The organism is Burkholderia sp. 9120 (assembly GCF_000745015.1).
In the GTDB taxonomy this organism is placed as follows: Bacteria; Pseudomonadota; Gammaproteobacteria; order Burkholderiales; family Burkholderiaceae; genus Paraburkholderia.
In genome coordinates, this window is sequence record NZ_JQNA01000002.1 from 1,951,213 (window position 1) to 2,066,555 (window position 115,343).

Below are 115,343 nucleotides of genomic sequence, written 5' to 3' on the forward strand. Positions count from 1 at the left end.
ACGAGCTGGGCCGCGTAGACGTGCAGGCTGATGGGCCGGTTCGCAAATGCCGCCGGCACGCTATACCGGTTGCGGTCGAAACTCACCAGACACGTGGGCGAGACGAGTTTGGTGTGCTCGACAAAGCCGTCGAATGCCTGGCCGACCGGCATCAGATGGGGTCGCTCGACCGACCACGCGTCCCAGATCGTTGTGTCCTGCTCAGGGTGCTGCGTCTGCTGCCAGAGCAGGACACACTGGTCGGCCAGCCAGTCGTTTAATGCAGAGAGCGAACCGAACGCCGGCACGCGTTGCCACAGCCGGTGACGGCTGTCCTGAACGTTCTTCTCGATCTGCCCCTTCTCCCAGCCTGAGGCCGGATTGCAGAATTCGGCGTCAAACAGATAGTGACTGACCATGGCGCTGAAGCGCGCGTTGACGTCCCGCAGCTTGCCACGACGAACCTTGTCGACAGCGGTCTTCATGTTGTCATATATGCCACGGCGCGGAATGCCGCCCCACGCCACGAACGCGTGGTAGTGAGCGTCGAACAGCATCTCGTGGGTTTGCAGCAGATAGGCCCTCAGGAAGAACGCCCGGCTGTGACTGAGCTTGAACTGCGCAACCTGCAACTTGGTGCGCTCGCCGTTGATCACGGCCCAGTCCTCGCTCCAGTCGAACTGGAATGCTTCTCCGGGTGCAAAGGTCAGCGGCACAAAGGTGCCACGTGCTGCGCTCCTTGCCTGCTCCTGCTGCTCCTGTCGCCAGCGGCGCGCAAAGGCGGCGACCCGGTCGTAGGACCCTGTGAATCCCAACACGGTGAGGTCAGCGTAAATCTGCTTGAGGGTTCTGCGCTGTTTGCGCGGCCGGTTTGCTTCCGTCTTTAACCAGCCGGCGAGCTTGGCCGCAAATCCGTCGAGCTTGCTCGGGCTCTGCCGTTCCGGATAGGTGGGCACTACGGTGCCGGCACGTATATAGCGCCTGACGGTGTTTCTTGAAACGCCAAGCCGTTTGGCGATCTCGCGTAGCGAGACATGATCGCGATAATGCCAGCGTCGGATGATGCTCAATATTGCCATGTCGATCACTCCGTTCTCCCGCTAGCTGCACAGCGGGCCAGTGTGTTCCACGTGGGTCAATATTCGATGCAAATCACCGTGTCAGGTGGGTCAGAATTCAGTGCAAATCAACATACCGTCGTCTTCGCGTCGCACCACGGCCGGGAATCCGGAAAAATCCCGGACTCTTGGCTCGAAAAATTGGATCCTCAGATCATTATCATCGGTGAGGCTCCGTCGCGTCATCTGCACTATTACACTGGCTACAAGACGATCACCCAGAACAGCGCTGGCGACGTAACGATGGAGTGCGTGGACGACAAAGTCCATTTTTATGTCTCGGATCCTGTCTACACCGTCGATCATTTGGCCGACGAAGGGAGGGGTGACATCTTCGGCAACTACATCGGAAGCATCACTGTTGAAACCGAGTACACGTTGCAAGTGAAAGCCGCATAGGGGCGATGGCGATGAACTGGAACCAAATCTTCGCAAAGATGCTTGACCAGTACGAACTGCGCGCGCGTCTCTTCCCTGGTTTGCTGTTACTTCTTCCGGCGATAACATACGTCGCGCTGCTATATGGCGCGAAGAGTCCGATCGCCGTAGGGCTTAGCAGTGTACTTGCGACGTGCGGCGGCCCCTACTTTCTGGCCAGCTTCGTTCGTACCCGGGGGGTGCGTGCGCAAGAGAGTTTATATCGACGATGGGGCGGACAGCCGTCGACGCTGCTGCTGAGGCATCGCGATATGCATTTGCCTCAGCAAACCAAGCTTCGCTACCACGATCTTATCGCTGTTCGGCTGGGAATCGTAATGCCTAGTCTGGTGGACGAAAAGCAGAATCCAGCGCAGGCAGACGAAGCGTATGCGGCTGCCGCAGATAAGTTGCGGCCGCTTACCAATGACCGCAAGCGCTTTCCATTTGTCTTTACGGAATTGGTCGCTTACGGATTTAACCGGAACGCCTACGGCTCGCGTTGGGTCGGGTTCTGTGTCGCCGTGGCGACGATGATCGCAACCATGCTGCATGGCGGCGTTCTACATTTGTATGCGCCTTTTCTGACGGATTCGAGCCTGGACCTTGCGCATATTCTGGTGCTCCTTGTATCGCTTGGCCTTTCGGCACTATGGTGTCTTCACTTCACTGCTGGCACTACGTGGTTTGCAGGTGTGTGCTACGCAAAACGGCTATGGGAGACGTTGGAAGAGTTGCCGACGAGGCCTGTTCGTACTCGCCCAAAGCGCAGGAGTCGCGAAGAGTCCACAGCAACCCCAGTCGACCTGAAGTCACCATACACCTGAAACTGTCTTTTTAGCTTCGCTTATGGTGCGCGGGGTTTCGAGGTACTGAATTGCCCCTTGAAGGACGATGCTCAGCGTACTGTCTTTTACGTGGTGGCCGAATTCCTCAAAGCCCTCCAAACCGACTGCAATGCGGAGGTTAGTCGAACGCCCAAACCACAGATAATTCTGCTCCCTGCGGCCGCCGGTTCGGTCGGGCGACAGCCCTGAACCGACTAAATCGGGAGGCAGGCCGGGAGGCAGACACGGTCGCGAACAACTGCTTTCGACTGCGAGCCACTGCAGCCTAGTTGCGCCAAGCCCTTGATTTTTAGTAGAATACGTATGCAGCGTTATGCCTTGATTCGCACTTTTAATCCGTTGGTCACAGGTTCGAATCCCGTACGGCCTACCAAAGATTTAAAGGGCTCAGCGCAAGCTGAGCCCTTTTTCTTTGCTCCGCAAAAGCGCACTTGCTCCGCAAAGCTGCGGGGGCCACGCTCCACTTGGACATCTGCCGTTACAGCTCGTCGATGAATTTCCCGAGATCCGTCCCGCGAAGAGCCTCCCAGTCCAACTCTTGCGCAATACGCCAATTGTCAGCTTTCGCCCACGCGTTCGATTTCGTCTTGAGCCTTTCATAAGGGCCGATCGCGCCAAATGACGGCCCTAAAGCGGCCTTAACAGCTACGTCATCAAAATAATTCTCGGTGGCCCTGCGTTCTGTCAGCAACACACGATAGCCCAAGCCAAGGCAAGTCGTTTCAAAGCCCGATCTTGCTGATGCTGCAGGCGCCCCCTCAGCGTCCCTTTCACTATCAACAATGGCCGAAATGTCACTTGCAACGCGCTTCAATTCCGCGAGCTCGTGCTCTACACCATCTCGAGCGAGCGAGTTTCCGCCTAACGGCAGAACCACAACCGTGTGCTCTTTCCCCGCCTTTCGCAGAAGCTGCTGCATCACCTTCACGTCAGTCGTTCCCTCCACAAGCAGTAGTTTTTCCGCACCCACTTCTCGGTAAGCAGAAAAGCTCAATTCGCCAAGCAACTCGACCAAGCTAACGGTCCTGTCATAAAGCTCAATTTTCGAGCTATCTCCCGCCCGAGATACTGTGTAGAGCCGTTCCGCCGCCGACCTCGCCAAACCGATTGAGTGAGTCGCGAAGACTACTCCATGCGATGCATACGAAGCCAAATTCGTCAAAAACTCAAGCTGCAAGCGAGGGTGCAAGTTGAGCTCGGGCTCATCAATAAACACGATTGTCGGCTTTCTGATAAGCGCGTTGCCAAACACAACAACCAGCTGCGCCAAGCCCGACCCCACCTCATTCAATTTGAATGGTCGGTTATCAATGTTCACCTGCAGAGTCTTATTCGCAACCGATGCAGTGATACTCAACCGCTCAAAACCCATGACTTTTCTTATGTTTTCAGTCACAGCATTAATCGAACGATTATGCGATTTATCAGATCCATTTTGCCAGTCATTCCACGCGTTGATAAACGTCTCTCCGACCGCCAAATCAAAATGATTACCAGCCCCGACAGTGATCGCGTTTCGAAATGGTCCGATATAGAGTGAACTCGAAAAAACTGCCAGCATCTCCTTGATTGCCGACATACTGTAGAAAAAATTTGTATTGGGGAGTTGAACGGTGGCACGGTCATCACCGCTCGTCACAAGGTTTTGACTAGTTCGCTGAAGGGGCGAGTCGCCTACGTAGTAGGCTAGCGACCATGCATAGGGATTGCGATTCTGCCCTTGCGCGCAGGCCAGTAGCACCTTTTTGATCGGCCTGCGGTTTCCCGGCAGCACATCTTCAATTTCTAGTATTTCAATTTCAATCGATAACGGACGGGCGTTACCATCAAAAAATACTTCAGACTGGTCTAGCACATGAACAAACTGCGCTGCAAACGCCTCATCAGCGCCGACAGAGTTATAGTTAGCGGCAGCCTGAAAAACATTCCTTAGCTCCTGAAACATTTTCAATAAAGCAGATTTCCCGGAGTTATTAACACCCAACAACCCTGTCATACCTCTCGAGATTACAAAACGTGCCGGATTAGAGTCGGAGAAACACCGATAATTCTTAACAACAAATTGGTACTTGTACATAGGACCCCGCCAGCAAGTATTTTCATTGTGCATTGCCTCACTCGACATCTTCGAGGCGTGTCAGCGCATTCTATCCCGAGCTATTCTTGGATGAATACATCACTTCGTAGGATCAACCTTGTCGCCCTTGCGCTCGCGCACATAGTGCTCCGTCATCTTCAACGATTTATGCCCTAACTGAAGCTGGGCAGCTCGAATATCACCGGACGACTCGGCCTTATCCGTGCCGGCTTTCGCACGCAGGTCGCGAAACTGAAACAAATCCTTCTGCACCCGTGCCGCAAGCCGCGCTCGATCAAAACGAAACCGAAGCGCATCACGCATCAGACGCTCTCCCAGTTCGTTCACCACAAGCGCGTCGCATCTTGCGCTGCAAGCCGCCTTGCGCGCCCGGATTCGGTCGATTACAACCGCCAGTTCGCCAGATACTGTAATGCGCAGCTTCTTGCCCCGCTTGCCCTGCTCGACCCAAAGCTCCCCACCTCGAATATCGCTCTCCGCGAACTTCAAAGTATCCGCTGGCCTTTGCCCAGTCAAGTACGCCAAGTCCATCGCATCTTTCGTCGGCTGATCCGCCGCTTCCCACATCTGGCGAAACAAATCGTCTTCAACATACACCGTTCGCCCCGACTCCCTGTTACGACGAACGCCCACACAAGGATTGACAGCGTCCGTAATGCCGTGCTCGCGCGCAAAGTTGAAGATATGCGAAAACAAGGCGACTTCGCGGTTAGCTCGAACATGACCTGGCTGAACGGGCACTGACCGCTTCCTCTCGACGTACCATTGCCGCGCCAACTCACTACGCCATGACAAGTACTGCCTTATGTGGACCGGTTTAATTTCAGCAAGCTGCGCAGGCGGATCATCGAAAAATTTATAGAGGTTCGACAGTTCCAATAAATTGTCCCGTTGTGTCCGCCGCGACTTGACCGGCAACAAGGTAGGTCGTGACCGACTGCTGATAGGAGTCCAAAGGACCACCGTTATGCGGACTCGTACCTAAGGTGCCGGCCAGAGTTGTCGATGCAAGCAGAAAGATCCGGTTACCCGAAGCCTGCACGTCATACAGACCGTTTTCAGTCAAGAACTCGATGACCGGGTTATCAGCGAAATCCTGAGGGATGATGTGATGATCCTGGAACGCAGCGGCCATGAAGGTCCCCGACAATTATCAAAACTTGGTGGTGTTTCCGAAATCCATGCCCTTTACTGCAGCATTTCTGAAAGCAAATTTAAATTTCTGATCACAGACGACAGACGGCGAGGAAAATTTCAAGCGGAAAATATGATACGAAACGTCGAGATCGTCGCGGAATTTAAGCGATGTTCCACCGAGAAAACTGTAATATTTTTGACCGTTCTCGAAATGCTTGATCTTCATTTTTGAGGCTGTCTCATTCACAGCGTCAAGCACTCGCACTACATCACATAACCAGTACAGAGGCGGTTCACTGCCGTCCGCCAATTCCACTTGGCTTTTAAGAAATTCAAACGCCTCCGGATCGAGGCTCTCGAACACAATCTTCGGCATAATTGAGCGAGGCAACGAGCCCCTTTGCTCACACACACTGAGTTGTCGAAACTGAACGACGGCATGCACGTCGGCCTTGTCCAAATACAAAATGGCTCATCAGTACATCGAAGTTTCGCATTGCACTGGCGGCAGATCTACCCCGCAGTGCGGGGTAAGCCATACCGATCGCCTCGGCCAGTCCTTTCAGACCGTCGACCGCCGCGATCAGGATGTCCTGGCAGCCACGGGGCCTGAGTTCATTGAACACCTTGAGCCAAAACTTCGCGGCCTCTGCATGTTCAATCCACAGGCCGAGCACGTTGCGCGAGCGGTCAGCCTGAATACCCAACACCAGCTCAAACTCAGCGTGATAAATCGAAGTTTGATCGTGTTCCTCGAACCACTCCTGCGGAGGTCATCATGTTTGCCGATGCACGCCTGAATCGTCTCACCCGGCGAGACCGGCTGTTACACTGACTACCGAACCAGTTCGTTGAGTCGTATCAACGCCACGAACAGAAATAACCCAGCGGCCGTGAAGCGATTGCCGCTTTTGGCGATCAAGAAAACACACGCCGATCGGTGGTCTGCTCGATATCCAGGTGTGGGCTGCCCGTGCCCAAAGGGCACTCTTATCGATCGGGCCTGCGCTATTATTTATCAATGCACATCCCTTCCCAGGAGCGTTACGTGGCAAGCGAATCCAGCACGGCATCGATGGTGTATGTCGTCGACGACGACGATTCCATGCGCTCGGCACTCAGTGCGTTGTTACGCTCGGTCGACCTGAATGTCGAAACCTTCGCGACAGCGCAAGAATTCGTGAATTGCACGAAGGCCAATGTCCCAAGCTGTCTTATCCTCGACGTCCGACTGCGCCATGAAAGCGGTCTCGCGCTACAGGAAGATATTGCCCGCGGCGGCCTTGGCATTCCAGTGTTGTTCATTACAGGGCACGGTGACATCGAAATGTCAGTGCGTGCGATGAAAGCTGGCGCACTTGATTTCTTGACGAAACCGTTTCGCGACCAGACGATGCTTGACGCCATCGCGAACGCGCTTGCCCGCGACGCCGAACGGCTAGCGGGAGATCAGACCAAAGCCTTGGTGCGTGGCTGTTACGCAACACTGACGCCGCGGGAAAAGGAAGTGATGGCGCACGTCGTCGCGGGTCTGATGAATAAGCAGATCGCTGCGGAACTGAATCTGAGCGAAATCACCGTTAAGATTCATCGCGGGCAGTTGATGAGGAAAATGGCTTCACGCTCCGTCGCGGATCTTGTACGCAAGGCCGAAGCCCTTGGCATAGAGCCCAACTACGGCTAACAGTCAACCGACACCGTCATGCGAACTTGGTTGATGTGGGCAAAATGAAGTGCAGTTCTGCGCCGCCCTCCTCGGGCGATTCTGCCCAGATTCGCCCGCCGTGACTCTCGATGATCGAACGGCAAATCGATAGACCCATACCCATACCGTCGCTTTTTGTCGTGAAGAAAGGGCTGAACAGTCGTGTCGAATCTGCTTCGGCGATGCCAGAGCCCGAATCTTTGACAATGGTCAAAACGTGGTCGTCATTGTGTCGATGTGTCGATATACGCATTTGCCGGACATTGCTCTCGTGCGCCGAGATTGCCTGCGCACCATTCATCAACAGGTTGATTAACACTTGTTGAATCTGCACACGATCGGCGCATATCGGCGGGGCCGTGCTATTGAGTTGGGACGTCAAGCCCACGCGATGATGCTGCAACTCGCGCCGCACCAGTTCGATCGATTCCTCAATTAATAAGTTGAGATCGACATTCTCTTGATTGGGGCCGCGTTTTTGCGCCATCGAGCGGATCTGGCGTACGATGTCGCTAGCGCGCCGGGCGTCTCGAATCATCTGATCAATCGATTGTACGACTTCTTCCATGTCTGGCTGCGTCCGGTTGAGCCAGCGCAACGCCGCATCCCCATGCGTAACGATCGCAGCAATTGGTTGTGTGACTTCATGCGCTATTGAAGACGCCATTTCGCCTAGCGTCGTCACGCGCGATATGTGTGCGAGTTCAGACATCGACTGCTCCAACGCTTCATTCGCGCGCCTTACTTCGGTGACATCGATCAGCGCGCCGATATACTCATGCGCGGCCTGATCTTCCGTATGCACTGCATGTGCCACGAGATGCACATACTTGACGCCACCATCGGGCATGCTTAATCGATACTCGACATCGATCTCCGCTTTGCCTGCATGTAATTGCTCGCTCACGCGGTGCACGATCGCGCGATCTTCCCGCAACGTGCGCGCCTCGATCAACTTGATGGAAGGGGCGGCGTCCAGCGGATAATCGAAAATCCTGTAAGCCTCTTCTGACCACGTCATGTCGCCGCTAGCCACACGCATCGCGATACTGCCGGTCTTACTCAGACGCTGCGCCTCCGCGAGCATGACTTCGCTGCGCTGCAGTTCCGCTTGCATGTGTTTCTTCGCGGTAATGTCATTGTTCGTCGCCAGCACCGCCCTTGGCATACCGGACGAATCGCGCCACAGGCGAAGACGGCTTGCCACGATTACCTGGGAACCGTCTTCGCGCGTGCGTTCAAGTTCGCCGTCCCACTGATCCGTATCGAGCAATTGCTGATTGATCTGGTCGAGCGGAACCGGCGATTTCGTCCGCGTCAATGCATGAATGCTGCGACCGACTGCTTCCTCGGGCGTCCATCCATACAGCGCGTGCGCGCCTTGATTCCAAAAGCTGATGACACCGTTCATGCCGTAGACAACGATCGCATCGTGTGTCATGTCGATAAGCTGCACATGCTCCAGCAGGCGCGCGGCGCTGGTCTGATTGCGTATGGCAAGAATCGAAGCAATGGCGATCGCTAGCAGACTGACCACGCAACGCGCGATGGCGGGCGTAGTGTAACTCGCATCGTGCGAAAAGAAGAAAGCGCCGAGCGTGAGGAGAACGGAAACCCACGTAGTCGCGATTGTCAAAAATCTATTTCCGGTCATCGCGACCAGCATGACGACTATCACGTAGAGCACCGCAATGGCAATATCCAGCGGCGTGAACGCATCGATTCCGAAAACGATTAGCGCGATCGTGGCTGCCAGCGTCGACAACACGCGAGGATCGGGAAGTCTCAGGCCGATGGCACGGTCGCGAACGGTCATGTTTTGGGACGCTTCGGAAGCAGGAAAAGACGGCACAGGTTGGGGCATCTTCGTCTCGCAAAATGGCAACGCGCCATTTTGATATAGATCGAAAAAATGCGGTGCGTTTAAATACAATACTTTTGTATTCGAAGCCTCAATGAATGAGATCTCCGCGCTTGTTCTTCAGTTTTGCCAGGCATTGCGCGACGACGGAACCATCGACCGGTTTGTTGAGAAAACAAATTGCACCGTGTGCCATGGCCGCCCGGTACGCCAGATCGGAACGAAAAGCCGAGATGAAGATGAAGGGTGGCGCATAGCCTTGATCGATAAGCTTACGCAGCAAATCGAGACCTGTCATGCCAGGCATCTGGACATCGGAAATCACACATGCCGTCTGCCCGACATCGTCCGACGCGAGAAAGGCTTCCGCCGAATGGAACAGATGCGCGTCCCAGCCCAGAGAACGCACAAGGCTGGACGTCGCAATGCGCACGGATTCATCATCGTCAATTATGGAAACGATCAGAGGATTTGACAAAATGAGTCTTCCTTGGACGGGGTAACGGGTAATGAGCGCCCTTTCATGAGGTTCATTGTAGGTAACGACGAGCCTACTTGTGAATCATCCATTGGTATTGGATTACGAGGCCGTTTGAGGTCTGGACGCGACCATTTCACCCTTTTTTCTTGATCTGGAACAGGAAACAGATTGTCAGGAACCCCTCGGGGAGAAGTCAGCGCTGAAGTCAGCTGCGAACCCAGGCTTTTGCACCTGCTATGGAGCGAAACTCATCCAGTGCCCGAACCCGGATCGAAGGAAAGGCCGCGTGAACCATCTCGGCCAGTGCGTTGCCGGGCCCGAGTTCAAGCATCGTGTCGACGCCCTGCTCGATCAGCGCGATCAGAACCGCGTTCCAATCGATGGTGCTGGCCAACTGCAACGCGAGGCCCTTGAGCGCCCGCCTGGGATCAAAGACGGCCTCCGCGTTGGCCGCACCCAGCAACCTGCGCGCGCTCGTGACACGCTGCGGTTGAAGCGCGGCGAGCGCCTGTTCGAAAGGCTCGACCGCGCCGCTCAACCGCAGGGTATGCGACGCGACATGCACCGGCAGCAGCCCGCTATGCGATGCCCCGGCCCGCCGCGCATCGTCACAGAAACGCATGACCTGCTCACGCGCCCCGCCGACGATAAACAGCTGCGCCGGATTGACGATCGCGATCGCGCAACCGGCTTGCGCCGTCATCGCCTGAACGATGTCATGGTCGAGTCCACGCACGAATCCCAGCGCATCGTCGGCACCGCTCTCCCGATCCATCAGCTCAGCGCGGCGCGCAGTCACACGCAGCGTATCCGCGACCGACCATACGCCGGCAATTCCCCACGCGGCCATTTCACCGACGCTGTAGCCCGCGACCAGCAGACTCGAAGGCAGCGCTGAATTCAGGCAGCGTTGCGCGACGAGTGCGCGCGTGACGTTGAGTAGTTGACTGGCACGATTGCGCTGAAGCATCCCGTCGTCGGCTTCGGAAATAAAGTGACGCGGATCACGGCCGAGCACGTCGGCCGCGGCGGCGAACACCGGCTCGGCCTCCGGCAAGCCGGCGAACAGATCGAACATGCCGCGGCTCTGCCTGCCCTGCCCCGAACATAAAAGTGCAAGCATGGCTTACCCCGCATGCCGAACGAACAGCGTCATGGCCAGCAGATCGGCGCATCCGCCGGGACTGAGCCTGCGCGCGACGAACGCGTGATGCATCGCAATCGCGGCAGCACGCCAATCCGGCGCGCCGACGCCGCCGCGCGCGAGAAACCCGGACGCCTGTGCACGCGCAAAAGACAGCGCGTCGGCGCCACCTCGATACAGGAGGTTCGTATCGTCGACCTGGGCGATCAGCGACATTAGCGCGTGAACGCGTGCGGCTTCGATGTCGCGTGGCCGCAGCGATTCACCTTGCAGCACGGCCGGCAATGCGCACGCATAGATAGACGGGAAACCGCTCGCCGCCTCTTTGCGCGCGCCCCCCACGTTGAAAAAACGGCTAACGCGCGCGCCGTGACTATCCACTGTGACCGGACCTTCGACAATGCCGTCGCCCCATTCCCGTGCGATCACGGCGCCGAGCGTGCCGCCCGGCTTGAACGCCGCGCGAAAACCGGCGGCGGCGCACAGCAGCCCCATGCCGAAGATCGCGCCGCGATGCGTGTTGACGCCCTCCGTGGCGGCCATCATCGCCCGTTCGGCCGCGAGACCGATGGCGCGCAATTCAGGCATGCGCGCGCCGTCCATCCCGGCCTGCCCGAGCTCGACGAAATACGGCTTCAGCGCGGCGGCGCTGCGGCACATCAACGCCGCATCCATGTCGTCATGGGCGCCATTGTCGATCTGACTGACCAGCCCGGGTTTCGGATAGGTCATCACTTCCAGTTGCAAACAGGCACTCGCGAGGTGACCGATGGCTGCGGCGACGGCATCGTCATCCTCGCGAACCGACGTGGTGACAGGTAACGTGCTCATCGATACACCTCATCGCGTTCGACCAGCCGGACCCCGTCGGTATGCTTGGCGAGTAGCATGCCGGCGTCGGAGCGCCACTCCATCCATTGCACGGCGCGCCCCGACGGACTCACCAGCTCGCCGTCGATACGCATGGGCGCGGATTTCGCCACACGTTCGATGCGACGGGTCAGCGCCGTCGCACGCGACGCGTCACCGACGCCCCACAATAGATCGAGGTCCGAGGTGGCGGTGACATAAGGGAGCCCGGTCAGGTATTGCCAGGCGAGGCTGCCAAAACATCGCACTTTGCTGTCGATTTCCAGGAGCGCGCCGATCGCGCCCAGCCACGCTGCCGGTGCCGTGCACGCGGCCGCCTTGAGCAGCGGTGCTGGCGCGTCGTCGACCAGCGCGTCGAGCGGCACGCGCAGCGAGACGCGGCCCTTGCCCCATGCGGGCGGCAACGGCAGGCCGAGCGGCGCCATCGTCGCTTCGTCGCTGCACACGGCGCGGCGGCTAATGACCGGCCGCCCCGCGTCGGCCCAGCCGGCCACGAGCGGCTCATCGAGCAGCGCGGGTTCTTTGGCGATGACTTCGCTCCATCGGGCCGGGTCCACCCAGACGAGGCGATGACGTTCGATCGGCAGCTTGAAATCAAGCATGACGGCGTACCTCGTCGCGCACCCGCTCGGCAATGCGCGCGGCCTTTCCACGTCCGCCTCGCGCGAGTCCGAGGCTCGCTCGTGGGTCGTCGTTCCGCGGCGTCGCCGTGCTGTCCAGTAACGCGACGAGTTGCCCCGCCAGCGGCTGCGTCGCGTCCCAGACCTGAGCGATGCCGCCCGTCTTCACGAGGTTGTCCAGGCCGGGCGCAAAGACCGGTGTCGTGCCGGCCTTTTCCTTGAGGACATCGAGAGGAAGTTTGGTGACGCGCGCCATGGACGGCAGGTCCATGACCTCGGGATGCGCGCCGGGCAACGCGACCAGCGTGCCGCACGCGAGCGCGGTGGCGATAAAGGCGCCCGCGGCGCTGCCGCCGTACAGCAGACCAATGGTGCGATGACCTGCCGACTCGGCCAGCAGCAGACACTTCGCCAGATGCGCCAGATATTCGCTGAGGCCCAACAGTTCGTCGCGGCGGCTCATCCGTTGGCTGCTGGAATCGATCAGCACCAGGATCGGCGCCGTATCGGCTGTGTCGGCCGCGTCCACGATGTCGAGCACCTGAGCGGCGAGTTCGATCGCTTCGTCGACGCCGAGCGGTGCACGGTTCGTGAAGCCCAGGACATGAAGCAACGGACCACCCTGGACGCGCGCGGTGCCGGCGAGCCGGTTGCCATTGAACTTGATTTCGCCCGGATCGACGAACAGTGAAGTAAGGATGTTATCGAGCGTCATCAGCATTCTCCCTGTGGGCATTCGCCTCGTCGAGAAAGGTGTCGGTTGTTAAACCCGGCACCGCTTGTGCATCGGCAAGACCCATGGCCTGCCAGATATCGCATGCGTCGTGACAATCGCCGAAGCGCTTCAGGCGCCGTGCCAGGCGAACATGTTCAGCGCGCAGCACGGACTGATCGAGGCATGCGGGCCGCGCAAGTGCCGCCGCCACGGCACGACGAAACGCGTGCGCGTCGTCGTCCGCGTAGGCATCGGCGCCGCCGATCAGGTAGCGGTGCTTGCCGCCCATCGTGCGCCAGACAAACGCGCGATCGCGCGAGTCGAATTCTTCGACGCCCTTGTTGGTTTCGATCACTTCGGGACCGGACACGCTGATGCGCCCCTGCTCCGAGATGATCAGCGTCGAACAGCAGCCGGCGATCAAACCGCCTCCGCCATAACAGCCGGCACGGCCGCCGATCAACCCGATCACCCGAACGCCGCCTTCGCGAGCCACGACCAGCGCGCGCATGATCTCGGCGATCGCCAGTTCCCCCGCGTTCGCCTCCTGCAGCCGCACACCGCCCGTGTCGAACGCGATCACGACGTCACGCTTCATGGCGTGCGCGACGCGCAGCAGGCCGGTCAGCTTCGCGCCGTGCACTTCGCCGAACGCGCCGCCCATGAAGCGCCCTTCCTGGGCCGCGACCAGCACGGGCCGGCCTTCAATCGACGCCGAACCGATCACGATACCGTCGTCGAACTGGGACGGTAAACCGAAGATGCCGAGATGCTGACTGCTCTCGCGCTCGGCGGGTCCGACAGATTCGTTGAGCGTGCCGGGATCGACCAGCGCCTGAAGGCGCTGCCGCGCGCCGGACTCGAACCATCCGGTGGATCGCGGCGTATAAGCGGTGTAAGCGGTGTCGGCGGTGTCCGCGACGGCGGCCGGCTCTTCCATCAGACGCACGCCTTGCGCCAGCCGCAGCGAGACCGTATCGGGCCGGGCGCCACCGTCGTTGATCGAGATGCGCAGGCCGCCGGCCGCGCGACGCGCCACGAAGTCGTCGATCACGGCTTGCCATAGGGGCCGGAAACCGTGCGCGGCGGTGCTGACGTTAATCGTGCAACGATCCGCCGGGCCTTCACGTTCCAGCAGGACTTCGAGATTGCCCGACGCCACCACGCCGACCAGCGCCGTGGCGCGTTTACCTCGTGCGGCGCGCGGTGTCGCCAGTTCGAAATTAAGCGATTCCATGGTGTCCCTCTTACCAGTTGCGGAAACGGCTGGGCGGTTGATACAGACCACCGGAAGCGCGCATCAGATCCTTGATCGAGCGCGCCGCCAGCAGGCTGCGGTCGGCATCCAGCGGATCGATGTCCAAGTCTTCAGGGCGTTGAATCACGCCGCGCTCGCGCAGCTGATTGACCATCTTCCGGTCGCGCTGACGGCCCACCTCGGTAAATCCCGCCACGCCGCGAATGGCCTGCTCGCGCTCGTCTTTAGTACGGCACAGCAGCAGATTGGCGATGCCTTCCTCGGTCACGATATGGGTCGTGTCGTCGCCATAAACCATCACGGGTGCGAGATCGAGATCCAGCTTCTCAGCCAGTTCGAGCGCGGCAAGACGTTCGACGAACAGCGGCGCATTCGCCTCGCCGAAGGTTTCTCCGATCTGCACCACCAGCTTGCGCCCGCGGCGCAGCGGACCGGCTACATCGGGCTGTGCTTCCATGCCCGCGCGCAACCACGGCGCGCTCGGATGGCGACGGCCCCGGGCGTCCGAACCCATGTTCGGCGCACCGCCAAAACCGGCGACGCGGCACGCGGTTACCGTCGAGCTGTGCCCTTCCAGATCGATCTGCAGCGTCGAGCCGATGAACATGTCGCAGGCATAGAGCCCCGCCGTTTGCGAGATCGCCCGATTCGACCGCAATGAGCCGTCTGCGCCCGTAAAGAAGACGTCGGACCGCGCGGCGAGATAGTCTTCCATGCCGACTTCCGAGCCGAAGCAATGCACGCGTTCCACCCAACCGGCTTCGATCGCAGGAATCAACGTGGGGTGCGGGTTCAGCGCCCAGTGCGTGCAAATCTTGCCGCGCAGGCCCAGCTTCTCGCCGTAGGTCGGCAGCAGCAGTTCGATGGCCGCGGTGTTGAAGCCGATGCCATGGTTCAGCCTGCGCACGCCGTAGGGCATGTAGAGCCCTTTAATGGCCAGCATGGCCGTGAGAACCTGCGTTTCGGTGATGGCCGCCGGGTCGCGGGTAAACAGTGGCTCGACGTAGAACGGCTTGTTCGCATTGACGAAAAAGTGCACCTGGTCGCCGGGAATATCGACACGCGGCACCTTGTCGACGATCTCGCCGACCTGCGCAATGACGATGCCGTTACCGAAGCTGGTCGCCTCGACGACGGTCGGCGTGTCTTCCGTGTTGGGTCCGGTATAGAGATTGCCATCGCGATCCGCGCTGACTGCCGCGATCAACGCGACCTGAGGCGTCAGGTCCACGAAATAACGTGCGAACAGTTCCAGGTAGGTGTGGATGGCGCCCAGTTGAATCTTGCCGCTAAACAGCATGCGAGCCATGCGCGCGGCCTGTGGGCCCGAGTACGAAAAATCGAGCTTCTTCGCGATGCCCTTCTCGAACAGGTCGAGATGCTCAGGCAGGACTACGCCGGACTGAACCATGTGCAGGTCGTGCAGGATCTGCGGATCGGCGTCGGCCAGCGCGCGCGCCAGCACATCGGCCTGCTTCTGATTGTTACCTTCCAGGCAGACGCGATCGCCCGGCTGAATCACGACGCTCAGGAATTCGGCCAGCCGATTTGCATCGACTGCCTTGCCCTGCGCGAACGGAGCACCGGCTGCAATGCGCCGCCGACGCTCTTCGCTTTGTTGGTTCCAATGCTTCATTCTGGCTGCCCTCGTTGGTCTGCCCGGAACGCGCCGCCCGCCTCATGGCAGCGGCCACGTTCCTGTGCGCCGCCCGGATGCATGGCCTCCGGTCATGGGCAGCGAGATCGACACGCCATTCGATACGGCGGCTTATCCGGCTGCCCGTTCGGCGCCTTACTGCTGGGCGTGCTTCGCTGCGTCTTCGATCACCGCGGCCACTTCCTTCGGACGCGATTCGTAGACCGAGTGGCTCGCACCCGCCAGCACCGTGGTGTGGCTATGCGCGCGTTGGTAGTAGAAACGCTCCAGGTCCGGGTTGATGATCTTGTCGTCGGCCGCGACGATGCCCCAGCTCGGCTTGTTGGTCCAGGCGGCGACCGTCATCGGCTGCGAGAAGACCTTGGCGGCCGTCAGGATCTGCGATTGCGCTTCGAATTGAGCTTGTTTCAGCGGCAGGTCGGCGGCGAAATCCTTCGGAAAATCGGCCGGATTCAGGTACGTGTAGCCGTCGTCTGTCTTCTTGATGGCGCCCGGCTGCTTCGACGTATAGCTCGGGTATTGCTTGCCCAGATCCGATTCGTCTTCGCCGACCGCCGGCGCATGAGCGGCGACGTACACCAGGCCGGTCACCTTCGGATCGACGCCGGCCTCGGTGATGATCGAGCCGCCGTAGCTGTGCGCCACGAGAATGGTCGGGCCGTCCTGCAGGTCGATGACGCGTTTGGTCGCGGCGACGTCGTCGTCGAGCGAGGTCAGCGGTTCCTGCACCATCGTGACGTGGTAGCCGTCTTTGGTGAGAATGTCATAGACCGGCTTCCAACCCGAGCCATCCACCCACGCGCCATGCACGAGGACGATGTTTTTGATCGGCGCGGCGGCCGGTTTGGCATCTTGCGCCATAGCGGCCGAGGAGGCGAACAGGCAGGCGGACAGGGACAGGACCGATGCGGCGAAAGGCAAAATCTTCACGGTGAACTCCATTGATAAGGATTGGTCGTTTGAAAAAGTAGCTGACTTGATTCGTCACCACACATCGCCTCGCGACGCGCCGGTCTATCAAGCCACCTACTTCTGTGTTCGGGTTATCGCGCTGGCGATCCCGCGCATGACGTCAGCGCATGACACCGGTGCGTGGGATCGGCGCAATGCATCGCCTAGCTACCGAAAAACACGTTGCAGAAGCTGACCGGGCCGACGCAATTCGAATGCATCGAGGTATGGGTCATCGATCCCGAAGCCGAGCTGCCGTTCTGCGCAACGCCGCCGACTGCCTGCATGGCCAGTTGTCCATCGTTTTGCGACGCGATCTTTGCTTCGGCTGCCTGAATATCGGCCGGGTAGTCGAGGTCGTTACCACGCGACGGGATGTAGCCGGCCTGTTCGACACGAACCAGATCGGCGCGCACTTCCGCACGGGTAAGCGGCGCATTCGACTGAGCGAAGCTGAGAACCGGTGCGCCAAGGGTAGCAACGGCGAGAGCGATGGAAACGATAACGTTCTTCATGATGGAAACACCTCGGTTAAAGTGATGAATAAAGTGATAGTGACTTGGTTAGAAAGCAATTCGATGGTCATATAACAAGCTACATTGACGAATGAACGTCTTTCCGCGAGGCTCTTCTAAACCCTTTTCCTCACGTACAGCGCCTGCTTTAATATCGACGTCTTGAGAAACTTATCAAGTTGCGTCTCCAGCGAATGACTCAAGCTTATCGCTGCTTCGTCAGCGTCGTAATCCCTACGCTCGTTTGCACAGATCAAATTCAAAGGTGTTGTTCTAATACTTTGGTATGGGCATCAGCAAGACGCGCGAGATCCGGCAAAGGCTCCAATGCCGTATGGCGCGCCTTGCACATGGCACGCGAAACGCTCGTCGATCAAGCCGCCTACCTCTGCGAATCGAGCTGGACGGGATCCTGCGCATCGGCGTACCGTGCTCAGAATCCGACATGCGTCACTTAGCTGCCGAAGTAAAGGTTGCAGAAGCTGACCGGACCAACGCAGTTCGAGTACATCGCCATATGCACCGGCGCACCCGATGCTGAAGTACCGTTCTGTGCGACACCGCCAAAGGCCTGCGTGCTGAGCGGCTGATCGTTCTGTGCAGCGATCTTGGCTTCCGCGGCCTGGATGTCCGCCGGGTAATCGACGTCGTCGCCGCGTGCCGGGTTGTAACCTGCGTGTTCGACACGAACCAGATCGGCCCGCACTTCCGCACGTGTCAGCGGAGCGTTTGACTGCGCGAAACTGAGAACCGGAGCGCCAAGGGTGGCAACGGCGAGAGCGATACCAACAAGAATCTTCGACATGATCAAAACTCCATAAGTGAATTAAAGTTTCCGGGCTGCACGAGCGGCTAGCGAAACCGGATAAATACCAATCTGCACATCACTACGACTACGTTTTTTTCAAGCACCGTTTTATTTCCACCGGATTACTAACTAAATTACATTCCGGTGTCGCGACTGGATGTGAGATCAATCTTGTTACTCTCTGATCCGGCAGCGACTCAATGCCTCGGCTTCTGTCTACATGAAGGTGAACACGGGACTTCAGTGTTTATTCCGGACTTCGTTGGAATCGATCGGCATGTGTTGTTCGTATCCCGGCACCGTCTGACTGATCGGGATCGGACATCAATTTCTTGCGACCGGCAGATATTCGCTCTGCCGGGCCCGCGCCTCCAGCGATTTCCGACCAATCGACCCTACGCGTCGTGAAATGCATCAGACCGATCGCGAAACGCGCGGAGCCGTGCTACCCGGGCACGCGATCCGCAGCGCGTCCCGGCGCGACCGCTTTCGGACTTGCATCGTGGATCTCGACGCGGGGTCGAATCTGCTTCATGACAAGCCCGCAATCGGCGTGCACGCGCGATGCGAAGTCGTCAGGATCGTTCCACCGCAGGTTCAAATACTCGATGATCAGATCCTCTTCATTCGACCACCCCAGATTCCACGTGCCGTCGAATCCCGAAGGCAACGAAGCGGAGCGACGCAATGCAGACTTATAGGTCTGCACCGTCAGCTCGCTCGTCCCGCAGAAAGTGCTGGCAAAGCGCGCGAGCCCCGCAGTTCGCAGAACGTCCGCTTCAGACGTGGACGGGCTTTGCGAAAAAGCCTGCTGTCCCGCCAGGGCCAGAAAAAGAGAGCACGCTGCTACCAGGTATGCTGCCCGCAGCGGACGATGGTCATGGAAGATCCGCATGAAGAGCCCTTTCGCAAGTGAATTGGAAGCTGCCCGGTATGGCGCGCTTGAGGTCCGCGCACAGGGTAAGTCACCGGACTTGCGCTGCAATCCGCCAAAAGACGAGCGTCGGCTCGGTCGAAAGTAGGAGAGGAACAGGTGGCGCCGGACGAACCTATGGACGCGCTACCGTTCCGGCTGACACCGTTCGCGCCTTCTCAGCGTCGATTCACGAAGATCGCGGTCGTTTTGTCGCAACGCAATGGCGACCGGTCGCGCCCACGGCGAAGATCACGGTATAGCAGCCCACCTCGCCCACGCTCCAGAGTCCAACCGATGCCGCCCATGCCCTCCCTCCACCTGCTCGCCCGACGACTGTGGCGCCCTCTCAGGGTCACTGTGGTCACGACCCTCGCTTGCGCGCTGCTTTACAGCACGATCTATCGCGAGTCGTTCGCCAGGGATCTCGTCTATGCGCTGGCCGTGGCTGGCCTCACGCAGACGCTGATCGCCGCCGGTCGGCACGGCCTCGCCTTCTGGTTGCGTCAGCGCTATCCCGACAATCTTGACGCCCAGCGGAACTGGCCCGGCTGGGGTCTGATGGTGCCTTGGGTGATCGTCTCGGTAGTGATCGGCTATCTTGCGGGTGTCGCGCTCGTCGACCTGCTGACCCAGAGACCGCACGCACCGATCGTCATCGAACCCAATCTGCGCATGCTGCTTCTGAGCGTCGCTGGCGCGGTGGTGCCCGCGATCTGCATCACCTATTTCTTCTATGCGCGCGGCAAGATGGCGTCGATGGAAACGCGCACGCAGGCGGCGCTGCGCAGCGCCGCTGAAAACCAGCTCAAGCTGTTGGAAGCGCAACTCGAGCCGCATATGCTGTTCAATACGCTCGCGAATCTGCGCGTGTTGATCGGCAGCGACCCGCTGCGCGCACAAGGTATGCTCGATCACCTGATCGCCTATCTGCGCGCCACACTGGCGGCGTCGCGTACCGGTTCGCATCCGCTCGCCTCGGAATTCGAACGCCTCTCGGACTACCTCCAACTGATGCAGATCCGCATGGGCAGCCGTCTGCGCATTCACCTGGACCTGCCCGCGAGTCTCGCCGATGTGCCGTTGCCGCCGCTGCTGCTGCAACCTCTGGTCGAAAACGCGATCAAGCATGGGCTCGAGCCGAAAGTGCGCGGCGGCCATGTCCATGTTGCCGCGAAGCGCGGACCCGGCACGTTGATGCTGAGCGTGCGCGACACGGGCGTCGGCCTCGACGCGCGTCCCGAACATGGCGCGCGCTTCGGCTTGCAGCAGATCCGCGAACGGCTCGCGACGCTGTATGGCACGGCGGCCCACCTCGACCTGTCGCCCGCTCCCGACGACGAGGGCGGCACGCTCGCCACCGTCACCTTGCCTTATTCCCGGACATAAGCGCCATGAAAATCACTGCCTTGATTGCCGAAGACGAGCCGTTGCTGGCGGCCAACCTGCAAGCCGAGTTACTGAAGCTGTGGCCTGAACTGCACATTATCGCGAGCGTCGGCGACGGCGAAAGCGCGGTCGAATGTGCACTGAGCGTGCGGCCCGACGTGATGTTCCTCGACATCCGGATGCCGGGCATGACGGGCCTTGAATGCGCGCAGGCGCTCGCGGAAGACTGGCCTGCCAACGGCAAGCATTTCCCGTTGATGGTGTTCGTAACCGCTTACGACGAGTACGCCGTTCAGGCCTTCGAACGCGCCGCTTTCGACTACGTTCTGAAGCCCGTGGAGCCCGCTCGGCTGGCGAAGACCTGCGCGCGGATCAAGGCGCGGCTCGCGGACGGCGACACGTTGCCACCGGACGAAGCGTCGCTAGGCAAGGTAGTGGATCAGATGCGCGAACTGCTGACCGGAGGAAGCCCCGAAGCGCGGACCTCGCCTGCTGTCAGCGCGCCGTTGCGTGTCATTCAGGCGAGCGCCGGCAACACGATCACGATGGTTCCGATCGACGAGGTCTGTTACTTCGAAGCCGCCGACAAATACGTTCGCGTGGTGACGGCGAATCGCGAGCATCTGATCCGGATGTCGCTGCGCGAGCTGCTGCGGCAGCTCGATTCGCAACGCTTCTGGCAAATTCATCGCGGCACGATTGTGCGATGCGAGGCAATCGATACCGCCGAGCGCGACGAAGCGGGCAAGCTGACGCTGACGTTGCGTGGCAATCCGGCGCGCCTGGTCGTGAGCCGGGTGTACACCGATCTGTTCAGGGGAATGTGAAGCGGCGGCGATCGATGTGAAGCAGCGCCGCAAGCTCGCTGCCCCGGCACCCGTTGGCTTTGCTCAACCGACTAGTCCGTGACGCCACGCAAACGCGACCGCCTGAGTGCGGTCATGCAGATTCAACTTGGCGAGCACGTTGCCGACGTGGGTCTTCACGGTGCTCTCGCTAATGTTGAGCATCCTGGCGATCCGACCGTTACTCGACCCTTCCGCCAGTGCACGCAACACGTCCATTTCCCGTTCGGTTAATGAGGCGAACGGATCCGTCACCCGTTCGCGCGCGGCGCGCGCGCGGCGCAAGATTCGATGCGCGATGTCCGAGTGAATCACCGCGTCGCCCTCCACGATGCGGCGCAGCGTGTCGAGCAATGCGTCGCCGGGCATCGACTTCAGCAGAAAAGATTGCGCACCGGCCTCGATCGCGGAGAACGCGAGTTCGTCATCGTCCGACGACGTCAGAACCGCAATCTGGGAATTCGGACTGAGCAAGCGCAGCGAGCGGATCGTTGCGACGGCGTCCATGCCCGGCATCAGCAGATCCAGCACGATAAGATCGGGCGCGTGTTCGCGCGCGAGTTCGATGGCGTGCACGCCGTCGGCCGCTTCACCGACCAGTGTGAAGTCGTCGGTCATCGTCAGGATAGTGACCAACCCCTGCCGCACAACAGCGTGATCGTCGACCAGCAAGACCGTACATTTCATCGCACTCTCAAAGCGTTAAACGGAACGATATCGTGATTTCGACGCCCATTCCCGGGCTGCTCTCAAGGCGCAGTTCTCCGTGCGGCAAACTGTTGGCTCTTAGGCGCATATTGGACAATCCCATGCCCAGCACCTCGATGCGTCGTGCGTCGAAGCCCCGGCCGTCGTCGACGATCTTCATGGTGTAGGTATCGCCGACCCGGCTGAATGTCAGTTCCACGCGAGTCGCGCCGGCATGCTTCAGGACGTTCGCGCAGGCTTCGATCGAGATCAGCAGCAACTGACGCGCAATGTCAGGCACGACCTCGATCGCGCGTTCGTCGTCGCGGCTCAGGTGCAGGGTCCAGCACGCGCTGGCGCCAGCGAGCAGCGCATCGATGCCGTCGCTCAACGCGCGCCGCAAGCCGATTTCCGCGATCGTCGGCGCCGACAGCCGCCGGATGATATCGGCCAGATCCTGTTGAAGATGCGACACAAGCACGAGAGCCGCGCGAGTGAGGTTGGCCGAATCCGCGTTCGCCGCCGCGTGCTTCTTCAACACCGTAAGTTGAAGTCCCAGAGCAAAAGCCCGCTGCTTCGCCGTATCGTGCAAGTCGCGCGCGAGGCGGTTGCGCTCCTGCGATGCCGCCAGCGCCAGTTTCATCTCGATCACGGAAGACAAGGCATCGGCCATCTCGTCGAAACTCTTGGTCAGCCGGCCGAATTCGTCCTTGCCGCCGTCTTCGATACGCGCCGTCAGATCGCCGTCCGTCCAGGCGGACGCTGCGCGTTCGGCCTTTCTTATCCGTTTGACCAGCAACGGCACCAGCACCAGAACGGAACAGAAATTGATGACGAGCACGTATAACCCGATCACCGTCCATGACACATCGTCGCTGTGCAGCAGGGACGCGACCGGCGACAGCGCGAACATGCTGACTGTCAAGGTTGCGCCGGGGTCCAAAGGCGAACGCACCGTGAGCGTGACGATCTTGCCGCTGCTCTGAGTGTTGGACCATGCTGCTCTGACATCGCGATCCGGAAAACGGCACGTTACCCCGTCGGGCCATTGATAGCGGACGAACACCCGCCCACCGTCGAGCGCGCGTTCGGCACGATTCGGGCCTTTAATGTCCGGCAGCCAGTTGGTCAGCACTCTGGCAGATAACTCGTGCATGACGAGCTGGCAAACCTCAGGTGACCGGCGCGCTTCGGCGAGAACGACGGCATTCGAGGCAAGCTCATGCTCGAATGCTTGCGTCAGTGCCGGCGACGAGAACGCCTCCAGCACGCGCCAGTTGTCGAGTATCGCATTCACTCCAACCGTGGCGATCACGCCTGCGCACGACGCCAGCATCATCGCGCAGAGGAAACGCCAGAACAGGCTGTTGCGCCAACGGCCAGCCACGGCGATGCAAGAGAATGCGCGATGCGCCCTATCGTTCACCCGGTGTTGGCGTCCGTGAAATATGAAAAGAAAGACGGCTGCATCAGAACGTATAGGCCGCGCCCACGCCGCCGAACAGCGACGTGCTGTGCTCGACAACCGGACTTTCCGCTGCGTCGCCGAGCAGATGGTCCACCCGGAGTGTGCCATTGAGCGACCACTTCCGATTCAACAGATGCACCCATGTCGCCGACGTGCCGATGTCCTTGAACCCCGCCGACGGCGAAAAGACCGGCAGTCCCACGGCGCTGTTCGCGGCCTGTGCGGGCGATACACCGAAGAAAGTTTGCATCGACCCTCTGTTGGCCCAGACCGTCCCGTTGCCGACGGTCAGGCTGTCGCGCTGACCCAACCGGAACGTGTATTTCGTTTCCAGCGTCAGCGTGGCGCCGTAGCCTGCGTGCAACGACTGGAGGAACTTGAGCGACGCATCGAAGGCGCCAGGATGCCAGTCCAGAAACGAACCGAATCCGGCCGTGGTGTGGATGTCGCCGAGGCCGTTCAACCGGTTGCCGTCGCTCTGATCGCGGCCAAACTGGGTCGACAGGATCAAACCGGCCTTGAGGTTGCTGCCCAGCGGAAAAGCAATGCCGCCTTCAAGTCCATCGACAAAGAAGATGCCGTGCGATGCGGACAAAATCGGAAACGGTTCGAGGTGATACGTGCTGCTGCCTTCATAGCGCGGCGCAGCGGCAACGCCGATGCCGATCGTCGTCGGGGTTGCGGCGGCTTGTGCTTCCGCACTTGCCAGGCTCAATGTGCCGACGCCCGTCGTAAGTGCAATCGAGCCGCACAGTACCTTCAGTGCCGGCCAGTATCGACGAACCCGCGCGACCGACACGCGCTGGCCTGACCCGGCTTGCCTGAACTTCAAAGCCATTCTCTTGCAGTGATGCACCAACGTGACTCTCCTGGTCGTTCCCTCGATCGGCTTACAGACTCGTACGCAATGACGCGCCTGGACTCATACATCCGGACTCATCGTACGCAAGCGCACCCGGCCTGAAATCGGCCGAATGGATCGAATCGGGTCATCCAAAAGTATGAGACGCCGGTGGTGAGAACTTCACGCTAGAGCCTGGCCAGTCTGCAGAGAACGCCGCGAAGCAAAATCGCGCCGTGGATGTGGAACGAGCCGTTCTATCCTCGCCCTATCCACCGTCACGGCGCGCGACAACGAGGATTCGGATCGCTTCGCTTGTCAACTCGATATTCGGCCGTCTGCCCGCAATCTGATCCGCGTACAGACAGGACTCGAAGATCCGGACGATCACGTACGCCAGGTCGTCAATCTTCAGAGCGGGAGCGATATGCCCGGCTTCTGCCTGCGCATGAAGCATATTGCTGACCTCGTCGAAAATGCGCACACGGACAATGCTTTCTTTCGACGTCAGGATACGCAGCGCGTTCTCCGGGTCCTGCTCCAGATAGCGCCGAAATGGCGCCGATTTGAGCAGTGAGGTCATCAAACGGTACGCGACATTCGCCGCGTAATCGGCACCCGTGCCTTGCGCCGTGGCGAGCACATGCTTCCACGCGGATTCAAGAAGCGACCACACCACCTCGCCGAGTAACAGATCGCGGCTTCCTACCCACCTGAAAACGGTGGCCCTGGCGACACCGAGCTCGCCGGCTATCGCGCCGACGTCCACGCGCTCGCCGTTCATCCACTTTGCGAGCGCCAGATCGAAGGCGTCTCGCGGCGTGGCACGTCTGCTCTCACCGCTGCGTCGCAGTTCGCCGCTCAAACGGGTCTCCCGGAGAGATTCGGATTTCGGCATGGAGGTGGGCCTGGAAAGTGATTGCAATCAGCCAAGTCATATTGACAATATGACTCATTATAAGTCATAAAGATAAAACGACACATAAAATTAAACCAACTGGAGGATGACAATGGCCTCGTTGTGCACGAAGGTTGGCAGGCTGCTGCCGGCTGTTTTCATGACGATCATGGTTGCCGTACTTGCTGCGTGCAGCGGCGGACTTGCGCCAGGCGGGTCGCTACCGGACGCAGACCACGCCTTCGCCTTCCAACCCATCACGATCCAGCGCATCGATCTGCCTGCCGGCATCACGTCGGCGCGCTGGCCGGTATTCACCAACGACGGGCAACATCTGTTGTTCTTTTCTTCTCATGAGCTATGGATCACGGACCTCACCGGCGCGACTGCCCGTTGTCTGTCCTGCGGCCTCGCGAATGATCCCCAGTCGTCAGGCGAGGGAGAGGTAGCGCCGTTTCCCGACGGCAAGCGTGTGTTCTTTGGCGGCTTCACCCAGCCGGGTTCGAGCGCAATGGCCGTCCTCGAATGCACCCCGAGCATCGTCGACTGCTCAAGCGCCGTCATTCTGCCGATCGACTTCTCCGCCGCTCAGCCGAAAATCATCGCACCGGGCGGGGTCGACGCCGCGAGCCAGACTAATTTCGGTGGTGCCTACGCAGCCAAGCTTTCGCAAGATGGCTTGCATGTCGGCTTCTCCGACATCCGGTCGGATGCCTTTGAAAGCATGGTGGTCGCGACACTTCAACGCTCCGTCAGCAGCTACGTACTCTCGGACCCGAGAACCATCAACCCTCCGCCACCGACCTCATCTTCCGACACCGACATCGACAAGTGGTCAAACAGCAGCGCACTACTCGAATTCAAGACCTTCACCAATGGGGGCGCCGAGGCGACCTATGCGGAGTCTGGCGGACCTTCCCTATTGAACCCGGACGTCTGGTCGATCAACCTCGCCACGGGGCAACGAACCCGCTTGACCTCCAACCCGGACTGGGATGAGGACAACGCCGTGTCGCCCAACGGGAAGCTGTTGGCGCTCTGGAGCAACCGGACGATGCACTACGTTGACTGGCTGGCGGGACTGCTGCCCGTGCGTGATTTCATCGACGCCCCGGCCTCGGAGATGATCGCCGCAGCCATCGGCTCGGACAAGGAATGTCATGGCCCGGTGTGGTTGCTACCGGCGAGCGGCGATCAAGGTGGCAGCATCGCCGGACAACCCATCGTCTATTACCGCGACCCGAACGTTCACGTGACCAACAACCTGGTCGGCTGGGCGCAATGGAGCCCTGACGGAACGATGCTTGCACTCAATACTATCAACGACACCACGGCAACCAGCGCGCCTTACCTGCTGGTCGCGCATTTCACGGTGCTCGAACCGAGCGCTCCGCTACCGGTCGTCAGTTCGCAACCCGGGTCGTGGGCACCCGCGCCGGGCGACTATCACGGCCCGCTTGGCTTCAACGGAACGGTTACTCTCGCGGGCCCCCGCGGCGGTAGCGTCACTGCCGTCTATGGTGGGCTGCCTGGCGAAGGGTCTCTCGCCGGCCAGTGGTCAGAGACGTACGCGAACTACTCGGAAGACGGCACCAGTTTTATCAACGGCACGGTCAGGATTGCCGGGTCAGCCTCAGCCGGCAGCTATAGCTCTCACCTGATCATCTCCGGCGCGCACACCGGCAGCGAAGACGCGGCACTCGTCTTCAAGTCAGGCGGTATCAGTGGCCAGGCTTCGTCGTCCATGGATGGCAACACCATCACCGGCCCCACGCCTGAAGAGTTGAAAGGCGGAGGCTGTCCGGACATGCTGCCGAAGGAGCCTGGCCTGGCGGTCACACCGGTCAGCATGGGCGGCGGCTCGTACAGCGTGAAGGTGACGGCGAGCATCGCCGGTGTCGGTGCCAACGAGTCGGCCGTCGACAGCCGACCGGTGAAGCACGCGACGCTGACCATCGGAGGCACCACAAGCTATACCAACGAACAAGGGCTCGCGATTGTCACGGCGAATGGCAGTCGTACGCTCACCGTTTCGGCGGGAGACACGCTTGTTCCCGTCTCTATCGTTCTGCCCTGAGATACCGGAAGGCGTCGAGCCGGTCCGATCGGGCAGTAGTCGGCCGGATCGGACCGAAGTCTGGCCAATCGCAAACCGGCGTTTGTGCGTGCCGCCGATGCGGTTCTCGCGTGGGCAACATGCCGCCCGCTCAATAGCCGGCAAAGCGGTCGACGGCGTTCGGCTGAGGCAACCCGAGACGAGCGCATCTCAAAGCCTCGACGCGTTGCTGTGCCACCACCGCTTTGGAAAGCGACGAAGCTATGTGCGGCGTAGCCAGCACGGCTGTGGTGCAAATAGATGGTGTCGTTGAGACGTGCCGTATAGATATGGATACCTTATCGATTTGACAGGACAGCATTCCAGACGGATGGCGCAGTAGGATCCTTGAGCCCGAGCCTGCAGAGATCGAATTGCCCCTTGCGAATGCGATGCATCAGCTCGATGCCGGAGATGGTGGTCGAAGCACTCCTCAACCGTTTGAAACCGGACATCGCGTTTGTTCTGGACTTGATGTTCCGATGATCCTGCTCGATCACGTTGTTCAGATACTTCGAAGAGCGCACCTTCGTGTCCTCCGGCAGCAGGCCGTCGGCTTTCATCTCCCGCACGGCCCGGTGCGAGGCGGCATACCCATCGAGCGTGATCGTTTCTGGCGGCTGGCCCTGATGTCTGACTGCCTTGCCGATAAAGGCTTTAGCCGAAGCCACGTCCCGCTTCGCCCTGAGCATGAAGTCCACCGTCTGGCCGGTCCGATCCACCGCCCGGTACAGATAGACCCACTTGCCTCGAATCTTCAGATAGGTCTCGTCAACGCGCCATGACCGCCCTGTGGGTATCCCAAAACGATTCCAGCGCTTGACGAATTCCGGCGTGAAGCGCTTAACCCAGCGCATGATCGTGGTATGGGCCAGCGCCAGTCCCCGCTCGGCCATCATCTCGACCAGATCACGCAGGCTGAGCTTGTAACGCAGGTACCAGCGCACAGGACAATCACTTCGCGATCGAAGTGGCGTCCGTTGAACAGTCCGTTGATGTCCTTCAGCTTGCTCATTGCGGTATCGCGCTAGTCAAAAACGCGAGCGTAACAGACCGATGCATCCGAATTGCACCACAACCGTTTTGTCATAGGTGATCCTAGACTTTCGCCTACAAAACCTCGAATACCAGTTTTTGACACGTAGAAACGAATTTGCATGGTCATGCGCACCGCAGAGCGTTCATATTCGGGCCAAATCCTGCCGGAATTCTGCCGGAAACGGTGAGTAATACAGCGAGATACGGAGTGATCAACAGAGATAAATCTCTTGAAAAATCAAGAGATTGCCTATACGCTATAAGGGCTTGGTTCTGACTTTTAATCCGTTGGTCACAGGTTCGAATCCCGTACGGCCTACCAAAAGATTCAAGGGCTTGCACGCGTCAGCGTGCAAGCCCTTTTCTTTTTAGCGCGCCGTTTCGCCGCCCTCCGCATTCATTCCCCCGAATAGTTCGCCACCTCACAGACGGCGCGAGTCCCCCGCTCGCATGATCATTTCACGACGCCAGTAGAGCGCTCGAAAAAAGACCACCAGACAGGGCTGCCGGGCACAAGACCCGCGGCCCAACCGCCCAGGGGGGCGCCCATGAAAACTCCAAAAGTAATCTGGGTAGTAGGTTTGACAGGTTTAACGATATCGATCGGAACGGCGCACGCTCAGGAAGTCTTCCTCGAGGGCGGTACGCTCGGCGTGGGTATCGGCGCGGCGCTGAATGTGACGTCGTGGTTCGGCATGCATGCGGACTTCAACGCGATCAACTTCTCACACAACTTCACAGTGGGCGGCAATCGCTACGACGACGGTGTGCGTCTTCGCCAGGGCGGCATCTATGGGGATCTGTTTCCGTGGACGAGCAGTGGCTTTCGCATCACCGCCGGTCTTCGCTTCACGGACGACGAGGTCAGCGGCAATTCCGTTCCCACCAACGGGACCTACACCTTCAAAGGCAAGACCTCGCAAGCCTTTCCGGGCGAATATGCGACGGCCACCGTGAAGTACCCGACAGTCATGCCGTACCTGGGCGTGGGCTATGGTTTGCGTCCGGCAGCCAAGGGGTTCGGCCTGGTCGTCGACGTAGGCGTCGCTTATGGCTTACCGCGGTCTTCGTACACGCTGTCGCCGGCACTCGCCCAAGCCGCGGGGCCGACGATGAGCCAGGAAATCGCCGCAACCGGCTTACAGCAACTCCGGGATAAGGCCTCGTCCTACCGGTGGTATCCGACGCTGCAGATCGGTGTCTCGTACCACTTTTGATTAAACACCGGAACCGGAACCCGGCACTTTCCCACACGCAACGTCAACGCCACTGACAGAACAAAACCAAGCCTGAATCTGATTATTTATTGAGACGTAAAGACGTGCAATGATCGCCGCCGGTCTAGCAAAACACGCTGAGAAACCCGATAGCAAAAGCTTCGGCAATGCCGCAAACCCTGCGCCTTCATTCCGTCGACATGTCCAATTTTCTGTTCGGTATCCTCTCGAACTTTGCGCTGCTGGCAATCGTACTGATTGCTTGCCGCGCGTATAACCGCCTCACGCCAGGCGCTGCGCTCAATGGTGCCCGCGTCTTTGTCGCGTTGGAGTTAGCCGCGTTGCTGCTCGACACCGTATTGACCTTTCTGGTGTTCGCCGATGCACCGAACCGGTACGCCCCGTTCTGCACGCCCACGGCGTTTTTCAAGCGCGTCGGCGCATATGGGCTTGCCGTGCTTGCCGCATTCGCGTGGCACTACGTAGCGTGCCGCACACGCCCCAGGAGAACTCGCGCGGGCAAGACACTCGTGATACGCACCTCGCCGTATTCGGAATCGCATCTGCCGATGTAATTCAGCGCAGCACCGGCGCCATCGCGTCGACGCACCGCTAAGGTGTCACCTGCCGCCTGCCGCGTCCTCACACGCAACCGCCAGAATCTCCGTTGTTCTCCGCCAACCACCAGGCATAGACGTCGCAGACACACCTGGAACGGTCCTTGCGGATGCGCGCGCCGTCACCTATAACTTCCGAAGACCGCGTGTTACCGTTCGCGCCCGTCGCCGGGCACTTGCCGCTGTATTGCGCCACAGCCGTTCAATCAGTAGAAGGCAACCTACCCAACGAGGAACATCTTGGATCTCGAAACCGTACGCGTGTTCATCATGACCCGAGGCATCGACCTCGGCACCAAGGTCCTCGGCGCGATCGTCCTGTGGATCGTCGGACGCTGGCTCATCGGCCTGATCACCGGCCTGCTGCGCAAAGTGCTGGCGCGCAACGGCAAGGTCGACCCCACGCTCGCGCATTACCTCGCCTCGATTCTCGGCGCACTGCTGAACCTGCTGCTGATCCTCGCGATCCTGCAGGTGTTCGGCGTGCAGACCACGTCGTTCGCTGCCCTGCTCGCCGGCCTCGGCCTCGCGATCGGCACTGCGTGGGGCGGCTTGCTCGCGCACTTCGCGGCGGGCGTGTTCATGCAGGTGCTACGGCCATTCAAGGTCGGCGATTTCGTTACCGCAGGCGGCGTGACCGGCACGGTGTCGGAATTGGGCCTGTTCGGCACGACCATCGTGACGCCGGACAACGTGACGACCATCGTCGGCAACAACACGATCTTTTCCGCCACGATCTCGAACTACAGTGTGCTGCCGGTACGGCGCGTCGAGTTGACGGCGAAGATCGCCAACGGCGTCGATCCGACCGACGCGATGAATCGCCTGAAGGCCGCCATCACGCAGATTCCGAACGTTGTCGAGAGCCCCGCGCCGGACATCGAAGTACTGAGCTTTACGCCGGAAGGCCCATTGTTGTGCGTGCGGCCCTATACAAACAATGCCAATTACTGGCAGGTCTATTTCGACACCAATCGCGCGATCATCCAGACGTTCAAGGAGGCCGGCTATCCGACGCCGGAAACGCCGCTCGCGCCGCGCGCGGTGACCTGATCGATCGGGCGCATAGGGACGACAGCGCCGACCATCAGGCCGAAGCGTTCTACGCGCTGCCCGGCAACCTGGGCAACGCATCCGCTGGATTCAAAAGCACAAACAAAAACGGCGTCGCGAATCGATTCGCGACGCCGTTTCTTCATGCGCTGATACAAGCGCACGACGGATCTCAGCGGCTGCCCGCCTTGGCCCCGTTCCTACGAAACATCTTCCACAGCGCACCGAGCACGACCGGCACCACAGCCGCGCCGATACCCACCAGCACGATCACATTCAGATACTGGCGGACGAAACCGATGTTGCCGAAGAAGTAGCCGAGCAACACGAGCAACAGCACCCAGAACAACGCACCGGCCACGTTGAAGAACTGAAACCGGCTGACCGTCATTTCCGATGCGCCCGCAACGAACGGCGCGAAAGTTCGCACGACCGGAATGAAACGCGCCAGCACGATCGTCTTGCCGCCGTGCTTCTCGTAGAAGTTATGGGTTTTCTGCAGCGCGCTGCGATCGAGAAAACGCTCGAGCAGAGGTATGTGCGAATTGAACACGCGCGGTCCGATGGCCCGCCCGATCATATAGTTGAGTGTATTGCCGCCCACCGCCGCGACCAGCAGCAGCACGATCAGCAGACCGAGATTCATCTCGCCGGTCGCGCAGAACGCACCGCCGATAAACAGCAACGAATCGCCCGGCAGAAACGGCAGAACGACCAGGCCCGTTTCACAGAACACGATCAGGAACAACACGGCGTAGACCCACGCGCCGTACATGTGAATGAACTGTCCAAGGAATTTGTCGATGTGCAAGACCAGATCGACGAAATGTAGCAGCGTATCCAAGAAGCGTCCTTTACTAAACGTATCAAGCGAATATGAGCGCGGCGTGAGGCCGTGCGACCGTGCGGGCAACCCCGCAGGCGATGATGCCCGGCACGAGCCTACCGCCGGAAATTGACCGCGTCATGATACCGAAAGTGCCCGGCGTCGATTAAAAAACTCCGGGACTTCAGCGCGCCTGGGGCTCGCCGCGTCGAATGGCTATAATTTCGCCATGTCCGAAATCTCCGAAACGCCTGACGGCGCCGCCGCTGCGGCCACCACGGCTGGCATTGCCGCCGCCGCGCCCGCCCCGCGCCCGTTGCGCGCGATCCTGCCCCTTCCCGATCAGCTGATCAGCCAGATCGCCGCCGGCGAAGTGGTCGAACGGCCGGCCTCGGTGGTCAAGGAGTTGCTGGAAAATGCCCTTGACGCGGGTGCGCAAACGCTGCGCATTCTACTCGACGAAGGCGGCGTCAAACGCATCTCGATCACCGACGACGGCTGCGGCATTCCCGAGAACGAACTCGCGCTTGCGCTGATGCGCCACGCGACCAGCAAGATCCGCTCGCTCGCCGAACTCGAAGCGGTCGGCACGCTCGGGTTCCGCGGCGAGGCGCTGGCTTCGATCGCATCGGTCGCGCAAATGTCGATCACGAGCCGCACCGCCGACGCGCCGCATGCCGTGCGCGTCGACGCGCAAACCGGCGTGCTGAGCCCCGCCGCCGGCACCCAGGGCACCACGATCGAAGTCCGCGAGTTGTACTTCAACACGCCCGCGCGCCGCAAATTCCTGAAAAGCGAGCAGACCGAACTCGGCCACTGCCTGGAGCAGATTCGCCGTGCGGCATTGGCGCGGCCGGACGTCGCGATTTCGGTGCTGCATAACGGCAAGGCGGTCGAGCACTGGAATGCCACCGAACCGCCTGCGCGGGTCGCGAAGATTCTCGGCGAGACGTTTGCGACCGCTCATCTGCCGCTCGACGAATCCGCCGGACCGCTGGCCGTCTACGGTTGCGCGGGGCTGCCGACCGCGAGCCGCGGGCGCGCGGATCAGCAGTATTTCTTCGTGAATGGCCGCTTCGTGCGCGACAAGCTACTCACGCACGCCGTGCGCGCCGCTTATGAAGACGTGCTGCATGGCGACCGCTATCCGTCGTACGTGCTGTTTCTCGATTTGCCGCCTGAAGCGGTCGACGTGAACGTGCATCCGTCCAAGATCGAAGTGCGGTTTCGCGATTCGCGCTCGATCCACCAGTTCGTGTTTCATGCCGTGCAACGTTCGCTGGCGCGGCACGCGGGGGCGTCGCCGGAAACCACGGCGGGTGGGCACGCGGCGCACCTGGAGCCGGCTGTGGGCGGCCCGGCTTCGTTCGGCGCGACGCCGCTCGGCGGTGCGGGGTTTGGGAATGGCGGCAGTTTTGCTGGTGGCGGTTTCGGCGCAGGTGCGAGCGCAGACGTTGGCGGTTTTGCCAGCGGCGGCAACGGCAGCAGCGGCTTCGGTTCCCCCCAGTCCGGCAACACATGGATGCGCCAGGCGCGCATGACGCAAGGCACATTGCCGGTCGCACAACCGCTCGCGTTCTACGACGCCCTGTTCGGCCGCAAAGACCCCAACGCCGGCACGACCGAAGGCGCCACGCTCTTCGAAGCGCGCGACTCAGCCACTGACGCACCGTCGCCGTACAACACGTCGGCGTACACATCGCCCGGTTTCAACGCGGCCGACGAACAACCGCTCGGCTTCGCGCTCGGCCAGATTCACGGCATCTACGTGCTGGCGCAGAACGCGCACGGGCTGGTGATCGTCGACATGCACGCCGCCCACGAACGCATTCTGTACGAGCAGTTCAAGAACGCGCTGGCCGACCGCTCGATCTCCGTGCAACCGCTGCTGATTCCGCAGAGCATGCAGGCCGATCCGATCGAAATCGGCACCGTCGAAGAAGAGCGCGACACGCTCGACGCCCTCGGCTTCGACCTCGCGGTGCTGTCGCCGACCACGCTGGCGATCCGCGCCGTTCCCGCGCTGCTGAAAGACGCCGACCTGCCGGCACTGGCGCGTGCGGTGCTGTCCGATCTGCACGCGTTCGGCGGCTCGCGCGTATTGACCGAGCGTCAGCACGAACTGCTCGGCACGCTGGCGTGCCATCACGCGGTGCGCGCGAACCGGCGTCTCACGCTCGACGAAATGAACGCGCTGCTGCGTCAGATGGAGGCGACCGAGCGCGCCGATCAGTGCAATCACGGGCGTCCTACGTGGTATCAGTTGACGCTGTCCGATCTCGATCGGCTGTTCATGCGCGGGCAATGATCGTGCGCTTGATGACGTCGCTTCAACGCGGGCGGGCGCGCCCATGAGTTCGAACACCGCAACGCCGATCCCTTGTCTGCTGGGCCCGACCGCGTCCGGCAAAACTGCCGCCGCGCTTGCACTGGCCGCGCGACGGCCGGTGGAAATCATCAGTGTCGATTCGGCGCTGGTGTATCGCGAGATGGATATCGGCACCGCCAAACCGACCGACGACGAGCTCGCGCTGGCGCCGCATCATCTGATCGATATCGTCGATCCCACCGACGCCTATTCGGCCGCGCAATTTCGCGCGGACACGTTGCGACTGACCGGCGAGATCCACGCGCGTGGACGTCTACCGCTGCTGGTCGGCGGCACCATGCTGTACTACAAGGCGCTCACGCAAGGCCTGAACGACCTGCCCGCCGCCGACGCCGACGTGCGCGCCACGCTCGACGCCGATGCCGCTCGCGAAGGCTGGCCGGCCATGCACGCGCGGCTTGCGGCCGTCGACGCGGTCACTGCCGCGCGCCTCGCGCCGAACGACTCGCAGCGGATTCAACGCGCGCTGGAGGTGTTCATGCTGACGGGCCAGCCGATGTCGGTGCTGCTAGCCGCCCCCGCCCGGGTGGACGACGCCGCCGCGCAATGGCGCTTCATGCCGATCGCGCTCGAACCATCGGACCGCAGTTGGCTGCATGCGCGCATCGAGACGCGCTTCGACGCGATGCTGAAGAGCGGTTTCATCGACGAAGTGGTGAAGCTGCGCGAACGCGGCGATCTATCGCCCGAGATGCCGTCCATGCGCTGCGTGGGTTACCGGCAAGCCTGGGAATATCTCGACGGCGTGGTTGATTACCCGACAATGCGCGACAAGGGAGTCTTTGCGACCCGGCAATTGTGCAAGCGGCAGCTCACGTGGCTACGCGGCATGACAGAGCGGGTGGTGGTGGATTGCTGCGATCCGCACGCGACGGCGCGGGTGCTTGAAGCGATTGAAGTGTTGCTTTGAAACGTGGAAATTTGAAGTTTGAAGCCTTGAGGTTTCAAACTTCAAACCCGCGCGGCGCGTGCTAATCACACGCCACGCAGGCTGCCTGCCTTTAAACCACAACCGTCTGCGCTTCACCGGCCGCGCTTTCGCGGATCACGCCGATCTTCCAGACCTGCTCGCCCGCTGCCGACAGCAAACCGATCGCCGCATCGGCATCAGCCGCCGACAACACGACCGCCATGCCGATCCCGCAGTTGAACACGCGATGCATTTCCGCATCCGCCACGCCGCCGTGCTTTTGCAGCCACGAGAACAGCGGCGGCAACGGCCAGCCGCGGTGATCCAGCTCAGCCGTCAGGCCTTCACGCAGCACGCGCGGAATATTCTCGACCAGCCCGCCGCCGGTGATGTGCGCCATGCCCTTCACCGTGATCTGCTGCATCAACGCCAGCAGCGGCTTCACATAGATATGCGTGGGCGCCATCAACGCGTCGGCCAACGAACGGCCGTCGAAGTCCGCGTTCAGGTCCGGCTGCGCGCGCTCGATGATCTTGCGCACCAGCGAAAAACCGTTCGAATGAATCCCGCTCGATGCCAGACCCAGCACCACGTCACCCGGGGCGATCGTGCTGCCGTCGATAATCTTGCTCTTTTCGACCGCGCCGACCGCGAAACCGGCCAGATCGTACTCGCCGTCCGGATACATGCCCGGCATTTCCGCCGTCTCACCGCCGATCAACGCACAGCCCGACAGTTCGCAACCTTGCGCGATGCCCTTCACGACCGTGGTCGCCGTAGCGACGTCCAGCTTGCCGCACGCGAAATAGTCGAGGAAGAACAGCGGCTCGGCGCCTTGCACGAGAATGTCGTTCACGCTCATCGCCACCAGATCCTGGCCGACGGTGTCGTGTTTGTTCAGTTGAAACGCGAGACGCAGCTTGGTACCGACGCCGTCGGTGCCGGACACGAGCACCGGCTCCTTGTATTTCTTCGGCACTTCGAACAGCGCGCCGAACCCGCCGATGCCACCCAGCACGCCGTCGCGCATCGTCTTCTTGGCAAAGGGCTTGATCGCGTCGACCAGGGCGTCACCCGCGTCCATGTCTACGCCGGCGTCGCGATACGACAAACCTTGGGCCGAATCAGTTGAATTCGGGGCGGATTTCGGTTGATTCATGGGGAAGAGCTCGAAGGTCGGTAAAATGCGATTTTACCCGATGCCGGCCGGCTGGCTGGAATTTGATTAATCCGGTCCGACGACACCTGGGAAGCAAACTTTTGCAACAGAACTCCTCGATTCTGACGCCCGTTCAGCGCCGCGCCTTCGTCTGGCTCGCCATCGCGCTGGGCGTCGGCATTCTGCTGTGGCTGCTGAGTCCGGTCCTCACGCCATTTCTGCTCGGCGCGATTCTCGCGTACATTCTGCAACCGGGCGTGGCGTGGATGGTGCGCCGACGCGTGCCGCGCGGCCTCGCCGCCTTGCTGATGATGCTGGTCTTCTCGCTGCTGATGACCCTGCTCGTGCTGCTGGTGCTCGCCGTGATCCAGAAGGAAGGGCCCCAATTGCGCCAGCAGGTGCCCGTGCTGTTCGCGCATGTGAGCGCATGGCTCCAACCCAAGCTGGCGCTGCTGGGGCTCGCCGATTCGCTCGATTTCGCCAGCATCCGCGATCTCGTGATGGGCCAGCTCGAAGGCAGCGCGCAAACCGTCGCACTGTACGCGTGGACCTCGATCCGCACCAGCGGCAATCTGATGATGACGGTGGTCGGCAATCTGGTGATGGTGCCGCTCGTGCTGTTCTATCTGCTGTACGACTGGAACCGCATGCTGGTGCGCCTGCAGAACGTGGTGCCGCGCCGCTGGCTCGACAAGACGCTGCAACTCGCGCGCGACATGGACCAGATGCTGTCGCAGTACCTGCGCGGCCAGTTGCTCGTGATGGGGGTGCTGGCCGTGTACTACGCGATCGCGCTGACCATCGCCGGGTTCGAGATTGCACTACCGGTCGGCATTTTCACCGGGATCGCGGTGTTCATCCCGTATATCGGATTTGCGACGGGTCTGGCGCTAGCGCTGCTTGCGGCGCTGCTACAGTTCGGCACCTGGTACGGTTTCGGCGCGGTTGCGCTGATTTACGGCTTCGGCCAGATCGTCGAGAGTTTTTATCTCACGCCGCGTCTGGTCGGCGAACGGATCGGCCTGCACCCGCTCGCGGTCATTTTCGCGTTGCTCGCGTTCGGCCAGCTGTTCGGCTTTTTCGGCGTGTTGCTCGCGTTGCCGGTGAGCGCGATCCTGTCGGTAGCCGTGCGCGAGTTGCGGCAAAGCTATCTGGCGAGCACGCTGTACAACAACTAACGGCTGATTGACCTTTTTTGGCCCGGACGTCCGGGCCATCCGCGGTTTAGCGTTTTTTCGGCCGCGTTTTCCGGCTTCGTTTTTCGGCCTTATTTCCGGCCTCATTTTCGGCATTGACCTACTGTGCTTCGTCAACTGACGCTCGATCTCGGCACCCCGCCGCCATCGACATTCGACAATTTTTTCGCCGGCGCCAACGCCGAGCTGGTCACGCGTCTGCGTGAGCTCGACAACGCGCTCGCCGCCGGGCCGGTCGCCGATCGCACCTTCTACGTGTGGGGCGAGTCAGGCAGTGGCCGCACGCATCTGTTGCAGGCGCTCGTGCACGAAGCGCCGCCGGGTCACGCGCGTTTTGCCGGCCCGCAGAGCAGCCTCGCGGCGTTTAGCTTCGACCCGCGCGTCGCGCTATACGCGATCGACGATTGCGACGCGCTGTCCGCCGCCCAGCAGATCGCCGTCTTCAACCTGTTCAACGAAGTGCGCGCGCATCCCACCAGCGCGCTGGTCGCCGCGGGCAACGCGCCGCCGATCGGCATGACGGTGCGCGAAGATTTGCGCACCCGCCTCGGCTGGGGCCTCGTGTTCCATCTCGCGCCGCTGCCGGACGAAGGCAAGGCCGCGGTGCTGAAACACGCGGCGCGCGAGCGCGGCATCATGCTCGCCGACGACGTGCCGGCTTACCTGCTCACGCACTTCCGGCGCGACATGCCGAGCCTGATGGCGCTGCTCGACGCGCTCGACCGCTTCTCGCTCGAACAGAAGCGCGCGGTCACGCTGCCGCTGTTGCGCACCATGCTCGCTTCACCGGACGCGGAAGAACGGCGCGGCACGCCGGCCACCGGCCCGGAGACCGGTTCCCACGCCGCGTCATCCGCTTCAAGTAAAATAGGCCCCCATGGCTAATCTCGCACTCTTCGATCTCGACCACACGCTCATTCCCACCGACAGCGACCACGAATGGGGCCGCTTCATGGTGAAACAAGGCATGGTCGACGCCGAAAACTTCGCCCGTGAAAACGACCGCTTTTTCGCCGACTACAAAGCCGGCAGGCTCGACATTCACGCCTATCTGATCGCCATGCTCACGCCGCTCGCGAAATACACGCGTGCGCAGCTCGCCGAACTTCACGCGCAGTACATGCATGAAGTGATCACGCCGGCCATTTTCCCGGTCGCGCTGGAACTGGTGAGGCAGCACCGTGAAGCCGGCGACCTGTGTTGCGTGGTCACGGCCACCAACGAATTCATCACCCGCCCGATCGCCCAGGCGTTCGGTGTCGACGCGTTGATCGCCTGCGAAGCGGAAACCGTCGACGGCCAGCCGCACTCGCCGTACACCGGCCGCCCCACCGGCACGCCGAGCTACAAGGAAGGCAAGATTGTCCGCACCGAAGCGTGGCTCGCCTCGCTCGGCAAGACCTGGCGCGATTTCGGGCACAGCTATTTCTATAGCGACTCGCACAACGACATCCCGCTGCTCGAGAAGGTCACCGATCCCATCGCGACCAACCCGGACGATACATTGCGCGCCCATGCGCAGGCCAAAGGCTGGCGCATCCTCGAACTCTTTCAAGCCACGTGATCAAAAAACTTATCCGCAAGCTATTCGGCCAGGACTCGGCGCCCGCTGACAACACTGCGCCCGCCGACACCGAAGCAGACGAATCCGGCAGCGCACCGGCACGCAACCGAGCCGACGCCGCCACCAGGGCGCGCCGCAAACCCGCGCGCGCCGGGTCGGCCGCCAAGGCGGTACGCGATCCCGACGTGCCGGTCATCATTCCGCACGACGTACATGGCATCGACCAGTCTCTGATCTCGAGAAACGCGATTCGCGTGACCGAAGGCCTGCAACAGGCCGGGCACCGCGCGTTTATCGTCGGCGGTGCGGTGCGCGATCTGCTGCTCGGCATCAAGCCGAAAGACTTCGACGTCGCAACCGACGCCACGCCCGAGCAGGTGCAGAAGCTGTTCCGCCGCGCGCGCATTATCGGCCGCCGGTTTCAGATCGTGCATGTGCAGTTCGGTCAGGAAATCATCGAAACCTCCACGTTCCGCGCGCTGGTCGATCCGCCCGCGGCCGACGCCCCGCCCGAGCGACGCCTCAAGCGCGACGAGCTCGACCGCCGCACCCACGCGGTGGACGCCAGCGGCCGCGTGCTGCGCGACAACGTGTGGGGCGAGCAGCATGAAGACGCCACGCGCCGCGACTTCACGATCAACGCGATGTACTACGATCCGGCCACGCAAACCGTGCTGGACTACCACAACGGCATGGCCGATATGCGCGCGCGGCTGCTGCGCATGATCGGCGACCCGGCCACGCGTTATCGCGAAGATCCGGTGCGCATGCTGCGCGTCGTGCGTTTCGCCGCGAAGCTCGACTTCGAGATCGAAACCAGCACCCGCGCGCCGATCGCCGAGATGGCCGATCTGATCAACAACGTGCCCGCCGCGCGTCTGTTCGACGAGATGCTCAAGCTGATGCTGTCGGGCCACGCGCTCGCCTGCCTGAAGCGTCTGCGCCAGGAAGGCCTGCATCATGGCCTGCTGCCGTTGCTGGACGTGGTGCTGGAACAGCCCATCGGCGAAAAATTCATCACGCTGGCGTTGAACAACACGGACGCTCGCGTGCGCGCCGGCAAACCGGTGTCGCCGGGCTTCCTGTTCGCCACGTTGCTGTGGCACGACGTGCAGCAGCGCTGGCAAAAATTTGAGGCGAACGGCGAGTATCCGGTTCCCGCATTGCATCGCGCGATGGACGACGTGCTCGACATGCAAACCGAGAAACTCGCGATCCACAAGCGCTTCTCGGCGGATATGCGCGAGATCTGGGGCCTGCAGTTGCGCCTCGAAAAACGCTCGGGCCGAAGCGCGCTGAAGCTGCTGGAACACCAAAGATTTAGAGCGGGGTATGATTTCCTCCTGCTGCGCTGCCAATCCGGCGAACTCGACGAGTCGGTCGGTGCGTGGTGGACGGAGTTCATTGAAGGAGACATTGCCGCGCGTGAAACGTTGCTCACGCAAGGCGGGAAGGACCGGAGCCCTCGAAAACGACGGCGGCGCAGCAGTGGCGCCAGAAGCCGCGCGCCGGGCGACGGAATGGAGGGCGGCACGCCAGCCGAACGCACAGATAACGGCGCGGACCATGATGGCCCGCACGAAGACTGACAGAGCGTTCGCTGAAGCCGTCGAACGATAGTTGCAGGAAGTTATGCCATGACGGTTGCTTATCTCGGCCTCGGCGCGAATCTCGGGGACGCGCGCCAGACCCTGAAAGACGCGGTGGTGTGCCTCGCACAACAGCACACCATCTCCGTGCTCGACAAGTCGAGCCTGTATCGCACTGCCCCGATCGACGCGGGCGGTGACGACTATTTCAACTGCGTCGTGAAGGTCGACACGACGCTCCCCGTGCGCCATCTGCTGGCGCTGTGCCACAAGATCGAGCATCAGTTCGGCCGCGAGCGGCCGTTTCGCAATGCACCGCGCACGCTCGATCTCGACATTCTGCTGTTCGGCGATCAATCGATCGACGAAGCCGATCTGATCGTGCCGCATCCGCGACTGATTGAGCGCGCTTTCGTGCTGGTGCCGCTGGTCGAAATCGATCCGACGTTGATCATTCCGCAACACGGCCGCGCCGACGCACTGCTGCCCGGTGTGAGCGATCAACGCATCGAAAAGGTGAAGGGCCCGTGTCAGTGCCCTATGCTCAATGCATTGACCGCCGCTGAGAGTGAGCCCGGCAAAGGCCGCTGCGAATGAACTCACCGCCACTCACCGTCACCGCGCCGCAACTGCGGCCGCCGTTCGGCTATCTCGCGATCGAAGGGCCGATCGGCGTCGGCAAAACGTCGTTGGCGCGGCGTCTCGCGCAACGCTGGTCGATGCAGGAATTGTTCGAGCGTCCGCAGGACAATCCTTTCCTTGAACGCTTTTACCGCGACACCGCACGTTACGCGTTGCCCGCGCAATTGCACTTCGCCTTGCAACGCGCGCAACAGGCGCAGGAAGTCGCCGCGGCGCAAGTGTCTGGCACCCCGCTGATCGCCGATTTCATGACGCAGAAGAACGATATCTTCGCGCGTCTGACGCTGCAGGAAGACGAGTGGCAGCTGTATCGCGCGCTCGCCGCCAAGCTCGAGGTCAACGCGCCGGCGCCGGATTTCGTGGTGTATTTGCAGGCCAGTCCCGAAGTGCTGTTCGCGCGCATCCAGAAACGCGCGGTGCCGATGGAACTGCAAATTTCCGACGCCTATCTGCACGCGTTGTGCGACGCGTACAACGAGTTTTTCTATCATTACGACCGCGCCCCCGTGCTGACGGTCAACGCCGAACATCTGAATCCGCTCGACTCCGACGCGGACCTTGCGCTACTCGCCGAACGCATCGAAACCATGCGCGGTCGCAAGGAATTCTTTGTCAAAGGCACGTCGCTTTAAGCGACGCTGCCACCTCTTTTCCAACGGATTGACCCATGACCTATTTGCAGGAAGCGAGCCGCAACGCCATCACCGTGCCGAAGCTGCAGGCAATGCGCGACGCCGGTGAAAAAATCGCGATGCTCACCTGCTACGACGCGAGCTTCTCCGCGCTGCTGGACCGCGCGGGCGTCGACGTGCTGTTGATCGGCGACTCGCTCGGCAACGTGTTGCAAGGACAAACCACGACGCTGCCGGTCACGCTCACCGACATCGCGTATCACACGGCGTGCGTGGCGCGCGTGCGCCCGTCGGCGCTGGTGGTGGCCGACTTGCCGTTCGGCACGTACGGCACGCCGGAAGAGGCGTTCAGGAACTCGGTGGAATTGATGCGCGCCGGCGCGCAGATGGTGAAGCTCGAAGGTGGCGAATGGCTCGCCGACACGGTGCGCTTTCTGGTTGAACGGTCGATTCCCGTGTGCGCGCACGTTGGGCTGACGCCGCAATCCGTGCATGCGTTCGGTGGCTTCAAGGTGCAGGGCAAGACCGAGGCCGGCGCGAGTCAGTTGCAGCGCGATTCACTCGCCGTCGAAGCGGCCGGCGCGCAATTGATCGTGATCGAAGCCGTGCCGTCGGTGCTAGGCACTGAAGTCACGAAGCAGGTGCGGATTCCGACGATCGGTATCGGCGCCGGTGTGGACTGCTCGGGTCAGGTGCTGGTGCTGCACGACATGCTGGGGATCTTCCCCGGCAAGCGGCCACGCTTCGTGAAAGACTTTATGCAAGGGCAGCCGAACATTCAGGCCGCGGTGGAAGCGTATGTGCGCGCGGTGAAGGATGGGACGTTTCCTGGAGCCGAGCACACGTTTTGATGCGAGCTAGTGCTCTCTCCAGCTCTAGCTCGCCGACGTAGGTCCGCTGCGTTGGCGAGCGCGAGCAACTCCGTTCACGCGCTGACTACCTAACGGATGATCCGCGCCGGCACCGCGCCGCGCAATGCGTTGCAGATCAGCAGCGCTTCGGCGTTCATCAAGTCTGCTTGCGTCAGCACCTTCTCAGCCGCTTGCAGATCCGCGACTTCTTCGAGCAGAACGCTGCGCATCACGCCGGGCAGCACGCCCGACGCGAGCGGCGGCGTCCACCACCGCCCCGCCAGTTTCACAAAGACATTCGACCGGCCACCTTCGGTCAACTCGCCTCGCTCGTTGAAGAACAGCGTGTCGAACGCACCCTTCGCCTCGGCTTCGCGCCAGCCGCGATCGTGTTCGGCGCGGCGGGTGGTTTTGTGATGCAGCAGCGGATCGCGCGCTTCGGTCGCGGCGAAATGGTGGTCGGGCGCGAGCAGTACGCCGACCGTCTGCTTCGCTAGCGGCGTCAGCACAGCGGCTGCGATGTGCGTCGCACCGTTCTTACTGAGCGCGAGCCGCATACGATGCGGCGTGTGCGCCGGCAGCGATTCACACGTCGCCGTAATCTGGGCGCGAATATTACTTTCGTCGCCGAGATTGAAACCCAGCGTTGCCGCGCTGCGCGACAGCCGTTCGAGATGGCGCGACAGATGCCGCACGCCCTCCTCGCGCGTCGCGTACATCGTTTCGAACAGATCGAAACCCGGTTCAGCGCCGGTTAGAAAACTGGCCTTCAATTGACACTCCGCGAATTCGTCGGCGGCGACGCTGTCGAGGACGATGCCCGCGCCGACGCCCATCGTGCCCTGCAGCTCGCCCGTTTGCGCGGCATGGCTCAGCGTCAATGTGCGAATGGCGACGGACAGGCAGAAGTCACCGCACACGGTTGGATTCGCCGCCGGCGCGGCTACCGTGGGCGCGTCGAGCCAGCCAATCGCGCCGGTATAAAGCTCGCGCGGCGTGCTTTCCAGTTCGTCGATCAACTGCATCGTGCGATGCTTCGGCGCGCCGGTAATCGATCCGCACGGAAACAACGCGCGCACAACACCGGCGAACGACGTTTCGGGCCGCAAGCTGGCCTGCACCGCCGACGTCATCTGCCAGACCGACGCATACGGCTCGACCGAAAACAACGCAGGCACCTTGACCGAGCCCGTTTGCGCGACTCGCGACAAATCGTTGCGCAACAGATCCACGATCATCACATTCTCGGCACGGTTCTTCGGATCGCTGCGGAGAAACTCGGCGGCGCACTGGTCAGCCCGCGGATCGTCCGAGCGCGGCGCGGTGCCTTTCATCGGCCGCGCACGCAACATCGCACCGTCTTTTTCGATGAAAAGCTCCGGCGAACACGACAGCACCCATTGGCTTCCCGGCAGCGCGATCAACGCACCGAACGGGACCGGTTGCCGGGCCCTCAACCGTCGATAGAGCGCAGTGGGCGAACCGAACACGTCGAAGCCAAGCCGGTACGTGTAGTTGACCTGGTAGGAATCGCCCGCGCGTAGCGCGTCGTGAATCGCGGCGATTGCCGCGTCGAACTGCGCACGCTCGACACTCGCGCGCCCATTCGCCGTGCCCGCCACCGACGGCTCAATCGTGCCGCCATCGTGCTCCGTCAACCACGCGTCGACTTCTTCGCGCGAGCGCTTATCGCAGCGCTCGAACAATAAAAAACGCAGCGTGGCATTGCCACGCTGCGTTTTCGGATGCGGACGTGAATCTCCATCGAGAAGATTCCGCCCAAACTCATAATCGGCGAGCACGACGGCATGCAAACCACGCAAGGTATCCGCCACCACAGATTCGCATACGGCCTCGAGTTGCGCGGCGTCCGCGCACACCCGTTCCCGCACAAAACCCGTGTACAGACGACTCGAACGGCGCGCCGCCGTCGCGTCGCAATCGTCGAGCAACGCGAAGACCGCGTCGCGCTCATCTGCCGTCATGCTTACCACCAACTTCAAACTGCCATTAATCGAAGAAGCTCTTCACCCGGTCGAACCAGCTCTTGCTTTGCGGGCTATGTCGCGAGCCGCCTTCCACCAACGCCTTCTCGAACTGCTGAAGCAATTCGCGCTGCGAGTCGGTGAGCTTGACCGGCGTTTCGACTTGCACGTGCACGTACAGATCGCCGGCAATGCTCGAACGCAGCCCCTTGATGCCCTTGCCGCGCAGACGGAACGTCTTGCCCGACTGCGTGCCTTCCGGAACAGTGAAGCTGGCGCGGCCCGCGAGGGTCGGCACTTCGATTTCGCCGCCGAGCGCCGCGGTGGTGAACGGAATCGGCATCTGGCAATGCAGATCGTCGCCGTCGCGCTCGAACACCGAGTGCTGCTTGATATGGATTTCGACGTACAGATCGCCCGACGGACCGCCGTTGATACCCGGCTCGCCGTTACCGGCCGAACGGATACGCATGCCGTCGTCGATGCCGGCGGGGATCTTCACTTCCAGCGTCTTGGTCTCTTTCACCTTGCCCGCGCCGTGGCAATGGCCGCACGGATCAGGGATATAGGTGCCGGTGCCGTGGCACTTCGGGCAGGTTTGCTGGATGCTGAAAAAGCCTTGTGACATCCGCACCGAACCCGAACCGCTACAGGTCGGGCAGGTTTCCGGCTTGGTGCCGGGCTTGGCGCCCGAACCGTGACAGATTTCGCACGACACCCAGCTCGGAACGCGAATCTGCGTGTCGTAGCCGTGTGCGGCCTGTTCCAGCGTGATTTCCATGCTGTAGCGCAGATCGGCGCCGCGATAGACCTGCGGGCCGGGTCGGCCGCCAGCGCCGCGTGCGGCGCCACCGGCCGCCTGGCCGAAGATGTCGCCGAAAATATCGCCGAATGCATCGGCAAAACCGCCGAAGCCTTGTGCGCCGGCTCCGCCCATGTTCGGATCCACGCCCGCGTGGCCGTACTGGTCGTACGCGGCACGCTTTTGCGAGTCCGACAGCATTTCATAGGCTTCCTTCACCTCTTTGAAATGCTCTTCCGCATCCTTGTTGCCCGGATTCCGGTCGGGGTGGTGCTTCATCGCAAGCTTGCGATAAGCCTTCTTGATTTCGTCGTCGCTCGCGTTCTTTGCGACGCCCAGAACCTCGTAGTAATCCCGTTTCGCCATATCGGTTCAACGCCACTCGCGCAATGCGACGCGGTGGCTCCTCTTGAATGCTGGAGTCTTGCGACTCGTCCGGCCGCTGTTTTTTGCCGCTCGAAACCGGCTCGAAACAACGCCCTCCATAAAACAAACGTGCCCGGAGAGCCCCAAAAGGCTCGCCAGGCGAGATAACCGCTCTTGCACGTTGCTGCGGCCCGAATGGGTGCAGGGGATTGTGCAGCCGGGCCGCACACGGTGCCGTGTGCGGCTTTACGGTCGAAATGCGACCTGGCTTTAGTCTTTCTTGACTTCCTTGAAATCGGCGTCGACCACGTCGTCCTGCTGCTGGCTCGCGCCACCTGCCGATGCACCCGCGCCCGCCGCGCCTGCTGCCGCTGCTTCGGCACCTTGCGCTGCCTGCATGTCGGCGTACATCTTCTCGCCCATCTTCTGCGAGGCGGTTGCCACGACTTCGATCTTGGCTTCGATCGCGGCCTTGTCGCTCGAACCGCTCTTCAGCGTTTCTTCGAGGTCCTTCAGCGCGGCTTCGATCGTGTCCTTCTCACCCGCGTCCAGCTTGTCGCCGTACTCGGTGAGCGCCTTCTTCGTGCTGTGGACCAGCGCGTCGCCCTGGTTGCGGGCATCGGCCAGCTCACGCAGCTTGTGATCTTCTTCGGCGTTGGCTTCCGCGTCCTTCACCATCTTTTCGATTTCGGCTTCGGACAGACCCGAGTTTGCCTTGATCGTGATGCGGTTTTCCTTGCCGGTCGCCTTGTCTTTCGCGCCGACGTGCAGAATGCCGTTCGCGTCGATGTCGAAGCTCACTTCGATCTGCGGCGTGCCGCGCGGTGCCGGCGGAATGCCTTCGAGGTTGAACTCGCCCAGCAGCTTGTTGCCGGCTGCCATTTCGCGTTCGCCCTGGAACACCTTGATCGTCACGGCGCCCTGATTGTCGTCGGCCGTCGAGTAGACCTGTGCGTGCTTGGTCGGGATCGTGGTGTTCTTGTTGATCATCTTCGTCATCACGCCGCCGAGCGTTTCGATGCCGAGCGACAGCGGGGTCACGTCGAGCAGCAGAACGTCCTTGCGGTCACCCGACAGAACCTGACCTTGAATCGCGGCGCCAACGGCCACGGCTTCGTCCGGGTTCACGTCACGGCGCGGTTCCTTGCCAAAGAATTCCTTAACCTTGTCCTGCACCTTCGGCATACGCGTCATACCGCCGACGAGGATCACGTCGTCGATCTCGCCGACCTTCACGCCTGCATCCTTGATCGCCGTGCGGCACGGTTCGATGGTGCGTTCGATCAGTTCTTCAACCAGCGCTTCCAGCTTGGCGCGCGTGATTTTCAGGTTCAAGTGCTTCGGACCCGACGCGTCGGCCGTGATGTACGGCAGGTTGATTTCGGTCTGCTGGCTCGACGACAGTTCGATCTTCGCCTTTTCAGCCGATTCCTTCAGGCGTTGCAGCGCGAGCACGTCTTTCGACAGATCGACGCCTTGTTCCTTCTTGAACTCGCCGATGATGTAATCGATGATGCGCTGGTCGAAGTCTTCACCGCCCAGGAACGTATCGCCGTTCGTGGACAGCACTTCGAACTGCATTTCACCGTCGACATCTGCGATTTCGATGATCGACACGTCGAACGTACCGCCGCCCAGGTCATACACCGCGATCTTGCGGTCGCCCTTTTCGGCCTTGTCCAGACCGAATGCCAGCGCGGCTGCGGTCGGTTCGTTGATGATGCGCTTGACTTCCAGACCGGCGATGCGGCCTGCGTCTTTGGTTGCCTGACGCTGGCTGTCGTTGAAGTACGCGGGAACCGTGATCACCGCTTCGGTGACCGGCTCGCCGAGGTAGTCTTCAGCGGTCTTCTTCATCTTGCGCAGCGTTTCCGCGGAAATTTGCGGCGGTGCCAGCTTCTGGTCACGCACTTCGATCCATGCGTCGCCGTTGTCGGCCTTCATGATCTTGTACGGCATCAGCGCGATATCTTTCTGCACTTCTTTTTCTTCGAAGCGGCGGCCGATCAGGCGCTTGACCGCGTACAGCGTGTTTCTCGGGTTCGTGACCGACTGACGCTTCGCAGGCGCGCCGACGAGAATCTCGCCGTCTTCCATGTAAGCGATGATCGACGGCGTGGTGCGCGCACCTTCCGAGTTTTCGATCACCTTAACCGTATTGCCTTCCATGATCGCCACGCACGAATTGGTCGTGCCGAGGTCGATGCCGATGATTTTGCCCATTTTTACTATTCTCCTGACTTTGATCGCTGCGGAAAGCGCCTTGTTTGCCATCTGGCGGTAAGGCGATCCGCTCTCAATTCCTACCTGCACTCAACATAAGTGCGTCCGCATCGTTTTCAAGACCTCTTTTACGATGCGGTCTTTAATTTTTTTCAATCGGTCGAACTTTTTCCGCTTGTTTTACTGCTTTTTGCGACGCCGAGCAGTGAAGCAGGAAGCGCCCGCCCGGATCGCGGTGTTCGTAGACTTTGCTGCGAAACCATCTGGGACCGGGGGCGCGGATCGCGTCCGACTGCGGCCGGCCCCGCGTCGAACGAGTCGGCGCTGCGCTCCCGCATGTCGAAGACGACGAACGCGTAGCCGACGGGACGGTTGGCCATGGCGGTGCCAGCCCAGCTTGGCGGCGGAGAACCGACCTGAAAACGGCAGAAAGCAGCAGCGGCGTTTACTTCGGCGCCGCGACGGTCACGAGCGCCGGACGCAGCACGCGGTCGGCGATCACGAAACCTTTTTGCAGCACTGCCACGACGGTGTTCGGCTCCTGATCGGCCGGCACCATCGAAATCGCCTGGTGGCGATGCGGGTCGAACTTCTCGCCGACCGGATTCAGGGCGACCACACGGCCCTTCTCCAGCGCGCCGTTCAACTGACGCAGCGTCAGTTCGACGCCTTCACGCACCTTTTGCAGATCGTCGGACGAGTGGGCAACGGCCGCTTCGAGGCTGTCCACCACCGGCAGCAGATGCTCGGCGAAGCTCTCGATCGCGAACTTATGCGCCTTGGTCACGTCTTCCTGCGCACGACGACGCACGTTTTCGGTCTCGGCTTTCGCCCGCAGGAAGCTCTCCTGCAGGTCGACGATCCTGGCGTGCGCTTCAGCCAGCGCGGCCTGCTCGAGGCTTGCCGGCGTCTCGGTCGTAGCGCCTGCGGCCGCTTCCTGCTGGGCTGCTGCCGCCTCGGCGGCCTGGCGCTCGGCTTCGTCCGCGGGCGTGGGATTCTGGCTCGTCGGGTTCTCTTGCGTATTTTCCATGTCGCTGAAAGTCGTAAAAAAGTAAAAACCAACGGTGGCGGCAGCGCGCAAAAGCAGGCGCAATTTGTGCGTTGCAAAATAGCGACAGACTAGCTGACGCACCACCGCATAACGAAACGGCAGATGGGGCCGGAAAGACCCGTTTCAAGCGGGTCTCGCGGAACTTTTCGCACCACGGACGGGCGGCGGAAATGCCTGGTTACAACCATTATTGCGACGCAATCAGATTGAGATTGAGTGCGACCAACAAGTGGCCTATGCTCCACTAAAGCGTCGGAAAAGACACGTTAACCCTAATCTGACGTAAGCCTTACCGACATTTTGCAATTTCCCACCTGATCCGCCTGTTTCCGTCCTGAATTCTTCCCAAGGGGAGTACCGTGAAACTGACCTTCGCAATCTCGGTGGTCGCATTGGTACTGATTTTGGGCACCACGACCATCTGCATGTCCGGGGCTGTCAACGATCACACTACCGAATACGGCGGTGTGCACGCGACCATGGAACAACTGTTCAACCCCCACCTGAAAGTTTGTCGATAGTGCGCCTGTCGCGTTTGGTCGGCCGGCCGTGCAATGCGGCCGCCGGCTCGCGATACGTTTTGCGCCGTTCCTGCTCGACCTGCCGCTTCACCCTGCTTTCCTCTGTTTCCGCATAAAGCGTCTGCGCGACGCTTGCCGGGCCACGCACGTCGCATAGGCCCAGCACTTCTACCTGCCAGACGATCCGCTCGATTTCGATCTCGACCAGATCGCCGACGCGCACGTCTTTCGCCGGTTTCACATTGGCGCCGCCAATGCGCACATGGCCTTTCTCGACGGCATCGGCGGCGAGCGAGCGCGTCTTGAAGAAGCGCGCCGCCCAAAGCCATTTGTCGATGCGTAGCTTCGCGCCCGTTTCGGTCGAAATCTGGTAGTTCATCGCCTGTTCAAGCCCCTGTCGAATGCGGCACTGGCAGCGCCTGGACCGGCCAGCCTTGCAGATTCTGCGCGACGATTTCGCCGAGCGCGGCAATCCACGCCGGCGACGCGTTCACACAGGCAATCCGATGAAACTCCTTGCCGCCGGCGTGCAGGAATTCGTCGCGCACTTCCATGCCGATTTCTTCAATCGTTTCAAGGCAGTCGGCGGTAAAGCCCGGGCAAAAAACATCGGCGCGGCGCACGCCCGCCGCGCCCAGTTCCTTCAACGTAGGCGCCGTGTACGGCTGCAACCATTCGGCTTTGCCGAAGCGCGACTGGAACGTGATGCGGCACTCCACCGACGTCAGTTCCAACGCCTGCATGAGCAGCGCGCCGGTCTGCTGGCATTGCTCATGGTAGGGGTCGCCGAGATCCATGGTGCGCTTGGGCACGCCGTGAAAACTCAGCACCAGCTTGTCGCCCGCCGCGAAGTCGGGCCGGCCGTGCTGATGCCAGTACTGATGCACCTGTGCGGCCAGCGCTGAAATGTACGCGGGATGATCCGCGTACTGACGCACCGTGCGGATTTCCGGCTGATTGCGCATGCGCTTGAGCGCTGAAAAGGCGTCGTCGAAAGCGGTGGCCGTGGTCGACGACGAGTATTGCGGATACATGGGCACCAGCAGCACACGCTCGGCGCCCGCCAGCTTCAACTGATTAAGCATGGCCGGAATGCCCGGCGTGCCGTAACGCATCGCGTAGTCGACCAGCACCGTGTAGTCGTTCAATTGCAGCAGATGGCGCAAGGCTTCCACCTGCTTCTCGGTATAGACGCGTAGCGGCGAGCCTTCCGGCATCCAGACAGCGGCGTACTTTTTCGCCGATGCCGGACTGCGGAACGGCAGGATCAGCAAACGCAGAATGATCTGCCACAACAGCGACGGAATTTCGACCACGCGAGGATCGGACAGAAACTGCGCGAGATAGCGGCGGACCGCACGCGGCGTCGGCGCGTCGGGCGTGCCGAGATTGATCAGCAGTACGGCGACACGGTGTGACGTGGCGTTCTGTGAGGGCCGCTCGAGGTCGAAGCGCATAGGCAGCAGAGGTAACCGCTTGAGGCGGAGAGTCGATTCAGGTGGGTTTCATTATAGCGGCGCGGTCTGGCGACCGGTCCGCCGTACACCCCTGGCCATTCGGCCAATTGGCAAGCCGCGCGCCGTCGCGCATGATGACCGGACTTGAAATGAGCGCGTGATTTGCCGCCGCTGGGCAGCCCGCTATTGCTGGCTGAGGGTCAGGGAAAGCAGGCGCGCGGTGATATCCACGATCGGAATCACGCGGTTGTACGCCATGCGGGTCGGGCCGATCACGCCGAGCGTGCCGACGATCTTGCCGTTCACTTCGTACGGCGCGGTGACCACGCTCATTTCCTCGATCGGCACGAGATTCGATTCGCCACCAATGAAAATCTGCACGCCCGCCGCGTGGCTCGACACGTCGAGTAACTGAAGGAGACTGGTCTTTTGATCGAACACATCGAACAGCTTGCGCAGGCGCGCCATGTCGGACGAAAGGTCGGCGACCTCCAACAGATTGCGTTCGCCGGAAATCAGCACGTTCTCGCCAGTGTCGGACTCTTCGGTGCTGGCCGTGACGGCGGCGTGCATCAGCGTCGTCATGTCGCCGCGCAGTTCGTCGATTTCCTCGCGCAGGCGGCGGCGCACGTCGTCGAACGAGAGGCCGGCGAAATGCGCGTTGATGTAATTCGACGCTTCCACCAGTTGCGACGGCGAAAAGTCGCGCTGCGTCGCCATGATGCGGTTTTGCACGTCGCCTTCCGGCGTCACGATGATCAGCAGAATGCGTTTGTCGGACAAACGCATGAACTCGATCTGCTTGAACACGTGGCTGCGCCGCGGCGTGAGCACCACGCCGGCGAACTGCGACAGATTGGACAGCACGCTGGCCGCCGCGGCGACGATCTTCTGCGGCTCACCCGCCTGCAGCGTAGTCTTGACGGCGCGCATCACGGCTTCTTCGTCCGCGGCGGATTCGACGGTCAGCATCGTATCCACGAAAAGGCGATAGCCGCGCGGCGTCGGGATACGGCCGGCGGAGGTATGCGGACTGATCACGAGCCCCAGGTCCTCGAGATCGGACATCACGTTGCGGATCGTCGCCGGGCTCAGTTCGAGGCCGGAGTAACGTGACAACGTGCGCGAGCCGACCGGCTGACCTTCGGCGATGTAGCGCTCGATCAGCGTTTTGAGGAGGGTTTGTGCGCGAGGATCTAGCATGACGGAAAATTTTAGCTTAATGACACGACTACCGCGAGCGCTAACGGCGCTCACCGTTGACGAATGCGCCACGGCTCGCCCGGGCGCCACTTTGTCTTCGATCCGCTGCGTGAGCCGGCACGTGGCCCGACGTTCGGACCGCCGCCTCGACAACGGCGCGCCGTGGCACTCTAACCGGCACGCATGTCATCAACGCTTCACCATTCTAACGATAATCGCGAGGTACGCCGTCAGCCCACCCGCGCCGCCCCGCTACCGGGTCTGTCAGCGGTTCTTTTCAGGCCCCACCTATGGTGTAATGCCGGCATGCAAGTGACCAGCCAGTTCAAGACCGTCGCGCTCGTCGGGCGCAACAATACGCCGGGCATCGTCGAGCCCTTGACCGCGCTCGCCTCGTGCATCGCAAAGCGCGGCTTCGAGGTCGTGTTCGAAGCCGACACTGCCGCCGAGATCGGCGTCACCGACTATCCGGCGCTACGTCCCGCCGAGATCGGCGCGCGCGCCGACGTGGCCGTCGTGCTGGGCGGCGACGGCACCATGCTCGGCATCGGCCGCCAGCTCGCGCCGTACCGCACGCCGCTGATCGGCATCAATCACGGCCGGCTCGGCTTCATTACCGACATTCCGATCTCCGACATGCGCGAGATCGTGCCGCAAATGCTCGCGGGCAATTTCGAACGTGAAGAGCGCGTGCTGCTTGAGGCGCGCATCATGCGCAACGGCAACCCGATCTATCACGCGCTGGCCTTCAACGACGTGGTGGTCAATCGCAGCGGCTTTTCGGGCATGGCGGAACTGCATGTCTCGGTCGACGGGCGCTTCATGTACAACCAGCGCTCGGACGGCCTGATCGTCGCCACGCCGACCGGCTCGACCGCTTACGCGCTCTCCTCTCAAGGGCCGATCCTGCATCCGCAATTGGGCGGCATCGTGCTGGTGCCGATCGCGCCGCACGCGCTGTCCAACCGGCCGATCGTGCTGCCGGACGACTCGAAGGTGAGCATCCAGATCGTGTCCGGCCGCGAGGTCAACGTGAACTTCGACATGCAGTCGTTCACGTCGCTGGAATTGAGCGACACGATCGAAGTGCGCCGCTCGCGCCATACGGTGCCTATGCTGCATCCCGTCGGCTACAGCTACTTCGCGACGCTGCGCAAGAAGCTGCACTGGAACGAATACCCGTCGCACGAAGAAGACACCAAGCCCTGAGCCGCGAGCAGCCCCTGGAACGCAACGCCGCCGCTGCCAAACTCTGAATTTCAAGCTCACCAGACCACCTCCATGCTGCGCCACCTCTCGATACGCGACTTCGTCATCGTCGCCGCGCTCGATCTCGAATTCGACAGCGGCTTTACTGTTTTCTCCGGCGAAACCGGCGCCGGCAAGTCGATCCTGATCGACGCGCTGGCGCTCGCGCTCGGCGCCCGCGCCGATGCGAACGTCGTGCGCACCGGCGAGAGCCGCGCCGACATCACCGCGGAGTTCGAGATTCATGCGCAGGTCGAACAGTGGCTCGACCAGCAGGCGTTCGGCGCGGCCGCCGACGACGGCCAGCACGGCGGTACCGTGATGCTGCGGCGCGTGGTGGACCGCAACGGCCGCACGCGAGCGTTCATCAACGGCACTGCGGCCACGCTCACGCAATTACGCGAGCTCGGCGAGATGCTGGTGGACATTCACGGCCAGCACGCACACCAGTTGCTGATGCGCCCGGACGCGCAGCGCGAACTGTTCGACACGCACGCTGGCCTGACCGACACCGCGGCAACCGTCACGCGCGCCTGGCGCACGTGGCGCGAGAAGGTGCAAGCCGTCGAGCATGCGCAAACGCGCGACCGCGAATTGCAGTTGGAGCGCGAGCGTCTCGCGTGGCAGCTCACCGAACTGGACAAGCTCGCGCCGCAGCCAGGCGAATGGGAAGAGGTCAACAGCGAGCACCGCCGGCTGTCGCACTCGGCAAATCTGATCGACGGTGTGCAAGGTGCGCTCGGCGCGCTGTCCGAATCGGACGAGGCGATGATCACGCATCTGGCGTCGATCGTCTCCAAGGTACGCGACCTGGCCGAGATCGATCCGGCGTTGAACGACGTGCTCGCCGCGCTCGAACCTGCCGAGATCCAGTTGCAGGAAGCCGCGTATTCGCTGAGCCATTACGCGCAAAAGCTCGAACTCGATCCGGACCGGCTGGCGCAGGTCGAAAAGCGCCTCGACGCGTTGCATTCGGCGGCCCGCAAATTCCGCCTGAAACCGGAAACGTTGCCTGAAGAACACGAGGCACGGCGCGCGCAACTGGCCGCCCTCGACGCCGCCGCGGATCTCGACAGCCTGCATGCCGCCGAAGCCAAGGCCAAAGAAACCTTCCTCGCCGAAGCGAAAAAACTGTCGAAAGCACGCACCAAAGCCGGCAAGGCCTTGGGCGCGGCGGTCACCACCGGCATGCAGGAACTGTCGATGAAAGGCGGCACCTTCGAAGTCGGCCTGGTGCCATTGCCGGACGGCGGCGCCAATGGACTCGAACAGGTTGAATTCCGTGTGGCCGGTCATGCGGGCGTACCGTTGCGGCCACTCGCCAAAGTCGCCTCAGGCGGCGAACTGGCGCGGATCAGCCTGGCGTTGGCCGTGATCGCCAGCGCGGCCAGCCCGACACCCACGCTGATTTTCGACGAGGTGGATACGGGTATCGGCGGCGGCGTCGCCGAAGTGGTCGGACGCTTGCTGCATCAGCTCGGGCAAGCGCGCCAGGTGCTCTGCGTGACCCACCTGCCGCAAGTCGCGGCACGCGGCGACCATCATTTCCAGGTCGCGAAAGCGGGCAACGGCAAGGGCGGCACGGTGAGCAGCGTCACATCCCTCGACAAGGCGAGCCGTGTAGAGGAAGTCGCGCGCATGCTCGGCGGTCTGGAGATCACGCCGACCACCCGCAAGCACGCGAAGGAAATGCTGGCGGCTTAATACCGAACGCCGGGCGCGGGGCGCGGTCAAGGCCGCCGGCCGCCTCACCCAAACACCCGCTCCCACAACCCCAGCACCGCCTCCCGCTCCGTCTGCACCAGCGCCGGCACGACGCGCGCCTTCTCCATCCCGTCCAGCCGCAGCTTGTGCTGCAATTTGCGGTAAGTGCGATAGGCCGCGCCGACCGTCTCCGCTTCCGCCTCGCTCATCAAACCGAAGCGCGACACTTCTCGCAGCAACGCGATGTTGCCGGTATTGCGGATCAGCTCGGGATCGCTCGCCGCGTGCAGCAGCACCCAGTACTGCACGGTGAACTCGATATCGACCATACCGCCGCGATCGTGCTTCAGGTCGAACAGCGCCGTATGGTTCGGGTGCCCCGCCTCGACGCGCTCGCGCATCTCGACGATCTCCTTGGCAAGCGGCGCGGCTTCGCGCGGCGTGGTCAGCACCTGTTCGCGGATCGCCTCGAATTTCGCGCCGATCTCGGCATCGCCCGCGCAGTAACGCGCGCGGGTCAGCGCCTGGTGTTCCCAGACCCATGCGGTATTGGCCGCGTCGCCCTCGCGTAGCTGGTAGCGGCGGAACGCGTCGAGATCCGTGACGAGCAGGCCCGATTCGCCATTCGGCCGCAAGCGCAAGTCGACGTCGAACAGCGTGCCCGCACCGGTCGCGGTCGTTAGCCAGGTAATCAGACGGCGTGTGTAGGTGGAGTAAATCTCGGCGGCGGCATCGTCGGCGTCGTCGTAGAGGAAGATCACGTCGAGGTCCGACGCGTAGCCCAGTTCCTTGCCGCCCAGCTTGCCGTACGCGATCACCGCGAAGCGCGGCACCTCGCGGTGACGCTTCGGCAGTTGCTTCCATACTGCTTCGAGCGTGACGTCGAGCACCGCGTCGGCGAGTTCGGACAACCGGTCGCTCACATGCTCGACGCTCAGCTTGCCGGCCAGATCGATCAGCAGGATGCGGAACACCTCGGCCTGGTGCGCGTGGCGCAGCAGGTCCATCTGTTGCTCGACGCCGTCCGAGGCGGCGAGCCGCAAGCGCAGCGTGCGCTTGAACTCGGGCCAGTCGAACGGGCTGTTGATCGCTTCGTCGTCGAGTAGTTCGTCGAGCAGTTGCGGATGGCGAATCAGATAGCCGGCCGCCCAGCGCGACCCGCCCAGCACCGACAGCACCCGATGCAGCGCCTGCGGATATTCGGTCAGCAGCGCCAGATACGCGCCGCGCCGGCTCACCGCTTCGAGCAGATCGAAGAAGCGCGCCACCGTATCGCCGCGCCGCTCGGGCGGCTCGAGCGTGCGCGCGGCTTCCAGCGCCCGCTGCGCCACGATGTCGAAACGTTGCCGGCTACGCTCGGCCAACCCCGCGTAACGCGACGACTGCCACACGCCGCGCAGCCGCGCGAGCAACTCGCCCGGCTCGGCCACGCCCAGTTCGATCAGCCGCGCCTGCAACGCGTCGTCGGCGCTGTCGTCGGCGAGCGCGCTGCTCCAGACCCACGCGGCGGCGCCGTCTTCGGGCGCGCCACAGCCGTCGCGGCCGCTCACCTTGTCGGCGAAAATCTGGTCGAACTGCTGTTCGACGAATTCGCGATGCGCGTCGAGCCTGACCATCAACGCCGCGTAGTCGTCGCAACCCATCGCGCGGGCGAGCGCCATGCGCTCTTCGGGATCGACCGGCATCGCATGGGTTTGCGCGTCGTTGCGATACTGCAACCGGTGTTCGAGTTCGCGCAGAAAACGATAAGCCTGCGAAAGCTTCACGCAGACGGTTGTGTCGATCAGTCCGTGCGTCGCCGCGTGCCGCAATACGGCCAGCGTCGGCCTCACGCGGAAACCGGCATCCTGGCCGCCGCGGATCAACTGGAAGACCTGCGCGCTGAATTCGATTTCGCGGATGCCGCCACGTCCGAGCTTGATGTCGTCGGCCTTATCCGGCCGCATCGACGCACGGCGCTGCGCCTCCTGACGAATCTGCAGATGCAGCGCACGGATCGCGCTGATCACGCCGAAGTCGAGATAGCGGCGATAGACGAACGGCGTCACGATCGCGTTGAGCTGCTTCTGCAATCGCTGCGCGGCGTCGCTCGCACCTTCGGACACGAGCCGGCCCTTGATCCACGCGTAGCGCTCCCACTCGCGGCCCTGCACGTAGAAATACTCTTCGAGCATGCCGAGGCTACACACCAGCGGCCCGGAATCGCCGTTCGGCCGCAGTCGCATATCGACCCGGAACACGTAGCCGTCGGCGCTGACTTCGGCGAGCGCGCCGATCAGCCGCTTACCGAGGCGCGTAAAAAAGTCCTGCGTCGCGATCGGCGAACGTTGGCCGCCCGCGGTCTCGCCGTCCTCTTCATAAATAAAGATCAGGTCGATATCCGACGACACGTTCAGCTCGCGCCCACCGAGCTTACCCATACCGACCACGCCGAGCGCAAGCCGCTCGCCTTCCGGTCCGCGCGGCTCGCCATAGAGCGTTTCGAGATCCGCGGACAACACGGCCAAAGCACGCTGGATCGTCGTTTCGGCCAGGTCGGTCATCGCCCCGGTGACTTCGGCAACGTCCGCCTCGCCGGCCAGATCGCGCTCCATCACGGCGCAAAACACCTCGGTTCGCAACTGACGCAAGGCCCGTTTGAGTGCATCCTCGCTCAACGGCGCGCCATTTACCCAGTTGGCGCCGACGCCGGCCGCTTCCGCGCACAACGCGTCGAAACGCGCGTCGATGCGCTCGCGCGTGAGCGGCGCGGTGGCCAGCGCCGCCACTTGCGCCACGATTTGCGGACGGGCCGTGGCAGCCCGCGCCGCGTAATGTGAATAGGTGGAACTCAGGAGAGTTGCGTCAGTCATCAAGGGTCTGGCTCGCTCGTTGCTTGATCAGCTTGTTCATTTCGCTGTGACACATGGGTCCGGCCGCCCCGCGCAAGTCGCGAGGCGGCATGCAGACAGGGTTTGCAGGAGGTCCGCCTACGCTTTCCCGTGTGTTACATTTCGTCGTTAATTCGCAAAACTACCATACGCCCACCCGCCGCAGCATGTCCGAGCGAAACGAATCCGCCGACCCGCACGAAACCGGGCAGGTCCGGCCAGTGAGCGGAAGCGACCACATCGTGCTGCGTCGGACCTTTCACGTGGTCCTCGCGGTTGCGCTCGTCCTCTACTTCATCGCGGCCGGCCTGTTTCTCGGCTTGCGTTACGTGCTGCTGCCGCGCGTCGACGCATTCCGTCCGCGTATCGAAGCCACCGTGTCGGACAAACTGCATACGCAGTTCACCATCGGCAAGCTGGCGCCCCATTGGAGCGGCTTTCAACCGGGTCTCGACGTCACCGATCTGGTGATTCGCGATCAGGAAGGCAAACCCGCGCTGACCATTCCGCACGCCACCGCCACGCTGTCGTGGAAGTCGCTGTGGCAATTCCATCCGGCGTTGTCCAGTTTGATCGTCGATCAGCCCGACGTGCTGGTATCGCGCAGCAGCGACGGCGTGATGTCGGTGGCGGGCGTGCCGATCCCCACGCGGCACAGCGGCAACGACACGCTCTCCACCTGGCTGCTGCGCCAGCAGGCGATCGTGGTGCGCGGCGGCGTGCTGCGCTGGCGCGACGCCACGCACACCGCGCCGGAGCTCGCGCTGCGCGACATCCGCATTGCGATTCTCAACGACGGCTACGAACACCGCATGGCGCTGCAGGCGCCCGCCGACGGCCAGGTGCTGCACGGTCCGCTCGATTTCCGCACGCATTTCCGGCACACGCCGCTCTCCGCGATCGGCAAGCCGATCAACTGGACCGGCCAGGTGTACATGTCGACCGGGCCGGTGGATCTGCCGGCGCTGGCGCGCTACATCAATCTGCCGATCGAGATGTTCGCCGGACGTATCGACAACGCCATCTGGGCCGACTTCGCCGACGGCCGCATGACCCAGGCGCGCGGTCAGCTCTCCGGCACGGACGTTGCCATGCGCGTGCGTCCCACCCAGCCGAAGCTGCTGGTGCCGGTCGCCCATTTCTCGTGGCAGGTCGAAGTCGAACCGGGCGACTACAAGCTGCAACTGAATCACCTGCACGCCGAACTCGGCCAGCCGCCGCTCGACGACGGCACGCCGCTCACCCGCACGCTCGCGCTCACCACGTTGAACGGCCGCTTCCGGCAGGCTTCGCAGCAGCACGGACAACTCGTCAGCGTGAGCGGCGACCGCGTCGATCTGGGCATCCTCGCGGAATTCAGCCGCGCGCTGCCGCTGCCGCGCCGTCTGCTGAACAACCTCGTGCGCTTCAATCCGCGCGGAATGGTAGCGAACTACGTGATCGAAGTGGAGCGCGGCAAACCCGAGTCGGGTGAAGCGGGCAGCGACCATCAGTCGAGCGGCGCCGAGCCGATCGAACGTTATCGTTTCAAGGGCGACTTGCAAGGCATCAGTGTGGCTGCGCAGGAACCGCCGCCGGGGCTTACGCCGCTGAATCACCCGCGCGCCGGCATTCCCGGTATCGAAAATCTGTGGGGCAGCGTCGACGCCGACGAAAACCATGGCACCGCGCTGCTCGACACGTCCAATGTGGCGATCACGCTGCCCGGCGTGTTCGACGACCCGCGTCTGAAGCTCGACCGTCTGCATGGCCGCGCCGACTGGACCATTACACCGAAGGCGCCCGGCGAAAATCATCCGGGCTTTGCCGTCAAGCTGGCCGACTTCGCCGTCTCGAACGCCGATACGGCGGCCACCGCGACCGCCAGTTACAGCAACCCGGGCCACGGGCGCGGCTCGCTCGATCTGAAGGCCAACTTCGAACGCGCGCAGGTGACGCGCATCGTCCGTTACCTGCCGACCAGCATCAGCGAGAAGCTGCGCATCTATCTCGGTCACGGTCTGCAGGCGGGCATGTCGCGCGGCGCGACGATCGAAATTCATGGCGATCTGACCAAGTTCCCGTACTCGCGCGACCCGAGCGCGGGCATCTTTCAGATCGTCGCGCCGTTCAAGGGCGGCAAGTTCGACCCGTCGCCGTTCCCGCCGCGCAAAATGCGTAACGGCACGCCGAACGTGTGGCCGGCGCTGGACGGCATCGACGGTGTGTTCGCGCTGAAGCAGAACGTGTTGCGCTTCGACATCGACCGCGCGCATTACCAGCGGGTGGCGCTGACGCGCGTCAGCGGCAAGATCGACGATCTCGGCACCAAGGCGTCGAGCCTCGTGATCGACGGCGACGCGCGCGGGCCGCTCGCCGACATGCTCGACTACGTGAACCAGAGCTCGCTCGGCATCATGGCCAGGCACCAGACCGACAAGCTGCACGCGGAAGGACCCGCGTCGCTCGCGCTCAAGCTGACGGTGCCGCGCACGCCGATGCCGCACATCGCCGTGGAAGGCGCGGTCGGTTTCCAGAACAACCGTCTGAGCGTGGACAACGTGCCGCCCCTGTCGCAACTGAAGGGCAAGGTGCGCTTCACCGAACACACGGCGCAGGTCGACCGGCTGTCCGGCCAGTTCCTCGGCGGCGATGTGCATGCGAACGGCGGCCTGAAGCAGAACGGCACGTATGCGCTCGACCTGAACGGACATATCGCCGTCGATGCCGCGCGCGGCCTCAATCTGCACGGTCCCGCCGCGCAGGTGCTGACACGCATGAGCGGCAGCGCGCCCTACGCGCTGAATCTGCGCGGCGCCAAAGGGCATCTGCCGGAAGTGACGGCGAACTCCGATCTGAGCGGGCTCGCGCTCGACTTTCCGGCGCCGTTCGGCAAACTGGTCGGCACGCCGATGCCGCTGCATTTCGCGGTCAATCCGTCCGCCGCGCCGGGCGAAGCCGGTCTGGAACGCGCCGATCTCACCTTCGGACCGGTCGCCGCCACCTATCTGCTGAAATACGAACCCAAGTCGCCGCCGAGCGTGGTGCGCGGCGCGATCGGCGTCAACAAGCCGGCCGATCTGCCGGCCGACGGTGTGATCGCCGCCGTCGACCTCGATACTTTCGACGCCGACGCATGGCGCACGCTCATCACGCAATTGCGCAGCAAGGAAGCGCCCGCCGCCGCACCCGCCGTTGCGGCTGCCACGCCCGCGCCCGCGCCGCCGAACCCGACCGTCACGCAATTCCTGCCGAGCCGCTTCGCGCTGCACATCGGCACGCTGACGCTGCTCAAGCGTCACTGGGACAGCGTGATCGTCGGCGCCTCGCATGCCGACGGTAAATGGCAGGCGAACATCGCGTCGAACCAGGTGTCCGGCCACGTGTCGTGGCTGCCGGGCGCCAACAAGGAATCGCCGGGCACGCTGCAGGCGCGCTTCGCCCGCGTGGTGATTCCGTCGGCCGCCGACAAGGACCTGCTCGGCCAGGCGATGTCGGCCCCGGCGCAGAACATGCCGTCGATCGATCTGGTGGTGAACGAGCTGATCGTGCGTGACCGCAACATTGGCCGCCTCGAAGTCGACGCTCACAATTTCACCGAAGACGGCGTGCCGGTCTGGCAACTCGACAAGCTCGACATCACTAACCCCGCGGCCACGCTGACCGCCACCGCGAACTGGCGCACCTCGACCGGCCTCGGCAATGCCGCCGACGAAACGACGCCGCGCCGCACCGTGTTCGATTTCAAGCTCGACATTAAAGATGCCGGCGCGCTGCTCGAACGCTTCGGCCAGCCGCGTACGCTCAAAGCCGGCGCCGGCTCGCTGTCGGGCAAGGTGGTGTGGCGCGGCGGACCGACCGTGATCGACTATCCGACGCTCAACGGCAACCTCGCCGTCGACCTGCGCCACGGCCAGATTCTCAAGGTCGATCCAGGCGTCGCCAAGCTGCTCGGCGTGCTCAGTCTGCAAAGCCTCGCGCGCGTCGCTACGCTGAACTTCCGCGACGTGATCGGTGAAGGGCTGCCGTTCGAACATGTGACCGGCACCGCGCAGATCCACGACGGAATCGGCCGCACCGAGAACTTCGAAATGGTCACCGCACCGGCCCGCGCCGAGATGAAAGGCACGCTCGATCTCGCGCAGGAAACCCAGGATCTGCACGTGCAGATCGTGCCGACGGTCAGCGCCGGCGCCGCGGTGGTCGCCGCGGCGGTGATCAATCCGCTGCTCGGCGTGGGCGCGCTGGTGGCCGATCTGGCGTTCAGCAAATCCGTCTCCCACGCGTTCGCACGCGAATATGCGATCACCGGTTCGTGGTCGAAACCGCACGTTGAGCGGGTCAAGGGCGATCGCGGTAAGATGGACGCTCCGGCTTCGACCGTGGAAGCGCACTGAGCTCTATTCGACCCTTTGCCCGGTCGGACACGCGCGGTGCCACACCGGCGGCCCAGCCAGCCTTGAACGACGTAGGCGGCGCCAGCGGATCGCGCCGCCGCCCTGCCGGGAGTTTTTCGAAACGCTCATGAGCGAAACACACGTCTCTTCAACCGTATCCAGCGGCTCACTGGACAGCGTCTTTCGCGTCGCCGCGTTGCAGATGGTCAGCACGCCGGAGCCCGAACGCAATCTCGCCGAAGCGCAACGCCTGATCGCCGAAGCCGCCGCCGACGGCGCGCAACTGGTTCTGCTGCCCGAATACTTCTGCTTCATGGGCTTCAAGGACACCGACAAGCTGGCGGTGCGCGAGCCCTACCAGGACGGCCCGATCCAGCGTTTTCTCGCCGACGCCGCGCGCCGTCACAAGATCTGGGTGATCGGTGGCACGCTGCCGCTCACGGCGCCAGAGGCGTCGCGCGTGCTGAACACCACGCTGGTGTTCGACCCGCACGGCAACGAGGCCGCCCGCTACGACAAGATCCACCTGTTCAACTTCGAAAAGGGTGAGGAATCGTTCGACGAAGCGCGCACCATTCGCCCCGGCGACGAAGTCCGCACGTTCGAAGCGCCGTTCGGCCGCGTCGGCCTGTCGGTCTGCTACGATCTGCGCTTTCCGGAGCTGTACCGGCGCATGGGCGACTGCGCGCTGATCGTGGTGCCGTCGGCGTTCACTTACACCACCGGCCGCGCCCATTGGGAAATGCTGCTGCGAGCCCGCGCGGTCGAAAACCAGTGTTACGTGCTGGCCGCCGCGCAAGGCGGGAAACACGAAAACGGCCGCCGGACCTGGGGCCACAGCATGCTGATCGACCCGTGGGGTGAAATCGTCGCGGTGCGCGACGAGGGCGCCGGCGTGGTCGCCGGCAATCTCGAGCGTGCGCGCATCGACGAGGTGCGGCAGAGCCTGCCCGCCTGGCGTCATCGTGTGCTTAGTTGATTACCGGGCTGAATCCCGCGCGGCATTGAAAGTGCGGCGCCTGCCACTCATATAGTGAGCGTGGCGCTAACCGAATCCTTCGTATCGAGCAGAACATACTTCGCATGAACATCATCGAACCCGGTATCCGTAATCTCGCCACCGCCAAGGACATCCTCCTGACGCCCTACGGTCTCGACGAATCCCTGCTCACCCGCACGCTCGCCGAAATCTTCACGCATCGTATCGATTACGCGGATCTGTACTTCCAGTACACGCGCAGCGAGGCGTGGAGTCTCGAAGAAGGCATCGTGAAGTCGGGCAGTTTCAGCATCGACCAGGGCGTCGGCGTGCGCGCCATATCGGGCGACCGCACGGCGTTCGCTTATTCGGACGACCTGTCGCCCGAAGCGATTCGCCAGGCCGCCATTGCCACGCGCGCCATCGCCAAAGTGGGCGGCGGCAAGCAGAAGATCAAGGCGGCTTCGTCGCTGGTCGGCATTGCCGGGCGCGATCTGTATCTGCCGTCCGATCCGCTCCATTCGCTCGACGCCACCGCCAAGGTCAAACTGCTCGAGCGCGTCGAACAGATGGCGCGCGGCCGCGATCCGCGCATCCAGCAGGTCATGGCCGGCCTCGCCGGTGAATACGACGTGGTGCTGGTGGCGCGCAGCGACGGCGGCTTCGCGGCCGACATCCGGCCGCTGGTGCGCGTGTCGGTCACGGTGATCGCCGAGCAGAACGGCCGCCGCGAAATCGGCAGCGGCGGCGGCGGCGGCCGCTTCGACTATGGCTATTTCACTGATGAAGTGCTGTCGGGTTACGTCGACGACGCCGTTCACGCCGCGCTGGTGAATCTGGACGCGCGTCCGGCGCCGGCCGGCGCGATGACCGTCGTGCTCGGGCCGGGCTGGCCCGGCGTGCTGCTGCACGAAGCGATCGGTCACGGACTTGAAGGCGACTTCAACCGCAAGGGTTCGTCGGCATTCGCGGGACGCATCGGCGAACAGGTCGCCGCCAAGGGCGTCACCGTGGTCGACGACGGCACGTTGCCGAATCGCCGCGGCTCGCTGAATATCGACGACGAAGGCAATCCGACCCAGTGCACCACGCTGATCGAAGACGGCATCCTGAAGGGCTACATTCAGGACACGCTGAACGCGCGTCTGATGAAGATGCCGGTCACGGGCAACGCGCGCCGTGAGTCGTACGCCGCGCTGCCAATGCCGCGCATGACCAACACTTACATGCTGAACGGCGACAAGGACCCCAAGGAAATCATCGAGTCGGTCAAGAACGGCTTGTATGCGGTGAACTTCGGCGGCGGTCAGGTGGACATCACCAACGGCAAGTTCGTGTTCTCGGCTTCCGAGGCGTACATGATCGAAAACGGCAAGGTCACGTACCCGGTGAAGGGCGCGACGCTGATCGGCAGCGGCCCGGAATCGCTCAAGTTCGTCAGCATGATCGGCAACGACATGAAGCTCGATTCGGGCGTGGGCGTATGCGGCAAGGAAGGCCAGAGCGTGCCGGTGGGCGTCGGCCAGCCGACACTGCGAATCGACCGGATGACAGTGGGCGGCACGGCCTGATTTTTGAAGAAAATGCATACTTCGTGAGCGTTTAGCATGAAGTATGCGGATTTCCCGCATTTTTGCACCCCACGGCTTGCACCGCACGGTCTGCCCGGGTTATAAAGTCACTCACCCTTTTGATCAGCGACCCCATTTCGCCATGTCCGCCAAGTTTTACTTTTACTTTTTTTGGCATCTCAGACCGCTGGCGGATCGAGAGGGGTGTTAGTGCACGCAAGACACCAAGAATTCCCGAAAAACCGCCAGCCAGTCTGGCGGTTTTTTTTCGTCTCACGCCTTTGAAACCGAACACGCTACGAACCGATTCAGGAGAAACACCATGCCCCCGCACAACACCGACGATGTCCGTATCCGCGAATTGAAAGAACTCACGCCGCCCGCTCACCTGATCCGCGAATTCGCCTGCGACGAAACGGTGTCCGACGTGATCTACCACTCGCGTAACGCGATGCATCGCATTCTGCATGGCATGGAAGACCGCCTGATCGTCATCATCGGGCCGTGCTCGATTCACGACACTAAAGCGGCAATGGAATACGCCGGCCGCCTCGTCGAGCAACGCAAGCGGTTCGCCGGCGAACTCGAAATCGTGATGCGCGTGTACTTCGAAAAGCCTCGCACCACGGTGGGCTGGAAGGGTCTCATCAATGACCCGCACATGGACAACAGCTTCAAGATCAACGACGGCCTGCGCACCGCGCGCGAACTGCTGTTGCGCATCAACGAACTCGGCTTGCCGGCCGGCACCGAATACCTCGACATGATCAGCCCGCAGTACATCGCGGATCTGATCTCGTGGGGCGCGATCGGCGCGCGCACGACCGAATCGCAGGTGCACCGCGAGTTGGCCTCGGGGCTGTCGTGCCCGGTCGGGTTCAAGAACGGCACGGACGGCAACGTCAAGATCGCCGTCGACGCCATCAAGGCCGCCTCGCAGCCGCACCATTTCCTGTCGGTGACCAAGGGCGGCCACTCGGCGATCGTGTCGACCGCCGGCAACGAAGATTGCCACATCATCCTGCGCGGCGGCAAAACGCCGAACTACGACGCGGACAGCGTCAACGCCGCGTGCGCGGACATCGGCAAGGCGGGTCTGGCCGCGCGTCTGATGATCGACGCGAGCCACGCGAACAGTTCGAAGAAGCACGAGAACCAGATTCCGGTGTGCGCCGATATCGGCCGCCAGATTGCTTCGGGTGACGAACGGATTGTCGGCGTGATGGTGGAATCGCATCTCGTGGCGGGACGCCAGGATCTGCAGGAAGGCTGTGCGCTCACTTACGGCCAGAGCATCACCGACGCCTGCATCGGTTGGGACGAAAGTATCGGCGTGCTGGAAGGTCTCGCCGACGCGGTCAAGCAACGGCGCGTGGCACGCGGCAGCGGCAACTGAAACGCGCTGCGATCGCGGTAAGGTTTCATCGAAAAAACCCGGCTCATCGCGCCGGGTTTTTTTATTGGCCGAACGGACGAATGGTGTTCAGCGAGCCACCTCTGTACCGTAACGATTCAGCGCCGGGTCGAAGAGGACTTGACCAGGCGGAAGGTTACGTATAATATTTTGTACATGAAGGGTGGTTATGGCTTGTGAAAAAGAACTCCGCTGGATGGGCTCCAGCTATCGCGATTTACTCACCTTTCCCGAAGAAGCGCGCCGGCAAGCCGGGTTTCAGCTTGGCAAAATTCAGGCAGGCCTCGACCCCGACGACTGGAAGTCGTTTGATTCGATCGGACCCGGCACGCGTGAAATTCGCATCAAAGAGGCTAACGGTATTTTTCGCATCATGTACGTGACCAAGTTTGTGAATGCGCTATACGTGCTTCACTGTTTACAGAAGAAAACGCAAACGCTCACGCCGCATGACAGAAAGATTGCCGAAACGCGTTATCGTGCCATTATTAATGATAGGAAAACTTAACAAATGACGATCGACACCAAAATTCGTCACGTGTCCAAGCCTGGCGCTAATCTGTTCCTCGAACTCGGCTTTTCCGTCGACGAGGGGAAGCGCCTGCATGCCGCGTCGCAAAAGCAGATCAACGACACGCGGCTGCTCAAGGAGCAACTCATGACAGAACTGTCCAGCTGGATCGAACAGCATCATTTGAAACAGGCGGAGGCGGCCGAGGTCCTGATGGTGTCGCGCCCGCGCGTGTCCGACGTGGTCAACAAGAAGACCACCAAGTTCACCATTGATACGCTGGTGGAAATGATGAGCCGGATCGGCAAGCCGGTCAGGTTGGCGGTTGGGTAACGCGGTTGGCTATTTAGCCCCGCGCTCGTGCTGCCACAGCACATCGGCACCGCCGTCCGCACGGTTGAGCACCCGCGCGAGCACGAACAGCAGATCGGACAAACGGTTCACATACTGGCGCGGCGCAGCGTTGATTTCCTCGTGCTCACCCAGCGCCACGATCGCCCGTTCAGCACGGCGGCACACGGTCCGGCACACGTGAGCGAGCGCCGCCGCGCGCGAACCGCCGGGCAGAATGAACTCCTTTAGCGGCGGCAAGCTGGCGTTGTAATCGGCGAGCCAATCGTCGAGTTGGGCGAGGTGCCGGTCGGTAATCATCGTGTGACCGGGAATGCAGAGTTCGCCGCCCAGATCGAACAGATCATGCTGAATCGCGATCAGCGCCGCGCGCACGTTGTCGGGCAGCGTTTCACACAGCAGCACGCCGAGATTCGAGTTGAGTTCGTCCACGTCGCCGATCGCGGCGATACGTGCGCTGTCCTTGCCCACGCGGCGGCCGTCGCCGAGGCCGGTGGTGCCGTCGTCGCCGGTACGGGTGGCGATCTTGCTCAAGCGGTTGCCCATGCTGTCTCCCATGCAATTCAGTGGCGATGCGTGCACGCCCTGCGGCCCGGCCAGGTCCAGAAACCCTCACCGGCCACCGCGTTTATCCATATTGCGCGCATCGTGAAGTCGCCGCCATTATAGGAGCGCGAGCCGCTCCGAACGCCGGCCCATGGGCGATCGGCGTAAAATGAAGTAGATGCTGTAGAAGCGCTCTGCCCACACTTTGCGCCCGCTTTGCCCCATAGATCAGGAGACATGCGTGAACCATCCCGTGCCGCCGGCCCCGCTGCGCCGGCCGTTTCCCGCCGAATTGCTGAGCGCGCTCAAGGCCGCTTTCGGCGAGCGCGTGTCGGTAGCCGAAGCCGTGCGCGCTCATCATGGCCGCGACGAGTCGCCGTTCGATCCCCAACTGCCCGACGCGGTCGTCTTCGCCCGCACGACCGAAGACGTGCAAACCGTCGTCACGCTGTGCGGCCCGTACAACGTGCCGATCATTCCGTACGGCAACGGCTCTTCGCTCGAAGGACATTTGCTGGCGGTGCAAGGCGGCGTGTCGATCGACCTATCGGAAATGAACCGGGTCCTGTCGATCAACGCCGAAGACCTCACCGTCACCGTCGAACCGGGTATCTCGCGCAAGCAGCTGAACGAGGCACTGCGCGACACCGGTCTGTTCTTCCCGATCGACCCGGGTGCGGACGCGAGCATTGGCGGCATGTCGGCTACGCGCGCCTCGGGCACCAACGCCGTGCGTTACGGCACGATGCGCGAGAACGTGCTCGGCCTGACCGTGGTGCTGGCCGACGGCCGCGTGATCAAGACCGGCACGCGAGCCCGCAAATCGTCCGCGGGCTACGACCTCACGCGCCTGTTCGTCGGCTCGGAAGGCACGCTCGGCGTGATCACCGAAATCACCGTGCGCCTGTATCCGCAACCTGAAGCGGTATCGGCTGCGGTCTGCACGTTTCCGTCCATGGGCGACGCGGTGCGCACCGTCATCGAAACGATCCAGATGGGCGTGCCGATCGCGCGCGTCGAGTTCGTCGACGCGCTCGCCATCCGCTCGATCAACCGTCATTCGAATCTGACGCTGCGTGAAGCACCCACGCTGTTCTTCGAGTTTCACGGCACGGAAGCCGGCGTGAAAGAACAGGCGGAGCTGGTGCAGGAAATCGCCGCGCAGAATTCGGGCGAAGGCTTCGAATGGGCCACCCGGCCGGAAGACCGCAGCCGTCTGTGGAACGCCCGTCACAACGCCTACTTCGCGATGCTGCAACTGAAGCCCGGTTGCCGCGCCGTGACCACCGACGTCTGCGTGCCGATCTCGCGCCTCGCCGAATGCGTGGAGGAAACGGAGCGGGATCTGAACGCGTCGCCGTTGCCCTGCCCGATCGTCGGCCATGTGGGAGACGGCAATTTCCATGTGGTGATCCTGATCGATCCGGACAAGCCGGAAGAGCTTGCCGAAGCGGAGCGCCTCAACCTTCGGATCGTCCAACGCGCGCTGCGCATGGACGGCACCTGTACGGGCGAACACGGCGTCGGCCTGCACAAGATGGGCTTTCTGCTCGAAGAACACGGCGACGTTGCCGTCGACACGATGCGTTCCATCAAGCACGCACTCGATCCACGCAATCTGATGAACCCCGGCAAGATTTTTAGTTGGGCGGCTTGACGGGTTAGCGGGCTTTACCGCTGCGAGACGCACGAGGAGACAAGTCACATGAACGCACCCGCTGAACTGACGGCAGAAGTACTCGCCCAGCGCCAGCGCGAAGTTGTGCAAGCGCTGATGGCCGTATTGCCGACGCACTGTCTGCTGTATCGGGAAGAAGACACCGTCGCTTACGAATGCGACGGCCTGGCCGCGTACCGGCGTCTGCCGCTCGCGGTTGCGTTGCCGGAAACGGAATCGCAGGTGCAGCGCATCGTGCAGATCTGCCACCGTCTCGACGTGCCGATCGTGCCGCGCGGCGCGGGCACCGGCTTGTCCGGCGGCGCGATGCCGATCCGGCACGGCGTGGTGGTGTCGCTCGCGCGCTTCAGGAAGATCGTCGAAGTCGATTCGTACGCGCGAACCGCCACCGTGCAGCCGGGCGTGCGCAATCTGTCGATTTCCGAAGCCGCCGCGCCGTACGGCTTGTACTACGCACCCGACCCGTCGTCGCAGATTGCCTGCACGATCGGCGGCAACGTGTCGGAGAATTCCGGCGGCGTCCACTGCCTCAAATACGGCCTCACCGTGCACAACGTGCTGCGCGTACGCGCGGTCACCATGGAAGGCGAGATCGTCGAATTCGGCTCGCTCGCGCCGGACGCGCCCGGTCTCGATCTGCTGGCGGTGCTGATCGGCAGCGAGGGCATGTTCGCGGTCGTCACGGAAGTCACCGTCAAGCTGATCCCGAAACCGCAAATGGCGCAGGTCATCATGGCCAGTTTCGACGACGTCGTGAAAGGCGGCAACGCGGTTGCCGGCATCATTGCCGCGGGCATCATCCCGGCAGGTCTGGAGATGATGGACAAGCCGGCTACCCGCGCGGTCGAGGAATTCGTCAAGGCGGGCTACGACCTCGACGCGGCGGCGATCCTGCTGTGCGAATCGGACGGCACGGTCGAAGAAGTCGCTGACGAAATCGTCCGCATGACCGCGGTGCTGCGTGAACAGGGCGCCACCCGCATCCAGATTTCGCGCTCGGAAAGCGAGCGGCTGCGCTTCTGGTCCGGCCGCAAGAACGCGTTTCCCGCTGCCGGCCGCATTTCACCCGACTACTACTGCATGGACGGCACGGTGCCGCGCCGCAGTATCGGGCCGCTGCTGGCGCGCATCGAAGAGATGGAGAAGAAGTACGGGTTGCGCTGCATCAACGTGTTCCATGCGGGCGACGGCAATATGCATCCACTGATCCTGTTCAACGGCAACGATCAGGATGAGTGGCACCGGGCCGAGGCGTTTGGTTGCGACATCCTCGAAGCCTGCGTCGAACTGGGTGGCACCGTGACCGGCGAGCACGGCGTCGGCATCGAGAAGATCAATTCGATGTGCGTGCAGTTCTCGCCCGAGGAGCGCGACACGTTCCACGCGGTCAAACGAGCCTTCGACGCACCCGGCCTGCTCAACCCCGACAAGGGCATTCCGACCCGGGCGCGCTGCGCGGAATACGGCAAGATGCACGTGCGGGGCGGTTTGCTGCCCCACCCGGACCTGCCGCGTTTCTAACGCCTGCGTAACACATGGCATAAGACAGGACACAAGGCAGGCAGACGGCACGCCGCAACGCGCCGCCTAATAACCCGCCCCCGACAAGCGCCGCCCGCAGCCTGCTGCGGCGGCGCTTTCAACCCCACTACCCTGATTACCCGATGCGGGTCCGCTCCTGGTTGCCAGCGAGCCCCCGCCCGGTACAATCGATCGAAACACAACGAAGCAGGACACCATGGAAGAGGACGACATCGTCGCCGTATGGTCGGAACGCGTGCGTTCCGCCAGCGCCGAGGGACGCGCGTTGCGCATCCGTGGCGGCGGCACCAAAGACTGGTACGGCCAGACGCTGGAAGGTGACATCCTCGATACGCGCGCTTATCGCGGCATCATTGCTTACGATCCGGCGGAGCTGGTCATCACCGCGCGCGCGGGCACGCCCTTGCTGGAGATCGAAGCCGCGCTCGCCGAACATCACCAGATGCTCGCCTTCGAGCCACCGCATTTCGGGCCGCAGGCCACCTTCGGCGGCTGCATCGCGGCCGGCATCGCCGGGCCGCGCCGTCCCGCGGCAGGCGCCGCACGCGACTTCGTGCTCGGCGCTGTCATCATGAACGGCCAGGGGCAGAAATTGCACTTCGGCGGCCAGGTCGTGAAGAACGTGGCCGGTTACGACGTCTCGCGTCTGATGGCGGGCTCGCTCGGCACGCTCGGCCTGATCCTCGAACTGTCGATCAAGGTCTTGCCGCTGCCGCAAGCCGAAACCACCCTCAAGTTCGACATGAACGGCACCGACGCGGTCCGCAAGCTCAACGAATGGGGCGGCCGGCCGTTGCCGATCACCGCGAGCGCATGGCGTCACGGCACGCTTGCCGTGCGGCTCGCCGGCGCGGAATCCGCGGTCAAGGCGGCGCGCTCGGCACTCGGCGGTGAGGTCGTCGACGCGGTCGAAGCGGAACGCTTCTGGGCCGGTCTGCGCGAGCAAACCGACTCGTTTTTTGCGGCAATTCCGCCGAAAGCCGCGTTGTGGCGTCTGGCGTTACCGTCGATCACCGAGCCGCTGCAATTGCCCGGCGCGCAATTGATGGAATGGGGCGGCGGCCAGCGCTGGTGGATCACCGACACCGACGCGCAAACCGTGCGCATCAGCGCCAGACAGGCCGGCGGCCACGCCACGATTTTCCGCACCGGCCTCGGTTACGACCGCGGCGCCGGTGTCTTCACGCCGCTGCCCACTCCGCTGATGAAAATCCATCGCGGCCTGAAAACCGCCTTCGACCCGGCCCGCATCTTCAATCGCGGCCGTCTCTACCCCGACTTCTGAGCGACGCGATGCAAACCAACCTCGCGGACTTCATTCGCAATACGCCCGACGGCGACGAAGCCGACGCTATCCTGCGCAATTGCGTGCACTGCGGGTTCTGCACGGCCACCTGTCCCACTTATCAGATTCTCGGCGACGAACTCGACGGCCCGCGCGGGCGCATCTATCTGATCAAGCAGATGGTGGAAGGCGCGCCGGTCACGCGCAGCACCCAGGTTCACCTGGACCGCTGCCTGACCTGCCGCAATTGCGAAACGACCTGCCCGTCCGGCGTGCAATACGGCCGGCTGGTGGAAATCGGCCGCAAGATCGCCGAGGAAAAAGTCACGCGTCCGGCCGGCCAGCGGCTGGTGCGCCGGTTGCTCGCGAGCTTCGTGCCGAACAGCGCGTTGTTCACGCCGACCATGCGGATCGGCCAGCACTTCCGCGCGCTGTTGCCGAAGAAACTGCGCGACAAGGTGCCCGCGCGGCAGCGTCCGCTCGAATGGCCGACGGCGAAACACGAGCGCAAGATGCTGATGCTGGCGGGCTGCGTGCAACCGTCGATGATGCCGAATGTGAATATCGCGACCGCCCGCGTGCTGGACGCGCTCGGCGTGGAAACGCTGATCGCGCCGGACGCCGGCTGCTGCGGCGCGATCCGCCTGCATCTGGGCTATAACGACGAAGCGCTCGACGATCTGCGCGCCAACATCGACGCATGGTGGCCGTACGTCGAACAGGGTGTGGAAGCGATCGTGATGAACGCGTCCGGTTGCGGCGCGACGGTCAAGGAATACGCGCACCTGCTGCGCGACGATCCGGCGTATGCGGAGAAGGCCGCGCGGATCGTGGCGTTGACGCGCGACATCGCGGAAATTCTGCCGGAGTTCGAGGAAGCGCTGGTCGCCGTCACGCGCCGCCGCGCGGTCCATACGGTGGCGTTTCATCCGCCTTGCACGTTGCAGCACGGTCAGCAGGTGCGCGGCCGGGTCGAACATGTGCTGGCGGCGCTCGGCGTGGAAGTGCGGCTGCCCGCCGACAGTCATCTCTGCTGCGGTTCCGCCGGCACTTACTCGCTGACGCAACCCAAGCTCTCGTACGCGCTGCGCGATCAGAAGCTCGAACGGCTGCAGGCGCAGGAGCCGCAGGTGATCGTGTCGGCGAACGTCGGCTGCATTGCGCATCTGCAAAGCGGCACGCAGACGCCGGTCGCGCACTGGATCGAATTGGTCGAGCACATGCTGTCCGTATAATCGGAGCATCGCCTTTACCGGTTTCCGCCTACGTGCCATGCCCGATCTGATTCACAACCTCGAAGCGGTGCAGCAGCGCATCGCTGCCGCCGCGCACGTGGCCGAACGCGACCCGCGTTCGATCACGCTGCTCGCGGTCTCCAAGACCTTTCCCGCCGAAGACGTACGCGCCGCGCACGCCGCCGGCCAGCGCGCGTTCGGTGAAAACTACGTGCAGGAATCGCTGACCAAGATCGACACGCTCGCCGATCTGCGCGCGTCGCTCGAATGGCATTTCATCGGTCCGTTGCAGTCGAACAAGACGCGGCCGGTTGCTGAGCAATTCGACTGGGTGCATTCAGTCGACCGGCTGAAAATCGCGCAGCGGTTGTCGGAGCAGCGGCCCGACAATCTGCCGCCGCTGAACGTGTGCCTGCAGGTGAATATCAGCGGCGAGGCGTCGAAGAGCGGCGTGAGCGTGGCCGAGGCGGTGGAAGTCGCGCAGGCGATCGCCGCGCTGCCGAAGCTGAATTTGCGCGGCCTGATGGCGATTCCGGAACCGGCCGGCAGCATCGACGATCAACGTGTGCCGCATCGCCAGTTGCGCGAGTTGTTCGAGCGTCTGCGCGACGACGGACTCGAACTCGATACGTTGTCGATGGGCATGTCGAGCGACCTCGAAGCCGCCGTGCTCGAAGGCGCGACGATGGTGCGCGTCGGCACCGCGATTTTCGGCGCACGAGATTACTCCAACTGACTCGTGTGAGCCCTTTGTCGATTCATTGGGCGCTGCACGGCACTACTCTCTAAACATCATGAAAATTGCTTTTATCGGCGGTGGCAATATGGCCGCCGCGTTGATCGGCGGTCTTATCAAGCGTGGCGTCGCGCCGGCCGACCTCTACGCGATCGATCCCAACGAAGCGACCCGCGAGCGCAATGAGCAGCAATTCGGCATCAAGACCGGTGCCGCCGCCGACACCGCGCTCGCCGCCTACGACGCCGTCGTGCTGGCCGTGAAGCCGCAGATTCTGAAGAGCGTCGCCGAAGGGCTGGCGCCGCATCTGAACGCGTCGCAACTGGTGGTCAGCATCGTCGCCGGGATTCGCATGGAAGACATGTCGCGCTGGCTCGACGGTCACTCGCGAGTCGTGCGCGTGATGCCGAATACGCCGGCGTTGATCGGCATGGGCGTGACCGGGCTGGTCGCAACCGGCAGCGTCGACGAAGCGGGTCGTGCGCTCGCATCGCAGGTGCTGGGTGCGGTGGGCGAAACGGTCTGGTTCGACGACGAAGCGAAGATCGACGCCGTCACCGCGATCTCGGGCAGCGGGCCGGCCTATGTGTTCTATTTCATCGAGGCGCTGCAGGAAGCCGCGCACCAGCTCGGCATGGACGAAGCGCAAGGCCGCGCGCTGGCTGTCGCCACCTTCACCGGCGCGGCGCAACTGGCGGCGAATTCCGATGAAGCGCCGGGCGTGTTGCGCGAACGGGTGACGTCGAAAGGCGGCACGACAGCGGCGGCGCTGGCTTCGTTCGACGCGAGCGGGATCAAGGATGCGATTGTGCGCGGCGTGCTCGCCGCCGACGCGCGCGCCAGGGAAATGGGCGACGAGTTCGGCAAGCTGTAAGCGCGGCGAGTCGTCGTGAAAGAGGTAAAGAGGTAAAGAGGCAGCGCCCTGGTTCAGACCGGGGCGCTGTCGGCGACGCTAAAACCGTGAGGCGCAACGCGCCGGTTTAAGCCGCTGCGGCGTAGGCGCCGCCAGACCAGAAGCGCACAGACGCGCAGGTGCAACGCCCGCGTCGAACATCTACAACGAAGCCACTGCGTAGTGCGCGGCAATGCCCACGAACAACACGCCGCCCAGCCAGTTGTTGTGCCTGAAGGCCGCGAAGCACGCCATCTGTTCACGATTGCGGATCAGCCTGTAGTGATAGATCGCGCAGCCCACGGCTGCCGCCCATCCCAGCCAGTACAACCAGCCGAAACCCAGTTGCACGCCGATGCCGACGTAAATTCCCAGCGTCACCGCGTAGCACAGCATGATCGCGGCCACGTCGAAGCGGCCGAACGTCAGCGCCGAAGTCCGAATGCCGATCTTGATGTCGTCGTCACGATCGACCATGGCATATTCGGTGTCGTACGCGACCGACCAGAACACGTTGGCGAGCAGCATCACCCACGCGAGCATCGGCACGTGGCCCTGCACGGCGGCGAACGCCATCGGAATGCCGAAGCCGAACGCGATGCCGAGATACGCCTGCGGAATCGCGAGAAAACGCTTGGTGAACGGATACGAACCGGCGACGAACAACGCCGCCACGGAAAGCTCTTTAGTCAGCGTGTTGAGCGGCAGAATCAGCAGGAACGCGATCAGCGACAACCCGGCCGCCAGGGCCACCGCTTCCCACGCCTTGATCTTGCCCGACGTGACCGGACGATTCTCGGTGCGCTTCACATGACGATCGAAATCGCGGTCCGCATAGTCGTTGATCGCGCAACCGGCCGAGCGCATCAGCACGGTGCCGACGCAGAAGATCACCAGCAGAGGCCACGTCGGATGGCCGTCCGAAGCGATCCACAACGCGTTGAGCGTCGGCCACAGCAGCAGCACCGTGCCGATCGGCTTGTCCATCCGGACGAGGCGCAGAAACAGGGGGAGTCGGGCGAACATGGGTCGATTCGGTGAAGGGCAAGAACGGTGCCGCTATTTTACGGGATGCGGAACGCGGGCCGCTGCCAGTTGGGCCAGGCCGCTGTATGAAGCGAAAACCGGCGCCGCAAAAAACAAAGCCTCCCACAGGGAGGCTTTGTTTTTACTCAAGCTCAGCGGCAACGCGTGAGCTCAATGAAGCGTCGGCCGTAATCAAGCCAGCATCGAACGCAGCATCCACGCGGTCTTTTCGTGCGTTTGCATGCGTTGCGTCAGCAGGTCGGCGGTCGGCTCGTCGTTCGCGGCTTCCGTCGACGGGAAAATCGCGCGCGCGGTGCGCACCACGGCCTCCTGGCCTTCCACCAGCTGGCGGATCATTTCTTCCGCGGCCGGCACGCCGTCCGCTTCCGGAATCGACGACAGCTTTGCGAATTCCTTGTAGCTGCCCGGCGCATGCACACCCAGCGCGCGGATCCGTTCAGCGATCGAATCGACCGCCAGGGCGAGCTCGTTGTACTGCGTTTCGAACATCAGGTGCAGCGTATTGAACATCGGACCCGTCACGTTCCAGTGGAAGTTGTGAGTCTTCAGATAGAGCGTGTAGGTGTCGGCGAGCAAACGCGACAGACCTTCGGCGATCTTCTTGCGATCCTTGTCGGTGATTCCGATATTGACGTGCTGTACGGCTTCTTTCTTGGCCATGATGACTCCTTTGAAGAGTGATACGAACCGGTCGGCATAGTGACGATCTGCCGATGGCAATCCCGGCAAACCCGGCACTTCGAACGCCCGACAGTTTAGCGTAGAAAACTGCTGCGTTCGTGTGACGCGTGGTCGCCTGCCGCACCCACGGCCGCGCCGCGATCAGCCGCCGAGCGCGTGCTGCAGTGCTTGCGCGACGATCACCGCGAGTCCGCTCGAGACGATCGCGAAACCCACCGCGCGCCGCAGCATCACGGCCTGTTGCAGGGCCTGTTGCTGCTGCGCGCCGCGCGCGGCGGCCGAGCCGCCGATAGTGGCCAACATCATCTGAATCATGATCGTGCTCCGTCGATTCGTATCGTTACCGGCGAGACGCTCATGCGCCTCGCCGTTGCTGCATCACTTCAACTGACTTGCCCAGTTACTTCTTACGGCTTTCGGCGAGGTCGGCCAGCGCGGCGATCACGCCTTCCGCGTAAGCCGGATCGGCCTGGCGGAAATGCTCGATCTGACGCGCGACGATCTCCTGCGGCACGCCGTCGATATGACGCGCGATGTTGCCGAACAGACGCTGACGCTGCGCCGCGTCGAACAGCGCGAACAGCATGCCCGGCTGCGTGTAGTAGTCGCCGTCCTGGCGATGATCGTAGCGATCCACCGCACCGGCCGCGAGCGGCGGTTCCGCCGCGTTCACGTCCTGCGCGAAGTCGCCGAAACGGTTCGGCTCGTAATTCACGTTGCCGCCGAGGTTGCCGTCCGTACGCATCGCGCCGTCGCGATGGAACGAATGCGGGCTCGGCACGCGCGACGCGTTCACCGGAATCTGATGGTGATTGATCCCGAGGCGATAGCGCTGCGTGTCACCGTAAGAGAACAACCGGCCCTGCAACAGACGGTCCGGCGAGAAGCCGGTGCCCGGCACCACGTTAGCCGGCGTGAACGCCGCCTGCTCCACGTCCGCGAAATAGTTGGCCGCGTTACGGTTCAACTCGATCGTGCCGACGTCGATCAGCGGATAGTCCTTCTGCGACCACACCTTCGTGACGTCGAACGGATTGAAGCGATACGTGGCGGCGTCCGCTTCCGGCATCACCTGAATCGCGAAACGCCACGTCGGGAAGTTGCCCGCGTCGATGTTGCCGATCAGATCGCGTTGCGCGCTTTCACGGTCTTGCGCAACCACTTGCGCCGCTTCGGCATCGGTGAAATTTTCAACGCCTTGCTGCGACTTGAAGTGGAACTTCACCCAGAAACGCTCGTTGTTCGCGTTGATGAACGAGTACGTGTGCGAACCGAAACCGTGCATGGTGCGGAAGTTTTGCGGAATACCACGGTCGCTCATCAAAATCGTCACCTGATGCAACGACTCCGGGTGACGCGACCAGAAATCCCACGCGGCGACGTTGCTGCGCATGTTGGTGTACGGATCGCGCTTCTGCGTATGGATGAAGTCCGGAAACTTCAGCGGATCGCGGATAAAGAACACCGGCGTGTTGTTGCCGACCACGTCCCAGTTGCCTTCTTCCGTGTAGAACTTGATCGAGAAACCGCGCACGTCGCGTTCCGCGTCGGCCGCGCCGCGCTCACCGGCCACCGTCGAAAAGCGCATAAAGAGCGGCGTGTCCTTGCCGACTTCGGCGAACACCTTGGCCTTCGTAAAGCGGGAAATGTCGTGCGTGACTTTCAGCGTGCCGAATGCGCCCGAACCTTTGGCATGAACGCGGCGCTCGGGGATTACTTCGCGATCGAAGTGAGCGAGCTTTTCAAGCAGCCACACGTCTTGCAGCACCACCGGACCGCGCGCGCCGGCGGTCATCGAATTCTGGTTGTCGGCAATCGGGGCGCCGGCGGCGTTGGTGAGCTTACGTTCGGTCATGCGTGACTCCTGATGAGCTTTTATCGAAACTGAATTTGGGGGAGAGGCGCGGCACACGAAGGCCGGAAAACCGATACGTCAGGCGGACAGCGCGCGATCGACCAGCAGGGACAACGCGACGGTTCGAATGCTTTGCATCGACGCGGCAAAGCTGCTGACGGCGGCGTCAGCCGATTGAGCGATGAGGGTCGGGTCTTGCTGCGGGTTCGATGACGACATGCTTTCCTCCGGTGTCTTATGGGATCGGGCGATCCATGGAGGAAACTATAACAATGCTATCGAATTAACGTGTTTGATTAATTTTATCTATTCGATAGGGAGGGCGGCGATCACCGCCCTCTGACGCCTCGCGTCCGTTCAGTTCACGGCGACGGGCAATTCCAGTTTCTTGACGCCCGGCAGGTCGCAGGCGTTGATCGCGTCGCAAATGGCGTCGATAGCGGGCATGCGCGTGAAGCTCTTGCGCCAGGCGAGCACGACGCGGCGATCCGGCACGGGTTCGTCGAACGCGACATAGCTGAGCAGGCCCGCGTCGATACCGCCTGCATGCGGCTTGACCTCGTGCACCGACATACGCGGCAGCACGGTAATGCCGACGCCGCTCGCCACCATGTGACGAATGGTCTCCAGCGAGGAGCCCTCGAAAGTCTTCTGGATACCGTCCGCGTTCTGCGAGAAACGCATCAACTCCGGGCAGACGCCCAGCACGTGATCGCGGAAGCAGTGGCCGCTGCCGAGCAGCAGCATGGTTTCCTGCTTCAGATCGTCGGCGTTGATTTTCGCGCGGTTTTCCCACGCATGGCCGGACGGCAGCGCGACGACAAACGGTTCGTCGTACAGCGGGCGCAGCATCAGGCCGGTTTCAGGGAACGGCAGCGCCATGATCGCGACGTCGATTTCGCCTTGCTTGAGCAGTTCGATCAGCTTGAGCGTGTAATTTTCCTGCAGCATCAGCGGCATCTGCGGGACGCGCTTGATCATCTGCTTGACCAGCGTAGGCAGCAGATACGGCCCGATCGTATAGATCACGCCGAGCCGCAACGGCCCGACCAGCGGGTCTTTGCCCTGCTTGGCGATTTCCTTGATGGCGAGGGTTTGCTCGAGAACGCGCTGAGCTTGCGTGACGATCTGTTCTCCGATCGGCGTGACGCTGACTTCGCTGGTGCCGCGCTCGAAGATCTGGACGTTGAGTTCGTCCTCGAGCTTCTTGATCGCCACCGACAAGGTCGGCTGGCTAACGAAACATGCCTCGGCAGCCCGGCCGAAGTGCCGCTCGCGGGCCACCGCGACGATGTATTTCAATTCGGTGAGCGTCATTGGGGGACCAATCAGTGCAGTGAGTTCGATAGGTTCTAGTTATACACCCTATGGGGTCGGTTCGCCAACCTCTTTGGGGCGCCGGGCTGGGCGTCACGCCTGATTGAAGGCAAACTCGCGTGATTCACCGCACATCTTTTTTCACATGACCCGCAGGAGACACCCGATGATGAGGCGAATCGTTGCCCTCGCTATTCTTTCCGCTGTACACCTTCACGCGATGGCCGCATCCGAACCGGCCGTCGAGGCCAAAAACGGCATGGTCGTTTCGTCGCAGAATCTTGCCTCCGAAATCGGTATCGCGATGCTGAAAAAAGGCGGCAACGCGGTCGATGCCGCCGTCGCCGTGGGTTATGCGCAGGCCGTGACCAATCCGTGTTGCGGCAATATCGGCGGTGGCGGCTTCATGACGCTGCATCTCGCGGACGGTCAGGATCGCTTCATCAACTTTCGCGAGACCGCGCCGGCCGCGGCCAGCGCGAACATGTATCTGGACGCCGACGGCAAAGTGCGGCCCGGCGAGAGCCTGTACGGCTATCGCGCGGTCGGCGTGCCCGGCACGGTTGCGGGCCTCGATCTCGCGCAACGCAAATACGGCAAGCTGACGCGTCAGCAGGTCATGGCGCCGGCCATCAAGCTGGCGCGCGACGGCTTCATTCTGACCCGCGCGGACACCGACATTCTCGACACCACGGTCCAGCGCTTTCGCACCGATCCGGACGCCGCGCGCATCTTCCTGCGTCGCGACGGCACACCGCTTCAGCCGGGCGACCGTCTGGTGCAGCGCGATCTCGCGAAGACGCTGGAAAACATCGCCCGTCGCGGCCCCGACGCGTTTTATCGCGGACGCATTCCGCAGATCGTCGAAGCTGCGTCGAGCAAGAGCGGCGGCCTGATCACCGCCGCGGATTTCGCCGCCTACAAGGCCGACGATACCGAACCGCTGAAGTGCAGCTATCGCGGCTACGATTTCATTTCCGCGCCGCCGCCGAGCTCGGGCGGCGTCACGCTCTGCGAGACGCTGAACATTCTCGAAGGTTATGACATGCGCGGTCTCGGCTTCCACTCGGCCGCCTCCGTGCACTACATGACCGAGGCCATGCGGCACGCGTACCTCGATCGCAACACGCTGCTCGGCGATCCGGCGTTCATCAAGAACCCGATCGACAAGTTGCTGAGCAAGGACTACGCGGCGAGCATCCGCACCTTGATTACCGCCGACACCGCGACGCCGTCGAAAGACGTGCAACCGGGTTACGGCGTGCATGAGAAACCGGAAACCACGCACTACTCGATCATCGACAAGGCCGGCAACGCGGTATCGACCACTTATACGGTCAACGGCCGCTTCGGCGCGGTCGTGATCGCGCCGGGCACGGGCTTCTTCCTGAACGACGAGATGGACGATTTCACCGTCAAGGTGGGCGTGCAGAATCTGTTCGGGCTGGTGCAGGGTTCGCGCAACTCGATCGCGCCGGGCAAGCGTCCGTTGTCGTCGATGGCGCCCACGGTCGTGACGAAAGACGGCAAGGTCTTCATGGTGCTGGGTTCGCCGGGCGGCTCGCGGATCATCACGATCACGCTGCAAACCGCGCTCAACGTGATTGACTACGGCATGGCGCCGCAAGACGCGGTCGACGCGCCGCGGATTCATCATCAGTGGCTGCCGGACGAGGTGGACTACGAGACGCAGGGGTTGTCGCCGGATACGCTGAAGATCCTGCAGCAGATGGGCTACAAGATGGTCGAGCAGACGCCGTGGGGCGCGGCGGAGTTGATCATGGTGGGCTTGCCGGGAACCGAAGCGGCGAGCCGGGTGAGCTCGGGCAACGACTCGTCGGTGTCGGGCCAGGTTCGGCAGGGCTTCGTGTATGGGTCGAACGATCCGCGACGTCCGGCGGGGTCGGCGGTCGGATATTGATGCTTTGAAACGCTAAAAAACCCGGAAGAAGCGCATGCTTTTTCCGGGTTTTTCTTTTTTGTTCTTGCGATCCGGAGACCTGCCGGCGTCACGCTTTCAAGTACTGCTCCCGCGCGCCGAGCCAGCGGGCCAGGTGTTGTATCACGACGTCCGGGTACTTTTCGAGCAACGCCGCCGCCGCTTCGCGAGCGGGCTCGATGAGCCACTGATCGTTCTCGAGATCCGCGAATCGCAGCATTGCCACGCCCGATTGCCGCGCGCCTAAAAACTCGCCCGGCCCGCGAATCTCAAGATCGCGCCGAGCGATTTCGAAGCCGTCGGTCGTCTCGCGCATGGTTTGCAGGCGTGCGCGTGCTGTCATCGACAAGGGTCCGGTGTACAGCAGCACGCAAACCGACGCCGCACTGCCGCGCCCGACTCGTCCGCGCAACTGGTGCAATTGCGCGAGACCAAACCGCTCCGCGTGTTCGATCACCATCAACGACGCATTCGGCACGTCGACGCCCACTTCGATCACCGTCGTCGCAACCAGCAATTGCACTTCGTTGCGCGTGAACTCGTCCATCACCGCCGCTTTCTCGGCCGGCGCCAATCGTCCGTGCACGAGGCCGACCTTCAGTTCGGGCAACGCGGCGATCAGTGTTTCGTAGGTTTCCACGGCGGTCTGCAATTGCAGCGTCTCGCTTTCCTCGATCAGCGGACACACCCAATACACTTGACGCCCGGTCAACGCCGCCTCGCGCACCCGGCCGATCACCTCCTCGCGACGTGCGTCGGACACCAGCTTGGTCAGGATCGGCGTGCGGCCAGGCGGCAATTCGTCGATGGTCGACACGTCGAGGTCGGCGTAGTACGTCATGGCGAGCGTGCGCGGAATCGGCGTCGCGGACATCATCAGTTGATGCGGCTGGAAATCGCGCGCGCCGTCGGCGGCTTTCTGCGCCTTGGCGCGCAACGCCAGCCGCTGCGCCACGCCGAAGCGATGCTGTTCGTCGACGATCACGAGGCCGAGGCGCGCGAACTCGACCGCGTCCTGAATGATCGCGTGCGTGCCGATCACGAGTTGCGCGGTGCCAAGCGCGGCGGCTTCGATCGCGGCGCGTTTTTCCTTGGTCTTCAAACTGCCCGCAAGCCACGCGACGCTCACGCCCAGCGGCTCCAGCCAGCCGCGCAATTTGCGCGCGTGCTGCTCGGCGAGAATTTCGGTCGGCGCCATCAGCGCGGCCTGGTAGCCGGCGTCGATCGCCTGCGCGGCCGCCAACGCGGCGACGATCGTCTTGCCGCTGCCGACGTCGCCCTGCAACAGCCGCTGCATCGGGTGCGGCTGCGTCAGATCCAGCGCGATCTCGCCGCCCACGCGTTCCTGCGCGGCCGTCAGCGCGAACGGCAGCGCCTTCAGCAAACGCGCGACCAGCGCGGACTCGTCGCCGAGCTTGCGCCGCGGCATGGCCGGCGCGGCACGCGTGCGGCGCTCGTCGTGCGCGCGCTTGAGCGACATCTGCTGCGCGAGCAGTTCTTCGAACTTGATGCGCACCCACGCCGGATGCGTGCCGTCGATCAGCGCGGTCTCGTCCGACTGCACGCCCGGATGGTGCAGCGTGCGCACCGCGTCCATCAGCGTCGGCACGCCGAGCGGCTGCATGTACGTCTGTGCGATCGGCTCGGGCAGCAATTCCGGCAGCGAGGTGCGCGACAACGCGTTGTCGATCGATTTGCGCAGATAGGCTTGCGTCACGCCCGCGGTGCTCGGGTAGACGGGCGTCAGCGCTTGCGGCAGCGGCGTGTCTTCGTCGACCACGCGCACCGCCGGATGCACCATCTCCATGCCGAAGAAACCGCCGCGCACATCGCCACGCACTCGCAAGCGCGCGCCGATCGCCATCTGCTTGACCTGCGAGCCGTAGAAATTCAGGAAGCGCAGCACGAGTTCGTCGCCGTGATCGTCGTGCAGTTTCACCAGCAACTGGCGACGCGGACGATAGGCGATCTCATTGTCGAACACCACGCCTTCGGTTTGCGAGATGCCGCCGGGTAACAGGTGGCCGATCGGCGTCAGTTGGGTCTCGTCCTCGTAGCGCATCGGCAGATGCAGTACGAGGTCGATGTCGCGCGTGAGGCCGAGTTTGGCGAGCTTGTCGGCGGTTTTTTCGGCGGCCTTGGGCGTGGACTTGCCGGCCGGCTTGGCGGCGGACTTGCCTGCGGATTGAGTTGCGGGCTTCGCGGCGGATTTGCCGGCCGGCCGGTCGCCGAAGATGGAATCCGGTTTGTCGGCGAGCGGCGGCTCGAACTCGTCGTCTGGCTTATCAGCGGCCTGGGCGCCGAGCGTGTCGCCTTCATGCGTGGCTTTTTCGCTATCCAGCGCGACGCCCGCGCCACCCTCGCCCGTCTCCGTTACCGCCTTGCCGCGCGATACGCGGCGCCTGGGTTCGGCGCTCGCTTCGTCGGTGGTTTGGGGCAATCGGCGGTCGGACAAAGGCATGGGCTGCTTCGCAAGTACAATATCGGCTGTCAAAGGGTAGCGCCGCCATACAGCGCGCGGGCTCGCGGGCCGCTCTGGCGTCCCGCAATCATAGCCGCCCGGCTCCGGCTTCGGCTCAATTCAGTCTCAATTCGCTTCCAGTCGTTCGCATGTTTACGCTTTCCGATTTCGATTTCGATCTGCCGCCCGAGTTGATCGCGCAAGTCGCGCTGCCCGAACGCAGCGCCAGCCGTCTGCTCGAAGTGGACAACACGGCCCACGCCGACGCCGCGCGTCTCGTCGATCGCCGCTTCGCCGAATTGCCTGAGTGCATCGCGCCGGGCGACCTGCTGGTCTTCAACGATACCAAAGTGCTGAAGGCGCGGTTCCTCGGCCAGAAGGCCAGTGGCGGCAAGGTCGAAGTGCTGGTGGAACGCCTCACCGGCGAACGCACGGCGCTCGCGCAGATTCGCGCGAGCAAGAGCCCGCAGCCGGGCACCACGATCCGTCTCGCCGACGCATTCGACGTGACCCTCGGCGAACGCGTCGAGCCGTTCTACACGCTGCACTTCCCGGACGACTGCCTGACGCTGATCGAGCAGTTCGGCCGCCTGCCGCTGCCGCCGTACATCGAGCACGACCCCGATTCGACCGACGAATCCCGCTATCAAACCGTGTTCGCGCAGAACCCCGGCGCGGTCGCCGCGCCCACCGCCGGCCTGCATTTCGACGACGCGCTGCTCGCGCGCCTCGACGAGCGCGGCGTGGAACGCGCGACGTTGACGCTGCACGTCGGCGCCGGCACGTTCCAGCCGGTGCGGGTCGAGAACCTGGCCGAACACAAGATGCACAGCGAGTGGTATCACCTGCCGCAATCGCTCGCCGACAAGATCGCGGCAACGCGCGCGCGCGGCAACCGCGTGATCGCGGTGGGCACGACCTCGATGCGCGCGCTCGAAGCGGCCGCCCGCGACGCCGATGTCGCCGGCCAGCCGCTCGGCGCGGCCAGCACGGAAACCGACATTTTCATCACGCCGGGTTATCAGTTCCGCGTGGTCGACCGGCTGGTGACCAATTTCCATTTGCCGAAGTCGACGTTGCTGATGCTGGTGTCGGCGTTCGCAGGTGTAGAGACGATTCGCGCGGCGTATCGTCACGCGATCGAGCAGCGTTACCGCTTCTTCAGTTACGGCGACGCGATGCTGCTGACGCGTCGCGACCCGACGGCCGAGACGACGGGCTAACACTCTCTTCCGGTCGCTTTAAAGGTTTTCGCCGTTCCCCACGCCGCCGCGATCCTTCCGGCGGCATTCATCTATTTGCGCCGGACTGTTCTCCGGTAGCAACAGGAGTTTATTCATGACCGATGGTCATCAGTCGCACGACGCGACCTTCGAGCGCCCGGAAAACGGCCTCAAATTCGAACTGCTCGGCACCGACGGCCAGGCCCGTCGCGGCCGCGTCACGCTGAATCACGGCGTGGTCGAAACGCCGATCTTCATGCCGGTCGGCACTTACGGCACGGTGAAAGCGGTCCAGCCGCGCGAGCTTGAGGAAATGCACGCGCAGATCATCCTCGGCAACACGTTTCACCTGTGGCTGCGCCCGGGCCTCGAAACGATCGAAGCGCACGGCGGCCTGCACCGCTTCATGGGCTGGAACAAGCCGATCCTGACCGATTCCGGTGGTTTTCAGGTGTTTTCGCTCGGCGATCTGCGCAAAATCACCGAAGATGGCGTCACGTTCGCGTCGCCGATCAATGGCGACAAGCTCTTCCTGTCGCCAGAAGTGTCGATGCAGATCCAGAAGGTGCTGAACTCGGACATCGTCATGCAGTTCGACGAATGCACGCCGTACGCCACCAATAACGTGCCCACCTCACACCAGGAAGCCGCCGACTCGATGCGCATGTCGATGCGCTGGGCCCAGCGCTCGATCGACGAATTCAACAAGCTCGGCAATCCGAACGCGCTGTTCGGCATCGTTCAGGGCGGCATGTTCGAAGATTTGCGCGACGAATCGCTTGCCGGTCTCGCGGAGAAGGATTTCCACGGTCTCGCGATCGGCGGCCTGTCGGTCGGCGAACCGAAAGAAGACATGATGCGCGTGCTGAACCACATCGGCCCGAAGCTGCCGGCCGACAAGCCGCACTATCTGATGGGCGTCGGCACGCCGGAAGACCTGGTGGCGGGCGTCGCCGCTGGCGTCGACATGTTCGACTGCGTGATGCCGACCCGCAACGCGCGCAACGGCTGGCTGTTCACCCGTTTCGGCGACGTCAAGATCCGCAACGCGGCGCACAGGAACTCGCTGCGCCCGCTCGACGAGCAATGCGGCTGCTACACCTGCCGCAATTTCACGCGCGGCTACCTGCACCATCTGCATCGTGTAGGGGAAATCCTCGGTGCGCAGCTGAACACGATCCACAACCTGCACTACTACCTCGAATTGATGCAGGAAATCCGCGACGCGATCGACGCGAAAATGTTCGAGCCCTTCCGCAAACGCTTCCACGAGAACCGTGCACGCGGCATCGAGCAGGTTCCCTGAGGTTGAGCCAGCCACGGATTCTCCGGAAGAATCCGTCGGCGCGGCACGGAAAACCTTACAATATACTTTCGTCGACGCTCGAAAAAGGCTTTAAACGGTTGATCGCAAAGCCGATTCGCCGCGCCGACCCACGTCAGGCGGATGGTAGAATAACCGGCTGATTTTTTTGATCGTTTTGATTTATAACGGAGAGACCAACGTGTCGTTCATTTCCAATGCCTTCGCCCAAGGCACAGCAACAGGTGGCATTGAATCGAACCTGATGAGCTTCCTGCCGCTGATCCTGATGTTCGGCGTGCTGTACTTCATCATGATTCGCCCGCAAATGAAGCGCCAGAAAGAACACCGCAACATGCTCTCGGCCATGGCCAAGGGCGACGAAGTGGTGACGAACGGCGGCATCGTCGGCAAGGTGACCAAGGTGGGTGAAGCTTACGTCGGCGTCGAAATCTCGGAAGGCACGGAAATCACCGTGCAAAAGGCGTCGGTAACGACGATTCTCCCGAAGGGCACGATCAAGTCGCTGTAAGGCCTGCTCTCTCGCGTCCGGCGCGGCCTCGCCGGCGATCCATGCCAACCGCTGAATCGCCCGCGCTCATCGCCGGACGCATCGCTTCCAAGCCAACCTTCCCGTTGGACCACTCATGAATCGTTACCCCCTCTGGAAATACGCCGTGATGCTGGTGGCTCTGGTCATCGGCCTCGTGTACACGCTGCCCAACCTGTTCGGCGAAGCGCCGGCGGTGCAGGTGTCGAGCGGCAAGGCAACGGTCAAGCTCGACTCGACCACGCTGTCGGCTGTCGAAGCCGCGCTCGCCGCGAATCAGATCAAGCCTGACGACGTCACGTTCGACAACTCGTCGACCAACGCGAACATTCGCGTGCGTCTGCCGGACACCGACACGCAACTGCGCGTGAAGGACCTGCTGCAAAAATCGCTGAACGCCGACCCGACCGACCCGCAATTCGTCGTCGCGCTGAATCTGCAAAGCGCGTCGCCGCACTGGCTGACCGCGCTGCACGCGCTGCCGATGTACCTCGGTCTCGATCTGCGCGGCGGGGTGCACTTCCTGCTGCAAGTCGACATGGCCGGCGCGCTGAACAAGAAGCTCGACTCCGACGCTTCCGACGCACGCACGCTGCTGCGCGACAACAACATCCGCGACGGCGGTGTGAACCGCGTGAACCAGACGGTGGTGATCAATTTCGCCGACCAGGCCACGGCGGACGCTGCGCTCAAGCAACTGGGCCGCGGTATCGGCGAACTCCAGTGGGCCACGCAAACCGGCACCGACGGTAGCGTGCAACTGGTCGGCACGTTCACGCCGGCCGTGCAGAAAACGGTGCAGGACGCCGCGCTCAAGCAGAACATCACCACGCTGCATAACCGCGTAAACGAACTCGGCGTGGCCGAGCCGGTGATCCAGCAACAAGGCTCCGATCGCATCGTGGTCGAACTGCCGGGCGTGCAGGACACGGCGAAGGCGAAGGACATCATCGGCCGTACGGCGACACTCGAAGCGCGTCTGGCCGATCCGGTCAACACGCACCCGCAACCGGGCGATCCGGTGCCGCCGGGCGACGAGTTGTTCACGCAAGGCAACCAGACGCCGGTGCTGCTGCGCAAGCAGATCATCTTCACCGGCGACCGGATTATCGACGCGTCGGCGGGCTTCGACGAGCATCAGCGTCCGTCCGTCAACATCCGTCTGGATTCGGCGGGTGGCCGTGCGGTGCGTAGCGTGTCGCGCGACAACATCGGCAAGCCGATGGCCATGGTGCTGTTCGAAAAGGGCAAGGGCGAAGTGCTGACGGTGGCGACCATCCAGTCGGAACTGGGCGACCGCTTCCAGATCACCGGCCAGGCCACGCCGCAAGGCGCCGCCGACCTCGCGCTGCTGCTGCGCGCCGGTTCGCTGGCCGCGCCGATGGACATCATCGAAGAACGCACCATCGGCCCAAGCCTCGGCGCGGACAACATCAAGAAGGGCTTCCACTCGGTCGTGTGGGGCTTCGCGGCAATCGCCGTCTTCATGATCGCGTACTACATGCTGTTCGGCGTGATCTCGGTGATCGGCCTGTCGGTCAACCTGCTGCTGCTGATCGCGGTGCTGTCCATGCTGCAGGCCACGCTCACCTTGCCGGGTATCGCCGCTATCGCGCTCGCGCTCGGTATGGCGATCGACTCGAACGTGCTGATCAACGAGCGCGTGCGTGAAGAACTGCGCCACGGCGCGCCGCCGCAACTGGCCATCCAGAACGGCTACGCGCATGCCTGGGCGACGATTCTCGACTCGAACGTCACCACGCTGATCGCCGGCCTCGCGCTGCTCGCCTTCGGCTCCGGCCCGGTGCGCGGCTTCGCGATGGTTCACTGTATCGGCATCTTGACGTCAATGTTCTCGGCCGTGTTCTTCTCGCGCGGTCTCGTGAACCTCTGGTACGGCGGCAAGAAGAAGCTGAAGTCGCTGGCCATCGGTCAGGTGTGGCGTCCGGAGTCGGCGCCCGCAGGCGCGGCCGCTTACCTCGGTAGCGAAGACGCCGACACCGACACCGCGCAAGCCGTCGCCGCAGTCACCGCCAAGCCGAAGGGCAAAGCGGCCGCGGCGCAGGCACGCGCGGCCGGCAAGCCGACGGTGCGCCGCCGTAATGCGGACGCTTCGAACGCGACGCAGAACACGCCGCAGAAACCGGGTTCATCCCGCTGAGTCCCGGAGAACTAGACCATGGAATTTTTCCGTTTTCGCAAAGACGTTCCGTTTATGCAGCGTGCGTTGATTTTCAACGCGATCTCGCTGCTGACGTTCGTTGCCGCTGTATTTTTCCTGTTGCATCGCGGGCTGCATCTGTCGGTGGAGTTCACCGGCGGTACGGTCGTCGAAGTGCAGTATCCGGGTGCCGCGCCGCTGGAACCGGTGCGCGCCAGCCTGGCCAAGCTCGGTTATGCCGACGCTCAGGTGCAGAACTTCGGCACCTCGCGCGACGTGCTGATCCGTCTGCCGCTCAAGCAGGGCTTCACGTCCGCGCAACAGAGCGATCAGGTAATGGGCGCACTGAAAACCGACACGCCTGAAGTGCAGTTGCAGCGCGTCGAGTTCGTCGGTCCGCAGGTCGGCAAGGAACTCGCCACCGACGGTCTGCTCGCGCTCGCGTGCGTGGTGGTCGGCATCGTGATCTACCTGTCGTTCCGCTTCGAATGGAAGTACGCCATTGCCGGCGTGATCGCGAACTTGCACGACGTGATCATCATTCTCGGCTTCTTCGCGTTCTTCCAGTGGGAGTTCTCGCTGTCGGTGCTGGCCGCCGTGCTCGCCGTGCTCGGCTACTCGGTGAACGAATCGGTGGTTATTTTCGACCGGATTCGCGAGACCTTCCGCCGCGAACGCAAGATGACGGTGATCGAAGTGATCAACCACGCGATCACGAGCACGATGTCGCGAACCGTCATCACGCACGGCTGTACGCAGATGATGGTGCTGTCGATGTTCCTGTTCGGCGGTCCGACGCTGCACTACTTCGCGCTCGCGCTGACGGTCGGTATTCTATTCGGTATCTACTCGTCGGTGTTCGTCGCCGCGGCGCTCGCCATGTGGTTCGGCGTGAAGCGCGAAGACCTGCTGAAGGACAAGAAGGACCGCGCCGATCCGAACGACCCGAACGCAGGCGCGCAAGTCTGATCGGGTTGTTGTTGTAAAGCTGAAGTACCAAGCAGAAGGCCGGTTCTCGCGAACCGGCCTTTTTCGTTTACCGCGCTGAAGGTGCTGAAGACGCTGATGCTGCTGATCGCGAAACTATCGCTCTAGCGGAAACCCAGCTTGCGACGCGCCGCCATCAACGCCACCAGACTGATCGCCGCGGCAAAAATCATGTAGAAGCTGGGCGCCGTCTTCGACCCCGTGACGTTGATCAACCACGCGATGATGAACGGCCCAAAGCCGCCGAAGATCGTCACCGCGACGTTATAAGCGAGCGACATACCGGTCGTGCGCGTCTGCACCGGAAACATCTCCGACAGCAAACCCGGCAGCGCGGCAAAGTAGCCCGTCATCAGAAAGCCGAACACGACCTGCATCGCGATCAACGTGCCGAACGTCGGATGCGCGACCAGATACACGAACGCGGGATTGATCAGGATAAGCAGCAACAGCGCCGAGGTCAGCATGATCGTGGTGCGTCCATGCCGGTCCGACAGATGCCCGACCATCGGCGAGAACACCATCTGGATCAAACCGGTCAGCGCAATCGCCGAGAACGCAACCGACGGCGAAAGACCCAACTGCTTCACACCGAACGTCGGCATGAACAGCACCAGATACGTCGATACCGTGCCGAGCACCACCACGCCGATCGCAATCAGCAGCCGCAGCTTCTGATTCGCGAAAGTGTCGCGCAGCGGTGTCGTAGTAGTTTCCGCCGCGAGAAACTCCGGCGTTTCGTCGAGCTTGGTGCGGATGTACCAGGCCACCGGCCCGATCAGCAGGCCGAAGAAGAACGGCACGCGCCATCCCCACGACGCCATCTGGTCCGGCGACAGCTTGCCGGTCAACAGCACGCCGAAGCCCGCGGCCAGCAACGTGGTGAGCCCCTGGCTCGCCACCTGCCAGCTCGCGAAAAACCCGCGCCGCCCCGGCACGTGTTCCGCGAGAAACGCCGTCGCGCTGCCGAACTCGCCGCCCGCCGAGAAACCCTGCATCAGACGCGCCAGCACGAGGATCACCGGCGCGGCCAGGCCAATGCTCTGGTAGGTCGGCAGAATCGCGATGATCAGCGTGCCGCCCATCATCAACAGGATCGACAGCGTCAGCGCCGCCTTGCGCCCCGCGCGGTCGGCGTAGGCGCCGATCACGATTGCGCCGAGCGGCCGCATGAAGAACGACACGCCGAACGTGCCGAGCGTGAGCAGCAGCGAAACCGTATCGTTACCAGCCGGAAAAAACAGCTTCGCGATAATCACCGCGAAGAAACCGTACACCACCAGGTCGAACCATTCCAATGCGTTGCCAATCGAGGCCGCGACTACCGCGCGCCACGAATTCTGCCGGCTCCCCGAGAGGCTTGCTGCTGTCGTTGCGTTCATGCAGATCTCCAGTTCGCGCGAAATATTATTAATGTAGGCCTGATTTCCGATCTTGCCCGAACTTGCCCGACTGGATGCGCGCACAACCAATTCGGTGCCAGCGCTCTATGTACCCGAAAAAATAAACCGAAGCGAGCGGCAATTTCCCGATGCCCGTCGTATAAGGCTTGCAGCGTTCGTCGCGGGCAATAAAAAACCGCTGCGTCGCCGAAGCGAACGAAGCGGTTTTTTTGCTGCGCCGCAGCGGCGTGCTGTGACGCCAGTGCGAACTGCTTGCGGGTTGCCGGCGAGTGACTCGCCGGTTACTGCTTGATGCCTTCGGACTGGATATGCAGCTTCGTATCCATATTGAAGCCGTACTTCGTGCCGAAATCCATGCCGTAATCGGCGCGGCTGAAATGCGCGCTCGCTTCCACGCCGCACACTTCGCGCTTGAGCACCGGATGCTGCATGCACTTGAACGAATCGATCGTCAGATTCAGCGGCTTGGTGACGCCGTGCATCGTCAGGCTACCAATCACCTGAACCGGCTTGTCGCCGTCGAACTTGATGTCCGTGCCTTTATAGGTCACCGCCGGATACTTCGCGACGTCGAAGAACGCATCCGTTTTCAGATGCTCGTCGAGCTTCGTGTTACCGGTTTCGACCGAGGCGGGATCGACCGTCACGTCCACCGTGCCGGTTTTCGCCGCGCGGTCGAGCGTGACCGTGCCCGAGCTCTTGGTGAACTTGCCGCGCCACACCGACAGACCGCCGAAGTGATCGGCCTCGAAGCTCGGATACGTGTGCGTCGGGTCGAGCTGATAGGTATCGGCCGCGAAAGCGCCGACCGAGAAAGCAGAAGCCAGCGCGCCGACGGCGATCAACAGAGATGTTTTCAATTCATGCTCCTAGGTTCTTGTTAGACCGTGAACTTCACGAAGCGAAGCTCACTTGCGTGCCGCAACGATATGAAACTTGATGACCACGTCGTCGGCGACGACCGACGTATCCTTCCACTCGCCCGTGCCGATGTCGAACTGCGAGCGCTTGATCGGCAGCAAGCCGTCGAAGACCTGCTGGCCGCCCTGCTGCGTCACCGTCACCGGCACGACGACCGTCTGCGATTTGCCCTTGATGGTCAGCTTGCCGGTCACCTTGAACTGGTTGCCGCCGGCCGGCGCAATCGCGCTGGAGACGAACGTGGCGCTCGGATAGGTCTTCGCATCGAACCAGTCTTTCCCGCGGACCTGGTCGTTGTAGCTCTCGTCGCCGAGATCGTAGCTGCCCACGTCGATAGTGAACTGCGCGCTGCCCTCGGCCGGTTTGGCCGGATCGAACTTGACCTGCGCGGTGAATTTACCGAACTTGCCTTCCACCGGCACGTTCATCTGCTTCGAGGTGGCCGTCACCGTGCTCTTCGCGACGTTGACCTGAGCGAGCGCGCTGCCGGCCGCGGTCAGCGAAGCCGCGGCGAAGGCGGCGAGCATGTAGCGATAAAACGAGACCTTCATGTTTATCCTTATTTGAGGAAAGGGAGCATGCGCGACAACAGACCGTCGCGGTCCAGCCATTGATGCTTGAGCGCAGCCACGACGTGCAGCGCGACCAGCACGAGCAAGGTGTAATTCAGCGTGATATGGACGGTCTTCAGCAGTTCCTTCAGATGCGGATCCGGCGCGATCAGACGCGGCAGCGGAATCAGCCCGAGGTAGACCACCGGCACATTGGCGGCCGAGCTGTACAGATAGCCGGAGGCGGGAATCGCGATCATCAGCACATACAGCAGCAGATGCACGAGATGCGCGGCGCCGCGCTGCCAGGCCGGCATGCGGCGCGGCATCGGCGGGGCGGCGTGCGTGGCGCGCCACAGGATGCGCAGCACGGCGAGCGCGAACACCGTCACGCCGATCCACTTGTGCCACGAGAAGTAGCGCAGCTTGGTGGGCGTGAAGCCGGGAATGTCGGTCATCACCCAGCCGAGCGCGAAGCCGCACACGATCAGCAGCGCGATCAGCCAGTGAAAGGCGATGGCGGTCCGCGTGTACGACTCCCGGCCAGCGAATGAAGGATTGAGTGCCATGACAGGTCGACGCAAGCTAAGAGAGGTAAACGGCGCAACCCGCCCGATTGTTCCCGGCGTCGCTGCGAATGGCATCGGCGCGCACCGCCCGAACGAACCGGCTGCGGCGTACGCCAAGGCCGCATGCTACCCCAAGCGCAAAAAGCTGGCTGCGGGTTATGAAGTGCCGATGAACAGGCGAAGGCGCCGGGCTTCCGGTGCAGATGCACCCCGTATTGAACAATAAGGGACGGAGAGTGTCAGAAGGATGCGAATTCAATATGAAACTGCATGAATAAACCGCTGCCGGCACCGCTGCAAAGCCCGCCCGGCGGCCTCCCACGCAACGGCCGATGCGACGCGGGAGCGCGTTTGGTACTATTGCTGCACCCATTTTGTCAGCCTCGCCATAAAAAACCGGCATAGTCTCGCTCCCCTTCACCGTTAGCCCTCTGCCGTATGGAACAAGACAATCTGATCGCGTGCCATGAATGCGATACGCTGTTCCGCAAGCCACGGCTTGTGGGGCGCACATCCGCGCGCTGTCCGCGCTGCGGCGCGACGCTCTATCGCGGCGTCTCGCGCAAGCTCGACAAAATCAGCGCGATGACGCTGGCCGCGCTGATCACCTTCCTGATCGCGCAGGGCTTCCCGATCGTCGAACTGGAAACCAACGGCATTACCTCGCAGACCACGCTGTTCGGCGCGCTGATGGCGCTGTGGGGCGAGGACATGCAGATCGTCGCGGTCATGGTGTTCTGCTCGACCATTCTGTTTCCGCTCACCGAGTTGCTTGCGCTGCTCTATGTGCTGATCCCGTTGCGCGCCGGGTATGTGCCCGCCGGCTTCAACCGGGTGTTGCGCGCGATCCAGTTCGTGCGTCCGTGGGGCATGATCGAAGTGTTCATGCTCGGTGTGCTGATCACGATCGTGAAGATGGTGAGCCTCGCGCGCGTGATTCCCGAAGCCGCGCTGTTCGCGTTCGGCGTGCTGACGCTGATGTTCGCGGTGGTCGTCACGTTCGATCCGCGCATTCTATGGGACCTCGCCGACGAACTCGGCGATCGCAGCCAGCGTCCGCTGCCGCGCACTTCCGCCGATAGCGCCGCGGCCCAGCTTAATGCGCAGGCCGGCCCGCCCGCGCCGCCCGAGATACGGGACGCGGATCACCCGGCGGACCACCCCGCGGATCACCCCACGGCACGTGCCGGATTGCCGCCAGGCGTGCCGCCTGAGCCGCGTCAAGGATGAGCCCGCGATGAAATACATCTCCGCGAAACGCGCGGGTCTGGTGAGTTGCCATGCATGCGGCCGGGTCGAGCCGCGCATCCGTTCCGTCACGCCGCAGCATTGCGGACGCTGCGGCGCGCGCCTGCATTCGCGCAACCCGGACAGCCTGATGCGCACATGGGCGCTGTTGATCGCCGCCGCGCTGCTGTATATTCCCGCGAACCTGCTGCCGGTCATGCACACCGCTTCGCTGCTCGGTTCCGAAGACGACACCATCATGAGCGGCGTCGTGTACTTCTGGACGTCGGGCGACTGGCCGCTCGCGGTGATCGTGTTTATCGCCAGCATCATGGTGCCGATGCTCAAGCTGAGCGTGCTCGTGCTGCTCACCGTCACCGCGCAGCGCCGTTCGCGCTGGCGGCCCGAGCAACGCACCGTGCTCTACCGGATGGTCGAGCGGATCGGCCGTTGGTCGATGCTCGACGTGTTCGTCGTCACGCTGACCGTGGCGCTGGTGCGCTTCAAATCGCTTGCCGTCATTACGGCCGGACCGGGCGCGATCGCTTTCGGTTCGGTGGTGATTCTGACCATGCTGGCATCGATGCAATTCGATCCACGGCTCATCTGGGACAACGTGGAAAGCCGTACTAAAAAACCTCAGGACCCCGATCATGACTAGCCCGCAAGGACCGACGCCCGCTTCCGATGATGCGCCGCGCAACGATTCGAACGGACCGAAGCTGCCGCCCCAACTCCCGGACCCCGACATCGAGCCGCGCAGCCGCTGGCTGCCTTCGCTCGTCTGGGTGATTCCGCTGATCGCCGCGCTGATCGGCATCGCGCTCGTGATCAAGTCGGTGACCGAGAAAGGTCCGACCATCACGATCAGCTTCATCAGCGCCGAAGGCCTCGAGCCCGGCAAGACCAAGGTCAAGTACAAGGACGTCGACGTCGGCTCGGTGAAGACCATCACGCTGTCGAAGGATTTGTCGCACGTGCTGGTGCAGGTGCAGTTGACCAAGGAAGGCGAAGACTTCGCCGCCAAGGATTCGCGCTTCTGGGTGGTGCGGCCGCGAATTGGCGCGAGCGGGGTGTCGGGGCTGACCACGCTGCTTTCCGGCGCGTATATCGGCGCGGATGCGGGCCATTCGCCGGATGCCGAGAAGAGCTTCGTCGGTCTTGAAACGCCGCCGCCGATCACCGGCGACCAGAAGGGCCACCAGTTCATCCTGCACGGCGACTCGCTCGGCTCGATCGACATCGGCTCGCCGATTTTCTATCGACGCGTGCAGGTCGGCCAGGTGGTCGGCTTCTCGCTGGATAAGGACGGCACCGGCGTGACGATGCAGGTGTTCGTGTCCGCGCCGTTCGACCAGTACGTCGGCACCAACTCGCGCTGGTGGCATGCGAGCGGCGTCGATCTGCGGCTCGATTCCAGCGGCTTCAAGCTGAATACGCAGTCGCTGGCGACGGTGATCGTCGGCGGTTTGTCGTTCCAGTCGCCGCCGGGCCAAGGCGTGGGCGCGCAGGCGCCGAACAACATGACGTTCCGCCTCGGTTCCGACGAAGCGGACGCGATGCGTGAACCGGACGGCGTGCCGTTGCGGGTGGTGATGAACTTCAACCAGTCGCTGCGTGGGCTGTCGGTCGGCGCGCCGGTCGATTTCCGCGGCATCGTGCTGGGGCAGGTGACCAACATCAACATCGACTACGATCCGAAGACGCGTAGCTTCACGATGCCGGTGACGATGAATCTGTACCCGGATCGCCTTGGCAAGCGCTTCCGCGAAACCGCGCCGACGCCGGGCACGCTCGCCGGTCAGACGCTGCTGCAACAGTTGGTCAAGCATGGTTTGCGCGGCCAGTTGCGCACCGGCAATCTGATTACGAGCCAGTTGTATGTGGCGCTGGATATCTTCCCGAAGGCGGCGCCGGCAACCGTCGACGTGGCAAGCGATCCGCTCGAACTGCCGACGATTCCGAACACGCTCGACGAGTTGCAACTGCAGGTGGCCGATATCGCGAAGAAGCTCGATAAGGTGCCGTTCGATCAGATCGGCAACAACCTGAACAGCGCGCTGAAGAACGCCGATCAGTTGTTCACGCGACTCGATACGGAAGTCGTGCCGCAAGCGCGCGATACGTTGGCGGCGGCGAAGCAGACGTTTGGGACGGCTGAGGCGACGTTGCAGCAGGATTCGCCGTTGCAGTCGGATGTGCATCAGGCGTTGCAGGAATTGACGCGGACGTTGCAGTCGCTGAATGCGCTGTCGGATTATCTGGAGCGTCATCCCGAGTCGCTGTTGCGCGGTAAAACAGGAGATAAACCATGATGTTTGACCGGCTCCCCCGCTCGACGCGCGGGCTTGTGCGCGGTGCGGTTTTTGTCGGCGCTTTGGCCGGTGTGATGGTGGTGGCGGCGTGTTCGTCGCCGTCTAGCCGGTTTTATACGCTGGGGGTGGATGGGTCGGCGGGGGACGTTGCGGCGATTAGCGCGCGGACTTCTTCGGCTACGCCGGCCTGGTTGATCGAGGTCGCGCCGGTCGATGTGCCGCCGCAGGTCGCCAAGAATCAGATGGTCGTGCAGACCGGGCCGACTCAGGTGAAGGTGCTTGAGGATGAGCGGTGGGCTTCACTGCCGGGGGATGAGATTCGGCGGGCTTTGTCGACTAGCCTTACGCAGCAGCTCAATACGATTGATGTGTATGGGACGGCCAGGTCGGATTCGGCTGCGGTTTATCGGGTTAGCTTGAATGTGCAGAGGTTCGAGTCCTGGCCTGGATCGCATGCGTTGATCGACGCCGTCTGGAGTGTGCGGGCCGTGCGGAGTAATGCGGTGATGACCTGTCGGAGTGTTGTTAGTGAGCCCGTTGGCGGGGGCTATGACTCGCTGGTTGATGGGCATCGGAAAGCCTTGATGCAGGTTTCTTTGCAGGTGGCTGCTGCTGTGCGGAGTATGGTTGCGGCTTCTGGGGCTGGGTCTGTTGCTTCGCAGAGTCGTGGGACTGGGACTGGGACTGGGACTGGGACTGGGGCTGGGGCTGGGGCTGGTAAGAACGCTGTCGGCGCTGTTGTTGTGCCGGGTTGTCCTTCTGAGCCGGGGACTGTTGCTGCTGGAGGGTGATGGTTGGGCCTTTTTGCCTGCGCGGCGCTTTCGGTTGCTCGCTTGCGGGGTTGGCCTTTCCTTGCTTTCTTAGTGGTCTATTAGCGTTGCCCCTATGCGGGGCGGCACTCACTTTTCTTTGCCTGCCGCAAAGCAAAGTAAGCAAAAGAAAGCGGCTCACACCGCTAGCTCATAAGTGGGTCCCCCGCACAGTTCCGGTACTGGTGCATCTGGAATCTGTGCTCTCGCACATTCCGCGTTCGTGACACAGCAGTCATTCTTCCGGCGGCGCTGCGCGCGCCGTCGCGGTTGTTCACGCACCGCCCCTGCTAAGCGGGGCCCTCGCGCAGCGGCGGTAGTGGCTCATCTGGAATCTGTGTTCTCGCGCACTCCGCGTTCGTGACACAGCAGTCATTCTTCCGACGGCGCTGCGCGCGCCGTCGCGGTCATTCAAGTACTACTTGATCGCGGTGCGTTTTTTCGTTCGACACATGCGTTGGTACGCTTGGGCTCCGGGCTCGGATCTGCGCTTTGCCGACTCACAATTTCCGATCTTCCTCAAGCTTGCGACGCTCCCACTCCCGCAGAGACGCAATCAAGATCACCGCACGCCGCGGACTCAGCCGCGTTTCTCGCGGTGTCTCACCCTTCGCGCGCAAACGATAGTAAATGTCTTTGCTGATCCTATAGCGCTCACAAAACTCCGCAATCGTCAGAGGCGCATCTTCAAACATTCTCGGCCGCTCAGCTAACACCGGTTTTTCACTCATCTTCTGCTTTCCTGAAAAGCGTTTCACTACTCCGTCAGATCTCTCGTCACCACGTACAGTCGCTGTCCAAACTAGACACTCAATACGCCTCATATCCAGCGGAAAAGAACCGCGCGATAGCAATAGACGGCATCAAGACAAACAATCAGGCAGCTCAGTTTGTGCCGCCAGAAGGCGCGGCCAGCACGTAGAATTTCAGAAGCCCTCGACTGTTCGACATCTGAAAGACGGGAGTCGCGACGAGAAAGACGCGGGCAGTCGCATCTCTCGCCTCTGCTTCTCTTGCAGCGCCCACGCTCAGCGGCATTCCCGTCAGTGCGTCAGCGTCGTGCGACGTGAAACCTTGAAGCAAACGCGGTTGTTCGGCGTCGCCCTGGTTGCACGAGTGCTTTCGTCATTGCTGGATGCCTCACCTGCGGACCTGGCCAGCAGCTTCCTCGCGTGACGCGCCGTGAGGCAGGTTTGAGGTGTTCCCTTCGCATCAAGCGCGATGACGCTGTACAACTCCTGGTCAGCCTCGATCTCTCGCCGGTATTCCTCTCCCGTGTCGATCAATAATCCCAGCAATGTTCGCTGACGATATCTTTCGTCGACCGTTACGGCCGGACTCTTGTATATCGAGGTCGCCAGCGTTATCAGGTTGTTCAACTGGGTGATCTGCCGATCAACCAATCTGCTGGCAGACAGCGCAAGTTTTTCATACTGCATGGCGTCAACAGGCGCGCGCGAAACGGTTCGAGAATTCTTGACGGATCTACTCATGTGCGATCTCCAATTGCTGACCTGGATCGCCCGACACTCGCTTGAAAAATCTGGGTGAGCGGGCACATTGACGGGTTTAGCAGACCGGCACGTAGAACCAATCACCGGTGAGCCGTGAGGCTCCCCCGACAAGGCCCGCCCAATGAAAAGGACTTGCATAGACGACCACACATCTGCTTCCGCAAACGCGCGAGGTCCTACGTGATACAGGCTGCTAAACCCGTTTGTCGTGACGCGCACGACAAAGCAAGTCTAAGACGTACCACCTGACGAGTGATCACCTGCGCGGGCTAAAAAGTGCACGCCGCCCTCATTTCCGAAATTTCCGAATGCGCTTGTCAGAGTTCCAAGCAATCAGTGATGCTGATCGGATTTGCGTCACTCACGACGAGCACATGATGCGGACCGAACGGCACCGCTCACGCATCGATGCGCGTAATTGAAGGCTTGTCACGGTGCGCACGGCTGCGAGAAGAACGAGGTGACGATTCGCGCAGGCCGTTCCGGCGAGCGCGCAGCGCGAGGCGGGGGGAATGACTGCTGCGTCACCAACGCGGAATGTGCGAGAACACAGATTCCAGATGAGCCACTACCGCGACTGCGCGAGGGACCCGCTTAGCAGGGGCCGTGCGTGAACGACCGCGACGGCGCGCGCAGCGCCGCCGGAAAAATGACTGCTGAGCCACGAGCGTGGAATGCGCGAGAACACAGATTCCAGATGCACCACTACCGCCGCTGCGCGAGGAATCCGATTAGCAGGGGCAGTGCATGAACAACCGCCACGGCGCGCGCAGCGCCGCCGGAAGAATGACTGCTGTGTCACTTACGTGGAGTGTGCGAGAGCACAGCTTCCAGATGAGCCACTACCGCAACTGTGCGAGGGCCCCGCTTAGCAGGGGCCGTGCGTGAACGACCGCGACGGCGCGCGCAGCGTCGCCGGAAGAATGACTGCTGTGTCACGAGCGCGGAATGTGCGAGAACACAGATTCCAGATGCACCACTACCGTGACTGCGCGGGGGACCCGCTTATGAGCTAACGGTGTGAGCCGCTTTCTTTTGCTTACTTTGCTTTGCGGCAGGCAAAGAAAAGTGAGTGCCGCCCCGCACAGGGGCAACGCTAATAGACCACTAAGAAAGCAAGGAAAGGCCAACGCAGCAAGCGAACCATCGAGGAGCCTAGTGCCCCGCAACCGCAAAATTCTGCAAAACGCTAACCATAGCCGGCCGAACATGCAATATCCTCCCACCTACCAGCAAACAGAAGACAGCAAACAGCCGCGGCAGCGCACCGCCCCGCAGGCCCCACCGAGTAGGACAGCAAAAAAAACATGCTCACCACGCTAACCCGCTTACTAAAAAAATGGCGAGCCTCCCGCGACGGCGGCCACCAGCTAGACGCACTCCTTGCGATAGCGAACAAATCCGCCCCGTACGCGGACCGCAGCGAATGGTTGATCGAACTCGCCCACTGGATCCGTCGCGGCCGCGAAGTGCAGCAGACCACCAACGACGCGACAACGGAACAAACAACAGAACAGGCAACAGCAACGCCAGCAACACCCCGCTCCAACCCAGCCCACACAAGAATCCGCTACTTACTGCACGTCCTGGACCGCAACCCCACCTGGAAGGCAAATGTCGCGGGCATCCTGCGAGCGCTATTACGCGAAAGCGACGGCCTCTCCTTACTCTGCGACGCCGGCATGCCCGTGCACTCAGGCTTCTTCGGCGCCCTCTTCGAGCGCCTCGAAGCCTCGCTGATCCCACCCGCGCCAAACCGCCGCGACCTGACCGCGATCGTCACGCTGATGTTCAGTTCAGAACACGATGCCGACTGGATCGCCACGCTCCCCACCGACCTATTGGTCCGCATCCGAGCGCTCTTCGACTACGAACCCGACGAAACCGAAACACAGAACACCACCCCGTTCTCCCTCGACCTGCTAGCCGCCCTGCACAACCTGACCTGCCAGATCAGCTCAACCGGCCTATCGCAAATCGTCCGCAGCCGCATCGGCGAAGTTGACACCCGCGAAACCAGCGACGTCCGCATCGCGATGGAAAAGCAACCGTTCTACCGCCTCACCCGCGCGATGCTAGCCGTCGAAGCCGCGCATCAATCCGTCGCCGCAGGCGAACCGCAAGACAAGCTTCTGCACGAAGTCAACTACCTGCGCCTGCTGCTCGACGAATGCCGCAGCGCCACCGACAAAGTCTTCGCCCATCTCTACCGAAACGGCGTCAGCGTCGACATCGTGTTCCAGGTCGAGCGGATGCGCATGCGCATCGTGCGCGCCGAGCATCTGCTCAACGCATGGATGGCGCAAGACGACCCGCACGCCGGCGCACGCCTCACCGCCGAACTCGTCAACGCGAATCACGCGAGCCAAAGCGTCGCGCATCTGGTGCGCAGCAATTTCTCGCTGCTAGCGCGCAAAGTCGTCGAGTACAGCGCCGACACCGGCGAACACTACATCGCCCGCGATCGCGCCGAGTATCTGAAGATGCTGCGCATGGCCGCCGGCGGCGGACTCGTCACCGTCGTCACGGTCTGCGTGAAATTCGCCATCACCGGCGTGCATCTGCAAGCCATGCTCGAAGGCCTGCTGGCCGGTATCAACTACGCCGCCAGCTTCCTGCTGATGCACTTCCTGCACTTCTCGCTCGCCACCAAACAACCGGCCATGACCGCGCCGACCCTCGCCCGCGAACTCGACGGCACCGGCACGCCGGCCGGCGTCGACAGCTTCGTGAGTTCGGTGATGGCGCTGATGCGCACGCAGGCCGCCGCCGTCCTCGGCAACGTGCTGCTCGTGTTCCCCGTCTGCTTCGGCGTGCAGTTGCTCTGGCACACGCTCTTCAACGCCAACATCATCTCGCCGGAGAAGGCCCACGCCACGCTGCATTCCTTCTCGCTGATCGGACCCACGCCCTTCTACGCCGCGTTGACCGGCGTGCTGCTGTGGTCGTCCAGCCTGATCGCCGGTTGGGCGGACAACTGGTTCGTCCTGCATCGCGTCGGCGATGCGCTCGCCTACAACCGGCGTCTGCGCCTGACGCTCGGCGCAGCGGGCGCGGCGCGTCTCGCGCAGGCTTGCCGCTCGAACGTGGCAGGCGTTGTCGGCAATATCACGCTGGGTCTGATGTTGGGGCTCGTCCCGGCGATCCTCACCGCGTTCGCCTTCACCTTCGAAGTGCGTCACGTGACGCTCAGCGCCGGCTCGATCGGTGTCGCGCTCGGCGTGCTCGGCAAGGACGCGTTGAAGCTGCCGGAACTCTGGTGGGCCGTGGCGGGGGTCGGCAGCATGGCCATCCTCAACGTGGCCGTAAGCTTCGCGCTCGCGTTCTACATGGCCGTCCGGTCGCGCGATCTGCGGCGCAACGCGGTGCGCTCGCTGCGTGGCGCGATCTGGCAGCGGGTGTTTCAGCGTCCGCAGGAACTGTTCTGGCCGACGAAAACCGCGCCCGAAAGCAAGTAAGTCCGCGGCCGGCGGTGGCTCGGTGGGCCGTTTCAGGTCGAGCCGCCATGCCATCGCACGAGGCGGCTCAGCCGACCGCGTACGGGCGGCGGCGGTTCGGCAGGCCGTCTCAGCCCGGCCCGCCACGCAATCGCGCGGGCCGCCCACCCCGACCGCGTACAATGGCGCCTTATCTAACGCCTTCCGGCAACCTCAATGTCCTTCGATTTCTTCCTCCCTTGCCCACGCGGCCTTGAAGCTTCGCTCGCGGCCGAACTCGCCGAGATCGCCGCCAGGCACATCAACGGCGCGCAGTTCGTGGCCGGCGCTCAAGTGCCGGGCGGCGTGCATTTCCGCGGAGGCTGGGCTGCCGGCATGGCCGCCAACCTGCATTCGCGACTCGCGAGCCGCGTGCTGCTGAAGATCGCGCATCGTCCGTATCGCAGCGAGCAGGATATTTACGCGCTGGCGCTCGAGCAGCGTTGGGAACAGTGGTTCTCAGCCAAAGAAACGCTGCGCGTGGACGTCACCGCGATCAAATCGCCGCTGCGCAGCCTGGAATTCACCACACTGCGCGTCAAGGACGCGATCTGCGACCGTCTGCGCGAAGTCAGCGGCGACCGGCCGAGCATCGACACCGCCACGCCCGACGTACGCGTGTTCGCGTTCCTCACGGCCACCGAGTGCACGCTTTACCTCGACACCTCCGGCGATCCGCTCTTCAAACGCGGCTGGCGCCTCGACAAGGGCGCGGCGCCGCTGCGTGAGAACCTGGCGGCGGGCATCCTGCGTCTGACCGGCTGGAACGCCGGTACGCCGCTGTATGACCCGATGTGCGGCAGCGGCACGTTCCTCGCGGAAGCCGCGCAAGTCGCGTTGAACATCGCGCCGGGCGCGGAGCGCCGCTTCGGTTTCGAGAGGCTCAAGCAGTTCGAAGCCAAGACCTGGCAGCCGCTGAAGGCCGCCGCGCTCGACGCAAAGCACGCCGGGCGCAGCTCGCGCGCCGATCTGCAGATCTTCGGCAGCGATATTTCCGGCGACATGCTCGACAAGGCGCGCGCCAACTTCGAGCGCGCCGGCTTGCCGAACATCCCGCTTAAACAGGTCGACGCGCGCGGCATGACCTCGCCGTCGTCGGACGCGGGCATTCTGGTCGCCAATCCGCCGTACGGCGAGCGGATCGAAGTGCGTGGTCGCAATGCGCGCGGCGAGATCCGCGAAGGCCGCGCCAATCGTGAGCCCCGCGAAGACGACAGTTTCCATCGCGCTCAGGAAGAAGCGCCGGATAGCGAGTTCTTCCAGTTGCTCGGCGACGCGCTGAAGCAGCGCTTCACCGGCTGGCATGCGTTCATCCTGACGTCGGATCGCAAGTTGCCGGGTCAGTTGCGTTTGCGCGAATCGACCAAAACGCCGCTTTTTAATGGCGCGCTCGAATGCCGGTTGTTCCGCTTCGACCTGATCGCGGGCAGCGTGCGGCAACGGCCGCAGCAGAGCGATACGCCGGCGGAGTGAGGCAACGGTTTCAACCGCTCGCTGTAAAACGAATGGGATGTTAAAAAACCGCGGACTCGGCTCCGCGGTTTTTTTTCGTCGACATTTTGTGGGTGCTGCTGCCACACCCTACTGACACCACGCTGTCAGTAGCACCCCCGCACACTCCTTCTCACGCCATCCGGCGCTTTGCACGGCTTACCCGCCATCCACAGGAGAGTGACATGTCCAACGCATCCAAGGTTGTTGCCTGGTTCGAAATCCCGTCCGTCGATTTCGATCGCGCTGTCCGCTTTTACGAAACCACGTTCGACGTCAAACTGAACGTGCAGGAAGTCGGCGGCCGTCCGATCGCCATCTTCGGCTACGAAGAGCCGGCCACGGGCGGCGCGATCGTCCACAATCCGGCCATGAAGCCGACCGACGACGGCGTGCTCGTCTATCTGAACGCACAACCGAACGTCGACACGGTGCTCGCGCGCGTCGAGCAGGCCGGTGGCAGGACCGACGGTCCGGTGATCAAGCTGCCGCAGGATATCGGCTACATCGCGTTCTTCACCGATACGGAAGGCAACCGCCTCGGTCTGCATTCGCGGACCAACGGTTAAAGCGCAACGCAACGCCTCCGCCCGCAGACGTGCGTGCGGGAGCCGCCAAAACGCTGACCGGGGCACGGCATGCGGCGCTATCATCGCGGGACCGTTCCCGTCCTCTTCTACCAATCACCCACGATGACGCGCCGCGCCGACCGCCTGTTCCAGATCGCCGAACTGCTGCGCGGACGGCGTCTGACCACCGCGCAACAACTCGCCGACTGGCTCAATATTTCGCTACGCACGGTCTATCGCGACGTGCGCGATCTGCAACTGTCGGGTGTGCCGATTGAAGGCGAAGCGGGCATTGGCTACCGTCTGAGCCGCGCGGCGAGTCTGCCGCCACTCACCTTCACTGCGGACGAACTCGCCGCGCTCGCCGCCGGCGCGCGCATGCTCGAATCGTGGGGCGGCTCAGGCTTCGCGAGCGGCGCGCGTGGCGCGCTGGCGAAGATCGCTTCTGCCATGCCGGCCGATAAACGCGCGGCGCTCGAGCGGCTCGCTGTGTTCGCGCCGTCGTTTCACATTAAAGGGGATTTCTCGACGCAGCTCGACGCGCTGCATCGCGCGATCGACACGCGGCATGTGGTGGGGTTTGCTTATACCGATGCGAGTGGCGCGGCGAGCGAGCGGCGCGTGTGGCCGCTTGCGCTCGCGTATTGGGGCGCGCGCTGGACGCTGGGCGCGTGGTGCGAGTTGCGCAGCGACTTTCGCAATTTCAGCCTGGAGAAGATGCAGAACCTTCAGATGCTCGAACAGTATCCGGATCAGGAAGGGAAGAGGTTGGCGGATTTGATGCGGCATGTGAATGCGAAGCCGCGGTAGAAAGGGACTAAAGGCGAATTCGCAGCCCCTCGCCTGGCAGGCCGCGAATTCACCACGCCGGTTTATTCCACCGCCTTCACCATATCCTCGATCACCTTCTTCGCATCCCCGAACACCATCATCGTCTTGTCCATATAGAACAGATCGTTGTCGAGCCCGGCATAACCCGCCGCCATCGACCGTTTGTTCACGATGACCGTGCGCGCCTTATACGCCTCGATAATCGGCATCCCCGCAATCACCGACTTCGGATCGGTCTTCGCGGCCGGGTTCACCACGTCGTTCGCGCCGAGCACCAGCACCACATCGACCTGACCGAACTCGCCGTTGATGTCGTCCATTTCGAACACCATGTCGTACGGCACTTCGGCTTCCGCGAGCAGCACATTCATGTGCCCCGGCATCCGTCCGGCCACCGGGTGAATCGCGTACTTCACATCGATACCCTTCTCGACCAGCTTGTCGGTCAACTCCTTCAACGCATGCTGCGCGCGCGCCACTGCGAGGCCATAACCCGGCACGATCACGACCGTCTCAGCATTGCCGAGCATGAACGACGCATCATCGGCCGAACCGGATTTCACCGGACGCTGTTCCGCCGACCCACCCGCCGCCGCCGCGCCCGCTTCGTTACCGAAGCCGCCGAGAATCACATTGAAGAACGAGCGGTTCATCGCGCGGCACATGATGTACGACAGAATCGCGCCCGACGACCCCACCAGCGAGCCCGCGATAATCAGCATCGGATTGTTCAGCGAGAAGCCGATGCCCGCCGCCGCCCAACCCGAATACGAGTTCAGCATCGACACGACCACCGGCATATCCGCGCCGCCGATCGGGATGATGATCAGCACGCCGAGCACGAACGCGATGAGCGTCATGATGATGAACGGCAGCCACGACTGCGTGAGGAAGAAGATGACGCCGAAGCCGAGCATCGCGAGTGCGAGCATCAGGTTGATCAGATGCTGGCCGCCATACACAACCGGCGCGCCCTGAAACAACCGGAACTTGTATTTCCCCGACAGCTTGCCGAACGCGATCACCGAACCGGAGAACGTAATCGCGCCGACGAACGTGCCGATAAACAACTCGACGCGATTGCCATACGGCAGGAAACCCGGCGTCATGTTGTCCGGATCGACGAGACCAAACGCCGACGGCTCCGACACCACCGCATACGCAATACACACGGCGGCGAGACCGATCAGCGAGTGCATGGCCGCGACCAGTTCCGGCATCTTGGTCATCTCGACGCGCGCGGCGACGAACGCGCCGATCGCGCCGCCGATCACCAACGCGACCAGCAGCAAACCGAGCCCCAACCCGAGATTCGAGCCAAGCGCATTCGCCTGCTTGACGATCAGCGCGAGAGTCGTGACGATCGCGATCGCCATCCCGACCATGCCGAAGGTATTGCCAATGCGCGCCGTCTTCGGATTCGACAGCCCCTTGAGCGCCTGAATGAAACAGACGGACGCAACCAGATAAAGCAGCGTGACGACGTTCAGACTCATTACGCGTTCTCCTTGGCCGTCTTGGCTGCAACGAGCTTCTTCGGCTCTTTCTTGCGGAACATCTCCAGCATTCGCCTCGTGACGAGAAAGCCGCCGAACACGTTGACCGCCGCGAGCCCGACGGCGAGCGTGCCGAAGAACTTGCCCGTATCGCCGACCGTCAAGCCAGCGGCGAGCATCGCGCCGACGATCACGATCGCCGAGATCGCATTGGTCACGGCCATCAGCGGCGTGTGCAGCGCGGGCGTGACGTTCCAGACGACGTGGTAGCCGACGTAGATCGCCAGCACGAAGATGATCAGGTTGATGACGGTGTGGTTGATGACTTCCATCGGTGTTCTCCTATGTCGACCGGAGTTAGCGCTTTAGCGCTTACTTCGGTCCCATGCAACTCGTTGCTAGGTCTTGCGCGTAACTTCGCCGTCGCGGGCCAGCAGCGTGGCCGCGACGATGTCGTCCGCGAGATCGATATTCAACGTGCCTTCCTTCGTGACGATCAGCTTCAGGAAGTCGAGCAGGTTGCGCGCGTAAAGAGACGACGCATCGGCAGGCACCATCGACGCCAGATTCGTATAGCCGACGATCTGCACGCCATGTTTGACGACCACCTGATCCGCGACGGTCAGCGGGCAGTTGCCGCCACGCTGGCCTTCGTACTCGGCGCCGCGTCCGGCGGCAAGGTCGACCAGCACGGAGCCGGGTTTCATCGCCTGCACGGTGTCGACCGAGATCAGCGTCGGCGCGGCGCGGCCCGGAATCAGCGCGGTGGAGATCACCACGTCGGCCTGCTTCGCGCGCTCATGAACTAAAGCTGACTGCCGCGCGAGCCACGACGGCGGCATCGGCCGCGCATAGCCGCCGACGCCTTGCGCGGCTTCGCGCTCTTCGTCGGTTTCATAAGGCACGTCGAGAAACTTGGCGCCGAGCGATTCGATCTGCTCCTTCACGGCCGGCCGCACGTCCGACGCTTCGATCACCGCACCCAGGCGCTTGGCGGTCGCGATCGCCTGCAAACCGGCGACACCCGCGCCGAGAATCAGCACGCGTGCCGCTTTCACGGTGCCGGCGGCCGTCATCAGCATCGGCATGAAGCGCGGATAAAGCGTCGCCGCCAGCAACACCGCCTTATACCCGGCGATGTTCGCCTGCGACGACAGCACGTCGAGGCTCTGCGCGCGCGTGGTGCGCGGCGCGGCTTCCAGAGCGAACGCGGTCACGCCGGCCGCAGCCAGTTTGGCCGAGTTTTCGGCGTTAAACGGATCGAGCATGCCGACCAGCGTCGCGCCGCGCTTGAGCAGCGGCAGTTCGGCGTCGGTGGGAGACTGGACTTTGAGAACGAGGTCGGCGGCGAATGCCGTAGCGGCGTCGACGATTTCAGCGCCGGCGGCCGTAAAGGCTTCGTCAGGAAAGCTTGCGCCGGTACCGGCGCCGCTCTGGATCGTGACCCGGTGGCCCTGGGTCACATACTTCTTGACCGTTTCGGGCGTCGCGGCGACGCGGGTTTCGTGCGCGCGCGTCTCGGCTGGCACTCCGATGTGCATCTTTGTTCCTCCTCGACTTCCTGTTTGACTGACGACAGTTCGGCCGACGAGGCACGCCGGCTTGCAAGTGCAACGGCTAACGCCCCACTTTAACCGAAACCGAAGCCGCGTCGAAATCGGGGACAATGCGGGGGCTTGTACGGATGCGGGCCGCATCGTGCCGCGACGCGCGGGCAGGGCCGCCGTCTTGCCGGCGCGACCCATTGCCACGACTGGACGCCGGTCGGCGACCCAGCCACTCCCCACCCGCTTCCCGGCAGCCCAGGCCCATAAACGGTAAAATGCGCACCCATGAATCCGGAATCCTGGCTGCCGCACGTCACCGTTGCGGCCATTGTCGAGCGTGACGGGCGGTTCCTGCTGGTCGAGGAACATACCGTCGACGGCCTGCGCCTGAACCAGCCCGCCGGCCATCTGGAGGCGGGAGAAACGCTGCTGGACGCGGTGATCCGCGAAACGCTCGAAGAAACCGCCCACCCGTTCGCGCCCGAGGCGCTGGTTGGCATGTACATGACGCATTTCGAGCGGCCCGGTAGCGAAGGCGTGACCTATCTGCGCTTCACCTACTGCGGCACGAGCGGCGAACCGGACCCGGCGCGCGCGCTCGACCCCGACATTGTCCGCACGCTGTGGATGAGCGCCGACGAATTGCGCGCGTGTCCCGAGCGGCATCGCACGCCGCTGGTCATGCAGTGCGTCGACGATTACCTCGCGGGCCGGCGTTTTCCGCTCGATTTCGTGCACACGCATTCGGTCGGGCAAAAACGGTAGCCGTCACGAGCGGCCGACCCACCATCCCATGAAGTCCCGCAGCACCCAGTGAGCATCTTATGAGCAAGCAGAAAGTCGTAGTAGGCATGTCGGGCGGCGTCGATTCGTCGGTTACCGCGTGGCTGCTGAAAGAACAGGGCTACGACGTGGTCGGCCTGTTCATGAAAAACTGGGAAGACGACGACGACAGCGAATACTGCTCGACGCGCCAGGACTGGATCGACGTGGTGTCGGTGGCGGATCTGATCGGCATCGACGTCGAAGCGGTCAACTTCGCCGCCGAATACAAAGACCGCGTGTTCGCCGAATTTCTGCGCGAATACTCGGCCGGCCGCACGCCGAATCCGGACGTGCTGTGCAATGCCGAAATCAAATTCAAGGCCTTCCTCGATCACGCCATGTCGCTCGGCGCGGAAACCATCGCGACCGGCCACTATGCCCGCGTGCGCGAGAACGACGGCCGCTTCGAACTGCTGAAAGCGTTCGACCATACGAAAGACCAGTCGTACTTTCTGCATCGGCTGAATCAGGCGCAATTGTCGAAGACGCTGTTTCCTTTGGGTGAAATCCCGAAGACCAAGGTCCGCGAAATCGCCGAACAGATCGCGCTGCCGAATGCGAAGAAGAAAGACTCGACCGGCATCTGCTTCATCGGCGAACGGCCGTTCCGCGACTTCCTGAACCGCTATCTGCCCACCCAACCCGGTCCGATGAAAACGACGGACGGCAAAGTGGTCGGCGAACACATCGGCCTCGCGTTCTACACGTTCGGGCAACGCAAGGGCATTGGTCTCGGCGGCAGCAAGGAAGGCAGCGGCGAACCCTGGTTCGTGGCCGGCAAGGACATTCCGTCGAACACGCTGTACGTCGCGCAAGGGCACGATCACTCGTGGCTGCTGAGCCATACGCTCAGCGCGGGCAATACGAGCTGGGTCGCGGGCGAGCCGCCGGCGGACGGCTTCGCGTGCGGAGCGAAGACCCGTTACCGGCAAGCGGACGCGGCCTGCACGTTCGGCAACGCAAACGTCGGGACCGGCCTGTTCGAGCTGAATTTCGCGGATGCGCAGTGGGCTGTCACACCGGGGCAATCCGCGGTGCTTTACGATGGCGACGTTTGCCTCGGCGGCGGCATCATCGAACATGCGGTGACCGGGCAGCCGGTGGCACGTCAGCCGCAGAAAGCGGCGCTGCTGAGTGCCCGCTGAGCGATGCGCTCAAACAGCCGCAGCTAGCTTCACCATAACAAGCAGTCGTTCGTTCCCTTTCGCGGCGGTTCCGCCTGCGCCGACAGCGCTGGCGATCCCGCCGTGACGATCCCCACTGCACTGGAGTCCCCATGTTTTCTCGACGTTATCTGGCCATGTGGTGCGCAGTCGTGCTGCTCGCCGTCTGCGCGGCGCTCGGCGCGACACAACACATTTCCTGGTTCTGGCTGGTCGTGCCGCTGGCGCTCGTCGCGCTCGGCCTGTTCGACCTGACGCAGCAGCGTCACGCGATTCTGCGCAACTATCCGCTGTGGGGGCATTTCCGCTTCCTGTTCGAATTCATCCGCCCGGAAATCCGTCAGTATTTCGTCGAAGGCGATACCGACGAAAAACCGTTCTCGCGGGCCCAGCGCAGCATCGTCTATCAGCGCGCGAAGAACGACGTGGATAGCCGCCCGTACGGCACCGAACTCGACGTCAAAGCGGTCGCGCACGAATGGATCAGCCACTCGCTCGCGCCCACCACGCTCGAGAATCACGACTTCCGCGTCGTGGTCGGACCGGACCGCGCGAAACCGTATTCGATGTCGATCTTCAACGTCTCGGCGATGAGCTTCGGCTCGCTGTCGGCGAACGCGATCATGGCGCTGAACCTCGGTGCGAAGAAAGGCAACTTCGCGCACGACACCGGCGAAGGCTCCATGTCGAAGTATCACCGCGAGCATGGCGGCGACATCATCTGGGAAATCGCGTCGGGCTACTTCGGCTGCCGTAACGACGACGGCACGTTCAGCGCGGAGAAATTCGCGAAGCAGGCCGCCGAGCCGCAAGTGAAGATGATCGAGGTGAAGCTCTCGCAAGGTGCGAAACCGGGGCACGGCGGCGTGCTGCCGGCCGCCAAGATCACACCGGAAATTGCCGAGACGCGTGGTGTTCCGATGGGCCGCGACTGCATCTCGCCGGCCACGCACTCGGAGTTTTCGACGCCGCGCGGGCTGCTCGAATTCGTGGACCGTTTGCGCACGCTGTCGGGCGGCAAGCCGACTGGATTCAAGCTGTGCATTGGACACCCGTGGGAATTTTTCGGCATCGCGAAGGCAATGCTGGAAACGGGCATTTTGCCGGACTTCATCGTCGTGGACGGCGCGGAAGGCGGCACCGGCGCGGCGCCGCTGGAGTTCACCGATCACGTCGGCGTGCCGCTGCAGGAAGGCTTGCTGCTGGTCCATAACACGCTGGTCGGGATTGGCTTGCGGCAGCGCATTCGCCTCGGCGCGAGCGGCAAGATGATCACTGCGTTCGACATTACGCGCACGCTGGCGATCGGCGCGGACTGGGTGAATGCGGCGCGCGGCTTCATGTTCGCGGTGGGCTGCATTCAGGCGCAAACCTGCCACACGGGCCGCTGCCCGACCGGCGTCGCGACGCAGGACCCGGTGCGTCAACGCGCGCTGGTCGTGCCGGACAAGGCCGATCGCGTGTTCAACTTCCATCACAACACGCTGCACGCGCTGAAGGAAATCATTCAGGCCGCGGGGTTGAAGCATCCGGCGGAACTGCGCGCGCATCACATCGTGCGGCGTGTGTCGTCGCATGAGGTGCGATTGATGTCGGATCTGCTGAAGTATCTGGAACCGAACGATCTGGTGAACGGCAATTACCGTTACTCGCTGTTCGAGAAATACTGGCCGGTGGCGCAGAGCGATTCGTTCTCGCCGAAGGTGGAGTTGGCGGCGACGTGAGCACGATGCGGAGCCGATTGCCCCAAGGCATGCGCATGACAACCGGCTGACCGACCACCCGCGTCGTAACGATAAAGGACCGCCCGAAGCGGTCCTTTATCATTTGAAGAGTGCCGCCAGTCCCGTCCGACCCCGCAAAACGGACACCCCCCTCCCTTTCCGTTAAAATCTACGGTTTAGCACTTCGCTCCACGGCCACCTCGCGCGCTCCGGCGTTTGCGGCGCGGCCTCATGCCCGAAAGGCACTTCATGCTCACGTTTCAGCAAATCATCCTGACAATGCAGTCCTACTGGGACAAGCAGGGTTGCGCGTTGCTCCAGCCGATCGACATGGAAGTCGGCGCGGGCACGTCCCACGTTCATACGTTCCTGCGCGCGATCGGCCCCGAACCGTGGCGAGCCGCCTACGTGCAACCGTCGCGCCGTCCGAAAGACGGCCGTTACGGCCAGAACCCAAACCGTCTGCAGCATTACTACCAGTACCAGGTGGTGCTCAAGCCGGCGCCGGAAAACATCCTCGACCTGTACCTCGGCTCGCTCGAAGCGCTCGGCTTCGACCTGAAGCAGAACGACGTGCGCTTCGTCGAAGACGACTGGGAAAATCCCACGCTCGGCGCGTGGGGCCTCGGCTGGGAAGTGTGGCTGAACGGCATGGAAGTGACCCAGTTCACCTACTTCCAGCAAGTGGGCGGTCTGGATTGCAAGCCGGCGCTCGGCGAAATCACTTACGGTCTCGAACGTCTCGCCATGTATCTGCAGAAGGTCGAGAACATCTACGACCTGGTCTGGACCGAGTGGGAAGAACAAGGCCCGAACGGCCCGGAAATTCGTCGCCTCACGTACGGCGACGTGTATCACCAGAACGAAGTTGAACAGTCCGCCTACAACTTCGAGCACGCGAACGTCGAGCTGCTGTTCTCGATCTTCAACAGCTACGAAGCGGAAGCCAAGCGCATGATGGAAGCGCAGATCGCGCTGCCCGCTTATGAGCTGGTGCTGAAGGCCGGCCACACGTTCAACCTGCTCGACGCGCGTGGCGCGATTTCGGTCACGGAACGCGCGGCCTACATCGGCCGTATCCGCACGCTGTCGAAGCTGGTCGCACAGGCTTACTACGATTCGCGCGAAAAGCTCGGCTTCCCGATGCTCGGCAATCCGGTGCACGGCGTGCCCGGCCTCACGACCGACGAGCAGGACGCCGCGATGCCCGCGTGGGCGCCGCCGCTGAAAGTCGAACGCAAGATCGATCCGGACTGACGAGAACACCCAGACATGACTCAACCCCACCAAGCTACCCTGCTCGTCGAACTGCTGACCGAAGAACTGCCGCCGAAAGCGCTCGCGCGTCTCGGCGACGCGTTCGCCGAAGGCATTGCGCAGCGCCTCGCGGCGCGCGACCTGATCGAAGGCGAACTGTCGTTCGAACGTTATGCGACGCCGCGCCGCCTCGCCGTCACGATCAAGAACGTGCGCGCCGTCGCGCCGGAAAAACAGGTGCGTGAAAAAGTGCTGCCGGTGTCCGTCGCCTTGGACAAAGACGGTCAGCCCACCGCGCCGCTCGCGAAGAAACTCGCGGCGCTCGGCTTCCCCGATTTCTCGGTGAGCGATCTCGAACGCGCACAAGACGGCAAGGCCGAAGCATTTTTCCTGCGCTATGCCGCGCCGGGCGCTACGCTCGCCGACGGCCTGCAAGCCGCGCTGGACGAAGCGCTAGCCGTGTCGAAGTTGCCGATTCCGAAGGTCATGACGTATCAGCGTCCGGACGGCACGAACATTCAGTTCGTGCGGCCCGCACAGCGTCTCACGGTCCTGCACGGCGATCAGGTTGTGCCGGTGAGCGC

The 115,343-nt window shown here is 62.5% G+C and carries 99 protein-coding genes and 3 pseudogenes (2 of these 102 only partly in view); 51 read left to right on the forward strand and 51 right to left on the reverse strand.

The window, feature by feature from the left end; genetic code table 11:
- Positions 1 to 1,058: the 5' portion of an IS21 family transposase gene (istA, locus tag FA94_RS16880; RefSeq protein WP_156126484.1), read on the reverse strand. The gene continues 460 nt to the left of window position 1, outside the view; the window shows 1,058 of its 1,518 coding nt (coding positions 1–1,058); the start codon lies at positions 1,056 to 1,058; its stop codon lies off the left edge, out of view.
- 66 nt (positions 1,059 to 1,124) lie between these two features.
- On the opposite strand from istA, the gene FA94_RS16885 reads away from it, so the two are divergent.
- A complete protein-coding gene (locus FA94_RS16885; RefSeq protein WP_197070217.1) occupies positions 1,125 to 1,496 on the forward strand; it encodes a hypothetical protein in 372 nt (123 codons plus the stop codon).
- A gap of 11 nt (positions 1,497 to 1,507) precedes the next feature.
- Positions 1,508 to 2,341 carry a hypothetical protein gene (locus tag FA94_RS16890; protein ID WP_156126658.1) on the forward strand — a complete coding sequence of 278 codons (834 nt, stop codon included), beginning with the start codon at positions 1,508 to 1,510 and terminating at the stop codon, positions 2,339 to 2,341.
- Between the two features lie 499 nt (positions 2,342 to 2,840).
- Here the strand turns inward: FA94_RS16890 and FA94_RS16895 are convergent, their stop codons facing one another.
- The 5 genes and pseudogenes from FA94_RS16895 to FA94_RS38055 all read right to left on the reverse strand — a co-directional run.
- Positions 2,841 to 4,439 carry an AAA family ATPase gene (locus FA94_RS16895; protein ID WP_197070218.1) on the reverse strand — a complete coding sequence of 533 codons (1,599 nt, stop codon included), beginning with the start codon at positions 4,437 to 4,439 and terminating at the stop codon, positions 2,841 to 2,843.
- A 99-nt stretch (positions 4,440 to 4,538) separates the two neighbouring features.
- Positions 4,539 to 5,339 (reverse strand): tyrosine-type recombinase/integrase, encoded by an 801-nt coding sequence (locus tag FA94_RS16900; protein ID WP_231584979.1) that lies wholly within the window; start codon positions 5,337 to 5,339, stop codon positions 4,539 to 4,541.
- Positions 5,317 to 5,595: a hypothetical protein gene (locus FA94_RS38680; protein WP_156126659.1), complete on the reverse strand. Its 279-nt coding sequence runs from the start codon at positions 5,593 to 5,595 to the stop codon at positions 5,317 to 5,319. Before FA94_RS38680 ends, FA94_RS16900 begins: the two co-directional genes overlap by 23 nt.
- An 18-nt stretch (positions 5,596 to 5,613) precedes the next feature.
- A complete protein-coding gene (locus FA94_RS16905; RefSeq protein WP_156126660.1) occupies positions 5,614 to 6,057 on the reverse strand; it encodes an imm11 family protein in 444 nt (147 codons plus the stop codon).
- Positions 6,058 to 6,124: 67 nt separating this feature from the next.
- Positions 6,125 to 6,310, reverse strand: a pseudogene (locus FA94_RS38055) (transposase); the annotation flags it as partial.
- 308 nt (positions 6,311 to 6,618) lie between these two features.
- Here FA94_RS38055 and FA94_RS16915 point away from each other — a divergent pair.
- Positions 6,619 to 7,281, forward strand: coding sequence for a response regulator transcription factor (locus tag FA94_RS16915; RefSeq protein ID WP_051980628.1), 663 nt, complete (start codon positions 6,619 to 6,621; stop codon positions 7,279 to 7,281).
- 16 nt (positions 7,282 to 7,297) lie between these two features.
- On the opposite strand, the gene FA94_RS16920 is transcribed toward FA94_RS16915, so the two are convergent.
- The 13 genes and pseudogenes from FA94_RS16920 to FA94_RS38685 all read right to left on the reverse strand — a co-directional run bounded on the left by FA94_RS16920 (position 7,298) and on the right by FA94_RS38685 (position 19,077).
- Complete coding sequence (locus tag FA94_RS16920; RefSeq protein WP_231584980.1) at positions 7,298 to 9,166, reverse strand: PAS domain-containing sensor histidine kinase; 1,869 nt, start codon at positions 9,164 to 9,166, stop codon at positions 7,298 to 7,300.
- 88 nt (positions 9,167 to 9,254) lie between these two features.
- Positions 9,255 to 9,641, reverse strand: a complete 387-nt coding sequence (locus tag FA94_RS16925) for a response regulator transcription factor (protein ID WP_035553189.1) — start codon at positions 9,639 to 9,641, stop codon at positions 9,255 to 9,257.
- 208 nt (positions 9,642 to 9,849) lie between these two features.
- Entirely contained in the window at positions 9,850 to 10,767 is a 918-nt protein-coding gene (locus FA94_RS16930) for an ACP S-malonyltransferase (RefSeq protein ID WP_035553192.1), read from the reverse strand.
- A 3-nt stretch (positions 10,768 to 10,770) separates the two neighbouring features.
- Complete coding sequence (gene mdcB / locus FA94_RS16935) at positions 10,771 to 11,619, reverse strand: triphosphoribosyl-dephospho-CoA synthase MdcB (protein WP_035553194.1); 849 nt, start codon at positions 11,617 to 11,619, stop codon at positions 10,771 to 10,773.
- Positions 11,616 to 12,260, reverse strand: a complete 645-nt coding sequence (mdcG, locus tag FA94_RS16940) for a malonate decarboxylase holo-[acyl-carrier-protein] synthase (protein ID WP_035553197.1) — start codon at positions 12,258 to 12,260, stop codon at positions 11,616 to 11,618. The genes mdcB and mdcG overlap by 4 nt, the downstream gene beginning before the upstream one ends.
- The gene (locus FA94_RS16945) at positions 12,253 to 12,993 is read right to left on the reverse strand and encodes a biotin-independent malonate decarboxylase subunit gamma (RefSeq protein WP_035553200.1); all 741 of its coding nucleotides are present in this window, start codon (positions 12,991 to 12,993) and stop codon (positions 12,253 to 12,255) included. The genes mdcG and FA94_RS16945 overlap by 8 nt, the downstream gene beginning before the upstream one ends.
- A complete protein-coding gene (locus FA94_RS16950) occupies positions 12,980 to 13,933 on the reverse strand; it encodes a biotin-independent malonate decarboxylase subunit beta (protein ID WP_051981255.1) in 954 nt (317 codons plus the stop codon). Before FA94_RS16950 ends, FA94_RS16945 begins: the two co-directional genes overlap by 14 nt.
- 63 nt (positions 13,934 to 13,996) lie before the next feature.
- Positions 13,997 to 14,230: pseudogene (locus tag FA94_RS39480) on the reverse strand (malonate decarboxylase acyl carrier protein); the annotation flags it as partial.
- Between the two features lie 10 nt (positions 14,231 to 14,240).
- Positions 14,241 to 15,887, reverse strand: coding sequence for a malonate decarboxylase subunit alpha (gene mdcA, locus FA94_RS16955; protein ID WP_035553203.1), 1,647 nt, complete (start codon positions 15,885 to 15,887; stop codon positions 14,241 to 14,243).
- Between the two features lie 156 nt (positions 15,888 to 16,043).
- Positions 16,044 to 16,850, reverse strand: coding sequence for an alpha/beta hydrolase (locus FA94_RS16960; protein WP_035553205.1), 807 nt, complete (start codon positions 16,848 to 16,850; stop codon positions 16,044 to 16,046).
- Between the two features lie 173 nt (positions 16,851 to 17,023).
- Positions 17,024 to 17,374 carry a DUF4148 domain-containing protein gene (locus FA94_RS16965; protein WP_035553208.1) on the reverse strand — a complete coding sequence of 117 codons (351 nt, stop codon included), beginning with the start codon at positions 17,372 to 17,374 and terminating at the stop codon, positions 17,024 to 17,026.
- 454 nt (positions 17,375 to 17,828) lie between these two features.
- Positions 17,829 to 18,179, reverse strand: a complete 351-nt coding sequence (locus tag FA94_RS16970; RefSeq protein WP_035553211.1) for a DUF4148 domain-containing protein — start codon at positions 18,177 to 18,179, stop codon at positions 17,829 to 17,831.
- Positions 18,180 to 18,627: 448 nt separating this feature from the next.
- Entirely contained in the window at positions 18,628 to 19,077 is a 450-nt protein-coding gene (locus FA94_RS38685) for a hypothetical protein (RefSeq protein ID WP_156126661.1), read from the reverse strand.
- A 324-nt stretch (positions 19,078 to 19,401) separates the two neighbouring features.
- On the opposite strand from FA94_RS38685, the gene FA94_RS16980 reads away from it, so the two are divergent.
- Together FA94_RS16980 and FA94_RS16985 are read left to right on the forward strand one after the other, a co-directional pair.
- Positions 19,402 to 20,484, forward strand: coding sequence for a sensor histidine kinase (locus FA94_RS16980; protein WP_051980630.1), 1,083 nt, complete (start codon positions 19,402 to 19,404; stop codon positions 20,482 to 20,484).
- Positions 20,485 to 20,489: 5 nt separating this feature from the next.
- On the forward strand, positions 20,490 to 21,311 hold the full coding sequence (locus tag FA94_RS16985; RefSeq protein WP_035553219.1) for a LytR/AlgR family response regulator transcription factor: 822 nt from the start codon (positions 20,490 to 20,492) through the stop codon (positions 21,309 to 21,311).
- Positions 21,312 to 21,374: 63 nt separating this feature from the next.
- Here the strand turns inward: FA94_RS16985 and FA94_RS16990 are convergent, their stop codons facing one another.
- The 4 genes from FA94_RS16990 to FA94_RS17005 all read right to left on the reverse strand — a co-directional run bounded on the left by FA94_RS16990 (position 21,375) and on the right by FA94_RS17005 (position 25,250).
- Complete coding sequence (locus tag FA94_RS16990) at positions 21,375 to 22,016, reverse strand: response regulator (RefSeq protein ID WP_035553221.1); 642 nt, start codon at positions 22,014 to 22,016, stop codon at positions 21,375 to 21,377.
- Positions 22,017 to 22,023: 7 nt separating this feature from the next.
- The gene (locus FA94_RS37340; RefSeq protein ID WP_197070221.1) at positions 22,024 to 23,541 is read right to left on the reverse strand and encodes a HAMP domain-containing sensor histidine kinase; all 1,518 of its coding nucleotides are present in this window, start codon (positions 23,539 to 23,541) and stop codon (positions 22,024 to 22,026) included.
- Complete coding sequence (locus FA94_RS17000; protein ID WP_197070222.1) at positions 23,486 to 24,316, reverse strand: MipA/OmpV family protein; 831 nt, start codon at positions 24,314 to 24,316, stop codon at positions 23,486 to 23,488. Before FA94_RS17000 ends, FA94_RS37340 begins: the two co-directional genes overlap by 56 nt.
- Positions 24,317 to 24,593: 277 nt before the next feature.
- Complete coding sequence (locus FA94_RS17005) at positions 24,594 to 25,250, reverse strand: QsdR family transcriptional regulator (protein ID WP_156126662.1); 657 nt, start codon at positions 25,248 to 25,250, stop codon at positions 24,594 to 24,596.
- Positions 25,251 to 25,335: 85 nt separating this feature from the next.
- Between FA94_RS17005 and FA94_RS17010 the strand changes: the two genes are divergently transcribed.
- Positions 25,336 to 27,300 carry a TolB family protein gene (locus tag FA94_RS17010; protein ID WP_035553224.1) on the forward strand — a complete coding sequence of 655 codons (1,965 nt, stop codon included), beginning with the start codon at positions 25,336 to 25,338 and terminating at the stop codon, positions 27,298 to 27,300.
- Positions 27,301 to 27,617: 317 nt separating this feature from the next.
- Here FA94_RS17010 and FA94_RS17015 read toward each other — a convergent pair.
- Positions 27,618 to 28,333 (reverse strand): annotated as a pseudogene (locus FA94_RS17015) (IS6 family transposase).
- Positions 28,334 to 28,904: 571 nt separating this feature from the next.
- Here FA94_RS17015 and FA94_RS17020 point away from each other — a divergent pair.
- The 3 genes from FA94_RS17020 (at position 28,905) to FA94_RS17030 (ending at position 31,243) form a co-directional block, all read left to right on the forward strand.
- Positions 28,905 to 29,573: a TonB-dependent receptor gene (locus tag FA94_RS17020; RefSeq protein ID WP_035553226.1), complete on the forward strand. Its 669-nt coding sequence runs from the start codon at positions 28,905 to 28,907 to the stop codon at positions 29,571 to 29,573.
- Between the two features lie 167 nt (positions 29,574 to 29,740).
- Positions 29,741 to 30,148, forward strand: coding sequence for a hypothetical protein (locus tag FA94_RS17025; RefSeq protein ID WP_347880811.1), 408 nt, complete (start codon positions 29,741 to 29,743; stop codon positions 30,146 to 30,148).
- 282 nt (positions 30,149 to 30,430) lie between these two features.
- Positions 30,431 to 31,243, forward strand: a complete 813-nt coding sequence (locus FA94_RS17030) for a mechanosensitive ion channel family protein (RefSeq protein WP_035553228.1) — start codon at positions 30,431 to 30,433, stop codon at positions 31,241 to 31,243.
- Between the two features lie 172 nt (positions 31,244 to 31,415).
- On the opposite strand, the gene FA94_RS17035 is transcribed toward FA94_RS17030, so the two are convergent.
- Positions 31,416 to 32,087 carry a VTT domain-containing protein gene (locus tag FA94_RS17035; protein WP_035553231.1) on the reverse strand — a complete coding sequence of 224 codons (672 nt, stop codon included), beginning with the start codon at positions 32,085 to 32,087 and terminating at the stop codon, positions 31,416 to 31,418.
- A gap of 211 nt (positions 32,088 to 32,298) precedes the next feature.
- Between FA94_RS17035 and mutL the strand changes: the two genes are divergently transcribed.
- The gene (mutL, locus tag FA94_RS17040) at positions 32,299 to 34,377 is read left to right on the forward strand and encodes a DNA mismatch repair endonuclease MutL (RefSeq protein ID WP_035553233.1); all 2,079 of its coding nucleotides are present in this window, start codon (positions 32,299 to 32,301) and stop codon (positions 34,375 to 34,377) included.
- Between the two features lie 43 nt (positions 34,378 to 34,420).
- The gene (gene miaA, locus FA94_RS17045) at positions 34,421 to 35,368 is read left to right on the forward strand and encodes a tRNA (adenosine(37)-N6)-dimethylallyltransferase MiaA (protein ID WP_035553235.1); all 948 of its coding nucleotides are present in this window, start codon (positions 34,421 to 34,423) and stop codon (positions 35,366 to 35,368) included.
- Between the two features lie 91 nt (positions 35,369 to 35,459).
- On the opposite strand, the gene purM is transcribed toward miaA, so the two are convergent.
- Positions 35,460 to 36,527 carry a phosphoribosylformylglycinamidine cyclo-ligase gene (gene purM, locus FA94_RS17050; protein ID WP_035553238.1) on the reverse strand — a complete coding sequence of 356 codons (1,068 nt, stop codon included), beginning with the start codon at positions 36,525 to 36,527 and terminating at the stop codon, positions 35,460 to 35,462.
- Positions 36,528 to 36,628: 101 nt separating this feature from the next.
- On the opposite strand from purM, the gene FA94_RS17055 reads away from it, so the two are divergent.
- From FA94_RS17055 to panB, 7 genes are all read left to right on the forward strand, one after another.
- Positions 36,629 to 37,705: an AI-2E family transporter gene (locus FA94_RS17055; RefSeq protein WP_035553241.1), complete on the forward strand. Its 1,077-nt coding sequence runs from the start codon at positions 36,629 to 36,631 to the stop codon at positions 37,703 to 37,705.
- Between the two features lie 123 nt (positions 37,706 to 37,828).
- Entirely contained in the window at positions 37,829 to 38,608 is a 780-nt protein-coding gene (gene hda / locus FA94_RS17060; protein ID WP_035553244.1) for a DnaA regulatory inactivator Hda, read from the forward strand.
- Positions 38,601 to 39,287 carry a histidinol-phosphatase gene (locus FA94_RS17065; RefSeq protein ID WP_035553246.1) on the forward strand — a complete coding sequence of 229 codons (687 nt, stop codon included), beginning with the start codon at positions 38,601 to 38,603 and terminating at the stop codon, positions 39,285 to 39,287. Before hda ends, FA94_RS17065 begins: the two co-directional genes overlap by 8 nt.
- A complete protein-coding gene (gene pcnB / locus FA94_RS17070) occupies positions 39,284 to 40,876 on the forward strand; it encodes a polynucleotide adenylyltransferase PcnB (RefSeq protein ID WP_035553248.1) in 1,593 nt (530 codons plus the stop codon). Before FA94_RS17065 ends, pcnB begins: the two co-directional genes overlap by 4 nt.
- Positions 40,877 to 40,924: 48 nt before the next feature.
- Positions 40,925 to 41,473: a 2-amino-4-hydroxy-6-hydroxymethyldihydropteridine diphosphokinase gene (gene folK / locus FA94_RS17075; RefSeq protein ID WP_035553251.1), complete on the forward strand. Its 549-nt coding sequence runs from the start codon at positions 40,925 to 40,927 to the stop codon at positions 41,471 to 41,473.
- A complete protein-coding gene (locus FA94_RS17080; protein WP_035553253.1) occupies positions 41,470 to 42,150 on the forward strand; it encodes a deoxynucleoside kinase in 681 nt (226 codons plus the stop codon). Before folK ends, FA94_RS17080 begins: the two co-directional genes overlap by 4 nt.
- Positions 42,151 to 42,185: 35 nt before the next feature.
- Positions 42,186 to 43,001, forward strand: coding sequence for a 3-methyl-2-oxobutanoate hydroxymethyltransferase (gene panB / locus FA94_RS17085; RefSeq protein WP_035553256.1), 816 nt, complete (start codon positions 42,186 to 42,188; stop codon positions 42,999 to 43,001).
- A gap of 89 nt (positions 43,002 to 43,090) precedes the next feature.
- Here the strand turns inward: panB and pabB are convergent, their stop codons facing one another.
- The 7 genes from pabB to hrcA form a co-directional block, all read right to left on the reverse strand.
- Positions 43,091 to 44,986 carry an aminodeoxychorismate synthase component I gene (gene pabB / locus FA94_RS17090; protein WP_035553258.1) on the reverse strand — a complete coding sequence of 632 codons (1,896 nt, stop codon included), beginning with the start codon at positions 44,984 to 44,986 and terminating at the stop codon, positions 43,091 to 43,093.
- Positions 44,987 to 45,011: 25 nt separating this feature from the next.
- Positions 45,012 to 46,154 carry a molecular chaperone DnaJ gene (dnaJ, locus tag FA94_RS17095; RefSeq protein WP_035553261.1) on the reverse strand — a complete coding sequence of 381 codons (1,143 nt, stop codon included), beginning with the start codon at positions 46,152 to 46,154 and terminating at the stop codon, positions 45,012 to 45,014.
- Between the two features lie 270 nt (positions 46,155 to 46,424).
- Positions 46,425 to 48,377, reverse strand: coding sequence for a molecular chaperone DnaK (dnaK, locus tag FA94_RS17100; protein WP_035553264.1), 1,953 nt, complete (start codon positions 48,375 to 48,377; stop codon positions 46,425 to 46,427).
- 445 nt (positions 48,378 to 48,822) lie between these two features.
- The gene (gene grpE / locus FA94_RS17105; protein ID WP_035562400.1) at positions 48,823 to 49,407 is read right to left on the reverse strand and encodes a nucleotide exchange factor GrpE; all 585 of its coding nucleotides are present in this window, start codon (positions 49,405 to 49,407) and stop codon (positions 48,823 to 48,825) included.
- Positions 49,408 to 49,920: 513 nt separating this feature from the next.
- Positions 49,921 to 50,328, reverse strand: a complete 408-nt coding sequence (locus FA94_RS17110; RefSeq protein WP_035553266.1) for an RNA-binding S4 domain-containing protein — start codon at positions 50,326 to 50,328, stop codon at positions 49,921 to 49,923.
- 7 nt (positions 50,329 to 50,335) lie between these two features.
- Positions 50,336 to 51,406 (reverse strand): ferrochelatase, encoded by a 1,071-nt coding sequence (hemH, locus tag FA94_RS17115; protein ID WP_035553269.1) that lies wholly within the window; start codon positions 51,404 to 51,406, stop codon positions 50,336 to 50,338.
- Positions 51,407 to 51,589: 183 nt separating this feature from the next.
- Positions 51,590 to 52,609, reverse strand: a complete 1,020-nt coding sequence (hrcA, locus tag FA94_RS17120; protein WP_035553271.1) for a heat-inducible transcriptional repressor HrcA — start codon at positions 52,607 to 52,609, stop codon at positions 51,590 to 51,592.
- A 306-nt stretch (positions 52,610 to 52,915) separates the two neighbouring features.
- Here hrcA and FA94_RS17125 point away from each other — a divergent pair, with 306 nt between their 5' ends.
- Together FA94_RS17125 and recN are read left to right on the forward strand one after the other, a co-directional pair.
- Positions 52,916 to 53,818: an NAD kinase gene (locus FA94_RS17125; protein WP_035553273.1), complete on the forward strand. Its 903-nt coding sequence runs from the start codon at positions 52,916 to 52,918 to the stop codon at positions 53,816 to 53,818.
- 72 nt (positions 53,819 to 53,890) lie between these two features.
- Positions 53,891 to 55,561: a DNA repair protein RecN gene (gene recN / locus FA94_RS17130; protein ID WP_035553276.1), complete on the forward strand. Its 1,671-nt coding sequence runs from the start codon at positions 53,891 to 53,893 to the stop codon at positions 55,559 to 55,561.
- 44 nt (positions 55,562 to 55,605) lie between these two features.
- On the opposite strand, the gene glnE is transcribed toward recN, so the two are convergent.
- Positions 55,606 to 58,413, reverse strand: a complete 2,808-nt coding sequence (gene glnE / locus FA94_RS17135) for a bifunctional [glutamate--ammonia ligase]-adenylyl-L-tyrosine phosphorylase/[glutamate--ammonia-ligase] adenylyltransferase (RefSeq protein WP_035553280.1) — start codon at positions 58,411 to 58,413, stop codon at positions 55,606 to 55,608.
- Between the two features lie 185 nt (positions 58,414 to 58,598).
- On the opposite strand from glnE, the gene FA94_RS17140 reads away from it, so the two are divergent.
- The 6 genes from FA94_RS17140 (at position 58,599) to FA94_RS17165 (ending at position 67,615) form a co-directional block, all read left to right on the forward strand.
- Positions 58,599 to 62,807, forward strand: a complete 4,209-nt coding sequence (locus FA94_RS17140; protein ID WP_035562403.1) for a YhdP family protein — start codon at positions 58,599 to 58,601, stop codon at positions 62,805 to 62,807.
- A 127-nt stretch (positions 62,808 to 62,934) separates the two neighbouring features.
- Complete coding sequence (locus FA94_RS17145) at positions 62,935 to 63,786, forward strand: carbon-nitrogen hydrolase family protein (protein WP_035553282.1); 852 nt, start codon at positions 62,935 to 62,937, stop codon at positions 63,784 to 63,786.
- 104 nt (positions 63,787 to 63,890) lie between these two features.
- The gene (gene tldD, locus FA94_RS17150; protein ID WP_035553285.1) at positions 63,891 to 65,357 is read left to right on the forward strand and encodes a metalloprotease TldD; all 1,467 of its coding nucleotides are present in this window, start codon (positions 63,891 to 63,893) and stop codon (positions 65,355 to 65,357) included.
- 322 nt (positions 65,358 to 65,679) lie between these two features.
- On the forward strand, positions 65,680 to 66,753 hold the full coding sequence (gene aroG, locus FA94_RS17155) for a 3-deoxy-7-phosphoheptulonate synthase AroG (protein ID WP_035553288.1): 1,074 nt from the start codon (positions 65,680 to 65,682) through the stop codon (positions 66,751 to 66,753).
- Positions 66,754 to 66,940: 187 nt separating this feature from the next.
- A complete protein-coding gene (locus FA94_RS17160) occupies positions 66,941 to 67,279 on the forward strand; it encodes a type II toxin-antitoxin system RelE/ParE family toxin (RefSeq protein WP_035553290.1) in 339 nt (112 codons plus the stop codon).
- 3 nt (positions 67,280 to 67,282) lie between these two features.
- Positions 67,283 to 67,615, forward strand: a complete 333-nt coding sequence (locus tag FA94_RS17165; RefSeq protein ID WP_035553293.1) for a helix-turn-helix domain-containing protein — start codon at positions 67,283 to 67,285, stop codon at positions 67,613 to 67,615.
- Positions 67,616 to 67,624: 9 nt separating this feature from the next.
- Here FA94_RS17165 and FA94_RS17170 read toward each other — a convergent pair whose 3' ends face one another.
- Entirely contained in the window at positions 67,625 to 68,179 is a 555-nt protein-coding gene (locus FA94_RS17170) for a cob(I)yrinic acid a,c-diamide adenosyltransferase (protein WP_035553296.1), read from the reverse strand.
- 241 nt (positions 68,180 to 68,420) lie between these two features.
- On the opposite strand from FA94_RS17170, the gene FA94_RS17175 reads away from it, so the two are divergent.
- The 6 genes from FA94_RS17175 to proC all read left to right on the forward strand — a co-directional run bounded on the left by FA94_RS17175 (position 68,421) and on the right by proC (position 75,529).
- Complete coding sequence (locus tag FA94_RS17175) at positions 68,421 to 69,836, forward strand: FAD-linked oxidase C-terminal domain-containing protein (RefSeq protein ID WP_035553298.1); 1,416 nt, start codon at positions 68,421 to 68,423, stop codon at positions 69,834 to 69,836.
- A gap of 48 nt (positions 69,837 to 69,884) precedes the next feature.
- Entirely contained in the window at positions 69,885 to 71,378 is a 1,494-nt protein-coding gene (locus tag FA94_RS17180; protein WP_035553301.1) for an FAD-linked oxidase C-terminal domain-containing protein, read from the forward strand.
- 217 nt (positions 71,379 to 71,595) lie between these two features.
- On the forward strand, positions 71,596 to 72,684 hold the full coding sequence (gene glcE / locus FA94_RS17185) for a glycolate oxidase subunit GlcE (RefSeq protein WP_035553303.1): 1,089 nt from the start codon (positions 71,596 to 71,598) through the stop codon (positions 72,682 to 72,684).
- An 8-nt stretch (positions 72,685 to 72,692) separates the two neighbouring features.
- Complete coding sequence (gene glcF / locus FA94_RS17190; protein WP_035553306.1) at positions 72,693 to 73,919, forward strand: glycolate oxidase subunit GlcF; 1,227 nt, start codon at positions 72,693 to 72,695, stop codon at positions 73,917 to 73,919.
- Between the two features lie 37 nt (positions 73,920 to 73,956).
- On the forward strand, positions 73,957 to 74,655 hold the full coding sequence (locus FA94_RS17195; RefSeq protein ID WP_035553308.1) for a YggS family pyridoxal phosphate-dependent enzyme: 699 nt from the start codon (positions 73,957 to 73,959) through the stop codon (positions 74,653 to 74,655).
- Between the two features lie 58 nt (positions 74,656 to 74,713).
- Complete coding sequence (gene proC / locus FA94_RS17200) at positions 74,714 to 75,529, forward strand: pyrroline-5-carboxylate reductase (RefSeq protein ID WP_035553314.1); 816 nt, start codon at positions 74,714 to 74,716, stop codon at positions 75,527 to 75,529.
- A 180-nt stretch (positions 75,530 to 75,709) separates the two neighbouring features.
- Here the strand turns inward: proC and ubiA are convergent, their stop codons facing one another.
- The 6 genes from ubiA to FA94_RS17220 form a co-directional block, all read right to left on the reverse strand.
- Positions 75,710 to 76,573, reverse strand: coding sequence for a 4-hydroxybenzoate octaprenyltransferase (ubiA, locus tag FA94_RS17205; RefSeq protein WP_035553317.1), 864 nt, complete (start codon positions 76,571 to 76,573; stop codon positions 75,710 to 75,712).
- A 192-nt stretch (positions 76,574 to 76,765) separates the two neighbouring features.
- Entirely contained in the window at positions 76,766 to 77,254 is a 489-nt protein-coding gene (locus tag FA94_RS17210; protein ID WP_035553319.1) for a Dps family protein, read from the reverse strand.
- Between the two features lie 162 nt (positions 77,255 to 77,416).
- Complete coding sequence (locus FA94_RS39175; RefSeq protein WP_197070223.1) at positions 77,417 to 77,590, reverse strand: hypothetical protein; 174 nt, start codon at positions 77,588 to 77,590, stop codon at positions 77,417 to 77,419.
- 85 nt (positions 77,591 to 77,675) lie between these two features.
- The gene (locus FA94_RS17215; RefSeq protein ID WP_035553321.1) at positions 77,676 to 79,130 is read right to left on the reverse strand and encodes a catalase; all 1,455 of its coding nucleotides are present in this window, start codon (positions 79,128 to 79,130) and stop codon (positions 77,676 to 77,678) included.
- A gap of 78 nt (positions 79,131 to 79,208) precedes the next feature.
- Positions 79,209 to 79,349 carry a hypothetical protein gene (locus FA94_RS39180; protein WP_176060002.1) on the reverse strand — a complete coding sequence of 47 codons (141 nt, stop codon included), beginning with the start codon at positions 79,347 to 79,349 and terminating at the stop codon, positions 79,209 to 79,211.
- A gap of 138 nt (positions 79,350 to 79,487) precedes the next feature.
- A complete protein-coding gene (locus FA94_RS17220) occupies positions 79,488 to 80,447 on the reverse strand; it encodes a LysR substrate-binding domain-containing protein (protein WP_035553324.1) in 960 nt (319 codons plus the stop codon).
- Positions 80,448 to 80,616: 169 nt separating this feature from the next.
- Between FA94_RS17220 and ggt the strand changes: the two genes are divergently transcribed.
- On the forward strand, positions 80,617 to 82,368 hold the full coding sequence (ggt, locus tag FA94_RS17225) for a gamma-glutamyltransferase (RefSeq protein ID WP_081936350.1): 1,752 nt from the start codon (positions 80,617 to 80,619) through the stop codon (positions 82,366 to 82,368).
- 88 nt (positions 82,369 to 82,456) lie between these two features.
- Here ggt and recG read toward each other — a convergent pair whose 3' ends face one another.
- The gene (gene recG, locus FA94_RS17230) at positions 82,457 to 84,847 is read right to left on the reverse strand and encodes an ATP-dependent DNA helicase RecG (protein ID WP_035553329.1); all 2,391 of its coding nucleotides are present in this window, start codon (positions 84,845 to 84,847) and stop codon (positions 82,457 to 82,459) included.
- A 149-nt stretch (positions 84,848 to 84,996) separates the two neighbouring features.
- Here recG and queA point away from each other — a divergent pair, with 149 nt between their 5' ends.
- The 5 genes from queA to secF all read left to right on the forward strand — a co-directional run bounded on the left by queA (position 84,997) and on the right by secF (position 91,053).
- The gene (queA, locus tag FA94_RS17235) at positions 84,997 to 86,070 is read left to right on the forward strand and encodes a tRNA preQ1(34) S-adenosylmethionine ribosyltransferase-isomerase QueA (RefSeq protein WP_035553332.1); all 1,074 of its coding nucleotides are present in this window, start codon (positions 84,997 to 84,999) and stop codon (positions 86,068 to 86,070) included.
- Between the two features lie 115 nt (positions 86,071 to 86,185).
- Positions 86,186 to 87,376, forward strand: a complete 1,191-nt coding sequence (tgt, locus tag FA94_RS17240) for a tRNA guanosine(34) transglycosylase Tgt (RefSeq protein ID WP_035553335.1) — start codon at positions 86,186 to 86,188, stop codon at positions 87,374 to 87,376.
- Between the two features lie 199 nt (positions 87,377 to 87,575).
- A complete protein-coding gene (gene yajC / locus FA94_RS17245; RefSeq protein ID WP_035562406.1) occupies positions 87,576 to 87,905 on the forward strand; it encodes a preprotein translocase subunit YajC in 330 nt (109 codons plus the stop codon).
- 115 nt (positions 87,906 to 88,020) lie between these two features.
- Positions 88,021 to 90,084, forward strand: a complete 2,064-nt coding sequence (secD, locus tag FA94_RS17250) for a protein translocase subunit SecD (RefSeq protein ID WP_035553337.1) — start codon at positions 88,021 to 88,023, stop codon at positions 90,082 to 90,084.
- An 18-nt stretch (positions 90,085 to 90,102) separates the two neighbouring features.
- A complete protein-coding gene (gene secF, locus FA94_RS17255; RefSeq protein WP_035553339.1) occupies positions 90,103 to 91,053 on the forward strand; it encodes a protein translocase subunit SecF in 951 nt (316 codons plus the stop codon).
- A gap of 122 nt (positions 91,054 to 91,175) precedes the next feature.
- Here the strand turns inward: secF and FA94_RS17260 are convergent, their stop codons facing one another.
- The 4 genes from FA94_RS17260 to FA94_RS17275 all read right to left on the reverse strand — a co-directional run bounded on the left by FA94_RS17260 (position 91,176) and on the right by FA94_RS17275 (position 94,515).
- Positions 91,176 to 92,453 carry an MFS transporter gene (locus tag FA94_RS17260; RefSeq protein WP_035562409.1) on the reverse strand — a complete coding sequence of 426 codons (1,278 nt, stop codon included), beginning with the start codon at positions 92,451 to 92,453 and terminating at the stop codon, positions 91,176 to 91,178.
- Positions 92,454 to 92,755: 302 nt separating this feature from the next.
- Positions 92,756 to 93,322: a YceI family protein gene (locus FA94_RS17265; protein WP_035562413.1), complete on the reverse strand. Its 567-nt coding sequence runs from the start codon at positions 93,320 to 93,322 to the stop codon at positions 92,756 to 92,758.
- Positions 93,323 to 93,382: 60 nt separating this feature from the next.
- Positions 93,383 to 93,946 carry a YceI family protein gene (locus FA94_RS17270; protein WP_035553344.1) on the reverse strand — a complete coding sequence of 188 codons (564 nt, stop codon included), beginning with the start codon at positions 93,944 to 93,946 and terminating at the stop codon, positions 93,383 to 93,385.
- Between the two features lie 8 nt (positions 93,947 to 93,954).
- Positions 93,955 to 94,515, reverse strand: a complete 561-nt coding sequence (locus tag FA94_RS17275; protein WP_035553347.1) for a cytochrome b — start codon at positions 94,513 to 94,515, stop codon at positions 93,955 to 93,957.
- 438 nt (positions 94,516 to 94,953) lie between these two features.
- Here FA94_RS17275 and FA94_RS17280 point away from each other — a divergent pair, with 438 nt between their 5' ends.
- From FA94_RS17280 to FA94_RS17295, 4 genes are read left to right on the forward strand one after another with little or no spacing between them, the layout of a single operon-like run.
- The gene (locus tag FA94_RS17280; protein WP_035553350.1) at positions 94,954 to 95,745 is read left to right on the forward strand and encodes a paraquat-inducible protein A; all 792 of its coding nucleotides are present in this window, start codon (positions 94,954 to 94,956) and stop codon (positions 95,743 to 95,745) included.
- 7 nt (positions 95,746 to 95,752) lie between these two features.
- A complete protein-coding gene (locus FA94_RS17285; protein WP_035553353.1) occupies positions 95,753 to 96,403 on the forward strand; it encodes a paraquat-inducible protein A in 651 nt (216 codons plus the stop codon).
- Positions 96,396 to 98,057, forward strand: a complete 1,662-nt coding sequence (locus tag FA94_RS17290; RefSeq protein ID WP_035553355.1) for a PqiB family protein — start codon at positions 96,396 to 96,398, stop codon at positions 98,055 to 98,057. Before FA94_RS17285 ends, FA94_RS17290 begins: the two co-directional genes overlap by 8 nt.
- Positions 98,054 to 98,848 carry a PqiC family protein gene (locus FA94_RS17295; RefSeq protein ID WP_035553357.1) on the forward strand — a complete coding sequence of 265 codons (795 nt, stop codon included), beginning with the start codon at positions 98,054 to 98,056 and terminating at the stop codon, positions 98,846 to 98,848. Before FA94_RS17290 ends, FA94_RS17295 begins: the two co-directional genes overlap by 4 nt.
- Before the next feature lie 518 nt (positions 98,849 to 99,366).
- Here FA94_RS17295 and FA94_RS17300 read toward each other — a convergent pair.
- Both FA94_RS17300 and FA94_RS17305 read right to left on the reverse strand, forming a co-directional pair.
- Positions 99,367 to 99,597 (reverse strand): hypothetical protein, encoded by a 231-nt coding sequence (locus FA94_RS17300; protein ID WP_035553360.1) that lies wholly within the window; start codon positions 99,595 to 99,597, stop codon positions 99,367 to 99,369.
- Between the two features lie 312 nt (positions 99,598 to 99,909).
- On the reverse strand, positions 99,910 to 100,359 hold the full coding sequence (locus tag FA94_RS17305) for a hypothetical protein (RefSeq protein ID WP_035553362.1): 450 nt from the start codon (positions 100,357 to 100,359) through the stop codon (positions 99,910 to 99,912).
- 1,328 nt (positions 100,360 to 101,687) lie between these two features.
- On the opposite strand from FA94_RS17305, the gene FA94_RS17310 reads away from it, so the two are divergent.
- The 4 genes from FA94_RS17310 (at position 101,688) to FA94_RS17325 (ending at position 106,726) form a co-directional block, all read left to right on the forward strand.
- Positions 101,688 to 103,838 carry a site-specific recombinase gene (locus tag FA94_RS17310; RefSeq protein ID WP_035553365.1) on the forward strand — a complete coding sequence of 717 codons (2,151 nt, stop codon included), beginning with the start codon at positions 101,688 to 101,690 and terminating at the stop codon, positions 103,836 to 103,838.
- Positions 103,839 to 104,033: 195 nt separating this feature from the next.
- Complete coding sequence (locus FA94_RS17315) at positions 104,034 to 105,329, forward strand: THUMP domain-containing class I SAM-dependent RNA methyltransferase (protein WP_035553368.1); 1,296 nt, start codon at positions 104,034 to 104,036, stop codon at positions 105,327 to 105,329.
- Between the two features lie 203 nt (positions 105,330 to 105,532).
- Positions 105,533 to 105,916: a VOC family protein gene (locus tag FA94_RS17320; RefSeq protein ID WP_035553371.1), complete on the forward strand. Its 384-nt coding sequence runs from the start codon at positions 105,533 to 105,535 to the stop codon at positions 105,914 to 105,916.
- A 69-nt stretch (positions 105,917 to 105,985) separates the two neighbouring features.
- Positions 105,986 to 106,726: a helix-turn-helix transcriptional regulator gene (locus FA94_RS17325; RefSeq protein WP_035553374.1), complete on the forward strand. Its 741-nt coding sequence runs from the start codon at positions 105,986 to 105,988 to the stop codon at positions 106,724 to 106,726.
- Positions 106,727 to 106,788: 62 nt separating this feature from the next.
- Here the strand turns inward: FA94_RS17325 and FA94_RS17330 are convergent, their stop codons facing one another.
- The 3 genes from FA94_RS17330 to FA94_RS17340 all read right to left on the reverse strand — a co-directional run bounded on the left by FA94_RS17330 (position 106,789) and on the right by FA94_RS17340 (position 109,784).
- Complete coding sequence (locus tag FA94_RS17330; RefSeq protein ID WP_035553376.1) at positions 106,789 to 108,243, reverse strand: NAD(P)(+) transhydrogenase (Re/Si-specific) subunit beta; 1,455 nt, start codon at positions 108,241 to 108,243, stop codon at positions 106,789 to 106,791.
- Positions 108,243 to 108,575 (reverse strand): NAD(P) transhydrogenase subunit alpha part 2, encoded by a 333-nt coding sequence (locus FA94_RS17335; protein WP_035553378.1) that lies wholly within the window; start codon positions 108,573 to 108,575, stop codon positions 108,243 to 108,245. Before FA94_RS17335 ends, FA94_RS17330 begins: the two co-directional genes overlap by 1 nt.
- Before the next feature lie 66 nt (positions 108,576 to 108,641).
- Entirely contained in the window at positions 108,642 to 109,784 is a 1,143-nt protein-coding gene (locus FA94_RS17340; protein ID WP_035553381.1) for a Re/Si-specific NAD(P)(+) transhydrogenase subunit alpha, read from the reverse strand.
- A gap of 291 nt (positions 109,785 to 110,075) precedes the next feature.
- Between FA94_RS17340 and FA94_RS17345 the strand changes: the two genes are divergently transcribed.
- From FA94_RS17345 to glyS, 5 genes are all read left to right on the forward strand, one after another.
- Positions 110,076 to 110,555 (forward strand): NUDIX hydrolase, encoded by a 480-nt coding sequence (locus FA94_RS17345; protein WP_035553384.1) that lies wholly within the window; start codon positions 110,076 to 110,078, stop codon positions 110,553 to 110,555.
- 59 nt (positions 110,556 to 110,614) lie between these two features.
- Positions 110,615 to 111,760, forward strand: a complete 1,146-nt coding sequence (gene mnmA / locus FA94_RS17350) for a tRNA 2-thiouridine(34) synthase MnmA (RefSeq protein ID WP_035553387.1) — start codon at positions 110,615 to 110,617, stop codon at positions 111,758 to 111,760.
- Between the two features lie 131 nt (positions 111,761 to 111,891).
- The gene (locus FA94_RS17355; RefSeq protein WP_035553389.1) at positions 111,892 to 113,502 is read left to right on the forward strand and encodes an FMN-binding glutamate synthase family protein; all 1,611 of its coding nucleotides are present in this window, start codon (positions 111,892 to 111,894) and stop codon (positions 113,500 to 113,502) included.
- Positions 113,503 to 113,751: 249 nt separating this feature from the next.
- Positions 113,752 to 114,759 carry a glycine--tRNA ligase subunit alpha gene (gene glyQ / locus FA94_RS17360; protein ID WP_081935980.1) on the forward strand — a complete coding sequence of 336 codons (1,008 nt, stop codon included), beginning with the start codon at positions 113,752 to 113,754 and terminating at the stop codon, positions 114,757 to 114,759.
- Positions 114,760 to 114,774: 15 nt separating this feature from the next.
- Positions 114,775 to 115,343: the 5' portion of a glycine--tRNA ligase subunit beta gene (gene glyS, locus FA94_RS17365; RefSeq protein ID WP_035553390.1), read on the forward strand. It continues 1,540 nt past the right edge of the window; 569 of the gene's 2,109 nt are visible here — the first part of the coding sequence; it begins with the start codon at positions 114,775 to 114,777; the stop codon falls past the right edge of the window.

Excerpts from the sequence above, each read along its gene's own strand:
- FA94_RS16970 (WP_035553211.1), bottom strand. The coding sequence starts at position 18,179 with ATGTCGAAGATTCTTGTTGGTATCGCTCTCGCCGTTGCCACCCTTGGC.
- hrcA (WP_035553271.1), bottom strand. The coding sequence starts at position 52,609 with ATGCTAGATCCTCGCGCACAAACCCTCCTCAAAACGCTGATCGAGCGC.
- FA94_RS17165 (WP_035553293.1), top strand. The coding sequence starts at position 67,283 with ATGACGATCGACACCAAAATTCGTCACGTGTCCAAGCCTGGCGCTAAT.
- FA94_RS16980 (WP_051980630.1), top strand. The coding sequence starts at position 19,402 with ATGCCCTCCCTCCACCTGCTCGCCCGACGACTGTGGCGCCCTCTCAGG.
- FA94_RS17145 (WP_035553282.1), top strand. The coding sequence starts at position 62,935 with ATGAGCGAAACACACGTCTCTTCAACCGTATCCAGCGGCTCACTGGAC.
- FA94_RS17285 (WP_035553353.1), top strand. The coding sequence starts at position 95,753 with ATGAAATACATCTCCGCGAAACGCGCGGGTCTGGTGAGTTGCCATGCA.
- FA94_RS17280 (WP_035553350.1), top strand. The coding sequence starts at position 94,954 with ATGGAACAAGACAATCTGATCGCGTGCCATGAATGCGATACGCTGTTC.
- miaA (WP_035553235.1), top strand. The coding sequence starts at position 34,421 with ATGAGTTCGAACACCGCAACGCCGATCCCTTGTCTGCTGGGCCCGACC.
- glnE (WP_035553280.1), bottom strand. The coding sequence starts at position 58,413 with ATGACTGACGCAACTCTCCTGAGTTCCACCTATTCACATTACGCGGCG.
- mdcB (WP_035553194.1), bottom strand. The coding sequence starts at position 11,619 with ATGAGCACGTTACCTGTCACCACGTCGGTTCGCGAGGATGACGATGCC.
- FA94_RS17320 (WP_035553371.1), top strand. The coding sequence starts at position 105,533 with ATGTCCAACGCATCCAAGGTTGTTGCCTGGTTCGAAATCCCGTCCGTC.
- FA94_RS17315 (WP_035553368.1), top strand. The coding sequence starts at position 104,034 with ATGTCCTTCGATTTCTTCCTCCCTTGCCCACGCGGCCTTGAAGCTTCG.
- FA94_RS17010 (WP_035553224.1), top strand. The coding sequence starts at position 25,336 with ATGGCCTCGTTGTGCACGAAGGTTGGCAGGCTGCTGCCGGCTGTTTTC.
- FA94_RS17110 (WP_035553266.1), bottom strand. The coding sequence starts at position 50,328 with ATGAACTACCAGATTTCGACCGAAACGGGCGCGAAGCTACGCATCGAC.
- FA94_RS17345 (WP_035553384.1), top strand. The coding sequence starts at position 110,076 with ATGAATCCGGAATCCTGGCTGCCGCACGTCACCGTTGCGGCCATTGTC.
- glyQ (WP_081935980.1), top strand. The coding sequence starts at position 113,752 with ATGCTCACGTTTCAGCAAATCATCCTGACAATGCAGTCCTACTGGGAC.
- FA94_RS16895 (WP_197070218.1), bottom strand. The coding sequence starts at position 4,439 with ATGTACAAGTACCAATTTGTTGTTAAGAATTATCGGTGTTTCTCCGAC.
- queA (WP_035553332.1), top strand. The coding sequence starts at position 84,997 with ATGTTTACGCTTTCCGATTTCGATTTCGATCTGCCGCCCGAGTTGATC.
- FA94_RS17305 (WP_035553362.1), bottom strand. The coding sequence starts at position 100,359 with ATGAGTAGATCCGTCAAGAATTCTCGAACCGTTTCGCGCGCGCCTGTT.
- FA94_RS17210 (WP_035553319.1), bottom strand. The coding sequence starts at position 77,254 with ATGGCCAAGAAAGAAGCCGTACAGCACGTCAATATCGGAATCACCGAC.
- FA94_RS17340 (WP_035553381.1), bottom strand. The coding sequence starts at position 109,784 with ATGCACATCGGAGTGCCAGCCGAGACGCGCGCGCACGAAACCCGCGTC.
- proC (WP_035553314.1), top strand. The coding sequence starts at position 74,714 with ATGAAAATTGCTTTTATCGGCGGTGGCAATATGGCCGCCGCGTTGATC.
- FA94_RS17260 (WP_035562409.1), bottom strand. The coding sequence starts at position 92,453 with ATGAACGCAACGACAGCAGCAAGCCTCTCGGGGAGCCGGCAGAATTCG.
- FA94_RS17170 (WP_035553296.1), bottom strand. The coding sequence starts at position 68,179 with ATGGGCAACCGCTTGAGCAAGATCGCCACCCGTACCGGCGACGACGGC.
- FA94_RS17275 (WP_035553347.1), bottom strand. The coding sequence starts at position 94,515 with ATGGCACTCAATCCTTCATTCGCTGGCCGGGAGTCGTACACGCGGACC.
- grpE (WP_035562400.1), bottom strand. The coding sequence starts at position 49,407 with ATGGAAAATACGCAAGAGAACCCGACGAGCCAGAATCCCACGCCCGCG.
- FA94_RS17325 (WP_035553374.1), top strand. The coding sequence starts at position 105,986 with ATGCGGCGCTATCATCGCGGGACCGTTCCCGTCCTCTTCTACCAATCA.
- FA94_RS16960 (WP_035553205.1), bottom strand. The coding sequence starts at position 16,850 with ATGGAGTTCACCGTGAAGATTTTGCCTTTCGCCGCATCGGTCCTGTCC.
- FA94_RS16950 (WP_051981255.1), bottom strand. The coding sequence starts at position 13,933 with ATGGAAGAGCCGGCCGCCGTCGCGGACACCGCCGACACCGCTTACACC.
- FA94_RS17025 (WP_347880811.1), top strand. The coding sequence starts at position 29,741 with ATGCCGCAAACCCTGCGCCTTCATTCCGTCGACATGTCCAATTTTCTG.
- FA94_RS16985 (WP_035553219.1), top strand. The coding sequence starts at position 20,490 with ATGAAAATCACTGCCTTGATTGCCGAAGACGAGCCGTTGCTGGCGGCC.
- mutL (WP_035553233.1), top strand. The coding sequence starts at position 32,299 with ATGTCCGAAATCTCCGAAACGCCTGACGGCGCCGCCGCTGCGGCCACC.
- FA94_RS17330 (WP_035553376.1), bottom strand. The coding sequence starts at position 108,243 with ATGAGTCTGAACGTCGTCACGCTGCTTTATCTGGTTGCGTCCGTCTGT.
- FA94_RS38685 (WP_156126661.1), bottom strand. The coding sequence starts at position 19,077 with ATGCGGATCTTCCATGACCATCGTCCGCTGCGGGCAGCATACCTGGTA.
- FA94_RS17270 (WP_035553344.1), bottom strand. The coding sequence starts at position 93,946 with ATGAAGGTCTCGTTTTATCGCTACATGCTCGCCGCCTTCGCCGCGGCT.
- FA94_RS16890 (WP_156126658.1), top strand. The coding sequence starts at position 1,508 with ATGAACTGGAACCAAATCTTCGCAAAGATGCTTGACCAGTACGAACTG.
- purM (WP_035553238.1), bottom strand. The coding sequence starts at position 36,527 with ATGAATCAACCGAAATCCGCCCCGAATTCAACTGATTCGGCCCAAGGT.
- FA94_RS17335 (WP_035553378.1), bottom strand. The coding sequence starts at position 108,575 with ATGGAAGTCATCAACCACACCGTCATCAACCTGATCATCTTCGTGCTG.
- FA94_RS17195 (WP_035553308.1), top strand. The coding sequence starts at position 73,957 with ATGCCCGATCTGATTCACAACCTCGAAGCGGTGCAGCAGCGCATCGCT.
- FA94_RS17065 (WP_035553246.1), top strand. The coding sequence starts at position 38,601 with ATGGCTAATCTCGCACTCTTCGATCTCGACCACACGCTCATTCCCACC.
- FA94_RS17020 (WP_035553226.1), top strand. The coding sequence starts at position 28,905 with ATGAAAACTCCAAAAGTAATCTGGGTAGTAGGTTTGACAGGTTTAACG.
- FA94_RS17080 (WP_035553253.1), top strand. The coding sequence starts at position 41,470 with ATGAACTCACCGCCACTCACCGTCACCGCGCCGCAACTGCGGCCGCCG.
- FA94_RS17180 (WP_035553301.1), top strand. The coding sequence starts at position 69,885 with ATGAACGCACCCGCTGAACTGACGGCAGAAGTACTCGCCCAGCGCCAG.
- FA94_RS17125 (WP_035553273.1), top strand. The coding sequence starts at position 52,916 with ATGCAAGTGACCAGCCAGTTCAAGACCGTCGCGCTCGTCGGGCGCAAC.
- FA94_RS16885 (WP_197070217.1), top strand. The coding sequence starts at position 1,125 with ATGCAAATCACCGTGTCAGGTGGGTCAGAATTCAGTGCAAATCAACAT.
- FA94_RS17220 (WP_035553324.1), bottom strand. The coding sequence starts at position 80,447 with ATGACGCTCACCGAATTGAAATACATCGTCGCGGTGGCCCGCGAGCGG.
- secF (WP_035553339.1), top strand. The coding sequence starts at position 90,103 with ATGGAATTTTTCCGTTTTCGCAAAGACGTTCCGTTTATGCAGCGTGCG.
- glcF (WP_035553306.1), top strand. The coding sequence starts at position 72,693 with ATGCAAACCAACCTCGCGGACTTCATTCGCAATACGCCCGACGGCGAC.
- aroG (WP_035553288.1), top strand. The coding sequence starts at position 65,680 with ATGCCCCCGCACAACACCGACGATGTCCGTATCCGCGAATTGAAAGAA.
- mdcG (WP_035553197.1), bottom strand. The coding sequence starts at position 12,260 with ATGCTTGATTTCAAGCTGCCGATCGAACGTCATCGCCTCGTCTGGGTG.
- FA94_RS39175 (WP_197070223.1), bottom strand. The coding sequence starts at position 77,590 with ATGATTCAGATGATGTTGGCCACTATCGGCGGCTCGGCCGCCGCGCGC.
- ggt (WP_081936350.1), top strand. The coding sequence starts at position 80,617 with ATGAGGCGAATCGTTGCCCTCGCTATTCTTTCCGCTGTACACCTTCAC.
- FA94_RS16915 (WP_051980628.1), top strand. The coding sequence starts at position 6,619 with ATGCACATCCCTTCCCAGGAGCGTTACGTGGCAAGCGAATCCAGCACG.
- FA94_RS17355 (WP_035553389.1), top strand. The coding sequence starts at position 111,892 with ATGTTTTCTCGACGTTATCTGGCCATGTGGTGCGCAGTCGTGCTGCTC.
- hemH (WP_035553269.1), bottom strand. The coding sequence starts at position 51,406 with ATGCGCTTCGACCTCGAGCGGCCCTCACAGAACGCCACGTCACACCGT.
- folK (WP_035553251.1), top strand. The coding sequence starts at position 40,925 with ATGACGGTTGCTTATCTCGGCCTCGGCGCGAATCTCGGGGACGCGCGC.
- FA94_RS17295 (WP_035553357.1), top strand. The coding sequence starts at position 98,054 with ATGATGTTTGACCGGCTCCCCCGCTCGACGCGCGGGCTTGTGCGCGGT.
- FA94_RS38680 (WP_156126659.1), bottom strand. The coding sequence starts at position 5,595 with ATGGCCGCTGCGTTCCAGGATCATCACATCATCCCTCAGGATTTCGCT.
- FA94_RS16945 (WP_035553200.1), bottom strand. The coding sequence starts at position 12,993 with ATGACGCTCGATAACATCCTTACTTCACTGTTCGTCGATCCGGGCGAA.
- FA94_RS16965 (WP_035553208.1), bottom strand. The coding sequence starts at position 17,374 with ATGAAGAACGTTATCGTTTCCATCGCTCTCGCCGTTGCTACCCTTGGC.
- FA94_RS39180 (WP_176060002.1), bottom strand. The coding sequence starts at position 79,349 with ATGTCGTCATCGAACCCGCAGCAAGACCCGACCCTCATCGCTCAATCG.
- glcE (WP_035553303.1), top strand. The coding sequence starts at position 71,596 with ATGGAAGAGGACGACATCGTCGCCGTATGGTCGGAACGCGTGCGTTCC.
- FA94_RS17160 (WP_035553290.1), top strand. The coding sequence starts at position 66,941 with ATGGCTTGTGAAAAAGAACTCCGCTGGATGGGCTCCAGCTATCGCGAT.
- secD (WP_035553337.1), top strand. The coding sequence starts at position 88,021 with ATGAATCGTTACCCCCTCTGGAAATACGCCGTGATGCTGGTGGCTCTG.
- mnmA (WP_035553387.1), top strand. The coding sequence starts at position 110,615 with ATGAGCAAGCAGAAAGTCGTAGTAGGCATGTCGGGCGGCGTCGATTCG.
- FA94_RS17140 (WP_035562403.1), top strand. The coding sequence starts at position 58,599 with ATGTCCGAGCGAAACGAATCCGCCGACCCGCACGAAACCGGGCAGGTC.
- tldD (WP_035553285.1), top strand. The coding sequence starts at position 63,891 with ATGAACATCATCGAACCCGGTATCCGTAATCTCGCCACCGCCAAGGAC.
- dnaJ (WP_035553261.1), bottom strand. The coding sequence starts at position 46,154 with ATGGCGAAACGGGATTACTACGAGGTTCTGGGCGTCGCAAAGAACGCG.
- ubiA (WP_035553317.1), bottom strand. The coding sequence starts at position 76,573 with ATGTTCGCCCGACTCCCCCTGTTTCTGCGCCTCGTCCGGATGGACAAG.
- FA94_RS17300 (WP_035553360.1), bottom strand. The coding sequence starts at position 99,597 with ATGAGTGAAAAACCGGTGTTAGCTGAGCGGCCGAGAATGTTTGAAGAT.
- pabB (WP_035553258.1), bottom strand. The coding sequence starts at position 44,986 with ATGACGGCAGATGAGCGCGACGCGGTCTTCGCGTTGCTCGACGATTGC.
- tgt (WP_035553335.1), top strand. The coding sequence starts at position 86,186 with ATGACCGATGGTCATCAGTCGCACGACGCGACCTTCGAGCGCCCGGAA.
- mdcA (WP_035553203.1), bottom strand. The coding sequence starts at position 15,887 with ATGAAGCATTGGAACCAACAAAGCGAAGAGCGTCGGCGGCGCATTGCA.
- FA94_RS16920 (WP_231584980.1), bottom strand. The coding sequence starts at position 9,166 with ATGCCCCAACCTGTGCCGTCTTTTCCTGCTTCCGAAGCGTCCCAAAAC.
- FA94_RS16930 (WP_035553192.1), bottom strand. The coding sequence starts at position 10,767 with ATGCTTGCACTTTTATGTTCGGGGCAGGGCAGGCAGAGCCGCGGCATG.
- FA94_RS16990 (WP_035553221.1), bottom strand. The coding sequence starts at position 22,016 with ATGAAATGTACGGTCTTGCTGGTCGACGATCACGCTGTTGTGCGGCAG.
- FA94_RS17215 (WP_035553321.1), bottom strand. The coding sequence starts at position 79,130 with ATGACCGAACGTAAGCTCACCAACGCCGCCGGCGCCCCGATTGCCGAC.
- recG (WP_035553329.1), bottom strand. The coding sequence starts at position 84,847 with ATGCCTTTGTCCGACCGCCGATTGCCCCAAACCACCGACGAAGCGAGC.
- dnaK (WP_035553264.1), bottom strand. The coding sequence starts at position 48,377 with ATGGGCAAAATCATCGGCATCGACCTCGGCACGACCAATTCGTGCGTG.
- FA94_RS17290 (WP_035553355.1), top strand. The coding sequence starts at position 96,396 with ATGACTAGCCCGCAAGGACCGACGCCCGCTTCCGATGATGCGCCGCGC.
- FA94_RS17310 (WP_035553365.1), top strand. The coding sequence starts at position 101,688 with ATGCTCACCACGCTAACCCGCTTACTAAAAAAATGGCGAGCCTCCCGC.
- recN (WP_035553276.1), top strand. The coding sequence starts at position 53,891 with ATGCTGCGCCACCTCTCGATACGCGACTTCGTCATCGTCGCCGCGCTC.
- panB (WP_035553256.1), top strand. The coding sequence starts at position 42,186 with ATGACCTATTTGCAGGAAGCGAGCCGCAACGCCATCACCGTGCCGAAG.